Raw genomic sequence first — 96540 nt, forward strand, 5'->3', positions numbered from 1 at the left:
GGCAGCAGGGTGGCGACCGTGTCACCGCCGGCCAGCGCGTCGACGTCGGCGTCGTCGAGATGGGTGCAGTGGTCGACGCTGGCGGCGCCCAGCTCGACCGCGAGCTGCACCCCGGGGCCCGGACCGAGCTGGTTGCCGTGCACCCGCAGGTCGAGCCCGGCGGCGCGGCCGGCCCGCAGGATCGTGCGCGCCTCGTCGCCGTCGAAGGCGTGCGCGCTGCCCGGCTCGCAGAAGACGTCGATCCAGCGCGCGTGTGGGGCGCAGGCATCGAGCATCGCGCCGCTGACCAGGCGCACGTACTCGTCGCGGTCGGCGTCGGCCGGCACGACGTGCGCGCCGAGGAAGGTCGTCTCGTCGGTGATGCCCCGGGCGATGCGCAGCAGGCGTACCTCGTCGGTCACGGTCAGGCCGTAGCCGCTCTTGATCTCCAGCGTGGTGGTGCCCTGCCGGCGGGCCTCGGTCGCCCGCGCAACCATGTGCCGCCGCAGCTCGTCGTCGCTCGCCGCCCGCGTGGCCGACACGGTCGAGGCGATGCCGCCGCCGTCGTAGCGCTCGCCGGCCATGCGGGCGGTGAACTCGTTCGACCGGTCGCCGGCGAAGACGAGGTGCGTGTGCGGATCGACGAAGCCCGGGACGACGGCGCACCCGCCGAGCGCGACGCGCCGGTCGGCGGCGGGAGCCTCGGTCTCTGGACCGACCCAGAGGACGGTGTTCTCGTCGGCCACGACCGCGGCGTCACGGACGATGCCGAGCGGCGACCCGTCGCCCCGGGCCGGGTCGTTGGTGACGAGCTCGACGATGCCGGTGATCAGGGTGGCGGTCACAGACCCTCCAGCGCAGTGGTGAGCCGCCGGCCGATGTCGCCGAGGCGGTGCTGCCCGCCGCGGACGACCTCGCGACCGTCGACCAGGACGGTGTCGACGTCGGCGGCGGTGGCGGCGTACAGGATCTGATCGGGTCGCGCGCCGGCCGTCCGGACGGTGTCGGTGCGAACAGTCACGAGATCGGCCCGGGCCCCGACCTCGAGCCGGCCCGCGCCGTCCCAGCCGAGACTGTCGTGCCGGGTGAGCGCGGCGAGCAGCTGGGGTGCGGTGAAACGGCCGCGCTCGTTGCTGCGCAGCCGCTCGTGCATCTCCAGGCCGCGGGCCTCCTCGAACGGGTCGATCACGGCGTGCTGGTCCGAGCCGAGCGACAGAGGCACGCCCGAGTCGGTCAGGGCGCGGGCCGGGCCGATGCCGTCGGCGAGATCGCGCTCGGTGGTCGGGCAGAAGCAGGCGGTCGTCCGGGTCGTGCCGAGCGCCTGGATGTCGTCGGCGGTGAGGTGCGTGGCGTGCACTGCCGTCGTGGCCGGGCCGAGCACGCCGGCGTCGCGCAGCAGGGCCGTGGGGGTGCACCCGTAGTGCGCCCCGCAGGCCTCGTTCTCGGCCGGTTGCTCGGACAGGTGGACGTGCAGCGGGCGGCCCTGTGCCGTGGCGACCACCGTGGCGAGGTCGCCCCGGGGCACCGCCCGCACCGAGTGGACGGCGACGCCGATGCGGGTGGTGTCGTCGGGCTCGAGCTGCGCCACCCGCTCCGCCCAGCGCTCGACGTCGACGTCGGCGAAACGGCGCTGGACGGCATCGAGCGGCAGGTGACCCCCGGGTCCGAGACCGCCGGCGAGGTAGCAGGTGTCGAGCAGCGTCAGGCGGATTCCGGCATCGGCGGCGGCGGCTCGCAGCGCCTCGGCCATCGCGTTCGGGTCGCCGTACGGCGTGCCGTCCGGGCCGTGGTGCAGGTAGTGGAACTCGCCGACTGAGGTGATGCCGGCGAGCGCCATCTCGGCGTAGACGACCGTGGCCAGCTCGCGGTACGTGTCGGGGTCGAGCCGGCCGGCGACGGCGTACATGTGCTCTCGCCAGGTCCAGAACGTGCCGCCGTCGTTGTGGGTGCGGCCGCGCAGCGCGCGGTGGAAGGCGTGGCTGTGCGCGTTGGCGAAGCCGGGCAGCACGACGCCCGGCAGTGACGTCGCACCGTCGGCCGGGGCGTTCGAGGCGACCGCGGTGAACCGGCCGTCCTCGATCTCGAAGCGGACGTCGCGGGCCGGGCCACCGGGCAGCAGCGCGTCCCGCGCGAACCAGCTGCTCATCCGGCGAGCTGCTCGACGACCCGGGTGAGGGCGACGACCCCGGCGTGGCAGTCGTCGCGCTCGGCGAACTCGGCCGGTGAGTGGGATACGCCGGTGGGGTTGCGGACGAACAGCATGGCGGCCGGGACACCGGCGCTCGCCAGGACGCCGGCGTCGTGACCGGCCCCCGTGTCCAGCAGCGGCGCGTCACCGAGCAGGGTCGAGAGGTCGTGGGCGAGGTGCGGGTCGAACCGGGTGACGTCGGTCCACGACTCGTTCGTCATCGTGCCGCCGTGCCACTCGACGAATTCGCGCAGGTCGGAGAGGATCGATTCGACCTGGTCGGACGACTCGGCCCGCACGTCGAGCCACACGCGCACGTGTGACGGGATCGCGTTGACGCCGTTCGGGACGACCTCGAGCTTGCCGCAGGTGGCGACGCCGTCGTTGCGGGTGGCGGTGGCCTCGGCCTCGAGCACCACCGACGCGGCGGCCACCATCGCGTCGCTGCGGTCGGACATCGGGGTCGTGCCGGCGTGGTTGGCCTCGCCGCGCAGGTCGATCCGCCAGCGCCCGTGCGGGCGGATCGCGGTACCGACCGCGACCGGGCGACCGAGGTCGATCAGCCCGCGCCCCTGCTCGACGTGCAGCTCGACGAACGCGCCGATGCGGCGCACGGTGTCGGGGTCGGCGCCGAGGTCGTCGGGGCAGCGACCGGCGGCACGCATCGCCTCGGCCAGCGTGGTGCTGTCGCGGTCGGTGAGCGAGCGCGCCCGGTCGGGGTCGAGCGCGCCGGTCAGGATGCGGGAACCGGCGCAGGCGATGCCGAAGCGGGCGCCCTCCTCGTCACCGAAGTTGACGACGGCGATGGGCTTTGCCGGCCGGAATCCCCTGTCCCGTAGGGCATCCAGCGCGGCCAGCGAGGACACGACGCCGAGCGGTCCGTCGAAGGCGCCGCCGTCGGGCACCGAGTCGAGGTGCGATCCGATGACGACTCCGGGGCCGTCCGCGTCCGGATCGCCCCACCAGGCCCACTGGTTGCCGGCGCGGTCCTCGGTGAGGTCGAGGCCGCGCGTGGTCGCCTCCCCGGCGAACCACTCGCGCAGCGCGGCGTCCTCGGCCGTCCAGGCGAAGCGGCGGTAGCCGCCGGAGCGGTCGTCGCGGCCGATCGGCTCGAGCGCCGTCCACAGCGCGTCGAAGCCGGCGAGGCCGGGCGCCTCGGTCACCCCTCCGCCATGGGGATGCGCACCCCGCGCTCGGCGGCGACGTCCTCGGCGCGGTCGTAGCCCGCGTCGACGTGGCGGATGACACCCATGCCCGGATCGTTGGTCAGCACCCGCTCGATCTTCTGCGCGGCGAGGTCGGTTCCGTCGGCGACGGTGACCTGCCCGGCGTGGATCGAGCGGCCGATGCCGACCCCGCCGCCGTGGTGGATCGACACCCAGGTGGCGCCGCTCGCCACGTTGACCATGGCGTTGAGCAGGGGCCAGTCGGCGATGGCGTCCGAGCCGTCGGCCATGCCCTCGGTCTCGCGGTAGGGCGAGGCGACGGAACCGCAGTCGAGGTGGTCCCGGCCGATGACGACCGGCGCGCTGATCTCGCCGTTGGCGACGAGCTCGTTGAACCGGACCCCGGCCTTGTCCCGCTCGCCGTAGCCGAGCCAGCAGATGCGCGCGGGCAGGCCCTGGAAGTGCACCTTGTCCTGCGCCAGCTTGATCCAGCGGGCGAGCGACTCGTTCTCCGGGAAGAGTTCGAGCACGGCCTGGTCGGTGCGGGCGATGTCCTTCGGGTCCCCCGAGAGCGCGGCCCAGCGGAACGGGCCCTTGCCCTCGCAGAACAGCGGGCGGATGTAGGCCGGGACGAAGCCCGGGAAGTCGAAGGCCCGGTTGAAACCGGCGGTCTTGGCCTCGCCACGGATCGAGTTGCCGTAGTCGAAGACCTCGGCGCCGGCGTCCATGAAACCAACCATGGCCTCGACGTGGCGGGCCATCGAGGCCTGCGCCCGGCCGGTGAACTCCTCGGGCTTGCGGGCGGCGTAGTCGTGCCACTCGTCGAACTCGACCCCGATCGGCAGGTACGACAGCGGGTCGTGGGCCGACGTCTGGTCGGTGACGATGTCGATCGGCGCGCCGTTGGCCAGGAACTGCGGCACGAGCGAGGCGGCGTTGCCGAGCAGGCCGATCGAGAGGGGCCGCCGGGCGTCGCGGGCCTCCACCGCCAGCCGCAGGGCGTCTCGGATGTCGGACGCCTCCACGTCGAGGTAGCCGTGGTCGATGCGGCGTCGGATGCGCGAGGGATCGCACTCGATGCAGATCGCGACGCCGCCGTTCATGGTCACGGCGAGCGGCTGGGCCCCACCCATGCCGCCGAGGCCGGCGGTGAGGGTGATGGTGCCGGCGAGCGTGCCGTTGAAGCGCTTGGCCGCGACGGCGGCGAAGGTCTCGTAGGTGCCCTGCAGGATGCCCTGGGTGCCGATGTAGATCCACGAGCCGGCCGTCATCTGGCCGTACATGGTCAGACCGAGGTGCTCGAGGCGGCGGAACTCCTCCCAGTTGGCCCAGTCGCCGACCAGGTTCGAGTTGGCGATGAGCACGCGCGGCGCCCATTCATGGGTATGCATGACGCCGACCGGCTTGCCCGACTGCACGAGCATCGTCTCGTCGGTCTTCAGCGTGGTGAGCGTGCGCACCAGCGCGTCGTAGCTCGGCCAGTTACGGGCGGCCCGCCCGGTGCCGCCGTAGACGACCAGGTCGTCCGGGCGCTCGGCGTTCTCCGGATCGAGGTTGTTCATGAGCATCCGCAGCGGGGCCTCGGTCTGCCACGAGCGAGCGGTCAGCGTGGTGCCGCGGGCGGCGCGGACCGGACGGGCTCCGTCCATGTCGGGGTCCTCCTGGGATCGGGGAAGCGGTCCTGCCATTGCACACCCACGGCACCCTTCGCGGCAGGCATCCCGACGCCTCCGTGTCTGGGATACCAGACGCGGCGCTACCGTGAGGCATGCCCACCGTGCCCGCCGCGCGCGAGGCGCTGGCGATCCTGCGTCTGCTGAGCGCCCAGGCCGGGCCGATCCCGGCCGCGGTCATCGTGCGCGAGCTCGACCTGCCGCGGTCGACCGTCTACCACCTGCTGGCGGCCCTGGCCGACGAGGGCTTCGTGACCCACCTGCCCGAGGACCGGCGCTACGCGCTCGGCATCGCGGCCTACGAGCTCGGCACCGGGTACTCGCGGCAGGCCCCCCTGCAGCGGCTGGCCCGGGCACCGCTGGCCGAGCTGGTCGACCGCATCGGGCACACCGCCCACCTGGCCGTGCAGCACGGCCGCGAGGTCATCTACGTGATCGAGGAGCGCGCGCCCGGCCGTCCGCCTCTCGTCACCGATGTCGGGGTGCGCCTGCCGGCCCAACTCACCGCAAGCGGGCGGGCCATCCTCGCTGCCCTCCCCGCGGCGCAGCTCCGCGCGCTGTTCGGCGATCCGTCGGCATTCGTGATGCGCACCGGCCTCGGGCCGCGGTCGATCTCGGGTCTGCGACTGCTGCTGGTCGAGACGCGCCGGCGCGGCTACGCCGTCGAGGACGGCGAGGTCACGCCGGGCTGGGCCTCGGTCGCCGCGGCGGTGATCGACCACTCCGGGCACCCGGTGGCCGGCATCGCCGTCACCTTCCCCGCCGCCGGAATGCCCGAGGCGCGGCACGAACGCATCGCGCAGCTGGTCACTCGCACCGCCGACACGCTCACGCGGCGCATCGGTGGTTCGCCGCCGGCCCGGCCTGCGTCAGCCTGAGCCCGTCCCAGCCCGATCTTCGTGCTGCGGCGGCACTCCAGAGCACTCCAGCGCCGCTCGAGCATGAAGATCGGGATAGGGGGGGCAGCCAGCCGTCAGTTGGTGCGGACCCGCTCCTCGTAGGCCTCGCGGGCGGACCGGTCGACGGCCGAGGTGAAAGTCTCCTCGGTGCCCATCGCCCTCGTCAGCCGCTCGGTGACGGCGCGGGGCAGGAACGCCTGCGAGACGGCGAGCACGCCGGCCACCTTGGAGACCCGGGCGACGGGGCGCGGCTTGACGATGAGCGCAGCCACCGCGGCCGCGACGTCCTCGGGCTCGACGTTGCGGAGGCCCTTGGTGCCCGAAGTGCCCGCGACGAGCTCGGTGTTGGTGAAGAACGGCTGCACCTGCGAGAGATGGACGCCGCTGTCGCGGTACTCGCGCCGGGTCGACTCGGTGAAGCCCTTCACCGCGTGCTTGCTCGCGCAATAGGTGGCGGCACCGGGCACGTAGCTCTCCCCTGCGAGCGACGCGATGTTGATGATGTGGCCGCTGCGCCGCGGCACCATCCGGCGCAGCGCGAGCTTGGTGCCGTAGATGACGCCGAGCACGTTGATCTCGATCATGCGGCGGCTGACGCGGTCCTCCTCGGCGTGCAGCGAGCCGATCGGCATGATGCCGGCGTTGTTCACGAGCACGTCGATCGGGCCGAGCTCGTTCTCGACGTGGTCGAGGAAACCCTCGAACGAATCCGGGTCGGTGACGTCGAGGTGCTTGTAGGTCGTGATGTCGAGCTCGCCGACAGCCTCCTTCAGGCGGGCCTCGTCGATGTCGCCGATCGCGACGCGCGCGCCGTCGGCGATGAGACGCTGGGCGGTGGAGAACCCGATCCCCCGTGCCCCGCCGGTGATCGCGACGACCTTGCCCTGGACCGAACCGACTGCCTTGCTCATCCCGCCTCCGAGAGTTCGTGAACGTATGACCCGGTGGTCATACTGGCACGGACGCCCGGTGACCGCAGCCGAAACCGAGGTACGGGTTCCGCGTCAGCCGCACCCGGCCACCGTTCACCGCACCAACTCGGCGGGGAGAGCGGGTGGGTCAGCGGCCGACGCCGGCGGCGTCCATGCCGCGGAGTTCCTTCTTCAGCTCGCCGATCTCGTCGCGCAGGCGGGCGGCGACCTCGAACTGCAGCTCCCGGGCGGCGGCGAGCATCTGGTCGTTGAGCTGCTGGATCAGGTCGGCCAGCGCGGCGCGCGGCATCTCGGCGACGTCGAGACCGCCGGCGGCGTGCTGGCCGATCCCGACGACGCCACCGGAGATGCCGGGGCCGCCCTTGGCGCCGCGGCCGCCGCGGCCGGGCACGGCCGACTTGCCACGCGACTGCGAGCGGCCGGAGCCGCCGACCGGCACGCCACCGCCGAGCAGTTCCTCGGTGTCGGCGGCCTCGCGGGCCAGCATGTCGGTGATGTCGGCGATGCGCTTGCGCAGGGGCATCGGGTCGATGCCGTGCTCGGTGTTGTAGGCGATCTGCTTCTCCCGACGCCGGTTCGTCTCGTCGATCGCCAGGGCCATCGAGGGCGTGATCGTGTCGGCGTACATGTGCACCTGGCCCGACACGTTGCGGGCGGCGCGGCCGATCGTCTGGATCAGCGACTTGCCCGAACGCAGGAAGCCCTCCTTGTCGGCGTCCAGGATCGACACCAGCGACACCTCGGGCAGGTCGAGCCCCTCGCGCAGCAGGTTGATGCCGACCAGGACGTCGTACTCGCCCATCCGCAGCTCGCGCAGCAGCTCGACGCGGCGCAGCGTGTCGACCTCGGAGTGCAGGTACCGGACGCGGATGCCCAGCTCGAGCAGGTAGTCGGTGAGATCCTCGGACATCTTCTTGGTCAGCGTGGTGACGAGCACCCGCTCGTTGCGCTCGGCCCGCAGCCGGATCTCGTGGACGAGGTCGTCGATCTGACCCTTCGTCCCCTTCACCAGGATCTCGGGGTCGATGAGGCCGGTCGGCCGGATGACCTGCTCGACGAACTCGCCCTGCGCCCGGCCGAGCTCGTAGTCGCCCGGGGTCGCGGACAGGTACACCGTCTGGCCGATGCGCTCGACGAACTCCTCGAACTTCAGCGGCCGGTTGTCCATCGCCGACGGCAGTCGGAAGCCGTGGTCGACGAGGGTGCGCTTCCGCGACATGTCGCCCTCGTACATGCCGCCGGTCTGCGGGACGGTGACGTGCGACTCGTCGACGACGAGCAGGAAGTCCTCGGGGAAGTAGTCGATGAGGCAGTTCGGGGCGCTGCCGGGCTCACGGCCGTCGATGTGCAGCGAGTAGTTCTCGATGCCGGAGCAGAAGCCGACCTGGCGCATCATCTCGATGTCGTAGGCCGTGCGCATGCGCAGCCGCTGCGCCTCGAGCAGCTTCTGCTGCCCATCGAGCTCGGCCAGCCGCTTCTCCAGCTCGGCCTCGATGCCGCGGATCGCCTTCTCCATGCGCTCGGGCCCGGCGGCGTAGTGCGTGGCCGGGAACACGAACACCTCCTCGACCTCGCGCACGACCTCGCCGGTGAGCGGGTGGAGGTAGTAGAGCCGCTCGATCTCGTCGCCGAACATCTCGGCCCGGATCGCGAGTTCCTCGTAGACCGGGAAGATCTCGACGGTGTCACCCCGCACCCGGAACGTGCCGCGGGTGAAGGACAGGTCGTTGCGGGTGTACTGCACCCCGACGAGGTCACGCAGGATGCGATCGCGCTCGATCGAGTCGCCGACCCGCAGGCGCAGAGACCGGTCGACGTACTCCTGCGGGGTGCCGAGGCCGTAGATGCAGGACACGGTGGCGACCACGACGACGTCGCGCCGGGTGAGCAGCGACATGGTGGCCGAGTGCCGCAGCCGCTCGACCTCGTCGTTCACCGAGGAGTCCTTCTCGATGTAGGTGTCGGTCTGCGGGACGTAGGCCTCGGGCTGGTAGTAGTCGTAGTAGCTGACGAAGTACTCGACGGCATTGTGCGGCAGCATCTCGCGCAGCTCGTTGGCCAGCTGGGCGGCGAGGGTCTTGTTCGGCGCCATGATCAGGGTCGGACGCTGCAGACGCTCGATCAGCCAGGCCGTGGTGGCCGACTTGCCGGTGCCGGTGGCGCCGAGGAGCACGATGTCCTTCTCCCCCGCCCGCACGCGCCGCTCGAGCTCGGCGATGGCGGCCGGCTGGTCGCCCGAGGGCGAGAAATCCGACACGACCTCGAACTTGCCGGTGCTCGGCGTGATGTTGCTGCGAACGCGCATGCCTCCACGGTACGAGAGGCCTACGACAACCCCGACCCGCGCGCCGAGCACCCGATCACAGGTGGGACAGAAGTGGCCCGGCTACCGTTCGGCGCACCACGCCCGAGGAGCTGCCGATGCCCGCGTCCACCCCACCGGACGAGCCCGTGAACGAGCTGCCCGACCGATCGCCGGACGAGCAGGACACGGCCGCCGTTCCGGACGCCGCCGGAACGCCAGGTCCCCCGGCCGACCACCTCCCGCCTCCCGGACCGGGCTTCGTCCCGCCCCCGCCGCACGGTCCCCCGCCGGGCTACGGATTCCCGGGCGACTACCCGTTCGCCCCGCGGTTCCGCGAGCCCTGGATCAACCCGAACAAGCGCAACGCGGCCGGGTTGGCCGCCCTCGTCGCCGCGGTCGTGCTGCTGGGCGGCGGGTTCGCCCTCGGCGCCGCGACGGGCGGCGGGCACGGCGAACGGGGCGGCTACGGCCGGGTCGGCGGCGGCGAACTGAACGGCGACGGCATGCGTTACGGCAATCGGATGGGCCCCGGTCAGCCGGGCGGCCCGCACTTCCACCCCGGCCGCAACGGGTTCCCCCTGCCGACCTCCGTCCCCGCACCGGCGTCGAGCGCGCCGGCCGGTACCCCCTCGGCCACCAGCACCACCCCCGCACCCAGGTCGTCGAGCCGCTGAGGGCCGTAGCGCCGGTGGGAATTGCCGCCGGGCAGTGACACACTGCGCCCATGGGCGGTAATCCGGTCGAGTTCCTCGACGCCGACCCGCTGCCCGACGCCCCACCCCCGGCGCCGCGTCGCCCGCGGTCCCGGCTCGGCGACCGCAGCACCCGGCTCGCGGTCGGGCTGTGGGCGGCGGCCGCGGTGCTGTGCGTCGCGTCGACCGTGCAGACGATCTTCCGGTACCGCTTCGCCGGCCTCGCGATCAACACCAGCGGCGGCTACGACATGTGGGGGCACCCGTTCGACAAGGCGCTCACCAGTGAGCGCGGCCCCCGCTTCGCGCTGATGTTCTGGGTCTGCGGAGGGTTGTGCGCCGCCCTCGGGGGTGCCACCGCCGCTCGGGAGTCGACCTCGACGCCGACCCGCTGGGTGCGCGCCCACCTGCACCTGTTCGGCGTCATCGCCGCGACCCTCGTCGCCGGCGCCGTGGCCGGCCTCGGCCTGACGCTGCAGAGCCTGGTCTCGACGTACGAGGCCCTGGCCCACTTCCTCGACGACGGCCGGGTCTACGTCAGCATCGGTCCCGGCATCTGGCTGGCCACCGCGGCCCTGCTGTGCGCCGGCGCGGCCGTGGTGGTCAACGCGCGGATGCCGGCCGCCGAGCCGGTGTGCCCGCCTCCACACTCCGACGCTGCGATTCCCGCGTAGTTCTGGGTAGGCCTACGGCCGCGTGCCCGTCTGGAAAGGTGGGACTGCACCACTTCGTCACCACACTGGGAGCCCCCTTTGCAGATCTGGCCCGGGACCGCCTACCCCTTGGGCGCCACCTACGACGGCTCCGGAACGAACTTCGCCCTGTTCAGCGAGGTCGCCGAGCGGGTGGAACTCTGCCTGTTCGACGCCGACGGCGCCGAGACCCGCCTCGACCTCCCCGAGGTCGACGGCTTCGTCTGGCACGCCTTCCTTCCGGGTGTCGAGCCCGGGCAGCGCTACGGCTATCGCGTGCACGGCCCGAACCAGCCCGACGAGGGACTGCGCTGCAACCCGAACAAGCTGCTGCTCGACCCGTACGCGAAGGCCATCGACGGCACCATCGAATGGGACGAATCGCTGTTCGGCTACCGCTTCGGCGAGGAGGACAGCCACAATGACGACGACTCGGCCGCGCAGCTGCCCAAGTGCGTCGTCATCAACCCGTTCTTCGACTGGGGCGTCGACCGGCCGCCGAAGCGTCCCTACGCCGACTCGGTCGTCTACGAGACGCACGTCAAGGGGATGACCGAGACGCACCCGGACCTGCCCGAGTCGCTGCGCGGCACGTACGCCGGCATGGCCCACCCGGTCATCGTCGAGCACCTCAAGCAGCTCGGGGTCACGGCCGTCGAGCTCATGCCGGTGCACCACTTCGTCAACGACTCGATCCTCGCCGACAAGGGCCTGGCCAACTACTGGGGCTACAACACGATCGGGTTCTTCGCGCCCGACCACAAGTACTCCTCCAGCACCTCGCCCGGCGGCCAGGTGCAGGAGTTCAAGGCCATGGTGCGGGCCCTGCACGAGGCCGGCATCGAGGTCATCCTCGACGTCGTCTACAACCACACGGCCGAGGGCAACCACCTCGGCCCGACGCTCTCGTTCCGTGGCATCGACAACCAGGCCTACTACCGCCTCGTCGACGACGACGCCAAGTTCTACATGGACTACACCGGCACCGGGAACACGCTGAACGTGCGGCACCCGCACTCGCTGCAGCTGATCATGGACTCGCTGCGCTACTGGGTGCTCGAGATGCACGTCGACGGCTTCCGCTTCGACCTCGCCTCCACGCTTGCGCGCGAGTTCTACGACGTCGACCGGCTGTCGTCCTTCTTCGACCTCGTGCAGCAGGACCCGGTCGTCAGCCAGGTGAAGCTGATCGCCGAGCCGTGGGACGTCGGGCCCGGCGGCTACCAGGTCGGCAACTTCCCGCCCCAGTGGACGGAGTGGAACGGCAAGTACCGCGACACCGTCCGGGACTTCTGGCGCGGCGAGGACGCGACGATCGGCGAGTTCGCGGCGCGCATCACCGGCTCGGCCGACCTGTACGAGACGTCGGGTCGCCGGCCCGTCGCGAGCATCAACTTCGTCACCGCGCACGACGGCTTCACGCTGCGCGACCTCGTGTCCTACAACGACAAGCACAACGAGGCCAACCAGGACGACAACAACGACGGCGAGAGCCACAACCGGTCGTGGAACTGCGGTGTCGAGGGCGAGACCGACGACGCCGACATCCTCGCGCTGCGCGGGCGCCAGCAGCGCAACTTCATCGCCACCATGTTCCTGAGCCAGGGCGTGCCGATGATCTGCCACGGCGACGAGTTGGGTCGCACCCAGCAGGGCAACAACAACGGCTACTGCCAGGACAACGAGCTGACCTGGATGGACTGGAGTGCGGTCGACGCGGACCTGCTCGCGTTCACCCGGCAGGTGTCCGAGCTGCGCCGCGAGCACCCGGTCTTCCGGCGGCGCCGCTTCTTCGACGGCCGTCCGGTGCGCCGCCGCGGCCAGGAGGGCACGCCGGACATCGCCTGGTTCACCCCCGACGGCCGCGAGATGACCGAGGAGGACTGGGATTCCGGCTTCGGCCGCAGCATCGCGGTGTACCTCAACGGCCAGGGCATCCCCGACCGCGACTCCCGGGGCGAACGCGTCTCCGACGACTCGTTCCTGCTCTGCTTCTCGGCCCACTACGAGGACATCGAGTTCACCGTCCCGGGCGACGAGTACGGCTCGGTGTGGTCGGTCGTCGTCGACACCGCCGCACCCGACACCAACGAGCGGCTGGTCGACGCCGGCGACACGGTGACCGTCGGCGCCCGCTCCCTCGTCGTCCTGCAGCGGATGGGCTGAGCCGTGAGCCTGCCGAGCTCCACCTACCGGCTGCAGGTGCGGGCGTCGTTCGACCTGTACGCCGCGGCCGACGTCTGCGACTACCTCGCGACGCTCGGGATCGACGCCACCTACCTGTCGCCGATCCTGCCGTCGTCGCGCGGCTCCGACCACGGCTACGACGTCATCGCGTTCGACACCGTCGACCCGCAGCGCGGCGGCCTGGACGGCTGGACCCACCTGCTGGCCGGCGCGCGCTCGCGCGGGCTCAAGGTCGTCGTCGACATCGTGCCCAACCACGCCGGGGTGGCCGACGCCTTCCAGAACAAGGCGTGGTGGGACGTGCTGCAGCACGGTCGCGCGGCCGAGCACGCCCGCTTCTTCGACATCGAGTGGTCGCGCGGGCGGCTGCTGCTCCCCGTCCTCGGCGACGACTTCGACGACTCGCAGCTCGAGGTCGTCGACGGTGAGCTCAGGTACTTCGAGCACCGTTTCCCGATCGCCCCTGGCACCGGCCTGGTCGAGGGCGAGACCGCGGCGCAGGTGCACGACCGGCAGCACTACGAGCTCGCCGACTACCGCCGGGCCGACACCGAGCAGAACTACCGCCGGTTCTTCGCCGTCACCTCGCTGGCGGGTCTGCGGGTCGAGGACGGCGTGGTGTTCGACACGACGCACGACCAGATCGGCCGCTGGCTGCGCGACGACGGCATCGCCGGGCTGCGGGTCGATCACCCGGACGGGCTCGCCGACCCGCTGCAGTACTTCACCCGGTTGCGCGCGCTCGCCGGACCCGACGCCTGGCTCCTGGTCGAGAAGATCCTCGAGCCCGGCGAGGAGCTGCCGCCGGAGTGGCCGATCGACGGCACCACCGGCTACGACGCGCTCAGCGAGGTGACCGGCGTCTTCGTCGACACCGGGGCCGACGCCGCGTTCGACTCGCTCTACCGCGAGCTGACCGGCGACGAGCTCACCTGCCCCGAGCACGTGCAACAGGGCAAGCGCAACGCCGTCGACACCATGCTGCAGGCCGAGATCCGTCGCCTGGCCCGGCTCGTGCCCGACCTCGCCAACGCCGGCGCGGCCCTCGCCGAGCTGGCCGTCGAGTTCCCGGTGTACCGCTCCTACCTGCCCACCGGCGCCGACCACCTGACCCAGACGCTCGAACGGGCCCGGGCCGCCCGGCCCGATCTCGCCGCCACCTTCGACGCCCTGGTCCCGCGGTTGACCGACCCGGCCGACGAGCTCGCGTCACGCTTCCAGCAGACCTCCGGCGCGGTGATGGCCAAGGGCGTCGAGGACACCGCGTTCTACCGCTACACCCGCTTCGTCGCGCTCAACGAGGTCGGCAACGACCCGGCCCACTTCGGCCTGCCGCTCGACGGCTTCCACCGCGCGCAGTGGCACCGGCAGCAGACCGTACCTCGGGGTATGACGACGCTGTCGACCCATGACACCAAGCGGGGCGAGGACGTGCGGGCCCGGCTGGCCGTGCTGAGCGAGCGTCCCGACGACTGGGCCGCGCTCGCCCGGCACCTCATGGCCGCGGCGCCGCTCCCCGACGCCGGTTTCGCCTACCTGCTCTGGCAGACCTTCGCCGGCGTCGGCTTCATCGAGCCCGAGCGCCTGCACGCCTACGTCGAGAAGGCGATGCGCGAGGCCGCGACCTCCACCACGTGGACCTCGCCGGACGAGAAGTTCGAGCGGGCCGTGCACGACGTCGTCGACGCCGCCTACGGCTCCCCCGAGGTCCACGACCCGCTGGCCCGCTTCGTCGACGAGATCACGCCGTACGGGTGGAGCAACTCGCTCGCCCAGAAGCTGGTGCAGCTGACCATGCCGGGCATTCCCGACGTCTACCAGGGCACCGAGCTCTGGGAGGACTCGCTGGTCGACCCCGACAACCGGCGGGCCGTCGACCACGACGAGCGCCGCCGACTGCTCGACCGCCTCGATGCCGGCGACGACCCGCCCCGGATCGACGCCACCGGCGCGGCCAAGCTCTGGGTCGTCTCCCGCGCGCTGCGTCTGCGCCGGGACTGGCCCGACCTGTTCGAGGGGTACGCCCCGGTGCTGCCGCAGGGTGACGCCGCCGACCACGCCGTCGCCTTCGACCGCGGTGGCGCCATCACCGTCGCGACCCGCCTGCCCCTCGGGCTGGAGCGGCGCGGCGGCTGGGGCGACACGACGATCGACCTCGGCGGCCCGGCCACCGACATCGTCACCGGCCGCCGCGTCGCGCGCGAGTTGCCCCTCGCCGAGTTGCTCGACCTCTACCCGGTGGCCCTGCTCGTGCGGTGAGCCGGTGCGTCGTCAGCCGGTTGCATAGCGCGGCTGTCCGATGCGCCGGCGCTCCGGCCGGTCACACCCGCCTGAAGCGGTCCTCGTCGCGCCAGATCAGCTTGTGCACGCCCAGGTGCTTCGGCAGCGAGCGCAGCCCGGGGATGAACGGGATCAGCACCAGACCGGCGGTCAGCACCATCATCAGGCCCCAGACGAGCGCGTCGGCGTTGCCCGACGTCGAGAACGGCTTCACCTGGTACCAGAACGTGTAGAGCCACATCCAGGGCTGGCCGGGGTAGTTGCCCGCCTCGTTCATCATTCCCCACTGGTCACCGCCGAGGTTCTCGGCGCGGGCCTGGTCCTCGAGGTAGGCGCCGTCGGAGAGCAGCAGCAGCGCCCGCGTCTGGTCGCTCGGGTAGAACGCGTTGTCGGCGAGCAGGGTCTCCAGCCCCCCGCGGGCCGCGAGGGTGCGGAACTGCGTCGCGAGCGTCGGTACGGGCCCGTAGTCGCCGGCCTTCACCTTGCCCGGGTCGCCGTCGGGCACGGCGGCGAGGGCCTCGGAGTAGGCCGTGGCCCAGCCGGTCCGGGTGGCGTCGGGTGCCGCGGTCCACGTCGTGAGCGCGGCGGTCAGCGTCGCGTCGCCGCTCACCGTCTGCAGCGGGTGGATCACCAGGTCGTTGGCGCTGTCCACCGGGGTCTGCACGCCGCCGAGCTTCTGCAGGGCGAGCGGTCCGATCTTCTGCCCCTCGCTCGCATTGTTGTAGGGAGCGCCGTACGAGGCGCTCGTGCTCGTCCCGGCGAGCTCGGCCGTCGCGGTGGCGACCACGTCGTTCGGTGCGACCCGCGCCCAGTCCTGCAGGGTGATCGCCTTGCGGTCGGGTGAGGAGAAGACGGCGGCCAGCCCGACGGTCAGCACCACCACGACACCGAGGGCGATCACGAACTCGCGGACGAGGTCGTACGGGCGCGTCGGGAACTGGTGGGTGTCCGGGGTCTCGTCGCGACGGCGGCGTCTCGACTGCGTGGCGGTCATCGCGTGGCCTCCTGATCCGGTGCCTCGACGGACGGCGACCCGACCGGAGGGTTCTTGTGCGCGGTGCGGCTGGTGACCTGCGCCGTCCGCGGCTCGAGCTCCTGCGCGGCCGGAGGCACCGCGTCGAACGGCGGCACGACGCCGTGGCGGCGCACCAGGATGATGTGGGCGACGACGAGGAAGCCGACCAGCAACGGCAGCAGCACGATGTGCCACAGCAGCATCTGGGCCGGGTCCAGCACGTTGAAGAACGCGCCGATGCCGACGGCGTTGAGGCCGTCCTTCGCCTGGGTCGAGATCCACTGCGAGTCGAAGTTCGACTGCGACAGGTAGCCGGTGAAGGCCGTCCCGATCGAGCCGAGGAAGGCGACCGCGCCGGTGATCCAGGTCAGCGCGCGCCGGCCGCGCCACGCGGCCATGAAGAACTTGCCCCACAGGTGGATGACCATGAAGGCCATGAACAGCTCGACGCTCCACAGGTGCATGGAGTTGACGAAGTGCCCGAGCGAGGAGACGTGCCACCACGCCTCGCCCTCGATCGCGAGCAGCACGCCGGAGGCGAGCACGACGAGGAAGGCGGCGAGGGTCGCGACGCCGAAGACGTAGATCCACGAGCGCACGTAGGCCGGCTGCCGGTCGGGCAGCCACTGCCCCTCGGGGACGGTCCTGCTGATGCGCCGCCGCAGGCGCACGGTCCAGCTGCGGTCGGTGCCCTCAGCGCGGGTCATCGGAGCGCTCCGACTCGACCGGACGGCTGTCCGAGTGCGGCATGCGTAACACGACGGCCGCCCCGAACAGCACGATCATCGCGATGATGACGAGCAGGTTCGTCAACGAGATCTGGATGACGCCCCAGTGGATGTAGCGACCGGCGGCGTCAAGACGAGCCGTCGCGAGAGCCGGACCGACCATGTCGAACCCCTTCGTGTGCCGGACGACCGATCGCCCGGACCAAGGTCCAGTGCATTCCAGCGGCCGCCGATGCGGCAGGGACGAAGGACCGTGCTCGACCGGGACCGACCCGGGACCCGACTCGGCGGGTTCTCAGCCGCCGGCGGTCAGTGCGGCGGTTCGAGGCGCTGCCTGAGCCCGTTCAGATCAAGCGTCGGACGCGGGAAGGCCGGGTCGAGCTCGGCCAGCGTCTCGCGCAGCAGTTCCCCGACCGCCCAGTTCCGGTACTTCTTGCGGTCGGCCGGCACGACGTACCACGGCGCATGGTCGGTGTTGCACCGCTCCAGCACCGCCTCGTAGGCCGCCTGGTAGTCGGTCCAGCGGGCGCGCTCGGCGATGTCGGCCTCGTTGAACTTCCAGTGCTTGTCGGGGTTGTCGAGCCGCGCGAGCAGGCGTTCGCGCTGGGTGTCGTAGCTGATGTGCAGGAAGCACTTCAGCACCGTCGTGCCCGCGTCGACGAGTTCCTTCTCGAACTCGTTCACGATGTCGTAGCGGGCCTCCCACTCCTCGCGCGGGACGAGGTCGTGCACCCGCACCACGACGACGTCCTCGTAGTGCGAGCGGTCGAACACGCCGACGACACCGGGCGGGGGCAGCCGCTTGCGGATGCGCCAGAGGAAGTCGTGCTCGAGCTCCTCCTCGGTCGGCCTCTTGAAGGCGTTGTACTGGACGCCGATCGGGCCGAACATGCCGACGACGTGTTCGGTGACGCCGCCCTTGCCGGCGGTGTCCATCCCCTGCAGCACGAGCAGGACGCGACGGGTGCCGCCGGCGGTCGACTCGGCCCACAGCCGCTCCTGCAGTTCGCGCAACAGGTCGGGGTCGTCGCTCGGTGGGTCGAGCTTGCTGTCGGGCTCGACCGGCTTGGCGCCCGGGTCGTAGCCGGCCAGGTTCACCGGGCCGGGCGGGACGGCGAGCGCGGCCCGCACGGACGTGATCTCGGCACCCATGGTCGCAGGCTAGTGCGCGACGAGGCGGCGCAGCGCGAGGTGCGCGACCGGCGCGTAGCCCAGCACGACCGGCATCGGGCCGTCGACCCGCAGCGACGTCGTCGTGCCGGTCGCCCGGGCCCGTACCCCGTGTTCGAGGCGCAGCGTCAGCGGGCCGCGCCGCACCATCCACGACCAGCGGCGGGCGAGCTCGTCGACGGCATCGACGACGAAGTCGACGAACACGCCCGGCACCGGCCCGTGGACGCGTCCGGTGACGCCGGGCGCGATGCGGTCGGCGGACGTCTCCACCCGCCTGATCTGCGGCGCCCAGCCGGCCCACCGATCGGGCTCGGCGTAGCGCGCCCAGGCCTCGTCGGGGTCGACCGACCCCGAGGCGTGCACCGTCACGATCGTCACCGCTGATCACCCACGCGACCAGCCTGACACACCGCCCGACGGGCGACGTCGTCGTGAGCGCCGGCAGCGCACCCATCACCTTCTGTTGCGCGTCCGGGGCAGACGTCCGACCACCCGCCGGTTACCCCGCCGACCCCGTCGGGCAGGGTGGCCGGTGTGACTTCGCTACGCGTCTGGGCCCCGTCGGTGCGCGAGTTGCGCGTGCGCGCGGACGGCGTCGACACGCCCCTCGACGCGGTCGGCGACGGGTGGTGGAGCGGCCCCGACCTGGCCGCCGGAACCGACTACGCCTTCGTGCTCGACGGCTCGGACGAGGCCGTCCCGGACCCCGCCTCACGCTGGCAGCCCGAGGGCGTGCACGGGCCGAGCCGCGTCTACGACCAGGGCGGGTACGAGTGGCGCGACGCCGGGTGGGCCGGCCGGGACCTCACCGCCGCCGTCGTCTACGAGCTGCACATCGGCACCTTCACCGAGGGCGGCACGTTCGACTCGGCCGTCGAGCGGCTCGACCACCTCGCGCGGCTCGGCGTCACCCACGTCGAGACCCTGCCGGTCAACACCGTCAACGGCGTCTGGAACTGGGGCTACGACGGTGTCGGCTGGTACGCCGTGCACGAACCGTTGGGTGGCCCCGACGCCTTCAAGCGGTTCGTGGACGCCTGCCACCAGCGCGGCCTCGCCGTTGTGCTGGACGTCGTCTACAACCACCTCGGGCCGTCCGGCAACTACCTGCCCCGCTTCGGGCCGTACCTCAAGTCCGGCCGCAACACCTGGGGCGACCTGGTCAACGTCGAGGAACCGGCGGTGCGCCGCTTCATCGTCGACAACGCGTTGATGTGGCTGCGCGACTTCCACGTCGACGCGCTGCGCCTCGACGCCGTGCACGCCCTGCACGACGACTCCCCCACGCACATCCTGGCCGAGCTCGGCGCCGCGGTGGATCAGCTGTCGTCGATGGTCGGCCGGCCGCTGACCCTCATCGCGGAGTCCGACCTCAACGACCCGGTCATGATCACGCCGCGCGACCAGGGCGGCTACGGCCTGGCGGCGCAGTGGGACGACGACGTGCACCACGCGCTGCACTCGCTGCTCACCGGCGAGACGCAGGGCTACTACTGCGACTTCGGGGCGCTGTCGGTGCTGGCCAAGACGTTCACCTCGGCTTTCCTGCACGACGGCACGTTCTCGACGTTCCGCGGCCGCGAGCACGGCGCGCCCATCGATCCGACGAAGGTGGCCGGCTGGCAGTTCGTCGTGTGCCTGCAGAACCACGACCAGGTCGGCAACCGGGCCGTCGGCGACCGGCTGGCCGAACTCGTCACCCCCGACGTGTTGCGGGTCGGCGCGGTGCTGCTGCTCACCGCGCCGTTCACCCCGATGCTCTGGATGGGTGAGGAGTGGGCCGCCTCGACCCGCTGGCCCTTCTTCACCTCGCACCCCGAACCCGAGCTGGCCGAGGCCACCGGGAAGGGTCGGCTGGCCGAGTTCGGCGACCACGGCTGGGACGTCTCGCAGATGATCGATCCGCAGGATCCCGAGGCGTACCGCAGCGCGGTCCTGCGGTGGGGCGAGACGGCCGATCCCGGGCACGCCGAGATGCTCGAGTTCTACCGCTCGGTGATCGCGCTGCGGGGCGCCGAGCCCGACCTGCACGCGACCGACCTGACGAAGGTCCGTGTCGACTTCGACGAGGCGGCGCGCTGGCTGGTCGTACACCGCGGCTCGTTGCGGGTCGTGGCGAACCTCGGTGCCGGCGAGCAGCGCGTGCCGATCGACCGCGACGTCGTACCGACCGCCGTGGTGCTGGCCAGCGGCCCGGCCGCGATCGACGGAAACGCGGTGACGCTCGCGCCGAGCACCGCCGCGATCGTGCGGGTCGGCTGAGACCTACTGGATCTCGCCGACCACCACGCCGGGCAACGGCTCCTCGACCCGGACGACCGAGGCCTGCGGGGCCATGCCGTCCTCGAGCCGCCACTGGTCGACGAGCGCGTTGCGGCACGTCTGCGCCGCATCGAAGTCCTCGAACGGGCCGACGGCCCGGGGCCCGATCAGCTGCTGGCCCTCATCGGTCAACACGACGACGAACACTGCTACCTCCATGGGACGATTCGGACAAAGGTATCAACGCGCCGGCGCGGCATCGATGACCTTGGGCGGGAACGTCGCGGGGGCCGGGCCGAACGCCTTGCGGGACGCCCCGATGGCAGCGCGGGCCAGCGCGGCGTTGCCCGCCGCCCCCACCCCGGCCCCGATGCCCAGCGGCAACGCCCGCCCGAACAGCAGCGCCCCCTGGCGCGCCCCGAAACGGGTCAGCAGCATCCGGCCGAGCCGGCTGTTGATGGTGCCGACCTTCTCCTTGGACGTGCTGCGACCGAGCACCTGGGCCCAGTGCTTCTCGGTCGCGCCGGCGCCGGCGAGCACGGCCTCGCCGCCCTCACCCACGAGCACCGCGACGACCAACGCGCGGCGCACCTCGGGGTCGCTCACCGGCACGCCGTGCAGCTCGGCGAGCGCGAGGACGAACATCGCCGAGGCCGACACGAAGGCCGTGATCTCGGCCGCGCCCGAGGCGATCGACGCCGCGGTACCGGCGCCGGGCACCGCGGCCGCCGCCCCCGAGGCACCGCCGATGCCCATCACCGCCGTGACGTACCGCCGCTCCAGGTGACGTACCAGCTCGGCCGGGGTCATGTCCGGATTCTTGGCCCGGACCCGGGTCACGTAGGCCTGGATGACCGGACGCTGGACGGTCAGCGCCTTGTCCAGCGCCGTGTCGAGGGCGACCTCGACGCTCTGCGGCACCGGGATGCGCCCCTTCCAGCCCTTACCCATTCGTGCTCCTGTCCGGATCGGCGTCGACGGTCGGTCAGACCGCGTCCTGTCGGCGTACCCAGACCTCGCGTACGAGTAGCAGGACCGCGGCGGCGGTGGGCAGGGCGAGCAGCGCACCCACGATGCCGGCGACGGCGCCGCCGACCAACACCGCGACGATCGTGACGTACTCGGGTACGTCGACCGTCGCGCGCATCACCCGCGGGTACACGACGTAACCCTCGATCAGCTCGTAGACCACGTAGAAGATCACGCAGGTGATGCCGACCGGCAGCGACGTCGCGAAGCCGACGAGACACACGATCGACGCGCCGAGGATCGCCCCGACCAGCGGGACGAGATCCAACAGCGCGACGAGCACCGCGAGCGGCAGCGCGTAGGCGCCCAGGCCCACGCTCAGGGTGAAGACCAGCGTGACGCTGCCGGCCATCAGCGCCACCAGCACCGCGCCGATCACGAAGCCGCCGACCCTTCGCAGGATCTCGTCGCCGAGCTTGCCGATCCGCGCCCGCCGGCTCGCCGGGGCCAGTGAGTAGCCGGCCCGCTTGAGCTGCGGCAGCGCGCTGAGGAAGTAGACGGTCAGGATGAACACCACGACCGTGTTGACGATTGCGTTGGCGGCGGTGAGCCCGGCCTGGAACACGGTGTCGAAGGTCGACTGCGCGAACCCCGGGTTCTTGATCTTGTCCTCGACCGTGCTGATGATGTGGAACTTGCGATCGAGTTGGGCGACGGTGCGGTTGCGGCGGAGGTCGTCGAGCAGGCGCGGCGCGTCGTCGATGAACGTGACGACCTGCGTGCGCAGTACCCCGCCGATCGTGATGACGAGGACGGCGACGAACACGAGCGCGCCGACCGCGACGGCGGTGACCGCCAGGCTGCGGCTCAATCCGCGGCGCACGAGGAACGCGACGACGGGGTCGAGGCCCACGGCCAGGACGGTCGCGATCAGTACCAGCGTGAGGGCGGACGCCGCGTCCTGCACCGCGGAGCCGAGGACCAGCGCGGTCAGTACGCCGAGGGTGAAGAAGAACCCGCGGAAGTAGGGTGCCTGCCGGTCGAGACGCGCGCCGGGGCGACCGAAGGCCTCGTCCGACGATCTCTCGTCGCGGTCGTCGTCCGCCTCGGGCATGCTCACCCCTTGCTCCTGCGTGCCGCCGGTTCCCGGACCCGGCCGGCTCCGTCCACCCTAGGGTGTCGGTCATGCGCGCACTGCTTCCCGGACCGGTCGACGACGTCGATGTCCACGCCTACTACGCCGCCGGCTGGACCGACCGGGGCGGCGTGCGGGTCAACTTCGTGGCCTCGATCGACGGCGCGGCGCACGCCAACGGCGTCTCCCGCGGGTTGCAGACCGAGGGCGACAACCAGGTCTTCGCGGCCCTGCGCGATCTCGCCGATGTCGTGCTCGTGGGGTCGGGGACGGCGACCGCCGAGGGCTACGGGGCCGTCACCGTGTCGGCACGGCGCCGGGAGATCCGCCGGGCGCACGGCCTGCGGGAGGTGCTGCCCATCGCAGTGCTCAGCCGCTCGCTCGACCTCGACCCGGACGCGCCGCTGTTCACCGAGGCCGGGCCGGACTCGCGCACCATCGTGCTGACCCACGCCGCGGCCGACCCCGAGAAGCGCCGCCTGCTCAAGCAGGTGGCCGACGTCGTCGACTGCGGCGACGAGTCGATCGAGCCCACTCTGGTGCGGCCCGTACTCGAGGAGCGCGGGCTGACCCGGATCCTCGCCGAGGGCGGCCCCACGGTGTACGCCGATCTGGCCGAGCACGGCGTCGTCGACGAGCTGTGCCTGACCATCTCTCCGCTGCTGGCCGGCCCCGGCCCCGGGCGCATCACCGCCGGTCGCGAGTGGGGCGCGCCCCGGCACCTCGCCCTCGTCGGGCTGCTCGAGGAGGACGGCGCGTTGTTCTGCCGCTACCGCAGCTCCTGACCGGCCAGCACCTGCTCACGCAGGATGTCGGCGTGCCCGCAGTGCTGCGCGAGTTCGCGCAGCATGTGGAGGTAGACCCAGCGCAGCGGCAGCGGCCCGCGCCGGTTGCCGGTCACGAGATCGTCGATGCCCAGCGGGGCGGCCGCGGCCCGCGATGCGGCGCAGGCCGCGCGATACGCCGCCCGGACTCGGTCGACGGTGTCGTCGTCCTCGAGCTCGAACGACTCGTCCGGCGACGCGGCGATGCCGAGCTCGGCCCGCGACCGGCCGGTGATCGCTTCGTCGAACCACACCCGCTCGACGAAGGTCGCGTGCTTCACCAGCCCGAGCAGCGTGGTGCGGGAGGGAACCAGCGAGCGGCGGGCCTGTTCCTCGGTCAGGCCGTCGAGGCAGTCGTGCAGGCCGGCGCGCTGCTCGTCGAGGAACCCTTCGAACTGCGCCCGCAGCGGGCGGTCGAACTCCCCGAGGGCCGGGCGGTCGTCGGCGCTCACGACGCGGACGATCCGCGGGGGCCGAGGCCGGGGACGATGTTGTCGAGGGCGAAGGTGAGCGGCTGCTCCAGCTGCTCGTAGGTGCACGACTCCGGCGTCCGGTCGTCGCGCCAGCGCACGAAGTGGGCCAGGTGCCGGAACCGGGTGCCCTCCATGTGCTCGTACTTCACCTCGAGCACCCGGTCCGGGCGCAACGGCACGAACGAGAGGTCCTTGGTGGCGTTCCAGCGGCTCACGTTTCCGGGCAGGCGCTGACCCTGATGGGCCTCGGCGCTCGCCCACTCCTGCCACGGGTGCTCGTCGCCGTCGCCGAGCAGCAGCGGCTCGAGCTCGTCGACCAGCTCGGCCCGCCGCTTGGCCGTGAACGCCCCGACCACGCCGACGTGCTGCAGCTTCTGCTCGTCGTTGTAGAGGCCGAGCAGCAGCGACCCGATCAGCGGGCTCGCGTCGGTCGAGGTCTTGTGCCAGCGGAATCCGGCGAGCACGCAGTCGGCGGTGCGCACGTGCTTGATCTTGAACATCACCCGCTTGTCCGGCTGGTAGGTGCCCTCGAGCGGCTTGGCGATCACGCCGTCGAGGTGGGCGCCCTCGAGCTCGACGAACCAGCGGTTCGCGACGTCGAGGTCGGTGGTGGTCGGGGTCAGGTGGATGGGGGCGGAGGCCCCGGCCAGCGCCTGCTCCAGCGCGGCCCGCCGCTCGGCGAACGGCCGGCCGGTGTAATCGTCGTCGCCCAGCGCCAGCAGGTCGAACGCGACGAACGAGGCCGGCGTCTTCTCGCTCAGCATCGTGACCCGCGACACGGCCGGGTGGATCCGCTGTTGCAGCGCCTCGAAGTCCAGGCCGTCTTCGGTGGCGATCACGATCTCGCCGTCGAGCACGCACCGCTCCGGCAGCTCGGCCTTGACGGCCGCGACGAGCTCCGGGAAGTAGCGGGTCATCGGCTTCTCGTTGCGGCTGCCGAACTCCACGTCGTCGCCGTCGCGGAAGATGATCGAGCGGAACCCGTCCCACTTGGGTTCGTAGGACGCCCCGGGTGGGATCGTCGGGACGGACTTGGCCAGCATCGGCGCGACGGGCGGCATCACGGGCAGCTTCATCCGGCCATTCTGTCCCGTTCCAGGACCGGTGACCCGTGTGACGCGCGACGCGGCACCACGCGACCGCCGGACCCGCCCCCTATCCTGCTAGGCATCGGCGGGTCAGAGCTGCCGGTCCAAGACCTTCAGGCGGGAGCACGCGTGGCCGAGCGAGACGACCGGTCCCACCCCCGGCCTCGGCCGGGGCCCGGGAGTCCGGCCGCGGCGGCAACGCCCCCCGCCGTCGAAGTGCCGGCCGAGCCCCGCCGTCCCGAACGGCGGCCGGCCCAGCGCCGCCCCGGCCGCCAACTGGCCCGCCAGGAGCAGGCGGCCGGCAGCGCGGTCGTCACCGCCGCCCGGGTCGGACGCCTGCTCGGGCGCTCCGGCTGGCGCATCGCCCGCCAGCTGCCCGGCGTCGCCGCCGTCGAGCACCAGGCCGCCCGGATCGCGCACGTCGCCGCCCAGGAGGTCGGCCGGCTCCTCGAGATCCCGCAGCTCGGCCGGGGCAGCGCGCCCAGCGCCGAGGAGCAGCGGGTCATGATGCTGGTCCAGAACGCCGGCAACGACCCCGAACCGCTGCGCACCGCCATGTCCGAGCTGCTCGAACGCTCCAGCGAGAGCGACGGCTCGCGCAGCCGCGACTACCTGTTCGGCAGCATCGTCAGCCAGCTCGTCCCCGACGAGGCCCGCATCCTGGCTCTCCTGGCCGGCGGCCGCCCGTACGCCGTCGTCGACGTCGTGGCCAAGCAGGTCGGCCGCTCGAGCACCCGCACCGTGCTGGCCAACGCGTCCGGCCTCGGCCTCGCCGCGGGCGTCGCTCTGCCCGACAACGGGGCCACCTACCTCACCCGGCTCGACAACTTCGGCCTGCTCGAGTTCGGCACTCCCGGCGCCGACCTCGACCCCCAGTTCGAGACCCTCGTCGGCGATCCGCTCGTCAAGCAGGCCCGCCAGTGCGTCGAGGGCAGCAAGCAGGGCAGCGCCAAGATCGTCCGCAAATCGGTCACGCTGTCGGCGATGGGCCGGCAGTTCTGGACGGCCTGCGCGCCGAGCCGGCCAGGACTCGCCCGGCGATCCGGCTGACCTACCCGCGCCTCGCCCCCGCATGCCGGTTAGCGTGAATATCGTGACCCGCAGCCGAACCGTCCTGGCCGCAGCCATCGCGGCGATCATGCTCACCGGCGCCTGCTCCTCGACCATCAGCGGCCACGGCACGGCCGCCACCGGCGCCCGGTCGCCGTCGGCAGCGAGCAGCGCGCCGAGCACCGCGACGCCGTCGCTCCCGGCGCAGCCGCCGGCCGACTTCACCGACTGCCGCTCGGCCTTCCGGCTCGACGCCGTCCCCTTCCCGGCGGGCCGCGCCGACCGGCTCAGCTTCGCCTGCGCCACGATCTCCGTCCCGCTCGACTACAGCGACCGCGGTGGCCGGACGATCAGCCTGCAGCTGGTCAAGATCCACGACAGCCACAACACCGCGAACACCGGCAAGTTGCTGGTCAACCCGGGCGGGCCCGGGGTGTCCGGTGTCGAGCTCTCGGTGTCACTGGCCGCGCAGCTGTCCGACACGGTGATGTCGCACTTCGACCTCATCGGCTTCGACCCGCGCGGGGTCGGCCTGTCCAGCCCGATCCGCTGCCTGAGCGACCAGCAGAAGGACGACCTCAACGCCGCCTCCCCCGACGTCCTGACCACGGCCGGCTTCGCCGCGGCCAAGCAGGCGGCCAGGTCGGTGGCCGACGCGTGCAACGCGAAGTACGGAGCGTCCCTGGCCCAGTACGACACGGTGCAGACGGCGCGCGACATGGACCGCATCCGGCAGGCCGTCGGCGACAGCCGGATGAACTACCTCGGCTTCTCCTACGGCACCGAACTCGGCTCGGTCTACGCCCACCTGTTCCCCGGCACGATCCGGGTCGCGGTGCTCGACGGCGCGGTCGACCCGCTGACCGACGACATCACCTCCTTCGCCGACCAGCTCCAGGGCTTCGAGAGCTCCTTCGACCAGTTCGCGCAATGGTGCGACCAGCACGACCCGTGCCGTTCCCTGGGCAACCCCCGCCAGGCGGTCTACGACATCGCGAAGAAGGCCACGACCGCGCCGCTCAGGAGCAGCAAGTCGGGCGAGACCCGCACCGCGACGAGCGCGATCGTCTACACCGGTGTGCTGTACGCGCTGTACTCCAAGTCGCTGTGGTCGCAGCTCGGCTCGGCCCTCATCGCGGCCGGGAAGGGCGATTCGGCCGGCCTGTTCACCCTCGCCGACGGCTACAACGAGCGTTTCGACGGGCACTACACGAACGTGGCCGAGGCCAACACGACGATCAACTGCAACGACTCCAAGCCCGGCCCGACCGACGACCAGATCCGGACGACCGCGAGGTCCTGGATCACCCGCTTCCCCATGTTCGGGCTGTGGTCGGCGCCTTCGTTGTTCTCCTGCCAGCAGTGGCAGCCCGCTCGCTCGCCGGTGCCGCTGCCGACCGCGCCGACGCCGCAGAAGGTCCTGGTCATCGGCAACCTGCACGACCCGGCCACCCCGTACCAGGGGGCGAAGGACCTCGCCCGCACGATGGGCAACGCCGAGTTGCTCACGTGGGACGGCGAGGGCCACACGTCCTACCTGCAGGGCAGCTCGTGCATCGACAAGTACGTCGATGCCTACCTCGTGTCGATCACGCTCCCGCCGACCGGAACGACGTGCCCGCGATGACCGATCCCGTCCTCGAGGTCGACGAGCCGACCGGCTCCCCGACCGCCATCGCCCTCGTCCTGCACGGCGGCCGCGCCAACGGCACGGGCGGCACCAACGCGCGGCAGCTCGCCGTGGTGCGCATGCGCCCCTTCGTCCGATCCCTGCGCCGGGCGGGGGCGGACCGCGGGCTCGTGGTGGCGCGGCTGCGCTACCAGGTCCGGGGCTGGAACGGGGCGAGCGCCTCGCCCGTGCCCGACGTGCGGTGGGCGCTCGATCGCCTCGCCGAACGCTTCCCCGGCCTGCCCACCGCGCTCGTCGGGCACTCCATGGGCGGCCGGGCCGCCGTCTACGCCGGGGGCCACCCGACGGTGACGGCCGTCGTCGGGCTCGCGCCGTGGATCGAACCGGGCGACCCCTTCACCCAGCTCGCCCGGCGCCGGCTGCTGTTCGTGCACGGCGACCTCGACCGCATGACCAGCCCGCGCCAGTCGGCGACCTTCCTGCGCGAATCGGCGCGGATCGCGGCGTCCAGCACCTACGTCTCGGTGCGGCGCGAGCGGCACGCGATGCTGCGGCGGGCCACCCTGTGGCACGAACTGGCCACCGGCTTCGTGCTCGCAGTGATGTGCAACCGGCCGCCGGAGGAAACCGTCGGGCGAGAATCAGCGAACGTATTGGGGAAGGCCCTAGGGGGAGAGACCTCGCTCGTCGTCTGAATTCCGACGCCGAGCAGCACGCGAGGAGAGCACATGACCGTCACGGAAACCGGGCGGAGCACGCCGGCTGCGACCCGCATCGACGCCGAGCGCTGGCCCGACATCGCGAACGTGCCTGACTCCCCCGTCCGCGCCGCCATTGCCAAGCGCATCTTCCGCAACGCCGTCAAGCGGCTCCCCCTGCGGGTCGTCGAGCCGGGCGCGTCCTGGTACGGCGGTGGTACCGGCAGCGACCCGGTCTTCGAGCTGGTCCGGCCCGAGGCGTTCTACCAGCGCCTCGGCGAGACCGGCACGATCGGCTTCGGCGAGGCCTACATGGCGGGCGACTGGACGACCGACGACCTGCCCGGCGTGCTCTCCGCCTTCGCCGCCAACATGCGCACCATGGTGCCGCCGGTGCTGCACAAGCTGCGCAACGCCGTGCTGAGCCGCCAGCCCGGCCACCACGACAACACCATCGAAGGCGCCCGCGACAACATCCACCAGCACTACGACCTGTCGAACGAGCTGTTCCAGCTGTTCCTCGACCCGACCCTGACCTACTCGTCGGCGATCTTCGACGGTGAACCGCAGGGGTCGCCCGAGGATCTCGAGGCGGCCCAGGTGCGCAAGATCGAGCGCCTGCTCGACACCGCGAACGTGCACGAGGGCACCCGGGTGCTGGAGATCGGCACCGGCTGGGGCGAGCTGTCGCTGCAGGCCGCGGCCCGCGGCGCCGTCGTCACCACCCTGACGATCTCCACCGAGCAGGCCGCGCTGGCCCAGCAGCGCATCGACGAGGCCGGCTACACCGACCGCGTCACGGTGCTGCTGCAGGACTACCGCGAGGTCGAGGGTCGCTACGACGCCGTGGTGTCGGTCGAGATGATCGAGGCCGTCGGTGCCAACCACTGGAGCACCTACTTCGAGACCATCGACCGGGTGCTCGCCCCGGGCGGTCGGGTCGGCATCCAGGCGATCCTGCAGGACGACTACACCGTCCTCGCCACGAAGGACACCTACACCTGGATCCGCAAGTACATCTTCCCCGGCGGGCAGCTGGCCTCGGTCGACGCGATCGAGCGGACGCTCGCGAAGCACACGTCGCTGCGGGTGTCCGAGCGCTACAGCTTCAACCGCCACTACGCCGAGACGTTGCACCGCTGGCGCGAGCGGTTCGAGGCCAACGCCGCCGCGGTGGACGCCCTCGGATTCGACGAGACGTTCCGGCGCATGTGGTCGCTGTACCTCGCCTACTCCGAGGCGGGCTTCCGCACCGGCTACCTCGACGTGCAGCAGCTGACGCTGACGAAGCCGCTGCTCGACTGACCGATAGCCTGGGGCGTGACCGTCGTCCTCGGGCTTGCCGCCGCCATCCTCTACGGCGTGGGCGACTTCGCCGGCGGCTTCGCGTCGCGGCGGCACGGGGCGGTCACCGTCCTGCTCGGCAGCTACCCCGTCGGGGCCGTGCTCATGGCCGGGCTGCTGCCCCTGTTCCCGGGCCACCTCGACGCGCGCGTCACCTTCTACGGCATCGCCGGCGGCGCCTGCGGGCTGATCGGCGTGATCGTGCTCTACACGCTGATGACCATCGCGCCGATCAACGTCGTCTCGCCGGTCACGGCGGTGCTCGCCGCGATCGTGCCGGTCGTCGTCGGCGTCGGCATCGGCGAACGTCCCCACGTCGCCGCCTGGTTCGGCATCGCCCTGGGGCTCGGCGCGGTCGTGCTCGTCAGCCGCACCGGCGAGAGCCACCCGCACGGCCGCATCCCACTGCGCACCATCGCGCTGGCGCTGGTGTCGGGCCTCGGCTTCGGCCTGTACTTCGTGTTCCTCGCCCGGGCCGGCGACGGGTCGGGGCTGTGGCCGCTCGTGGTCTCCCGCATCGCGTCGGCCGTGCTGATCGTTCCCGTCGCGCGGGCGCGGGGCGCGTTCCGACTCGTCCGCGGTCGCATGTTCTGGATCGTGCTGCTCGCCGGCGCCTGCGATGCGCTGGCCAACATGGCCTTCCTGCTCGCCTCCCGCGACGGTCTGCTCTCCCTCGCGAGCGTGCTGACCTCGCTCTACCCCGCCGCCACGGTGATCCTGGCGGTGTGGCTGCTGCACGAGCACACGAGCCGGGTGCAGCGCGTCGGGCTCGCGCTCGCCGCCGGCGCGATCGTGCTGATCACTGTCTGACCCCGCTCCTACGATCCGCCGCATGGATGCCCGCACCGAAGAACTGATCGCCGCCCACGACGTCCTCGCCCCGTTCTACGCCGAACGTCTGGCCGACATCGTGTACCGCATGCCGGTCGAGCGCGCCGTGCTGAACCTGTTCGCCGAGCTGGTCGTCGCGGCCGACATCGGCCTGGAGGTCGCCGACGTCGGCTGCGGCACCGGACGCCTCGCGCCCTACCTGGCCGGGCGCGGTCTCGCCCCGCGCGGCGTCGACCTCTCCCCCATCATGATCGAGACCGCCCGTCGCGACCATCCCGACTTCGACTTCGGCCAGGCCGACGTGCGGGCGCTGCCTTTCGCCGACGCCTCGCTCGCGGGCGTCGTCTGCTGGTACTCGCTGATGTACCTGCCGCCCGAGGACCGCCCGCGCGCCTTCGCCGAGGTGTTCCGCGTGGTGCGCCCGGGCGGCAGTTTCACGACCGCGTTCAAGGCCGGCGACGGCTCTCATCGGCGCGGCGGTCACACCACCGGTCTCGGCATCGCCTTCGACATCTGGTGGCTGTCGCCCGAGGAGATGCAGGCCCGCGCGACGGCCGCCGGCTTCGAGACGGTCTTCTGGGCCGGCCGCCCCGCCGAGGACGCCGAGGGCGGCCCGCAGGGTTACCTCGTCGCCCGGAAACCGCGCGACCTCGATACCCCTGACGCGCCATGACGCGCCCTGGGCATCGAGGTCGCCCGCCGGCTCAGAAGTCGTCGTCGAACGCGACGGCTCCGGAGACCCCGATCTGGTAGGCCGACACCCGCCGCTCGAAGAAGTTGGACAGTTCCTGCACGTCCTGCAACTCCATGAACGCGAACGGGTTGCGCGACCCGAACAGCGGCTCGATGCCGAGCTGGCCCAGCCGCCGGTCGGCGACGTGCTGCAGGTACTCGCGCATGTCGGTGATCGACAGGCCCGAGACGCCCTGCGCGAGCAGATCTTCGGCGAACTGCACCTCGCACTCGACCGCCTCGGCCAGCATGTCGCGCACCTGCTGGCGCAGGTCGTCGTCGAACAGCTCGGGCTCCTCGGCCCGCACCGTCTCGACGACGTCGAACGCGAACGCCATGTGCATCGACTCGTCGCGGAACACCCAGTTGGTGCCGCTCGCGAGCCCGTTCAGCAACCCGCGCGAGCGCAGGAAGTAGACGTAGGCGAACGCTCCGTAGAAGAACAATCCCTCGATGCAGGCGGCGAAGCAGATGACGTTCAGCAGGAACGCCCGCCGGTCGGCCGCGGTGTCGAGGGAGCGCAGCGCGAACACCGAGTCGATCCAGCGGAAGCAGAAGTCGGCCTTGCGCTTGATCGACGGGATGTTCTCGATGGCCGCGAACGCCTGGGCCCGTTCCCGTTCGTCAGTGACGTAGGTGTCGAGCAACGTCAGGTAGAACTGGACGTGCACGGCCTCCTCGAACAGCTGGCGCGACAGGTAGAGCCGGGCCTCGGGCGAGTTCACGTGCTGGTACAGGTTGAGCACCAGGTTGTTGGCCACGATCGTGTCGCCGGTGGCGAAGAACGCGACCAGCCGGCCGACCAGGTGCTGCTCGGCCGGCGAAAGCCTCGCGAGGTCCTTCAGGTCGGAGTGCAGGTCCACCTCCTCGACCGTCCAGGTGTTCTTGATGGCGTCGCGGAACCGGTCGTAGAACTGCGGGTAGCGCATCGGACGCAGGGTGAGATCCATGCCGGGATCCAGCAGCGCGCTCACTTTCGGGGTCCCCGCGGAAGCGCGGAGTGTTCCTTGCGGAGCGGTTTCCTGGGGTGAATTCACTGGCAGGCCTCGCACGACTCGGGGTTCTCGAGGGAGCAGGCGATCGCCTCGATGTCCGGCGCGGCCGTTACCGTCGCCTGCTGGATGCGGGTGGCCGGGCGCGAGCGCAGGTAGTACGTCGTCTTGAGCCCCGCCTTCCAGGCGTAGAGGTACATCGAGCTGAGCTTGCCGATCGACGGCGCGGCGAGGAACAGGTTGAGCGACTGGCTCTGATCGATGTACGGCGAGCGCGCGGCGGCTATGTCGATCAGCGCCCGCTGCGGCAGCTCCCACGCCGTCCGGTAGATCTCGCGGACCTCGGCCGGCAGCGCGGTGAGGCCCTGGACCGAGCCGTCGGCCCGCTTGATCGCATCGCGGGTCGAGGCCGTCCAGAGGCCGTGGGACTTCAACTCGCGCACCAGCGCGGCGTTGATCTGCAGGAACTCCCCCGACAGCGTCTCGCGCTTGAACAGGTTCGACACCTGCGGCTCGATGCACTCGTAGCAGCCGACGATCGAGGCGATCGTGGCCGTCGGCGCGACGGCGATGAGCAGCGAGTTGCGCAGCCCGGTCGCGGCGACGCGCTCGCGCACCGCGGTCCAGCGGTCGGTCTGCGTGGGCGTGACGTCCCACAGATCCGGTTGCAGCTGCCCGGCGGCCGCCCGGGTGTCGGCGAAGGCGGGGTGCGGGCCGAACTGCTCGGCCAACGCCGCCGACGTCTCGAGCGCGGTCAGGTAGATCTCCTCGGCGATGCGGGTCGAGAGCTCGCGCGCGGCCGCGGAGTCGAACGGCAGGCGCAGCGCGAAGAAGACGTCCTGCAGCCCCATCACGCCGAGCCCGACCGGACGCCAGCGGGGGTTCGACGCCGCCGCCTCGGCCGACGGGTAGTAGTTGATGTCGATGACCCGATCGAGAAAGGGCACGGCCGTGCGCACCGTCGCGCGAAGCTGCGCCCAGTCGATCGCGCCGTCGCGGACGTGCTGGGCGAGGTTGATCGAGCCGAGGTTGCACACCGCGGTCTCGGCGTCGGAGGACACCTCGATGATCTCGGTGCAGAGGTTCGACAGGTGCACCACGTTGCCGGGCTGCGCGGTCTGGTTGCAGGTCGCGTTCGCGCGGTCCTTGAAGGTCATCCAGCCGTTGCCGGTCTGCGCCAGCGTGCGCATCATCCGGCCGAACAGGTCGCGCGCCTTCACCTGGCGCACGTGGCGTCCCTCGGCCTCGGCCGCGCGGTACGCCTCGTCGAAGGCGTCGCCCCAGAGGTCGGGCAGCTCGGGCACCTCGTCCGGGTCGATGAGCGACCACAGCTCGTCGGCCTCGACCCGGCGCATGAACTCGTCCGGGATCCAGTTGGCCAGGTTGAGGTTGTGCGCGCGCCGCGCGTCCTCACCGGTGTTGTCGCGCAGCTCGAGGAACTCCTCGATGTCGGGGTGCCACGGCTCGAGGTAGACGCAGGCCGCCCCCTTGCGGCGCCCGCCCTGGTTCACCGCGGCGACCGACGAGTCGAGCGTGCGCAGCCACGGCACGATGCCGTTGGACTGGCCGTTGGTGCCCCGGATCAGCGCGCCCCGCGAGCGGATCCGCGACCACGAGATGCCGATGCCGCCGGCGAACTTCGACAGCCGGGCCACCTGCTGGTAGCGGGCGTAGATCGAGTCGAGCTCGTCACGCGGCGAGTCGACGAGGTAGCACGACGACATCTGCGTGTGGCGCGTGCCGGAGTTGAACAGCGTCGGCGACGACGGCAGGTAGGCCAGCGACGACATGAGCCGGTAGAACTCGATCGCCTCGGACGGCGTGCGGGACAGCCCGCACGCGACGCGCAGCAGGAAGTATTGGGGCGTCTCGATGACCAGGCGGGTCGTGGGGTGGCGCAGCAGGTAGCGGTCGTACACCGTCCGCAGCCCGAAGTACTCGAACCGGTTGTCGGCCGACGCGTCGACGGCGAAGTCGAGCTTGCGGGCGTTGTCCTTGACGAAGCGTGCGGTCTCGTCGCCGATGAGCCCCTCGGCGTGCCCGAGCCCGACGGCCTGGCTGAACGACGCGACGCCCTGGTTGCGGACCTCCTTGTCGATGTAGCCGGCCAGCAGCCGCGCGGCGAGGCGCGAGTACTGCGGCTCCTCGCCGATCATCTCGGCCGCGGTGCGGATCGACAGCCGGTCCAGCTCGGCGGTGGTGGCGCCGTCGTACAGGCCGCTGATCGTCTTGGTCGCCACTCGCAGCGGGTCGACCTCGGCCAGGTCCTCGGCCCAGCGCTCCACCGCCCGCACGATCTTGTTGACGTCGACGGTCTCGGCGTCGCCGTTGCGCTTGCGCACCTGCATCTGGCTGCGCCGCGTCGGGGTGTCCTGGTCGGTCATCGTCATCGCTCTCTCCTCGCGAGCCCGTTCGAGCTGCCACCCCGGCGGGGCGGCAGCGCTGGCAGGTCTTCGGACTCGCGGGCGCAGGCGCTCGAGCGCCCACCTACTGGCCGTCGCTTCCCAGGCCCGGCCGGACCCAGTGCTTCGTTGACGGCGGTCGTTCCCACTCACCGCTGCGGGGCAGTCCCGGATTCGCACCGGGTTCCCTGTTGCCACGACCCGCCTGGATGGCGGGCCGAACCAGCTGCGGACACCATATGTAGGGGCTACGACAACGTGAGGGAACTACATGTTGGGCGGCGTGTCGTCCTGACCCGGACGCCGGGCGGGCGCCCACCTCCCGCGTTCACGGGCGTTTGCGGGGCAGACTGACGCCGTGAGCCAGGGACTGAAGGAGCAGCGGCGCCGCGACCGACTGCGCGAGTACGACGCCACGCTCGCCGCCGCGCGCTCCGCGCTCGCCGTGCTGGCGCTCTTCGTCCGGGGCCGGGAGAGTCGCGGGTCGGGCGAGTCGCTCGAAGAGGCCTTCGCCGCGGTGCCGGTCGACGGCGCGCCCGCGCTCCCGGCGGCGATCTGGGTGGCGCTGCGCCACGACGACATCGACGCCGCTCTCGATCACCTGATGACGCTGTCGACCAGCGACTTCCTCATCGCCTCCCACGAGCAGCTCGACGACGGGTATCGCCTCGTCACGGTCGAGGAGAACCGCCCGCTCCCCGACGTCGACCGGCTGCCGGCCCAGCTCGCCGCCTTCCTGCAGGTACCGGCCGACGTCGTCGCGATGGTGGCCGGGTGGGGTCCCGACGATCCCCGCACCGTCGCCGAGATCGACACGCTGCTCGACCAGCGCTTCGGTGCCGACGCCGCCGCCGCCCCGACCGACCCCCGGCCGGCACCGGCACCGGCCCGCTCGTCCGCCACCGGCCTGCTCATGTCGGCCGGCGAGTTCACCGGGCTGCTCGGGCTGACCCCGGAGCAGCGTCAGGTGCTCGCCACGCTCGTCCGCCAGACCACGATCACCGTCACGGCCGGGGAATGACGTCGATGGGGCAGGCACTCGACGTCGCCGCCGTGCGAGCCCACTTCCCGGCCCTGCGGGCCGGCTTCGCCCACTTCGACGGGCCGGGCGGATCGCAGACGCCCGAGGTTGTCGGGCGGGCCGTGCACGACGCGATGGTCGCTCCCATGGCGAACCGCGCCTCGGTGACCGAGGCCGAGCGCAACGCCGAGACGATCGTGCGCGACGCCCGCCGCGCCATGGGCGACCTGGTCGGCGCCGACCCGGGCGGCGTCGTCTTCGGGCGAAGCATGACCCAGCTGACCTTCGACCTGGCCCGCACGCTGGCGGGCTCCTGGGGTCCCGGTGACGAGGTCGTGGTGACACGCCTCGATCACGACGCGAATGTCCGACCGTGGGTGATCGCCGCCGAGCGCGCCGGGGTGACCGTGCGGTGGATCGACTTCGACCCCGCGACGTCGGAGCTCGTGACCGACGAGCTGGGTTCCGTGCTGGGCGAGCGAACCCGGCTGGTCGCGGTGACGGGTGCTTCCAACCTGCTCGGCACCCGTCCCGACCTTCCGCTCATCGCCGATCGGGTGCATGCGGCCGGCGCGCTGCTCTTCGTCGACGGCGTCCACCTGACCGCGCACGCCGCGATCGATCAGCCCGCCCTGGGCCCCGACTTCTTCGCGTGCTCGCCCTACAAGTTCTTCGGGCCGCACTGCGGCGTCCTCACCGCGCGCCCCGAACTGCTCGAGACGCTCCGGCCGGACAAGTTGGCACCGTCGTCGAACGACGTTCCCGAGCGCTTCGAGCTCGGCACCCTGCCCTACGAGCTGCTCGCCGGAACGAGCGCGGCGGTCGATTTCATCGCGGGGCTGCTGGGGAGCGACGGCGACCGCCGAGAGCGTCTGGTCGCGTCCATGCAGGCCGTCGAGCGTCACGAGGACGCGCTGCGCGACCGTCTGGAACACGCCCTTGCGGCCCTGCCCGGCGTCACGCTCCACTCGCGCGCGGCCCGCCGCACGCCGACGCTGCTGATCACCTTCGCCGACCGTGCGGCCGACGAGGCGTACCGCTTCCTGGCCTCCCTCGGCGTCAACGCCCCGGCCGGATCGTTCTACGCCTACGAGGCGGCGCGGCGTCTCGAGCTCCCGGACGGCGGCCTGCGCATCGGGCTCGCGCCCTACACCGACGACAACGACATCGATCGCCTGCTCGACGGCCTGGGCCGGTTCACGCGCGGCTGATGCCGCCCGCACCGTCGCGGTGCTCGCCGTCGCCCACCGCCCGGCATCGTGACGGATCACGCATCGGGCAGAATTCAGGCGTGACCGACGCGCCGCTCGACCCCGCCATCGCCGACTGGACCGTCCGGGTACTGCCGGGCAGCGAGCCCGCAACGGTGGAGGAGGCCCGCGAGCTCGCGCGCCGCCAGAACGCGCAGGCCCTCGAGGCGTTGGATCCCGCCCTGGTGCCCGCGAGCGAGACCGACACCGAGATCCCGGCCGACGGAGCTGCTCCGGCGATCCCGATCCGGGTGCTGCGCCCGGCCGACGAATCGGGTCAGGTCGAGACCCGGCCGGTGCCCACCGTCGTCTACTTCCACGGCGGCGGCTGGATGATGGGCGATCTCGACACCCACCTCGGCCACGCCCGGCGCATCTGCGCGCAGGTGCACGCCGTCGTGGTGTCGGTCGGCTACCGGCTCGCCCCGGAGCACCGCTTCCCGGCCGCCTTCGACGACTCCCTGCGCGCGGCGAACTGGGCCGGCGAGCGGCTGGCCGAACTCGGCGGCACCGACGTGCTCGTCCTCGCCGGTGACAGCGCCGGCGGCCAGCTCGCCGCCTCGGTGTCCATCGCCCGGCGCGACGCCGGCCTGCCGGTCTCGGCGCAGCTGCTGCTCTACCCCGTCACCGATGTCGCCGGCCGCTACGGAGACGAGTCGGTGAACGCCGGCTACATGTCGCGGATCTCGGCCTACCAGCGCTTCGGCCTCACCCTCGAGACAATGGCGACCTTCGCCCAGGCCTACGTCGACGAGGCCGACTCGAGCGATTGGCGGGTGTCGCCCAAGCGTGCGAGCGACCTCACCGGGGTCGCGCCGGCCGTGATCCACACGTCCACGCTCGACGTCCTGCGCACCGAGGGCAATTTCTTCGGCGACGACCTGCGGGCCGCCGGCGTCGACGTGATCGCCCGCGAGCACCCGTCGCTCAACCACTCCTACTTCGGGCTGGGCGGCGTGTCCGCCGTGGCCGACGCCGCGGCGGCGCAGGCGGCCGACGACCTGCGCGAGATCCTCGCCCGGGCCTGACCCACGGCATCCAGGGTCTCCTGATCCCTGGATGAGCGGACTCTGCCTGACCCGCCCCGGCCCACGCACAGTGGAGTCGAGCGCGGCGACCGGCCGCGTCCAGGAAGGAACTACATGACCACCACGAACCTGGCCGGCGGCACCTTCACGGTCGGCGACCTCGAGCTCACCCGCGTCGGCTACGGCGCGATGCAACTCGCCGGCCCGGGCGTCTTCGGTCCGCCTGAGGATCGCGACCCCGCGATCGCCGTCCTGCGCGCCGTCGTCGAGCGCGGCATCACGCACATCGACACGTCGGACTTCTACGGACCGCACGTCACCAACCAGATTATCCGCGAGGCGCTGCACCCCTACCCCGAGGGCCTGCACCTCGTCACCAAGGTCGGCGCCCGGCGCGACGAGCAGGGCGGTTGGCCGCACGCCCGCACGCCGGACGAGTTGCGCAGCGCCGTGCACGACAACCTGCGCAACCTCGATCTCGACGTCCTCGACGTCGTGAACCTCCGCGTCGGCGGCTTCGACTCCCCCGAGGCCGGCTCGATCACCGAGCAGTTCGCGACGCTCGCCGAGCTGCAGCAGCAGGGGCTGATCCGCCACCTCGGCCTCAGCACGGTGAACGCCGAGCAGCTGGCCGAGGCGCAGACCATCGCGCCCGTCGTGTGCGTGCAGAACTTCTACAACATCGCCCGCCGCGAGGACGACGCGCTGGTCGACCTGACCGCCGAGCAGGACATCGCCTTCGTGCCCTACTTCCCTCTCGGCGGCTTCTCGCCGTTGCAGTCCGACGCCCTCTCGAGCGTCGCCGCCCGCCTGGACGCCACCCCGATGGCCGTCGCGCTCGCCTGGCTGCTGCAGCGCTCGCCGAACCTGCTGCTCATCCCCGGCACGTCATCGCTCGAGCACCTGCACGAGAACGTCGCCGGCGCCGCTCTCGACCTGCCGGCCGACGCCGTCGCCGAGCTCGACGCCATCGGCGCCTGACGTCGCGCGCCGGAGCCCGGTCCACGAACGGCCGGGCTCGGCGTCCCGGACGCTGCTGGTCAACGAGGGTGTCGCCCGTCGATCAGGAGTGCTCGTGGACGGCGGCGAGGGTGGCCAGTTCGGCGAAGCCCGACGAGGTGCCGTCGACGAGGACGCCGACGTCGGGAACGGTGCGGTAGTCAGCGGTGACGCCGAAGACGAACGAGTCGCAGTAGGAGAACATCGCCACGCCGATACGCACGCGGTTCGCGATCGGGACGTACGGCAGGATCTCCTCGAGCCGGCGGCCGCAGGCGTACAGGGGTGCCCGGGGGCCGGGCACGTTCGTCGTGACCGTGGAGACCACGTGTTGGGGCAGGTGGAAGCCGGTCCGCAGCCCCAGGGCCACCGCCGCGAACGGCAGGTGTTCCGACACCGACGTGGCCGCGGAACTCGCCGCCGGCTCGCCGGAGTCCCACAGCGACCGGATCGCCTCGTGGACGGCGAGCAACCGCTCCTCGGCGCCGGACAGGTGCACCGGCAGGTACGGCAGGACGGCCGCGACCCGGTTGTCCGGGATCGATTCCTCGCCCGGGCGGCGGGTCGAGATGGGGACGAGGGAACGCAGCGTGTGCGCGGTGGGCTCCTCGCCGCGCGCGAGCAGCAGGTCCCGGAAGCCGGCCGTGACGGCCGCCACCGCGACGTCGTTGAGGCTGACCCCGAACCGGTGCCGGATCGGGGCGAACGCCGACAGGGGCACGCCGGTCCACGCGTACCGGCGGCTCGCCCCGATCGGGCCGGTCAGGGAGGTGTCGGCCAGTCCGCCGACGGCCGCGCCGAAGTGGACGAGACCGGCTGCGGTCAGCGCCGTGCGGCGGGCGACGCGGCCGGGCGAGCGTGCGGCGTCGACCACGATCCGGGCCACGTCCGCGGGGCGGCGGCCGAGCTCGTTCAGGGCTCGTCGCGCGAGCGGCGCGGGGACGGGCTCGACGTCGGTCGGGCGCTCGCCGTCCGGCGCCTTCGTCGGGAACCGGACTGCGTCGAAGATCAGGCGATAGATGTCGGTGCCGGAGACGCCGTCGACCATGCAGTGGTGCAGCTTCGACAGCAGCGCCCATCGACCGCCGGCGAGGCCCTCGACGAACCAGTACTCCCACAGCGGTCGGTTGCGGTCCATGCGCCGGCTCATCACCCGACTCATGAGATGACCGATCTCGTCCCGTCCGCCGGGCGTTGGGAGCGCGGTGGCGCGGACGTGCCAGCTCAGATCGAACTCGGGATCGTCCACCCATCGCGGGGCCACCAGGTCGAACGGAACCGTGCGCAGCTTCTGCGTGTAGCGCGGGATGAGCGGGAGCCGGCCGGCGATGAGATCGCGGACCTCGGTGAACGCTGGTGCCGGACCTTCGAAGACGGCCAGCGAGCCGATGGCCAGTGAGGCGTTGCGCTCCGCGTCCTCGGCATCGAGGAACGCGGTGGACAGTGGTGTCAGGCGATGCTGCATGTCGACCCCGTTCCGGTCACGCGCCCCGCGCGCCTGAACCCGAGCTTCGTCTCGATCCCGGCCGGCGCGCAGGTGCCGAAGGTCGCACCCTGCCCGGACGTCGTGCTCACGCTTGGTGGTACCGCGGTTTCCTCGGTTTCTCGAACTCGCGGTGGTGCCGGCCGCAACCAGGCACGGGGTGTCCTGATCACTCCGGATTCCTTTACGCAGCAGGGGTTTGCGGGCCGGTTCTGTCGCGGCTGGTCACGTTCCAGAAGGTGCAGGCCCGCATCGATGCCGAGGTGCAGGACACGCTGGCTGAGTTGGCGGCCCGGCCGGTGCCGTCGTTCCTGGAGTCGCCCGACAAGTAGTACGTGGTCGACGAGGTCGCGGCGGTGCCGCGGCTCTCGGGCCGCACGGCGTCGGATCGGGTGGCGACGGCGCCGGACCTGGTCAGGCGTTACCCGGCCCCGCTCGACGCGCCGGCGCGGGGTGAGCTGACCCTCGATCATGTCCGGGTGTTGTCCGACGAGGCCCTCGGTCTCGATGACGCGACCGCGGCGCTGGTGGAGGCTCGGGTGCTGGAACTGGCGGGCGGGAAGACACGGGCCCGAGGCCGGCTGGTCGGTCCACCGCACGCCCGACGGCGTCACCCACTGGACCAGCCCCACCGGCCGACACTTCGACAGGTCGCCTGACGAACTCCCCGTCGACACGACGTGCGCCGACCTCGACGTGCCGGCCCCGTTCTGAACTGACCGCCCAGCCGGCATCACGCCATCGCCGGCCGTTCGCCGTCCCGTCCGGACATGGGCTCACCGCACCTGTCAGCGGAATGGTCGCATCGTTCGGCCTGTGGCCAGCCGACCCTGAAGCGTCCGCAACGGCACCATCGGCGTGTCACGCTGGTGACGCTTCATCGTCGACGCCGGCCCTCCGGACACGGTGTGGATCTATGCGTGGCGATGTTGCGGGTCGACACGCCGACCGTCAGCCCGCAGGGCCGACACGCACCAACCGGAGGGGCTGGCACCCAACGGCCTGTCCAAGCCCTGCGGTCCCTCTCGTCTCGTCGAGGTTGCCCGAGATCAACCTGACACCGACCACGCCGCACGTCGGCATTTCCGGCCGGCACCGCAACCGTACTGGCATCGGCACGGGCGCCTCGTCGCGTCGTGAGCGGACGTCCTGGGGGCGGCGACAGACTCGTCTTGCCGTTCACCGATCATGAACCTTATGGAGGACCAGCAGGCATCGCGGTTGGCCGGTGGCGAAGGGAAGGTCATCACGCTCTGCGGCTCGACCAGGTTTGAGGCTGAGTTCGCGAAGGTCAACCAGCGGTTCACGATGGAAGGTTGCGTGGTGATCAGCCTCGGAATGTTCAGCCTCCCCGAGCTGCCGAATTACGACTGGACAGCCGACAGCTCGGACCTGAAGGGGCGGCTCGGCGACGTGCACTTCCAGAAGATTCGCATGGCTGACGAGGTGTACGTCGTGGATCCGGGCGGCTACGTCGGTGACTCAACCCGACGGGAGATTGCCTACGCCGAATCGCTGGGCAAGCCGGTTCGGTACCTGAGCCGCGAGCGCTCGGCTCGAACGGTAGACGGCCCCCAAGAGTAGTCCGACCGTGCGGTCCGCTCAGCGGTCTTGTGTACTCAGCCCACGATCGGTGCCAGACCGAGGCTCGGTCGAGGTGCCCGGTCGGACACTCTCTCATCGGCGACGTGACCCGGACTTCCCGCCTCGACTGCCCGACGTGACCGATCGGGCGAGCAGGTGAACTCCGAGGCCAGGACGACTCCGCGTGGACGGGGTCGGGAGCCGAGACCTGGCCCGCACGCGTGGTGTTCGGCACGCACGCATCACCCCGCTTCCCGGGGTGATCCGTGGGCGTCAGCGGCCTGCACCGGGCGGAGCGGGCTGGGTGTTCACAGCGTCATACAACTTGGAACGACGATGTATCCCACTGCCGGCGCGCTCTCCGCATCACAGCGCACGACCGGCGGGACATACTGGGGCTTTCCCACCTCGGAGGTTCCGTGCCCGACCTGCCACTCCCCCAGGACGTCCTCGATCTGCTCGCCAAGCCGAACCCGGCGGTGATGGCGACCGTCGCCGCCGACGGCCGCCCGGTCACCGTGGCGACCTGGTACCTGCTCGAACCCGACGGCACGATCCTGCTCGGCCTCGACGCCGGCCGGGCGCGGCTCAACCACCTGGCCCGCGACCCGCGCGTCTCGCTGACCGCGCTGGCCGAGCACGACTGGTACACCCACGTCAGCGTGCAGGGACGCGTGACGGAGATCGTCGACGACGAGGGGCTGCGCGACATCGATCGCCTGTCGCAGCACTACACGGGTCAGCCGTATCGCAACCGCGAGCGGCCGCGCGTCAGCACGCATCTGGTGATCGAGCGCTGGCACGGCTGGAGCTCGGGCTCGGCCATCGGCGACTGATCGATCAGTGCGCGGCGAGGGCGGCCGCGTCCATCCGCCAGGCCGTCCAGCCGGGTCGGGGCGAGGCGCCCTGGCGGGCGTAGAAGCCGTGCGGTTCGCGGCGGTCAGGCGCCTCGACGAGGGCGTCGCAGACCTCCCAGTCGAGCCGTGCGTAGCCCCGCTCGCGACAGATCCGGACCAGCTCGCCGAACAGGGCCTGGCCGTGCCCGGCGGTGCGGGCGCGACCCGCCACGACGAGATCGGTCAGGTGGATGCCCGGCCGACCGGTCCAGGTCGAGAAGGTCGGGTGCCACACTGCGGCGCCGACGACGTCGTCGCCCTCGACCGCCACGTGCGCGAAGACGAGCGGTGCGTCGGCGAACAGCGCGTCGCGCAGGTCGTCGTCGGACGCCTCGACCGCATCGGGTTCGAACTCGAAGTCGGCCAGTTCGCGGAGCAGGGACAGCACGGTCGGGACATCGGCGGTGCGGACGGGTCGGATCATCCGCCGAACGCTACCGGCGCGCGGGTGATCAGTCGGACGGCCACCGCGGGCCGCGAGGCGGCCGGCGACCTTCGCGTCCTGCCCGCGGGCTGGGTTCGGCCTCCGACGTCATGGCGTCAGCCTGCCCGCCGTAACGACCCAGGACATACCTCCGGGCCGACCCCTGAACAGGCCGGCCCGGAGTGCGGTCGATCAGCGGACGTCGTAGCGGTCTGAGTTCATGACCTTGTCCCACGCCTGGACGAAGTCCTTCACGAACTTCTCGCCGGCGTCGTCGCTCGCGTAGACCTCCGCGACCGCGCGCAGCTCGGAGTTCGAGCCGAACACGAGGTCGACGCGGCTGCCCGTCCACTTGACGTCGCTGCCGCCCAGCTCGCGGGCCTCGAACGTCTCGGCGTCCTCCGACGTCGGCTTCCACTCGATGCCGAGGTCAAGGAGGTTGACGAAGAAGTCGTTCGTCAGCGTCTCCGGACGCGTGGTGAGCACGCCGAGCGAGGACCCCTTGTGGTTCGCCCCGAGAACGCGCAGACCGCCGACGAGCACGGTCAGCTCGGGTGCGCTGAGATCGAGCAGGTTCGCGCGGTCGAGCAGCAGGTACTCGGCCGGCAGGTGCTGACCCTTGCCGAGGTAGTTGCGGAAGCCGTCCGAGGTCGGCTCCAGGGCGGCGAAGGACTCGACGTCGGTCTTGTCCTGCGACGCGTCGGTGCGACCCGGCGTGAACGGCACGGTGATGTCGTGCCCGGCGTTCCTCGCCGCCTGCTCGACGCCGGCGCAGCCACCGAGCACGATCACGTCGGCCAGCGAGACCTGCGTGCCACCGGCGCGGTTGAACGCCTGCTGCACGCTCTCCAGGCCACGCAGCACGACCGCGAGGCCGTCGGGATCGTTGACCTCCCAGCCGCTCTGCGGCTCGAGCCGGATGCGGGCCCCGTTGGCGCCCCCACGCTTGTCACTCGCCCGGAACGTCGAGGCCGAGGCCCACGCCGTCGAGACGAGCTGCGCGACGGACAGCCCCGAGTCGAGGATCTGCTGCTTGAGCGCGGCGATGTCGTCGGCGCCGACGAGCGGGCCCTCGTGCGCCGGCACCGGGTCCTGCCAGAGCAGCTCCTCCTGCGGCACGAGCGGCCCGAGGTAACGCTGGATCGGGCCCATGTCGCGGTGCGTGAGCTTGTACCAGGCCCGGGCGAACGCGTCGGCGAACTCCTCCGGGTGCTCGTGGAACCGGCGCGAGATCGGCTCGTAGACCGGGTCGAAGCGCAGCGCCAGGTCGGTGGTCAGCATCGTCGGAGGGCGCGACAGCGAACCGTCCTCCGGGTCGGGCACGGTGTTCGCACCGGCGCCCCCCTTCGGCTGCCACTGGTTCGCGCCGGCCGGGCTCTTCGTCAGCTCCCATTCGTAGTTGAACAGGTTGTCGAAGTAGCCGTTCGACCAACGGGTGGGCGTCGCGGTCCAGGTGACCTCGATGCCGCTGGTGATCGCGTCACGGCCCTTGCCGGAACCGAAGCTGTTCTTCCAGCCCAAGCCCTGCTCCTCGAGCGGCGCACCCTCGGGCTCCGGACCGACGTAGCGGTCGGGATCGGCCGCGCCGTGCGTCTTGCCGAAGGTGTGGCCGCCGGCGATGAGCGCGACGGTCTCCTCGTCGTTCATGGCCATGCGGCGGAACGTCTCGCGGATGTCGCGGGCGGACGCGAGCGGGTCGGGCTCTCCGTTCGGCCCCTCGGGGTTGACGTAGATCAGACCCATCTGGACGGCGGCGAGCGGGTTCTCGAGATCGCGGTCGCCGGTGTAGCGGTTGTCGCCGAGCCACTCCTGCTCCGGCCCCCAGTAGACGTCCTCGTCCGGCTCCCAGACGTCGGCCCGGCCACCGGCAAAACCGAAAGGCTCGAAGCCCATGGACTCGAGCGCGCAGTTGCCGGCGAACACGATGAGGTCGGCCCAGGAGAGCGCCTTGCCGTACTTCTTCTTGACCGGCCACAGCAGGCGGCGGGCCTTGTCGAGGTTGCCGTTGTCGGGCCAGCTGTTGAGCGGGGCGAAGCGCTGCATACCCGCGCCCGCTCCACCGCGGCCGTCGTTGATCCGGTAGGTGCCGGCACTGTGCCAGGCCATGCGGATGAAGAACGGTCCGTAGTGCCCGAAATCGGCCGGCCACCAGCTCTGTGAGGTGGTCATGACCTGCTCGATGTCGGCGCGCACCGCGTCCAGGTCGAGCGTCTTGAACGCCGCCGAGTAATTGAAGTCGGCGTCCATGGGGTTGGCCACGGCGGAGTGCTTGCGCAGGATCTTCAGGTTGAGCTGGTTCGGCCACCAGTCACGGTTGCTCCCACCCCCGACCGGGTAGGCGCGGCGGCCACCGGCCACCGGGCACTGAGCATCCTGTTGCTCGTTCATCTCGCCGACTTCGGCGTCTGGCTTGTCAGACACGGGAATTCCTTCCGATTGGTGACTCAGGTACTCGACGTTGCGATGGCAGCGGCGGACGAACAGGCGGGGCACAGGCCCCAGTAGGTGACCTCGGCCTCGTCGATCACGAAGCCGAGCCCGTCGGCCGCGGTGAGGCACGGCGTCTCGCCCACGGCGCAGTCCACGTCGGCGATCACGCCGCAGGAGCGGCACACGAGGTGATGGTGGTTGTCGCCGACCCGCGACTCGTAGCGCGCGACCGAGCCGGCCGGCTCGATGCGGCGGACGAGCCCGGCCGCGGTCAGCACCCGCAGCACGTCGTAGACCGCCTGGTGCGACACGTCGCCGAGATCGGCGCGCACCGCGCCGATGAGCTGATCGGTGTCGGCGTGGGGGTTGTCGGACACCGCGGTCAGGACGGAGACGCGCGGGCGGGTCACCCGCAGGTTGGCCCCGCGCAGCAGATCCTCGGCGTCCGAGGCGGCGGATGCTGCGGAGCGAGCGGGCACGGCCCGAGTCTTCCGCCTTTTTCTTGAATGAGTCAAGACTTGGCGCGGCGCGTCGCGCGCCCCATCGGGTTCCGAGGGCCCTGGCGGTGCGTTGTCCCCCCGTTCATCGCACCGCCAGCGCCATCGACCAACCCGCACGCCCCCCGACATGCAGCCGGTGCCCTCTCCCTCCCGAGGAGAGCACCGAAGCCGATCCCCACCGGCCTGGTGGGATGAGATAAACATCGATCACACGCAAACGCGACGAGCCGACCCCGGTTGTGCGAGCAAATGGAGAGACTCGGAGTTGATGTTCGGCCGATCCGGCCCGGATCAGTGGGATTGCGCTGGAAACGGCTGAGCGTTCGATCAGACCGTCGGTTCGGTCGTCAGGGGGCAGACCGCGGTCAGCACCCAGGCGACGGCGCTCTCCGGCCGCTCGGCCGGTCCGCCGATCACCCGGCTGATGAGCACGGTCAGCATCAGCTCGGCGAGATCGTCGGCGGCGAGATCGCGACGGATCCGATCGGCGTCCTGGGCCTGCGCCACGGCGAGCCCGACGCGGCGACGCACCTCGTCGCCCCCGGTGGGCACGGGAGCGTGACAGACCAGATCGTTGAGGTAGAAGGGCGCGTGATCGAGGTGCGTGCCGGTGAAGCGCGCCAGGTCGACCAGCAGTCGGCGCAGCCCCTCCCCCGGTGACAGCGGGTCGTCCGCCCGGGAGGCGAGCAGGTCGCCGGCCTGCTTGCTCCACAGCGCCGACGCCAGGCTCGCTTTCGTCGCGAACTTCTCGTAGACCGTCGACTCGCTGACATCCGCGCCGCGGGCGATCGCGGCGATGGACGTGTTCTCGTACCCGTGGGACGCGAACAGCGACGCGGCGCTGGCGAGCACGCGGGCCCGGCTGACCGCCCGGCGCCCCCGGACAGGGACCCCGGTGCGGGCGTCGCGCAGCGGGTAGTAGTTCATCTCGGTCAGCCGGTCGTCGACCGTGTGCCGGTCGCCGATCAGCCGCAGCAGCACCAGGTTCAGCGCGGTCGCCGCCCGCTTGAAGTGCCCGGCGTCGAGGCGTTCCGGGTCGATCCGGTGCCGCAGCACGGTGCCGTAGAACAGCGCCGTGTGCAGGGCGCTCAGGGTGACGACGTCGAACGGCGGTCGGGCCTCGCGCCCCCACGACTTGATCACCTCGCCGTACACGACTGAGATGCGGTCCTCGACGGCGATCACGTATCGCCGGTACGCCGTGGCGGCCTGGGGTCCGCCCAGTACGGCCAGCGCAGTGCGCAGGGCCGACTCGCCGGACTGCACCTGCCGGAGGAACTCGCCCTCGTGGAACTCGTACTCGGTGTCCACCGGCAGCTGTGAGCTGCGCAGCTCGTCGAGCCGCTCGGCGGCCGATCCCAGCGGACTGGCCGGGATCGAGTAGAGGTGCTCGAGGAGGGCCTCGGCGAACTCGGCGACCGAGCCGAAGTGGTGGAAGAACGCGGCCGGGCTCACCTCGGCCCGCCGGGCGATCTCGCGGGTGCCGATCGCTGTGACCAGGTCCGCGGTCGTCAGCGATTCGAGCGCTTGGACGGCAGCGTCGAGCAACCGGTCGCGCGTCGGACGCGGACCACCACCATCCCCACCCACGCTGGTCACGCTACGGCGCCCGGCGCCACGCGCCTGATCGACCCGCGGGGAAGGCCGGTCACGCCGTCCAACTGCGGGTCGAGGTGGTGGGATCGCTCGGAGCCCGGTAGGACCCGAGCGGCGTCCGCCCCGGGGCGCGGGGCGACGGCGGGGCCGGTGCCGGGACGGGCGATGCGGTCGGCAGCACCGCCCGCTGCAGCATCCGGCCGAAGTAACCGACGCCGAGCAGGGCGGCACCGCTGAGGAGCAGCGTCACCATCACCCCGGCGATCGTGGAGCCGGCGGCCCGGATCGCGACGGCCGCCAGCGCCGGCCACGGTCCGTGCAGGTGATCGAGCAGCCGGGGCAGCCCGACCCAGATGCCCACCTGGACGAGGGACGCACCGATGCACCACCAGCCGAGCCGGCGCAGCACCCGATCCCGCCGGGCCGCGACGAGCAGCGCGACGGCCGCCGACGTGATCGCGATCAGCAGGCCGTCCAGCACGGCGGTGGCGAGTCGGTGGCGGAAGCGGAACAGGCGGGTGCCGACCGACGTCGGGACGAGTTCGGCGGCCGGTGCGCCGCTCGACGTGCGCGGCAGGTACCGGGCGATCGCCGCCGCCGCGGCCGGGTCGTAGCGCCCGACCGAGGTGAGGACCGCCGTCACGGCCGCCTCCGGATTGCCGCGCTCGGCCACGGCCAGCGCCTTCGGCAGGCGGGGATCGGCGACCACCCGGTTCGCGAGCGTGGCCGCCTGGGCGGCGGTGAGCTTCGGGTCGTAGCGGGTGACCTGCGCCGCGAGCACCTGCGCCGCGACCTTCCGTCCGGCGTCGCTGCTGAGCAACGCGCCCAGCACCCGGGCCGGCCGTCCGGGGTCGATCGTCACCGTCGTCAGCACGAACACCAGCAGGGTCAAGGACCCGACGACGGTCGCGACGCGAGTCAGCAGTCCACTCGTCAGCGCGCGCATCGGTGTCGCCTGCCCCTTCGCCCGGTCGGCGGTCCGGAGATCGACCGCCGTCCCCGGCTCAATCGGCAGGCCGCGGTGCCGCTGAAGCCCCGGCCTACACCTCGACCCCGCGCGGCGTGGCCGCGGCCGACCTCGACGCCGCGCACCGCGAACTGCGCCTACTCCAGCCGCGCGGCCTCCGGCCCGGTCATGCGCCGCAGCAGCGGGAAGGTCGAGGCGATGACGACCAGTGAGGCGAGCAACCCGGCCGCCGTGATCACGTAGTACTCGGGCCCGAGCGGGCGGAGCGTCTCGTGCAACTGCGCCCGCAGGAACAGGTGCGCCGCGAGCAGGCCGGTCGCCCCGGAGACGACGGCGGACAGGAGCAGCGGCACCGCGGCCTCCAGGCCGACCACCCGCCGCAGCACGCCGAGCGGCGCTCCGGCCAGGCGCAGCAGGCTGAACGGACGCTTGCGCTCGGCCAAGCCGCCGGCCACGCTCACCGCGAGGCTGCACCCGGCGATCGGCAGGCTGGTGAGGATGATGACGTCGGCGAGCCGCTTGTAGCTGTTGAGCTTGCGGGCGCCGTCGGCCCGCATCTCGCTCAGCGTCTCGGCCGCGAACGTCTCCGGGTAGGCGCTGTCCAGCAGGGTGCGGACCCGCTCGACGGCGGCGGTCGAACCGTCCGTCCCCACGGCGATGGTGTCGACAGGCAGGCGCTGCACCTGGGCGTCCGAGAGCGCCGCCGCCGGCCACACGGTGGCGGACATCGTGCTCGCTCGGCCGGCCACCGCGCCGCCGTAATCGGGGAAGATCGTCACGGATCGGGCGCCGACCGGGCAGCGTCCCATGGCCGGGATCGGGGCCAGCTGCGCGCACGAGACGTAGAAGATCGTGGGCGGACTGGAACCCGGCGGGACCTGGGCCTGCCGGTCCTCCAGATAGTGGATCGGGGCGACCCCGGTGACCCCGGTTTCGGCCCCCAGCGTCGCGAGGGTCGCGGCGTCGCCGGCGGTGAGCACGGGACCGGGATCCGGGTACGGTCGGATCTGGTCGATGAGCGTGCCGGTGCTACCGGCCGTCGCCCCGGCGCCCCCGCCGTCGTAGGCGACGATCGTGGTGATGACACCGAGCGCGCAGGTTCCGACGAAGACGGCGAGCACGAGTCCGCTGACCGCCCGGAAGCAGGCCTGCGGATTGTCGGCCAGCCGCCGCCCGGCGATCAACGACGCCGGCCGCGTCGCCCGCCCGGCGAGCGCCCGCGAGCCCATCCGGGTGAACCACGGCCCGGCGACGACGAGCCCGATCATCGTCAGCAGGATCCCGGACAGGAACGCGGCGACCTCGGTGTTGACGTCCGCGTGGGTCGCGGCTCCGATGTCGTGGACGTAGGCGAAGTAGCCGAGTTCGCCGAGGCCGACCAGCAGCGGCACGACCCGCCAGGCGCGCGGCGGACGAGGGGTGACGCGACGCGTCACGCCGAGGGGCGAGACGGTCACCCGGCGCAGCGCGATCCGGGCGGCCACGGCCGCCGCGATCGGGATGCCGAGGGCGACGAGCAGCACGTCGGGTCCGGTGGGCAGCAGGTCGCCGGTGAAGAAGCGGGCCCCGGTGAACGGGATGCCGGCGAGCGCCGGCCGGAGGAGGAAGAACAGGCCGAATCCGGCGGCGACCCCGACGAGGGTGGCCACGCTCGATTCGACCGAGGACAGGATCGAGATCTGGCGCGGGGTGGCCCCGACGAGACGCATCGCGGCGAAGCGTTGCTCGCGCCGGGCCGCCGAGAGCCGGGTCGCGCTGCCGATGAAGATCAGCACCGGGAACAGCAGCCCGGCGACGACCACGGACAGGATCAGGGTCAGGCCGCGGGAGTTGATGCCGATGCCGAGGGCACAACCGCCGGAACAGTCGCCCGGCCTCGTCGTGCTGATGTGCTCGACCCGCCGTGCCCCGCGGTCGTGGGACAGGTCGGCGACCGTGCGGCCCACGACGATGACCAGCGAGTCCGGGGCCGGCAGTGCCGCGGCGCCGATTGTGCCGACCTGCGTTCCCGGGTACCGATCGCCCAGTTCGGCGGCGGGGGTCCGGCGCAGCAGGTCCGCCAGGGCGGGGCTGGCGTAGTACTGGCCCGGCCCGGGCAGGCGGTCGAGCCCGGGCGGCACCGGCGAGCGGGCACCGGTGGCGGCGACGTCGACGCGTCCGATCTCCGCGCCTCGGAAGTAGTCCGCTCGCAGCCGCCACCACACCGGGTCGGTCGTGGCCCGGACGGAGGTGTGCGTCGGGGTGGCGAAGCCGGTCTCCAGCCACGCATAGCGGGCGTTCTGACGGTTCACCGCGTTGAGGCCGGCGAGGGTGGTCAGCAGCAGGACCGTGCCGACCGCGACCGCGACGGCGATCATGACCAGGCGAGCGGCCGCCTCCCTCCCGCCGCCGAGGGTGAGGCGCAGGCCGAGCCGGATCATGGGGCGAGGGCGGCGGACAGCGCGGTCGCCTTGCCGTCGCGGACGATGATCTCGCGGTCGGCGTAGGCGGCCACCCGCGGCTCGTGGGTGACCAGCACGACCGTCGTCCCCTCCTCGCGGGCCGCCCCCGACAGCAGGTCCATGACCTGCTCGCCGGTCAGCGAGTCCAGCGATCCGGTGGGCTCGTCGGCGAAGAGCACGGCCGGCCGCGCGACCAGGCCGCGGGCCAGCGCCACGCGCTGGGCCTGGCCGCCGGACAGCTCCCCCGAGCGACGTCGCTCCAGGCCGTCGAGGTCGAGCCGGTCGAACCAGGTGCGGGCTGCGGTCAGCGCCTCGGCCCGGCGCGTGCCCCGGAGCAGGAGCGGCAGCGCGACGTTCTCCTCCGCGGTCAGCTCGGGCACGAGTTGGCCGAACTGGAACACGAATCCGAAGCGATCGCGACGCAGCGCGCTGCGCTCCTGCTCGGGCAGCCGGTCGACGCGCCGGCCGTCGAAGGTGATCTCGCCGGAATCGGGCACGAGGATGCCGGCGAGGCAGTGCAGCAGGGTCGACTTGCCCGAACCGCTCGGTCCCATCACGGCCACGATCTCTCCGGCGGTGACGGCGATACTCGCCCCGCGCAGCGCGGGTGTCGCACCGAAGGACAGGCAGAGGTCCTCGGCCACGACGAGCGCCCGGCCGCCGGTCATCGCTTCACCAGACCGGCCAGGGCATCGAGCCGGGCGGCCGTCAGATCGATCCACCGCAGATCGGCCTCCAGGTGGAAGAGCCCGTGGTCGGCGAGCAGGGCGTCGACCGCGTTGCCGGTGCGACGCACCTCGGTGAGTTCCCGCATGCGCTGCAGGTGCGCCGCCCGCTGGCGGTCGAGGTACGTCTCGGCCGACCGGTCGAGCATCAGCGACAGCACGACCTTGGCGAACAACACGGTCTGCAGGTGCGGCTCCGGCTCGACGGGTTCACCCAGCCACGTCTGCACCTCGGTGGCGCCCTGCTCGGTGATCACGTACCGCTTGCGATCCGGCCCGGCGCCGGCCTCGGCCTCGCCCATGACGACCTTGCCGTCGCGGGCCAGCCTTCCCAGCGTCGAGTAGACCTGGCCGAACGGCAGCGGCTTCCCGCGCCCGAAGAACGCGTCGTAGTCGCGCTTGAGGTCGTAGCCGTGGCTGGGCTCGCGTTCCAGCAGTCCGAGCAAGGTGAGCGGCACCGTCATACCCGAGTGTGTACACCGCGTATCTACTCGCGGTCAACAGCTTTCCGGGTCAGACCATTTCGGGGATGTGCAGGTGGGCCACGACGAGTTCGAACTCGGCGACCCCGAGCAGGTGCGCGTCCATCTGGCGGGCGGCCTCGTCGCGGACCGCGTTCGCGCCCTCCCGGCTGTACTCCAGCGAGCTGCGGTCGTCGTAGCCGACCGTCGTGACCGCGCGCAAGTCGGCCCGGTTGAGCATCAGGCTCGCGCTGCAGAAGCCGGGCAGGTCCTCGATCTTGGCCAGCGTCCCGGTCTTGAACATCTCGACGACACCGTCGAGGTCGGCGGCCTCGAGCCCGAGCCAGGTGGTCCGCATCCAGGTGCCCTCCCGCGTGTGGTGGGCCCGGTGCATGACCGCGACCTCCCACTCCTCGACCTCGGTCGTCGCGGCGCCGAAGACGCGTGCGGCGTCGTCGCGGATCGTGGCGGCACGCTCGCCGCTGCTGCGCATCGCGGGCTCCGAACGCCAGGCGGACGTCACGATGCCGCGTCCCGATTCGCGTTCCATCATCATCGACAGCCCGAGGTAGCCCTCGAGGTGCGACAGGGCCGGCATCACCGTGTCCCGGACGTGCGCCACACCGGCGTCGATCATCGCGGGCCGTGCGTTCAACGAGGTCGAACGAGCGAACATCGCCCACCTCCTGCGGACCAGGGCGGCGCCCCTGGTGGGCTCCACCAGACGGTCCTACGGTTCTCCCGTCACGGCCCGGTGGCAAGTCCCGCGTCGGCACGACGTCGTCGGCCGGCTGCCGCGCCGAGTGCGCTCTAGGCTGCCGGCATGCTGCACGGTCGCGAGCGGGAACGGGCCCGGATCGGCGCCCTGCTCGACGCCGCCTGGGCCTTGACCGGGGGCAGTCTCGTGCTGCGCGGTGAGCCCGGGGTGGGCAAGTCGAGCCTGCTGCAGGACAGCGTCAGCCGCGCCGAGGGCGCGCAGATCCTCTCGACCCAGGGCATCGAGTCGGAGTCGCCGCTGGCCTTCGCCGCCCTGCACCGGTTGCTCCGGCCGGCGATGGCCCACGCGGAGCGACTGCCCGTCGCGCAGGCGCGGGCGCTGCGGCGGGCCTTCGGCGAGACGGCCGAGCCCGTCGGCGACCGCTTCGTCATCTTCGTGGCCGTGCTGTCGCTGCTGTCCGAACTGGCCGAGCAGTCCCCCGTCCTGTGCGTGATCGACGACGCCCACTGGCTGGACGACGCATCGGCGGCCGCGCTGGCCTTCGTGGCCCGGCGGCTCGGCCCGGAGCGGATCGCGCTGCTGTTCGCCGCGCGGGAGGGCGACGTGCGTCGCTTCGACGGGATCGGCATCCCGGAGCTCGTCATCGGCGGTCTGGACGCCGCTGCGGCCGGCGACCTGCTCGACGAGTACGCCTCGACGCCCGTGCCGCCTGACGTCCGCGACGCGCTGGTGCGCCAGACCGACGGCAACGCCCTCGCGCTGGTCGAGCTGCCGAAGGCACTGTCCGCCACTCAGCTGAGCGGCCGGGCGCCGCTGCCGACCCCGCTCCCGCTCACCGCCGACGTCCAACGGGTGTTCCTCGAGCGGTGCCGGCACCTCAGCACCGGCGCCCAGACGCTGCTGCTGGTCGCGGCCACCGACGACTCCACGCAGTCGGCCACCGTCCGCGCGGCCGCGGCGCGGCTCGACGTCGGAGCGGATGCGCTCGACGAGGCCGAGCGCTCCGGCCTCCTGACGGTCTCCGGCGTGACCGTCGAGCTGCGGCACCCGCTCGTGCGATCGGCGATCTACCAGGGCGCGACGAGTTCAGCCCGCTCCCGAGCCCATGCCGCCCTCGCCGAGGTGATGGTGAGCGACGACGACGTCGACCGGCGGGTCTGGCACCGCGCCCGGGCGGTGGACCACCCGGACGAGGCCGTGGCGGCCGACCTCGACGCCGCGGCCGATCGGGCGGCCCGCCGGGGCGGTTACGAGGCGGCGAGCGCGGCCGCGGAGCGAGCCGCCGAGCTCACGGCCGACGATACCGAACGGGCTCGCCGGCTGCTCGTCGCGGCCACGAACGCGTGGTTGGGCGGCCAGATGGCGCGGGCATCCCTTCTGGCCGACGACGCCCGCCGGCGCACGGCGGACCCTCTGCTCCACGCCGAGATCGACCGGCTGCGAGGGCGGGTCGAGCTCAACGTCGGCTCGGTCGCGGCCGCGATCCGGATCTGGACGAACGCCGCCCGTGCGGTCGCGCCGACCGATGCCCGCAAGGCGCGCGAGATCGCGATGCAGGCCACCGCCGCGTCGACGTTCGTCCGCCCGCTGGAACGGACCGACCTCGACCCCGGCGAGGTGCGTGGCGCGGCCGAGGCCGACGACCGGGAGCGCTGCATCACCGGCCTGCTCGTCGGTCTGCACGCGCTGCTGACCGGCGACCTGCATCGGGCCGTCGTCCCCCTGTCGGCCGCGCTGGCGGCCGGGCACGATCTCAGCGAGACCGACCTGCTCACCAACATGGGCATCGCCGCGTTCCACCTCGGTGACGACGACGCCTTCCGGCGCAGCTTCACTCGACTGCTCGCGCGATCGCGCGACGACGACGCCGTCGCGCTTGTGCTGTTCGCCCTGCCGCGTCTCGCTCTCGCCGACCTGGCCGGCGGCCACTGGGTCAGCGCGGGCGACAACGCCACCGAGGCGCTCGGCCTGGCGAGCAGTCTCGGCCAGGCCTCGCTCACCGCGATGCCCCTCGCGCAGCTGGCCCTGATCGCCGCCCAGCGCGGCGACCCCGCCTACGACGAGCTGATCCTGCAGGTCGACGACGTGATGAGCGGCCCGAGCACCGCGGGGATCCTGGGCGTGCTGGTCGAGGACGTCCGGCAGTGGGCCCGGGCCTGCCACGCGACGCTGGCCGAGCGACCCGGCGACGCCCTGCACCACCTCGAACGCATGCAGCAGCCGTCGCTCGTCCGGCTCGCGGCCTTCGACCGGCTCGAGGTCGCGGTGCGGGCCGACCGACCCGCCCGGGCCGCGACCTGGTTGGCCGAGTTCGCCCGCTTCGCCGACGAGGTCGACTCGCCCCGCGCCCGAGTGGTTGTCGCGTTCGGTCGCGCGCTGCTCGCGGACGCCGTGGCGGCGGAGCCTCATTTCGTCGCGGCCCTGGAGCACCAGGCGGGCGCGGGCCCGCCCTTCGAGGCCGCCCGCATCGAGCTGGCCTACGGGGCGTTCCTGCGCCGCGCCCGGCGCCGGGTCGACGCGCGCGAACACCTGCGAGCCGCGCTGAGCACCTTCGAGGACGTCCGGGCCGGTCCGTGGGCCGAGCGGGCGCGGCGCGAGCTGCGGGCGTCCGGCGAATCGGCCCGCCGACGCGACGAGTCGACGGCCACCGACCTGACGGCGCAGGAGCGCCAGGTGGCGCGCCTCGTCGCCGACGGGCTGTCCAACCGCGATGTCGCCGCCCGACTCTTCCTGAGCCCGCGCACGATCGACTTCCACCTGCGCAACGTCTTCACCAAGACCGGGGTCAGCTCGCGCGGCGAACTCGGCCAACTCGACCTGGGCTGATCCCGACCCGGCGATTTCACCGGCGCGACGGCCGGGGGCCGGGCGCCAGGGTCGGTGGTACCAAGACCGCCGTCCCAGGGAGTCGTCATGACCAGCACCGGAAGTCACGCCACCACAGCCCAACCTCCCGAGACCGAAACCGCCCGCCGGCCGTGGACGGTCCTCGCCCTCGCGCTCGCGGCGCAGGTGCTCGTCGTCCTCGACATCTCGGTCGTCAACACCGCCCTGCCGACGATCGGGCGCGCGCTCGACCTGCCGGGCAGCGGTCTGCAGTGGTTGATCACGGCATACCTGCTGACCTCCGGCGGCGGCCTGCTGCTCGGCGGCCGCATCGCCGACGTGTTCGCCCGCAAGCAGGTGTTCCTCACCGGCGTCGCCATCTTCACGACCGCGTCGATGACCAGTGGGCTCGCGGCGAACGCCGGCACGCTGATCGGCTCCCGCGCCGGGCAGGGGCTCGGCGCCGCGCTGATGACGCCGGCCGCACTGTCACTGATCATGACTGGTTACGCCGGAGCCCAGCGGGCCAGGGGCCTGGCCCTCTGGGGCGCGGTCGGCAGCATGGGCATCGCCGCCGGCGTGCTGCTCGGCGGCGCGCTGACGACGTGGTTCGGCTGGCGGGCGATCTTCTGGATCAACGTGCCGGTCGGCATCGCGGTGCTCGTCATCGGCACCATCGTCCTGCCTGCGACGCGGGTCGAACGCACCGCGGCGGCGCAGCTCGACGTACCGGGCGGCGTCACCGTCGTCGCCGGGCTCGGCGCGCTCGTCTACGGCATCGAATCCATCACCTCCCACGGCGTCACCTCGCCGATCACCGTGGGCGCGTTCGCCGTCGCCGTCGCCCTGCTCACCGCGTTCTCGCGCATCGAGCGCCGTTCCATCTCCCCGCTCGTGCCACCGCACGCCTGGCGCATCCGCTCGCTGGTCGCCGGTACCGCCACGATCGCCGGCGTCACCGCCGTCCTCGTCGGCGCCATCTTCCTGATCTCGATCTTCTGCCAGACCGTGCTCGGCTACTCGGCGCTGCGCACCGGCGTCGCGCTCGTCCCGCTCGCCCTGGCCCTGACGGGCGGCACCCACGTCGCGCGGCACCTGCTCGCGAAGACGTCGGCGCGCCACGTTGCCTCCGGTGGCCTGGTCGTCGCCGCGATCGGTGCCGTCCTGCTCGCCCAGGGGACGACGCATCCCGGCTACCTCGCCGGCGTGCTGCCGGGCCTGGTCGTCCTGGGCATCGGCTCGGGCCTGGTATTCGTGGCGGTCTTCATCTCCGCGTCGGCCGGCATCCCGGCCCAGCACGCGGGCACCGCCTCCGGGCTGGTGATGACCGGCCACGAGATCGGGGCCGCCCTCGGCGTCGCGATCCTCGCCGCCGTGGCGGCCGGAGCCGGACCGCTGTCCACCGTCGCCGGCGCGACCGCCGGTGCCGGGCGCGGGTTTGCCGCCGCCGCCGCGCTCGCCGTGGTGGTCGCGGCCATCGCCGCCATGACCATGCCGAAGAGCGCCGGCGCGGGCGCCGCGGCGGGTCACATGCACATGCACTGACCGCCGCAACCCGGCGACTTCGCCGGTGCGACCACCCGGCCGCGCGCACAGGCTCGGTCCACCCGTCCACCACCGATCGAGGAGAACGTCATGACCACCCAGACCCTCACTCCGCACGAACCGACCACCACCCGATCCGGGCCCCTCGCACGCGTCGTCGCCGCCTCGATGACGCTCGGCCTCGCCGGAGCCGCGACGCTCGCCCTGGTCGTCCTGCCCGGCGCGAGCGAGCACGTCGTGCTGGCCGCGATGCTGCTCTCGTTCGCCGCCGGCTGGGCCGCGCTGGCCGGGATGTCGACCCGCTGGACCGGCCGGCCCCAGGGCTGGGCGCGGGTACCGGCCGCCGCGATGGCCGCGACCGGAGCGGCCCTGCTCGCCTTCTCCCCCGGCGACCAGGCGATGGCCGATCTCGGCTGGGTCTGGCCCCCGGCGCTGCTCGCCCTGGCCGTCTGGACGTTCCGCGCGGCCCGCCGCACCCTGCACACCCGCGCCCGCGCGTGGCTCGTCCAGCCGGTGTGCGTGGCCCTGGCCCTGGCCGCGGTCGGGGGCGCGACCGAGACCGTCCTCGGGACGAGCGACCACCGTCTCGACGCGCCGACCGGTCAGACCTACGACGTCGCCGGGCACCGGATGTACCTGCACTGCACGGGTAGCGGCCGCCCCACCGTCCTGCTGTCCAGCGGGTTGGGTGAGCGCACCCCCAGCTGGGCGTGGATCACGGGCACCGTCGCGGCCACGACCCGGGTCTGCGCCTACGACCGCGCCGGCCAGGGCTGGAGCGAAGCGGCGTCGAGCCCGCAGGACGGCGCCGCGGTGGCCGCCGATCTGCACGCGACCCTTGCGAAGGCGCACGTCGACGGCCCGTACGTGCTGGCCGGTCATTCGATCGGCGGCATCTACGACCTGATCTTCGCCGCCCGCTACCCGACCGAAGTCGCCGGCCTGGTGCTGCTCGACTCGGCCACGCCCGAACAGTTCACAGCGCTGCCGAGATACCCGGGCTTCTACTCCATGTACCGCCGGGCGACGGGCATCCTGCCCGTGCTGGCCCGAGTCGGAATCGGCCGGCTCGCCGCGACCGTGCAGTTCGACGGTCTGCCGGCCGGTGCCCGCGACCAGGAACGCGCCTTCGCCTCCCGGGCGCACGACTTCAACGCCCAGCGCGACGAGTTCGCCGAGCTGCCCACCGCGTTCGCCCAGGCCAAGGCGCTGACCTCCCTCGGCACGACGCCGCTCGTCGTGGTCACGGCCGATCAGGGTCAGGATCCCGGCTGGTCCCAGGCCCAGGACAGGCTCGCGACGCTGTCGACCAACAGCGCCCACCGCATCGTCCACGGCGCGACTCACGAGGCGCTGCTGCTCGACCGCCGATTCGCCGCCGCCTCGTGCCGCGCCATCACCGACACCGTGTTCGCGGCGCGCACGCACGCCCGGGTGGCGGCGTCATGAGCGAGTTCGACGTCGTCGTGATCGGCGGCGGGGCCGCCGGACTGTCCGCCGCCCTCGTCCTGTCCCGCGCCCGCCGCAGCGTGCTCGTCGTCGACGGCGGCGCCCCGCGCAACGCGCCGGCCGCGCACATGCACGGCTTCCTGTCCCGCGACGGGCTGCCGCCGGCCGACCTGCTCGCGATCGGGCGGGCCGAGGTGACCGGCTACGGCGCGACGGTCGTCGACGGCGTCGTCACCGGCGTCGCGCCGTCAGGCTCGGCGGGGTTCGGCGTCACGATCTCGACCGGCGACCGGGTCGTCGCGCGGCGGCTGCTCATCGCCACCGGTCTGCGCGACGAGCTGCCCGACATCCCGGGCCTGCGCGAGCGATGGGGACGCGACGTCCTGCATTGCCCCTACTGCCACGGCTACGAGGTGCGCGACCGACGCCTCGCCGTCATCGGTCGCTCGCCCGATGCGGTGCGCTACGCGCAGATCGTGCGCCAGTGGAGTGACGACGTCGTCCTCGTCGCCCCGACCGGCATCGTCAGCGACACGTACCGGACCCAGCTGGCGGCCCGGGGCATCGCGGTGCGCGAGGGGGACGTCACGAGCTTGCGGATCGACGCCGGCCGCTTGACTGCCGTGGCGATCGACGGGGCTCGTGACGTCCGCTGCGATGCCGTGTTCGTGCCGCCCCGCCCGGTGCCGAACAACGCGCTCCTGCTCGCCCTCGGCTGTGCCCTCGACGCGGACGGTTGGGTCGTCGTCGGCCCCGACGGCCACGCCGGAGTGCCGGGCGTGTGGGTCGCCGGCAACCTCGCGAACCCCCGCGCCCAGGTGATCACCGCCGCGGGCGAAGGATCAGCCGCCGCCATCGCGATCAACGCCGACCTGGTCGACGATGACGTGCGGCTGTCGCGTTCCCCCTCTCTCAGCCGAGGCTCGTGATCTTCCCGAGCAGGCCGTGCGATTCGCCGCCCGGTCCGGCGGAGAAGACCAGTTCGGTCGTCCTGGCGGCGTTGCCGTTGCCGAACCGCAGGGCCCACAGCCCGTCGATGACGATCGCGTGGCCGTCGGCCCGGCGCAACTCACCGAGATGGCGGCCGCTGGTGGCGCTGTAGACGTTGATGCGGCCGTCGCCGAAGTTGCCGACGAGCAGCCGTCCGCCGAGCCGGCCGAAACCGTCGGGCGCGAGCGCGAGTCCCCACGGTGAGTTCAGCGCGCCGCGGGTGACGAGCCGGCGCACGAGGGCGCCGTCGTTGGTGAACACGTCGACGAAGCCGTGACCGCGCCCGGCCACGTCGTCGTGCAGCGTGGCGTCCTGCTTGGCGTAACTGACGTACAGCTGGCCGGCGAGCTCCTGAACGTTGAACGGGGCGTACCCGGCCGGCAGCCGCGGGTCCACGAACAGCCCGCCGGGCAGCTCGACCGGGGTGAAGGTGCCGTCATAGGCCTCGACCCGTCCGGACCGGAAGTTCGCGGCGTAGAGGTAGGTGTTGCCGTCGGACGCCTGCGCCATCGCGAGGCCCTTGTAGACCGCGTTGGCACCGTTGCGCACCGCCACCTCGGTGACCGTCGACGGACCGGGAGCGGTCGCGCCGACGGCGGGGTTCCAGCCGTCGATCCCGCCGTTCTCCGAGGCGAACAGGAAGGTCGCGCGCCCCGAGTGCCCTGCCGCGTCGTGCACGACGAACGCCGCCGGATCCGGGTCGGTGTCGAACACCTGACCGGTCGGCGCGCCGGAGGTCACGTTGACCACGAGGCCCGCCTTGTTCACGGTGGTGGGCGTGGCGCCGGTGTACAGCGTCGTCCGGTCGGTCCCGTTGTCCGAAACCCACAGCGGCGACCCCGGATTGCGGTCGGTGCCCGGGGAGGCGGACAGCCCCCACGCGTTCACCAGGTCCGGGTCGGTGCGGGCTGCGGCGCCGGGCACGTCGGAGACGAGGTTGATCTGCCGGAACCGGGAACCGTGCTCGTCGCCGGACGCTCCGGCTGAAGTGATGGGCGCGCCCAGCAGGGCCACGGCGCCGGCCGTGGCCATGGCGGCGGCCTGCCACCGCCTCCTCGCGGTGTTCGGCGTGGGTCGTTTGGGGAGGGACGTCGATCGAGTCATGGACTCTCTCCGATCCGGGGCGCGCGAGGCCAGCCCGTCTGGCGCTCGGACAACGCACCACTGGTAACCGACGGAACTGGGCGGCGAACGGTTCACCCGGCCGGCACCGCGGCGCTCTACTTCCGGTTCTCCGCGACCCGAGGTGGTCACTGACCGTCGGCGGAGCAGTGGCGGTCCGCGCCGGGCGTCAGGGGGTCCAGGCCCCCATCGTCGACGCGTGCGTGACGAGGAACGAGTGCGGCGGGACGAGATCGAGACCGTCGGGGTTGTTCAGGTAGCCCGGCCGGCTGCCGGGCGCCCTGGTCGGCTATCCACACCGCGGCGTCGCGGTCACCATCACACAGCCTCAGGCGCGCGGTGCGAGGACGACCACTGCTGTCTCACCCGGACGCCGCGCGGCGTAATCGTCAAGGTTCTTGTCGATCTCTCCCCAGCGGCTCCACAGTCGCGAGCGCTCGTCTCCTTCGGCCCGGTGGGCCCGCACGGCCCGGGTTCCGTCCTTGGTCTGCGCGGTCGCCTCAGGATGCGCCTGCAGGTTCAACCACCACGCCGGTTCGGGCGCGCCCCAGCCGTTCATGGCCATCGTCACCAGGTCGGGCCCGTCCTCGAAGTAGCCGAGGACGACCTCACGCGGCGCCCCGGTACGGCGGCCGGTCGTGGTCAATCGCATCGCGCCCCAGCCGTTCGGCTTCGGTCGCCACAGTCCGAGGCGGCCGCGGGACCGGCGGACCAACGCACGGTGCACGTGCCAGAACAGCACCACGAACCACCGCGGCGGCAGCCCCGCCCGCGACGACCTCATCGCGCGGCCCCTCGACCGGGCCCGTCCTCTGTTCGCATGTCAGCCTCCCAGTGGAACCGAGCGTCCGACACAACTGCCATCGCGCGTACCGGCCAACGACCCGCGATCTCGGGGCATTGGGCCCTCCTTGCGATCACCCGCGGGATTCACGCTGGAGGCGTGAGGCGATGCGCCGGTGTCGTGATCGTGGTCGGCCTGCTGGTCGGCGCTGCGGGGTGCGCCGGGCACGTGTCGGGTTCCGGGACGCCGCCGCCCACAGCAACGCGGACCACCTCGGCATCCGGCTCGCCGTCCGCACCGTCGAGCCCGGTGCTCGAGACGCCCGCCGGCACCGGTTCGTCGACACCCCGACCGTCGACACCCGGGCCGTCGACACCCCGGCCGTCGACCTCGGCGCCACCTTCACCGGGTCTCGCCTCCTGGCTGCGTGGTCGCGACTGGACGCACATCCCGACCGAGCGGCGTGTGGTCGCTCTGACGTTCGACGCCGGCGGCAATGCGGCCGGGGTCGCGTCCATCCTCGGCACCCTGGCCCGCGACCATGTCCGGGCGACGTTCTTCGTCACCGCTTCCTGGGCTCGGGCCTATCCCGCTCAGGCGCACGCGATCTGTGCTGCGGGCCGCGTCGGCAACCACTCGGTCAGCCACCCGCACTTCACGCAACTGAGCGCCGCGCAGATCCGCGCCGAGGTGCTGGACGCCGCCACCGTGCTCCGTAGGACGTGCGGGGCGAATCCGGCCCCGCTGTTCCGCTTCCCGTACGGCGACCGCGACTCGCGCACGATCGGAGCCGTCAACTCGCTCGGCTACGTCCCGGTGAGCTGGACGGTCGACACCCTGGGCTGGGAGGGCACGAACGCGGGCATCAGCGGGGCCAGTGTGATCGCGCGGGTCGTCGCGCACGCGCAGCCGGGCGAGATCGTGTTGATGCACGTCGGCGGCAATCCCGACGACGGCTCGACCCTGGACGCCGACGCCCTGCCGGCGATGATCGACGCGCTCCGCTCTCGCAGCTTCAGCTTCGTCTCCCTCGATGCCCTGCTGACTGCGGCGTGACGCGCGGGGCGCCAAGATGATTGGGTGGCCCCGAAAGAAGCCCGCGACGGCGTGGCTCTCACCAACCTCGACGAACCGCTGTTCGACGGTGCCGACGCCATGAAGCGCGATCTCGTCGACTACCTCGACGCGCTGCACCCGCAGGTCGTCGCGGCCCTCGGCGACCGGCCGCTGTCGGTCGTTCGCGCGCTGCGTGGCCAGAAGCCGTTCATGCAGAAGAACGTGCCGAAGTACACGCCGGAGTGGGTCGCGACCACGCGGGTCTGGTCGGCGGCGTCGAAACGCGAGATCGCCTACGCGCTGTGCAACGACCGCCGCACGCTGCTCTGGCTGGCCAATCAGCGGGCCGTCGAGTTCCATCCGACGCTGTTCCGGATCCCGGAATCCGACGCGCCGACCCACCTCGTCCTCGACCTCGATCCACCCGAGGGCGGCGACTTCGGCTCGGTGGTCGTCGCCGCCGAGCTGGTCCGCCAGGCCTTGGCCGACATCGGTCTTGCCGGCGCGGTGAAGACCAGCGGATCGAAGGGCGTGCACGTCTTCGTCCCGGTCACCGACGCGAGCACCGAGGAGGTCGCCCTGGCCACCCGCGCGCTGGCGGTCCGGACCGAGGCCCTCGACCCGGGCGTCGCCACGACCGCGTTCATCAAGGCCGATCGCGAGGGGAAGGTCTTCATCGACTCCACGCGGGCCGGTGGCGGCAGCGTGGCCGCCGCGTACAGCCCGCGGCTGCGGCCCGGCACCCCGGTGTCCTTCCCCGTGGCGTGGTCCGATCTCGGCGACGTGACCCCGGGCGACTTCACCGTGCACTCCGCACCCGGCCTGATCGGCGACAGCGATCCGTGGTCGGCCCTGATGCCCGCACCGCAGCGGGTGCCGGCCGAGCTGGTCGAGCAGGGGCGAACGATCCCGGCCGCCCGCGCGCAGGCGCTGCACGAGGAACTGCGGCGCCACCATCGAGGGGAAGGGTCGTCGACGGCCGCTCGGCCAGGCCGAGCCGTGGACCCGTGACACACGCTGTTGGACCGACTCCCGCGATGTCCGCGCCTTGATCCTTGGGCCCACCCTCCCGGCGTAATAGCGTGTCCTGGGGCGGCACGACGGGCAGACCGGGAGCGCCGATGATGCAGATTGTTCTCACCGACCCGGAACAGGATCTTGTCTCGCACTCGGAGCGCGGCGCGGTCCTCGACCTTCTGCACCGCGGTCCGCGGTCGCCCGGTGCACGGCCGACGTACGACCCGTCGCAGGTCGTGCGGGCCGACGTCATCCGCCGGCTGCTGCTCGGCCGACTCGGTGCGCCGCTCGATCCGCACGGAGTTCGCATCCGCGGCGCCCGGATCGTCGGCCCGCTCGACCTCGAGAACGTGGAGAGCCGGATCCAGCTGTCCATCGCCGACTGCCTGTTCGAGAACGGGGTGGTGCTGCGCGACGCGTCGTTGGGGTCGGTGTCGATCCAGGATTCGGTCGTCGAGAGCACTCGTGACACCCACACCCTCGACGCCCGGGGTCTCGCGGTGTCCACCCTGCTCCTCGCCGGTACGACCGTGCGCGCAGTGGGTGAGGGATGTCCGCTGGTCCTGATCAGCGCTCGCGTCACGAACCGGCTCGACCTCTCCGGTGTTCGGTTGGAGGGCCACGACGCCGACGGCGTCAGCCTGTTCGGCGACGGGTTGGTCGTCGGCGGAGGTCTCCACGCCGGTGTCCGTGACGATCGACCGTTCGTCAGCGGGGGCGCGGTGCGGCTTCTCGGCGGTGCGATCACCGGCCAGTTCGACCTTTCCGGCGCCCACCTCGCGGGCCACGACGGCGACGGCGACAGCCTGCTCGCCGACCGGCTGCGCGTCGACGGCGATGCGGTGCTCGCCGCCCCGGCCGACGGTGCTCGACGCTTCCGTACGTCCGGGGCGGTGTCGATCCCCGGGGCGCACGTCACCGGCGAACTGAACCTGAGCGGCGCCGAACTCGGACGCAATGCCAAAGGGGTGAGCCTGCGAGCCGACAACATCACGGTCGACTCCGGTGCGCGGCTCACGTCACTTGCCGAGCATCGGTTCATCGCACAAGGAGCGATCAACCTCTCCGGCGCCTCCATCACGGGCCTGCTGGACCTCACCAGCGCGGAAATACGCCGGTACGACGACCGGGGGGTGAGCCTGATCGGTGATCGCCTCACCGTCACCGGCACCGCGCTGCTGCGCGCCGACCAGCAGCATCCCTTCTCCGCCGCCGGGCAGGTGCGGCTGCTCGGCGCCCACATCAGCCGCGTTCTCGACATGGCCGGAGCGTCGTTGGCCGGCGGCGACGCGTCGACGCCGAGTCTGTGGGCCGACCGGATCACCGTGGACGGAGACATGGATCTCGGCCGCCGGGACGGCCTGGCCGCGACCAGCGGGCACGGCATCTCCCTGCGCGCCGCCAAGATCGCCGGTCGGCTGACCGGCTCGCTCGCCAACATCGGTACAGGGGGAAGCGAGTCCGCGCTCGGTCTGCGCAACGCCACGCTCGGCGAGTTCTTGGTCGATCCCCGCCTCGCGGGCAGCACTGACCTCACCATCGACCTCGACGGTGCCACCTACCAGGGAGTGCCGGCGGGTGAGACGGACTCTTGGCTCGGCCTGCTCCGGCACCACACGAAGGGCTACACACCACAGCCGTACCAGCAGCTCGCTGCGGCCAACCGAGCGGTCGGCAACAAACGGGAAGCGATCCGGACCTCGATCGCCCAACAGGAGGACCGGCGCACGCGCCACCTGCGCCCCACCAGCGAGGCCGGCGCCTGGACGCGGATCCGCCTGTTCACCCGACGTCGCGGTCTGGTGGTCCAGAAGGTCGTCATCGGCTACGGCTACCGGACCTGGCCGGCCTTCGCCGGCGTGCTCCTCCTCGCCCTGCTGGGCGCCGGACTGGGCCTGAGCGCCGGACACACCATCGCGCACCCCGCGACCCACCCGACCGCCTATCGCAAAGCTGCTGCCACCGACCGATCTCCCACCGGCTGCAGCACCGTCGAGCAGGTCGCGGTCGGGGTCCACGTCCCGTTCCTGAACGACATCGCCTCGGGCGACTGCACGCTGGACACGACCACGACGGCCGGTGAGCTCTACTCGATCGCGGTCTGGACAACTGATGCGTTGATGTGGGCGGTTGCCTCGCTCGCGGTGGCGGGCTACACCGGGCTGGTGCGGCAGTCCTGACCCCGTCGCTGGATCAGCACTCGAGACCCCACACCCCGTCCTCGGCCGAGCGCTGAGACCCCGGCGGCGAACGGATCAGTCCAGCGGCTGCGTCTCGACGTCGTTGCCCGAGGCGGGCTCGCCCCAGTTGGCCTTGTTCATCCGGGACGGTTGCACGCGGGGCGGCTCGCCGGCCATCTTGGGGTAGTTGGGCGGGTAGGGGGCGTCGCCCAGGCCGCGGTCGGTCTCGTCGCGATCCGACCACTCGAGCAGCGGCTCGATCGACCAGGACGTGTCGTCGATGGCGGCGTGCACGTCACCCAGTTCGGCGAAGCGGGCCGGCATCGTCGCGATGGTGAAGTCCTCCATCTCGACGTCGGGCAGCTCGTCCCACATGACCGGCGCCGAGACGGGGGCGTGCGGGAAGCCGCGCACGGAGTAGGCCGCGGCGATGGTCCGGTCCTTGGCGTTCTGGTTGAAGTCGAGGAACACCTTCTCGCCGCGCTCCTCCTTCCACCACGCCGTCGTGACCTCGTCGGGCAGGCGGCGCTCGACCTCGCGGGCGAAGGCGAGGGCGGCGCGGCGCACCTCGCGGAAGCCGAACTGCGGCTCGATGCGGACGTAGATGTGCACGCCCTTCGACCCGGATGTCTTGGGCCAGCCGACCGCCCCCAGCTCGGCGAGCACCTCGCGCACCACGAGGGCGACGCGCTTGCAGTCGGCGAAGCCGGTGCCGGGTTGGGGATCGAGGTCGATGCGCAGCTCGTCGGGCTTCTCGACGGCGGCCCGGCGGGTGTGCCAGGGGTGGAACTCGACCGTCGACATCTGCACCGCCCAGATCACCGAGGCGAGCTCGGTGACGCAGAGCTCGTCGGCGGTGCGTCCGGACGGGAAGCTGACCTCGGCCGTCTCGACCCACTCGGGCGCGCCCTTGGGCAGCCGCTTCTGGTAGATCTTCTCGCCGTCGACACCGTCGGGGTAGCGATGCAGCATGCACGGGCGCTCGCGCAGCGCCCGCACGATCCCGTCCCCCACCGCCAGGTAGTAGCTCGCGAGATCCAGCTTCGTCTCACCCCGCGCGGAGAAGTACACGCGGTCGGGATTGCTGATGCGCACGATGCGCGAGCCGACCTGCAGCTCGATGCTCGGTGACGCCATGACCGGCACGGTAGCGCGAACCCGGCGATCTTCGCCGCACCTGACCTACCCTGATGGCGTGTGGACGCAGGAGGACGACGACGACGGCGAGGCGCCCCGCCGCGTGCCCTACGTCGACGGCGCCTGGGGCCGCACCGCGAACCCCAACACGGCCGACGGCGAGCTGCAGAACCTCGCCGCGTTCGGCGACGGCCTCGCCCGGCTGTCCGGGTCGCGGCGCACCGCGGCGAAGGTCGTCGTCTGGCTGATCCTCATCGGCGTCGGGCTGACCGTCGTCTACGGCGTGCTCGGCATCATCAAGGTCTGGTGAACGTCAGCGCTCGGTAACACTCGCGCCGGGTGCGGATCGGTACCGTCGAGGGCATGTGGCGCTCGAAGGACACGCAGGAGATCCCACCGCCGACCGTGGCGAGGTCCGAGGACGAGTGGCGGGCCCAGCTCTCGCCCGAGGAGTACGCGGTGCTGCGGAAGGCCGGCACCGAGCGCGCGTACACCGGCGAGTACACCGACAACCACAAGGCCGGCGTCTACCGCTGCCGGGCGTGCGGCACCGAGCTGTTCCGCAGCGAGCACAAGTTCGACTCGCACTGCGGCTGGCCGAGCTTCTTCACCCCGCTCGCCGGCGACAACGTCATCGAGCGCACCGACCGCACGATGGGCATGTCGCGCACCGAGGTGCTCTGCGCCGCCTGCCACAGCCACCTCGGCCACGTCTTCTCCGGCGAGGGCTACGGCACCCCGACCGACCTGCGTTACTGCATCAACTCGATCTCGCTGACCTTCGACGAGCAGTAGCGGAACGCCGCGGCGCCGCCGCCGCGTCTGATCCGGCATGCGCCCGCGCCGGCTGATCGTCACGCTGCTTGCCCTGACGGCGTGTGCCTCGGCCCGCCCGCCCGATCGTGCCCGCAGCGGCTGCTACGAGTACTCGATCGCGGCCGATCGCGACCTGTACCGCGCCGGCCAGACCGTCCACCTGACGGTCGAGGCCCGCAACGTGACGTCGCATTCCTGTCCCGGCCCGAGGTGCCGCGGGATCACACCCTGGTTCGAGATCATCGGCGCGGACCGACGGACCGTGTTCCGCACGTATCCGGTCGGCGTCGAGTGCGCTCGCCCCACGACGCCGCCGCCCGTGGTGCGGCCCGGCCACGGCACCGTCTGGGACACCTGCACCTGGTCCCCCGCGCCGCCGACCACCCCCTCGCCGGATCGCTACACGGCTCGATGGCATTGGCTGGACGCCGTATCGGTAGACAGCCCGGTGATCATCGTGACGCGGGCCTGACTGCAGCACGTCCCGGATTGAAGTCGGGCGCGAGCGGGAATGAACCCTGCACTATGCCCTTTCCGAGTGAGCGCACGCCCGACGATCCGACCATCGGCGACGCGACCGCGGCGATCCCGGTGTCGGCCCGCGGCGGGTCGCCCTCGGGCTGGCGGGTGGGCGATCGCTACCGGGTCGTCGACCGGCTGGGTGCCGGCGGCATGGCCGATGTCTTCCGGGCCCACGACGAGCTGCTGGCCCGCGACGTCGCGGTCAAGGTCTTCCGGGCCCAACCGCAGGCCCCCGAGACGCAGACGAGCGCCAACCGGCAGCTCGCCGAACTGCACGCCCTCGCCCGGCTCAATCACCCGAACCTGATCACCCTGTTCGACGGGTCGATCACCGACGCCGACGGGCCGGCCTACCTGGTCATGGAGCTCGTCGACGGCGCGACGCTGGCCGACCGCATCGCTGAGGGCCCCCTGCCGGCCGACGAGGCCCGGGAGCTGGGCGCGCAGATCGCCGCCGCGCTCGCCTACGTGCACGCCCAGGGCATGGTGCACCGTGACGTGAAGCCGGCCAACATCCTGCTCGGAGTCGACCGCACCGACGACGGCGGCACGCTGCGGGCCCGGCTGTCGGACTTCGGCATCGTCCGGTTGCTCGGCACCGAACGCATGACCAGCGTCGACTTCACCCTCGGCACCGCGTCCTACCTTGCGCCGGAGCAGGCTCGTGGCGCCGACGTGGGTCCGCCGGCCGACGTCTACTCGCTCGGTCTCGTCCTCATCGAGGCCCTGTCGGGGGTGCGGTCCTTCGACGGGACGCCGCTGGAAGCCGCGCTCGCCCGCCTCGAACGCGACCCCGAGATCCCGGCCGACCTGTCGCCCGCCTGGACGGCGCTGCTCGTGGCCATGACCGCACGCGAGCCGTTGGCCCGGCCGAGCGCGACGCAGGTGATGCAGCTGCTGCGCGACGACGCGGCCGCGACCTCGGCGGTTCTGGGCGACGCCGATGGCGCCACCCAGGCGCTGCGGATCCCTGGCGCGGCGCTGGCCGGGGCCGCGGTCGGCGCCGGACTCGCCACCGGGTACGAGGACGACGCATTCGACGACGCCTACGGGACCAGTCGCCCGCACGCCGGCCGCGGACGGACCATGGCCTGGATCGCCGCCGCGGCGGTCGCGCTCGCCGCGATCGTCCTCGGTGCGGTGATGGTGCTGCGGCCCTCGACCCCGGCCGACAGCCAGACGCCGGGCAACGCGCCCGCCGCGAATACGCCGTCCTCGGGCGCCGCGAAGGGCACGGCCACGAAGGGGAACCCGGGCGGTGTATCCCCCGTCTCGGTCGAGTCGACCAAGCCGAAGGCCAGCCGCTCGGCGTCGTCGTCCGCCTCGTCGTCCGCCTCGACGTCGGCGGCGGCGACCACCCCGGCGCCCGCGTCGGCGAGCAGCGTTGCCCCGCAGCCCGCCGCCACCACACCGCCGGCGGCGCCGAGCAGCACCGCCCCGGCGACGACGACCGCGCCGGCCGCGGTGAGTTCGACACCTGCGGGCAGCAGCGCCGCGGCGAGCGGGGCGGCCGCGACGTCGACTGCAGCCGCGATCGCGGCGCCGTCGGGGCCGTGAGCCGCTACGGCAGCGAGTCGACGAGTTCGGCGATGCTTCGGCGACGGCCGGTGTAGAACGGCACCTCTTCGCGCACGTGGCGGCGGGTCTCCGAGCCGCGCAGGTGCCGCATGAGATCGACGATGCGGTGCAGCTCGTCGGCCTCGAAGGCCAGCAGCCACTCGTAGTCGCCGAGCGCGAACGACGCCACGGTGTTCGCCCGCACGTCCGGATACTCGCGCGCCATCTGCCCGTGTTCGGCGAGCAGCGCCCGCCGCTCGGCGTCGGGCAGCAGGTACCACTCGTAGGAGCGGACGAACGGGTACACGCACACGTAGGCGCGGGCCTGCTCGTCGGCGAGGAACGCCGGGATGTGGCTCTTGTTGAACTCGGCCGGCCGGTGCAGCGCCATGTTCGACCAGACCGGTTCGAGGTGCCGGCCGAGGGCGGTGCGGCGGAAGCGTGAGTAGGCCTCCTGCAACGCGTCGGCGGTCGACGCGTGCCACCACACCATGACGTCGGCATCGGCCCGCAGCGCGGACACGTCGTAGGTGCCGCGCACGGTGATGTCCTTCGCCGCCAACTCCTCGATCAGGGCGTCGACCTCGGCGGCGAGCGGTGCCCGCTCGGCGGCACCGATCGGGGCGGCCGACCGGAAGACCGACCACGCCGTGTACCGGATGACATTGTTGAGCTCGCGTGCTGACTTTCCGTCACTCATGCGTTTATTGTCCTCGCGCCGGCTCGGCCCGGAGGACCCGGGCCACCGCCGCCTGCGCGCTCGCGATGCAGGCCGGGATGCCCACGCCGTCGTAGGCCGCACCGCACACCGCGAGCCCGGGAACCTCGGCCACCGAGGAACGGATGCGCTCGACGCGCTCGACGTGACCGACCCCGTACTGCGGCAGGCCGCCACCCCACCGGGTGACGAGCGAGTCGACCGGTTCGGCGGTGATGCCGAGCAGCGCGCGCAGCTCGCGGCGGGCCAGGGTCAGCAGCTCGGCGTCGTCCATCTGCAGGGCCAGCGCCTCGCCGGCGCGGCCCACCGACGCCCGCAGCAGGGTCAGCCCGCCTGACTCGATCGGCCACTTCTGGCTCGACAGCGTGACGGCCTTGACCGCCAACCGCTCCCCCGCGCCGACGAGCAGGCCGCTGCCCTCGGGCAGCGCGACACCGGTGAACGCGAACGACAGGACGGCCATGCTGGCACTGTCGATGCCGCCGAGTTCGGCGGCGGCCACGGGCGCGATCCCCTGCAGCAGCCGGGCCGCCTTCGAGGCCGGGACGGCCACGACGACCGCATCGGCCTCGAGCTGTTCGGCGACCGGCACCGCTCCGCACTCGACGGCGAACCCGGTCGGGATGCGCCGGATCGCCCGGACGGTCGTCGACGTGCGCACGGCGAACGAGCCGGTCGCCGCCAGCGTCGTGGGCAGCCGGCCGAGCCCTCCCCGCAGCGTGGTGAAGATCGACCCGGCGGACGGGGCGCGGGTGCCCGTGCCGCCGGCGAGGGCGCGGGCGGTGTCGAGCAGCGAGCCGCCGCCGGCCAGGCGGGCGGCGAGAGCGGGGATCGTGGCGCGCAGCGACAGGTCGTCGGCCCGGCCGGCGTAGACGCCGCCGAGCAGCGGCTCGACCAGCCGGTCGGCGACCTCGTCCCCCATGCGCGAGCGCACCAGCGCGCCGACCGCGACGTCGTCGGTCGACGGCGGCAGCGGTGGCAGCTCGGGTTCGGCGGCGAGGGCGGCCAGTCCGGCGTCGCTCAGCACGCCGGATTCGCGGACCGCCTCGACGTCGCCCGGGATGCCCATCATCGTGCGCGCCGGTAGCGCGTGGCTGCGGCCACCGGCGCGGACGCGGGCCGACGTGGTCAGCGGCGCGATGCGCTCCCCGGCCAGCCCCGCGCCCTCGAGCAGCGCCACGCCCTCGGGCCGCACGGTGAGCACGGCCTCGGCCCCGATGTCGACGGGAACGCCGGCCAGCTCGGCCACCTTCAGCTTGCCGCCCACCGTGGGGGCGGCCTCGAGCAGCACCACGTCGACGCCGGCTCCGGCCGCGGTCCAGGCGGCGGTCAGCCCGGCGATGCCGCCGCCGACGACGACGAGTCTCACGACGGCGTCGAGTGGACGAGCTCGACGATGCGCGTCAGCACGTCCGGATCGGTTGACGGCGGGACGCCGTGACCGAGGTTGAAGATGTGCCCGTCGGCGGCGCGGCCCTGCTCGACGACGCGCCGGACGGCCCGGTCGATGACCGGCCACTCGGCCTGCAGCAGCGCCGGATCGAGGTTGCCCTGCACGATCACGCCCGGCCCGAGCCGGCGGGCGGCCTCGTCGAGCGGCACCCGCCAGTCGACGCCCACGACGTCGGCGCCGGCGCAGCGCATCGCCGCGAGCAGCTCGCCGGTGCCGACGCCGAAGTGGATGCGCGGGACGAGGCCTGCGAGCGGCTCGAGCACGGCCTGGCTGTGCGGCAGCACGAATTCCTCGTAGTCGGCGAGCGACAGCGCGCCGGCCCAGGAGTCGAAGAGCTGGATCGCCGAGGCTCCGGCGTCGACCTGCACGCGGAGGAACTCGCGGGCGATGACCGCGAGCCGGGCGCACAGCCCGTGCCACAGCTCGGGGCGGCCGTGCATCAGCGACTTGGTGCGGGCGTGGTCCTTCGACGGGCCGCCCTCCACCAGGTAGCTGGCCAGCGTGAAGGGAGCGCCGGCGAAGCCGATGAGCGGGGTGCCGCCGAGCTCGCCGACGAGGTTGCCGATCGCCTCGGTGACGTACGGGACGTCGTCGGCGTCGAGCGCACGCAACTGGTCGAGATCGGCGGTCTCGCGGATCGGCTTCTCGACCACCGGCCCGACCCCGGGCACGATGTCGATCCCGACCCCGATGGCGGCCAGGGGTACGACGATGTCGGAGAAGAAGATGGCGGCGTCGACCTTGTGGCGGCGCACCGGCTGCAGCGTGATCTCGGTGATCAGGTCGGGGGTGCGGCACGACTCGAGCATCGAGGTGCCCACCCGCAGTGCGCGATATTCGGGGAGGGAGCGACCGGCCTGGCGCATGAACCAGACGGGCGGGCGGGGCCCGGGCCGGCCGGTGGCGGCACGGACGAGCAGGGATTCTGCGGGATCGGCTGAGTTCGACATCGCCGTCCATGGTCCCACGGGGCCCCGGCGCGCCTGACGGAGAATGTCGGTACCGCGTGCGAGGTTTGTCGGCGAAGCTGTCGGCTGATCCCGCCGAGCGGAGAGGAGCTGTGCCGTGACCCCCGAACTGCTGTTCCTGTACTGCCCCACCTGCGCGCGCGAATCCCTCGCCGAGAGTCCTCCGTGCCCCGACGGCCACGGCGACGACTGTCCCGACCACGCCTGCGTCGAGTGCGGTACCGCCCTGGCCGACGCGATGCTCGTCCAGATCGCCGTCCCGGTCGCGCCCCGTTCGCGACGTCGGGCGGCCTGATCCCCGTGAGCACCATGTCGCCCCTCCCACCAGCGATCGGCCAGGTGAGCGCCATGTCGGTGCCGCAGGATTCCGTCGCGGTTCCGCCCGAGCCGGTGCCGCAGCCCGAGATCTTCCGCAGCGCGGTCGCCAGCCTCGCCGACGTCCGCGTGCGGGCCGAGGTGCGCGTCGAGCCGCTGCGTCCGCCCCAGCGCCTCGCGCCCTACAGCTACGCGCTCAGCGCCGAGATCATGTCGGCCGACGGCCTCGATCTCGCCTCCGGCCGGCTCGTGCTGCTGCACGACCCCGACGGGCACGAGGCGTGGGACGGCGTGCTGCGCCTGGTCGCCTACGCCTCGGCCGAGCTCGACGAGGCGATGGGCACCGACCCGATGCTGCCGACCGTCGGCTGGAGCTGGCTGACGAGCGCGCTCGACGAGCGGCGCGCGCCGCATCGCGCCGCCGGCGGCACGGTCACCCAGACCACCTCGACCCGCTTCGGCGATCTTGCCGGCCCGAGCACGACCGTTTCGATGGAGCTCCGCGCGTCGTGGACCGCCGACGACGCCGACCTCGCGCCCCACCTGCTCGCCTTCGTCGACCTCCTCTGCACCGCCGCCGGCCTGCCGCCCGAAGGTGTGACCTTCCTGTCGCCGGTCTGACGTGAGCGCCGACCCCGACAACTCCCGGGCCGACCTGGCCGACGTACCGGACGATCCTTCCGACCCGGATGCTGCACCCGCGGCGCCACCCGTGCCGGTGCTGCGCGAACCGCGCGACGGCGTGCCCCAACCGCTCGTCGACTACGACCGCCTCGACGCACTGGCCCACGCCGTGCGGCACGGCTCCGGCCCCGTCGCCCTCGACGCCGAGCGCGCGTCGGGCTACCGCTACAGCCAGCGGGCCTATCTCGTGCAGCTGCGCCGGGCCGGCGTCGGCACCGCGCTCATCGACCCGATCGCGCTGCCCGACCTCGCCGACCTGCAGGACGCGATGGGCGACGCCGAGTGGATCCTGCACGCTGCCACCCAGGATCTCCCCTGCCTCGACGAACTCGGACTCCGCCCGGCCGCGCTGTTCGACACCGAACTCGCCGGCCGCCTGCTCGGTGACGAGCGGGTCGCCCTCGGCACGATGGTCGAGAAGCATCTCGGCGTCGGGCTGGAGAAGGGCCACTCCGCCGCCGACTGGTCGACCCGCCCGCTGCCCTACGACTGGCTGATCTACGCCGCGCTCGACGTCGAGCTCCTCGTGCAGCTGCGTGACGTGCTCGCCGCCGCCCTCGAGGACGCCGGCAAGACCGAGTGGGCCCGGCAGGAGTTCGAGGCGATCCGGGTGGCGCCGCGCGCGCCGGGACGGATCGACCCGTGGCGGCGCACCTCCGGCATCCACAAGCTGCGGCACCGTCGCCAGCTCGCGCTCGTCAAGGCCCTGTGGACCGCGCGGGACGAGTACGCCGCGTCGCGCGACATCGCGCCCGGACGGGTGCTGCCCGACTCGGCGATCGTCGAGGCCGCCCGGGTGGCGCCGACCCAGGCCGCCGACCTCGCCGCGCTCCCCGTGTTCGGCGGACCCCGTCAGCGGCGCCGGCTCGACCGCTGGTTCGGGGCGCTCCAGGACGCGCAGAAGCTCTCCGACGACGAGCTGCCGCCGATCACCCTCGGCTCCAGCGACGGAATCCCCGCGCCGTCACGCTGGCGCGAGCGGGACCCCGCCGCCGCGGCCCGGCTCGCCCGGGCCCGGGCGGCCGTCACCGAGCTGGCCGAGCAGCACACCGTGCTCGCCCAGAACCTCCTCGCTTCCGACGTCATCCGCCGGCTCTGCTGGGAACCGCCGGCCGCGTCGGACGACTCGGTCCGGGCCCGGCTGGCCGAGCTCGGTGCCCGGCCGTGGCAGATCGAGGTCACGGCCGCGCGCCTCACCACCGCCCTCATCGACAACTGAGCGTCACCACCGTTCTACGTTGCGTGTTCGCGCCCGAGTTGTCTCGGCGTGTCCGTCAGCCTGTGTTGGTCTTTCAGCGATTTGTCAGGAATGGTGAGCGCATCTGCTCTCTGTCCGAAAGGTCCAGCTCATGACCCACCTCCTCGCCAAGGTGCGCGCCGTCCCGGCCGCGCTCCTCGCGATGATCACCACCCTGGGACTCGTCGCCTTCGCCGGCTCGGCCACCGCCGACCGAGGCGGCCGGCCCGTCCCGGCGCCGCCTGCCAGTCCTACGTCGGCCGACCAGATCCAGAACATCGACCAGGTCCGCACCGCGATCAAGGCCTACTACGGCGACACCGTGACGACGACGCCCGACCCGGTCGACGGCACCCGGACGCTGCACACGTTCTCGCCCACCGGTGCGTACGCGAACGAGATCGCCGGTGTCGAGCGGACCGCCTCCAAGTACCTCGCCCATCAGGTCACGAAGCAGCACGTCAGCGGCCGGAAGGCGATCGTCCTCGACATCGACGACACCTCGCTGAACACGTTCAACTACGAGATCTACAGCAACTTCGCCTACAACCCGACGACGAACGCCGCATTCGTCAACAGCGCGTCGTTCCCGGCCGTCCCGGGCATGCCGCAGCTGGCCACGACGGCGCAGGGCGAGGGCTACACCGTGTTCTTCCTCACCGGCCGCCCGGTCAGCCAGACGTCGGGCACGGTGACCAATCTGGCCAACGCCGGCTTCCCGGCCGTCCCGGCCGACCACCTGTTCCTCAAGGACCTGACGAACCCGATCTACTCGTCCTGCGCGCCGACCTGCACGACGATCCAGTACAAGTCCCTGACCCGCGCCTACATCGAGTCGCAGGGCTACAACATCGTCGCCAACTTCGGTGACCAGTACAGCGACCTGATCGGCGGCCACGCCGACCGCACGTTCAAGCTGCCGAACCCGATGTACTACCTGCCGTAACTCACCACAACGCACTCGGGCCGGGCGCCACCTCGCGGTGGTCGCCCGGTCCGTTGCGTGGGGCAGGTCCCTGATCGACGTAGTCGAGCGGTAGTCGCTAGAAGCGCGCACCACTCGGGTCGGGCTGGTTCCAGCGGTTGCCCGTCCAGGCGGCAGCCACCGCGTTCAGTAGCGCCTGGGACGGACCCATCTGGTTGATGTTCTCCGATTCGCCGGAGAGCCCGTCGATCCACATGCTGCCGAAGGTCCAGCCTCCGACCACGTTCGGGCGGTAATGGACGTTGATCCGCGGGGTCCGGTACTCCTCACGCCAGTACGTCCCGTTCGGCCACTTGATGGTGAAATCCCAGTCGTTGGCATGGGTCAGGACGGCGGGCTGCCGGCCGCCCCCGACCTCAGCGACGTTGTCGGCCAGGGCGTCGGTCCGGATGAGACGTTCGAACAGCTCATCCACCGTCTCCTCGAACGGGTCGTCCTCAGCGTTGTACGTGCCGTCGGCCACCGAGAAATCATCGTCGAAACCAGTCATCGACCTTCTCCGTCACTCCGTGCCCAGCGAGGTGGACACACGCTTCGTCACGATTAGACGCCTGCGTCAACAGCGGCTTCAAGGCCGCGAGCCGTCATTGCCTCTTGAGGCAACGGCCGCTGATGCAGCGCGTCGGCGGAGGAGTCCTACCCTGCGGCCGAAGTCAGCCGACGACGAGGTCGTCCCCTCGCCGGGTGACCGTGCCGCGCTTGAGGGGCGCCACCTTGGTCAGCGCCTTGAACATCGCGCCGAGCCCGGGGATCTTCGCGAACACGCCCTGCGGGCCGCGCACCATGCGCCCGGTCTGCACGTCGTACTTCGCCTGGTGCCAGGGGCAGACCAGGCAGCCGTCCGCGTCGATGCTGCCACCGGCGAGATCGGCCCGCAGGTGGCGGCACTTGCGGCCGACGGCGAAGAACTCGCCGTTGTTGCCGACCGCATAGGCGTCGACGCCCGTGACAGTGCCGGGCGGAAGGTCGGCGCTGGGGATGGAACTGCTCACGTGGGGCTCCTCGATCGGCGGGCGTGACGCCCTCATCGTGCTCCTATCGAGACCTGGGCGCGCTCAGGCCGCGTCCGGCCCGGTCGATGACACCGGCATGAGCGACGCTTGCGGAGCAGATCGTGAGCCCGGAAGTCCTTCGGCGGCGTGCCCGCGCGAGGCGCGGGACGGCCGATGAACGCTGCCGAGCCCGACGATCAGGATCGCGAACTGCGCCGCCCGGTGCGGCTCACGCCGGTTTGCGCGCCTCGACCAGGTACCGCTGCGCGTACGCGACGAACGAGCCCTCGCATTCGATGTGCCGGTGCATTGCGGCCAGGCGGTCCCGGTAGCGCGCGACGCTGAACCCGGGCACGGTCCACAGCACCTTGCGCAGGAAGTAGGCGACCGCGCCGACGTCGAAGAACTCGACCCGCAGTGCCCGTTCGCGAAGGTCGACGACCGTCAACCCGGCGAGCTCGGCGGCGGCGCGGGCCCGCCCGACGCTGCGGGCCTCGCTCACCGGCTGCGGCCCCATCATGAAATCGGTCAGCTCCCGGTTCGACCCGGGCCCGACCTGCTGGCTCAGATAGATCCCGCCCGGCCGCAGCACGCGAGCGATCTCCTCCCACCGGGTCACGGTCGGGTGCCGGCTGACGACGAGGTCGAAGGACGCGGCGGTGAGGGGCAGGGCTGCGTCGTCGGCGACCTCGACGACCTCGGCTCCGAGCGCCGCCAGGTTCAGCCGGGCGAGCGCCACGTTCGGCGGCCACGACTCGGTCGCGGCGAGCCGCGCCGGCGGTGACGGAATGCCGGCGAGGACCTCGCCGCCGCCGGTCTGCACGTCCAGCGCGGACTGCGCCGTAGCCATCGCCTCGCCGACGAGCCGGGCGTAGCCCCAGGGCGGCCGCTCCTCGGTGGCGCGGCCGGCGAACCAGCCGAAGTCCCAGCCCTCGACCGGTTCGGCGTCGGCCTCGGCCAGCAGGTCGTCCAGCGAGCGGGTCATGTCAGTCCCAGGGCGTCGGACGCAGCAGCGCCCGCAGCAACGGCAGATCGGGCTCGAGGGCGGCCCGTCCCCAGCCGCGCGCGCGGTCGAACCGCTCCGGGCCGGGGACGAGGTCGAGCACCGACAGGGTCGGCGAGAAGCGCCGGATCCAGTCGGCGAACGGCGCGTTGCGCACCATCTGCACCTGGACCGCCTGGGTGATCGGCGTGAGCCAGAGGTGCCGCGGATCCCACTGCGGGTGGAAGCAGTCGAAGGCGAGATAGACCGCGTTACGCGTGCCGAGCCGGCCGTCCTGCACCCGCCGCCAGGCCAGCTCGACGGCCACGTTGCTCGCCGTGCCGCCGTCGACGAGCGCGCGGACGTCGCGCTCGCGCAGCAGCCGGTCGAACGCGGCACGCTCGCGGGCCGCGGCCTCGTAGTGCAGCACGCCGGGCACGGCGCACGAGAAGCCGACCGCGTCGACGACCCGCATCCCGGCGGTGAGCTCGTCGCCGCCGAACACGATCGGCTTGACGACGCGGGAATCGAAGAACGCGCCGACCTGCCACATGCGCGAGGCCAGGGCCGGGCCGCGGCGCCATCCGGCCGGTGCCCGGCCGGCCAGCGCCGACATCTCCATGTGCCGGAAGCGGCTGGGCAGCCGGGCGAACGCCGACGGCCGGACACCGGCGACGACCGTCTCGAACGGGATGGCGGCGTCGCGCATCCGCAGCGGCTCGCCGTCGGGGCGGGTCAGCATCGGGCCGAGCGTGGCGTTGAGGTTGAGCCCGAACAGGCCGGGCAGGCCGTGGCGCCGCCGCGAGCGGGGCGGCGAGAGCACACCGCCCAGCGTCAGGCCGTGCGCGAAGCGGACCAGCTCGTCCAGATCGACCGGCAGCTCGCGGGTGAACATGCCGCCGTAGAGCGAACCGATCGAGGTGCCGAGCACGTACGCCGGCAGCATCCCGGACTCGACCAGCAGCGCGATCGCGCCGAGGTAGACGTGCCCGGCCCCCGCGCCGCCGCCGAGCACCAGGCACAGCGCCCGGCCCGACACCTCGGCGTCGAGGTCCGCGGCCGAGCAGACGCCGGTGTCGAGCAGCCGCTGCCGCTCCTCGAGCAGGGGCGCGGTGAGCGTGCCGAGCTCGGTGCGGGCCCGGATCAGCCGGGCCCTGGGCTCGCGGGTGAGCCGAACGGGCCCGGCCAGTTCGGCCACGACCCGGGCCCGGAAGTCGCGCAGCGGTCCGGTGACGTCGACATCGGCCGCGCCCGGTCGACCCGCCGCCGCGCCGGGCGCGAACACGCCGAGGCGGGCGAAGCTCAGCAGGTGCCGGAGCCGGCGCAGGTCGTCGGCCGACAGCACGCCGGGCACGGCGAGGTCGGCGCGGACGAGCGCGGTCTCGGTGCGGCGCAACAGCAGCACCGGGTCCTGCAGCAGTTGCTCGGACCGCTCGAACGCCTCGGTCTCGATCCCGGTGCTGGGGACAGGACGGCCCCGCCCGGCCGCGAGGCGGGCCGGTCGCGCCGGGCGACTCACGCCAGCGCGTCCACGTCGTCCCGGGCCAGGACGGTGGCCGGGACGTCCTTCTCCCGCGGCAGCTCGACGCGGATCGCCAGGCCGCCGAACGGCGGTGCCGCCGCCTGCAGCTTGCCGTGGTGGGCGTCGACGATGAGCCGGACGATCGCGAGCCCGAGACCGGCCCCGCGGGTGGCGGTGCGCATGCGGCCGCCGCGCCGGAACGGCTCGAACAGCCGCTCGACGTCGCCGCCGGGGATGACGACGCCGCCGTTCGCGACGTGCAGCCACACCTTGTCCGCGGTCTGGCCGGTGGTGACCCGCAGCCAGCCGTCGGGCTGGTTGTGCCGGATCGCGTTCTCGACCAGGTTGCCGATGAGCCGTTCGAGCAGCCGCGGGTCGCCCATCGTGATCGCGGGCTCGACCTCGGTCTCGATCCGGATGCCCTTCTCCTCGGCCTCGGCCGCCACCGCGCCGATCGCGTCCGGCACGAGCGTCGCGAGGTCGACCGGCTCGCTGACCTCCAGCTCGCCGCCGCCGACGGCCTGGAGCCGGGCGAGCGTGAGCAGCGAGGTGACGAGCCGTTGGGCGCGCTCGGTGGCCCCGGCCACGACGCCGCCCATCCGGCGCAGCTCGTCGTGGTCGGCATCGGGGTCGCTGAGCGTCACCTCGAGCTCGGTGCGGATCACCGACAGCGGGGTGCGCAGCTCGTGACTCGCGTTGGCGACGAACAGTCGTTGGCTGTCGAACGCGGCGTCGAGGCGGCCGAGCATCTCGTCGAAGGTGTCGGCGAGCTCGCGCAGCTCGTCGTCCGGGCCGCCGAGGTTGATGCGCTGGTCGAGGTTCTCGGTCGACAGCAGGCGGGCGGTCTGGGTCAGCTTGGCGATCGGGCGCAACGCCTGCTTGGCCAGCAGGTAACCACCGGTCGTGCCGATGATCACGATGATGCCGAAGTACAGCAGGCCGGTGCTGAACAGGTAGTTCGTTGCCTTGGTCTGCGCGTCACCGAGATCGTTCGGCACCTGGACGTACCTGCCCGGCGCCGGGTTGACGTAGATCGTCCCGCCCCGGTACGCGGGCAGCTGCGCGATCGAACGCTTGAGCAGGATGACGCAGATGAACAGGAGCGAGACGCCCACCAGGAGGACCAGTCCGCCGTACAGCAGCGCCATACGCACGCGCAGCGTCGGGCGGAAGAACCTCACTGTGCGGTCCCGGCTCCCTCACTGCCCGGACCGAGGACGGACGGATCGATCCGATACCCGGAGCCCACGACGGTGTCGATGATCGCGGGTTCCCCCAGCTTGCGGCGCAGCGTCATCATCGTGACGCGCACCGTGGTGGTGAAGGGGTCGGCGTTCTCGTCCCACACGCGGTCGAGCAGTTCCTCGCTGCTGACCACGGCGCCCTGCGCCATCATCAGCGTCTCGAGGACACCGAACTCCTTGCGGGTGAGATCGACGAGCTCGCCGCCGCGCATCACCGTGCGCTTGGCCGAGTCGAGCTCGATGTCGCCGGCGCTGAGCACCGGCGGCGCGGCCGGGGTGGTGCGCCGGCCGAGGGCCCGCACGCGGGCGACCAGCTCGGCGAACGCGAACGGCTTGGCGAGGTAGTCGTCGGCGCCGAGCGCGAGCCCGTTCACCTTGTCCTCGACCGTGCCGCTCGCGGTGAGCATCATGACCCGCGTCAGCACTCCCTCGTCGGTGAGCCGGCGACAGATCTCATCGCCCGACATCCCCGGAAGGTCCCGGTCGAGCACCACGACGTCGTAACGGGTGAGGGCCGCCTTGCGGTACCCCTCGTCACCGTCCGTCGCGACGTCGACCGCCATGCCCTCGCGACGCAGGCCACGGGCCACCGCCTCGGCCAGCTGTACTTCGTCCTCAACGACGAGGATCCGCATCCTCCGCCTCCACCCGATCCGTCACTCGTCGCCGAGAATCCCGCCGACCTCACCGCTGCGTCGAGCCGACGCGACATCATCCTGGTCGTCTGTCGACGCCCCTGACGACATCATGGCCGACCATTCGACGATGCGCCGTCCGATGTCCTGAACGGTGAGACCGACGGACGCTCGCACGCCCGCCACACTGCCGTGTTCGAGAAACCGTACCGGTATGCCGATGTGACGTGTGGGAACGTCCCTCGCCGCGTCGCGGAATGTCTGCGCTATGCGCGAGCCCACCCCGCCGGTGACCACGCCGTCCTCGACCGTGACGACGAGTCGGGCTCGCTCGGCGAGCGTCGTGAGGGACGGGTCGACCGGGGTGGCCCAGCGAGGAGAGACGACCCGCACCGAGTACCCGGCGCCCCGCACCGAGCCGGCCGCCTCGAGCACGTCGGCGGCCATCGGTCCGATCGCGACGACGAGCACGTCGACCTCGGACTCGCTGTCGGGCTCGGCCAGCACGTCGGTGTCGCCCACCCGGCGCAGCGCCGGGATCGGCTCGCCGAGCGGGGTCTTCGGGAAGCGGACGACGGTGGGACCGTCGGACACCTCGACCGCCTCGCGCAGGGCCGAGCGCAGCGTGGCCTCGTCGCGAGGGGCGGCGATGCGGATGCCGGGCACCATGCCGAGCAGTGCGAGATCCCACATGCCGTTGTGACTCGCGCCGTCCTCGCCGGTGATGCCGGCGCGGTCGAGCACGACGGTGACCGGCAGCTTGTGCAGGGCGACGTCCATGAGCAGCTGGTCGAAGGCCCGGTTCAGGAACGTGGCGTAGATGGCGACGACGGGGTGCAGCCCGCCGGAGGCGAGCCCGGCCGCCGAGGTCATCGCGTGCTGCTCGGCGATGCCGACGTCGTAGGTGCGGTCGGGGAAGCGGCGCATGAACTCACCGAGGCCGGTCGGCTCGCACATGGCGGCGGTGATGGCGACGATGTCGTCGCGCTTGTCCCCCAGCGCGACGATCTCCTCGCCGAAGACCGACGTCCAGCTGCGCCCGGACGACGCGCGGGCCAGACCGGTGACCGGGTCGAAGCCGCGCGACTGGTGCATCTGGTCGGCCTCGTCGTTCTCGGCCGGCGCGTAGCCGAAGCCCTTGCGGGTGGCGCAGTGCACGATCACCGGGCCGTCGAAGCCGCGGGCCATGCGGAACGCGTCCTCGAGGGCGGCGAGGTCGTGGCCATCGACCGGACCGAGGTACTTCAGGCCGAGGTCCTCGAACATGCCCTGCGGCTGGAGCAGGTCCTTCAGGCCGCGCTTCATGCCGTGCAACGCGTCGTAGAGCGGCGCTCCGAAGACCGGCGTGCGGTCGAGCGCGCCCTTCACCCGGCCGAGCGCACGCTCGTAGCCGGGCGAGAGCCGCAGCCCGACGAGGTGGCGGGCGAAGCCGCCGGCCGTCGGCGAGTAGGAGCGGCCGTTGTCGTTGACGACGATGATGACCGGACGGTCGCTCGCTGCGATGTTGTTCAGCGCCTCCCAGCACATGCCACCGGTCAGGGCGCCGTCGCCCACCACGGCCACGACCGGGCGGCGCTCGCCGCGCACCGCGAAGGCCTTGGCGAGACCGTCGGCGTAGGACAGCGCGGTGGAGGCGTGCGAGTTCTCGATCCAGTCGTGCGGGCTCTCGGCCCGGCTGGGATAGCCCGACAGGCCGCCGGCCTGGCGCAGGGTCGGCATCTGCGCCGCCCGCCCGGTGAGGATCTTGTGGACGTAGGCCTGGTGGCCGACGTCGAACAGGATCGGCTCGGTGGGCGAGTCGAACACGCGGTGCAGGGCCATGGTCAGCTCGACGGCGCCGAGGTTGGGGCCCAGGTGCCCGCCGGTACGGGCAACCGTGTGGACGAGCAGGTCGCGGATCTCGGCGGCGAGGGTCACGAGGTCGTCGGCATCGAGCGTGCGCAGATCGGCCGGTCCACCGATGCGATCCAGAACTCGAGTCACGCCCCGATCGTACGGCGTTGCCCCGATGTTCGCGGTGCCGCGCGGGTCACGCCGGGGGTTCGAGGGAGGCGACGCACTCGACGTGGTGCGTCATCGGGAAGGCGTCGAAGGCGCGCAGCGCGGTGAGCCGCCAGCCCTGCGCCGTCGCGGTGGCGACATCGCGGGCCAGCGCGGCCGGATCGCAGGCGACGTAGCCGATCACGCGGGGCCGCTGGGCGAGCAGCGCCTCCAGCACCGCGCGGCCGGCGCCGGCCCGGGGCGGGTCGAGCACGATCACGTCGGGACGCACGCCGAGGGCCTCGATCGCCGCCGGTTCGACCCGCCCGCGCTGCACCTCGACCCAGGGCAGGTCGGCCAGGTTGCGCTGCGCGTCGGCCACCGCGGCCGGGTGCGACTCGAGCGAGATGACGTGCCCGGTGGCGGTGACGGCCCCGGCCAGCGCGGCGGTCAGCGCCCCGGCCCCGGCGTAGAGATCGATGACGGTCTCGCCCGGGCGCGGCGCCACGGTGTCGAGCAGGGCCCGGGCGAAGGTCTCGGCCGCGGCCGGGTGCACCTGCCAGAACCCGCCGGCCGCGACCTCGAACTCGCGATCGAGGACGCGGTGCGCCAGGGTTTGTGGCCCGGCGACCACGTCGACCCGGTCGGGCGGGCGGCGGCCGCGGGCCTGGCGGCCCGGCCCGGGGCGGTGGGCCAGCAGCGTGACCTCGACACCGTCGCCGCGCGCCACCTCGACACCGGTCAGGCCGGGCCAGCTGTCGGCCAGCGCGGCCGCGTCGCCGACGTGCTCGGCCCCGAGCAGGCAGGCGTCGACGTGCACGATCTCGTGCGAGCGGTGCCGCCGCAGCCCCGGCGCCCCGGTGCGGTCGACGGCGTAGATGTTGCGGGTGCGCCAGCCGAGCAGGCCGCCCGGCAGCTCCTCGACGCCGGCGAGCAGGCCGGTGACGTCGAGGTGCGCGAGGCGGGTGAACTGGTCACGGACGACCGTGGCCTTGAGCGCGCGCTGGGCCGCGCCCGCCACGTGCTGCCAGTCGCACCCCCCGCACGCACCCGGGCCGGCGAAGCGGCACGGTGCGACGACCCGGTCGAGCGAGGCCGCGAGGATCTCGACGGCGTCGGCGAAGCAGAAGGCGCCCCCGCGGTCCTCGGTGACCAGCGCGCGCACCCGCTCGCCCGGCAGTGTGTGGCGGACGAACACGGCGCGCCCCTCGTGCCGCGCGACGCACGAACCGCCGTGGGCGGGCGGGCCGATCGTCAGGTCGAGCGTGTGGCCGAGCAGCGGGCCGGACTCAGCCACTGCCGACCGACACCCCGTCGTCCGGGGTGGCCGCGGCGGCCGACGACGACGTGGCCGACACGGTGCCCGAGCCTGCGGTCGCCGACACCGGGGTCGGGACGGTCGCGGCGGCGACGTTCGGCGGCACGGTCGGGCCGTCGGGACGCAGCGGCCGCCGGGCGGCGCTGGCGCTCGAATCGAGCTGCCACGGCACGCTGGTGACCATGACCCCGGGCTGGAACAGCAGCCGGCTCTTCAGCCGCAGCGCCGACTGGTTGTGCAGCAACTGCTCCCACCAGTGGCCGACGACGTACTCGGGGATGAAGACGCTGACGACGTCGCGCGGCCGGTCGACCCGCAGCTTCTTGATGTAGCCCAGCAGCGGCCGGGTGACCTCGCGGTAGGGCGATTCGAGCACGGTCAGCGACACCGGCAGGTCGCGGCGCTCCCACTCGGCCTGCAGCGCGCGGGTGGCCTCGTCGTCGACGTTGACGGTCAGGGCGGTCAGCGTGTCGGGGCGGGTGGCGCGGGCGAACGCGAGCGCGCGCAGCGTCGGCTTGTGCACCTTCGACACCAGGACCACGACGTGGTTGCGCGCCGGCAGCACGAGGCCGATGTCCTCACTCACCAGCTCGGCCGAGACCCGGCTGTAGTGCTTGTTGATCGCCCGCATGATCGCGTACAGGATCGGCATCGCGATGAGCACGAGGTACGCGCCCTTCGTGAACTTGGTGATGACGACGATCACCAGCACGATGCCCGACAGCGACGCTCCGAAGCCGTTGATGATGCGCGAGCGCATGATGCGCCGTCGCTCGTTGGCGTCGCGCTCGGTGCGCAGCACCCGGTTCCAGTGCCGCACCATGCCGCTCTGGCCGAGCGTGAACGACGTGAACACCCCGATGATGTAGAGCTGGATCAACTTGGTGACGTCGGCGTGGTAGATCGCGATGAGGGCGCCGGCGACGACGGCGAGCGCGACGATGCCGTTGCTGTAGGCGAGGCGGTCGCCGCGGTTGTTGAGCTGGCCCGGCAGGTTCTTGTCGCGGGCCAGGATCGCGCCGAGCAGCGGGAAGCCGTTGAACGCCGTGTTGGCCGCGAGCACCAGGATGAGCGCCGTCGTGGCCTGGATGTAGAAGAAGCCGACCGAGTGCGGCCCGCCGAACACCGCGCCGGCGACCTGCGCGATCACGGTGCGCTGCGGGCGGTGCTGGCAGTCGACGACGCCCTGGAGCAGGCAGCTGTTCTGGGTCGGGTCGGTGATGTGCACCTTCGAGATCAGCGCGAGCGCGGTGATGCCGATGAACATCGAGACGGCGATGGTGCCCATGGCGACGAGCGTCAGCTGCGCGTTCTTCGCCTTCGGCTCCTTGAACGCGGGCACGCCGTTGGCGATCGCCTCGACGCCGGTGAGCGCGGTGCAGCCGGAGCTGAACGCGCGGAGCGTGAAGAACAGCAGGGCGAAGAAGCCGATCGACGAACTCTGGTGGGCGATGATGCCGTACTGCGCGCTCTCCGAGACCGGGGTGCTGCCGAAGAACGCCCGGAACAGGCCGGTCGCGATCATGAGGAAGACGCCGGCCGCGAACAGGTAGGTGGGCGCGGCGAAGGCCAGCCCCGCCTCCCGCAGCCCGCGCAGGTTCACCGCGGCCAGCACGATGACGAAGCCGACGGCCATCGTCACGCGGTACTGATGCAGCGACGGTGCCGCCGAGATGATGTTGTCGACACCGGACGAGACCGATACGGCGACGGTCATCACGTAGTCGACCAGCAGCGCGCTGGCGACCACCACACCGGCCGCCCGGCCGTGGTTCTTGGTCGCGACCTCGTAGTCGCCACCGCCGGTGGGGTACGCCTTCACCAGCTGCCGGTACGACATGACGACCGCGCCCATGAGCACGACGACGGCGACCGCGACGCCGGGCGCGAGGTACAGGAAGGCGGTGCCGCCCACGGTCAGGACGAGCAGGATCTCCTGCGTCGCGTACGCCACGCTGGACAGGGCGTCGCTGGCGAAGATGGGCAGCGCCAGCCGCTTGGCCAGCAGCGTGTGCCCGGCCTGCTCGGACGACATCGGGCTGCCGATGATGAGTCGTTTGAGGACGCGAGGGAGTACCGCCACGCGAGGAACGATACGGCGGTGGCGCCCGAGCGCGCGCGCGGCTGCATGTCGGCTCCCAGGAGCGGTTGGGATAGCGTCCTGCCGTGCACATCGTCATCATGGGATGCGGCCGCGTCGGGGCGGCCCTGACCCTGCAGCTCGCCCCGCTCGAGCACACGGTCGCCATCATCGACCAGGATCCGCTCGCGTTCCGCCGTCTGGGCGACAGCTTCGCCGGCCGCACCGTCAAGGGCGTCGGCTTCGACCGCGAGACGCTGATCGAGGCCGGCATCGAGCAGGCCGGCGCGTTCGCCGCGGTCAGCAGCGGTGACAACTCCAACATCATCGCCGCCCGCGTGGCGCGGGAGACGTTCGGCGTGCAGCGCGTGGTCGCCCGCATCTACGACCCGAAGCGGGCCGAGGTCTACGAGCGCCTCGGCATCCCGACGGTCGCCACCGTGCCCTGGACGTCCTCGCGGCTGCTCAAGTCGGTGCTCGGCGAGACGACGTCCGAGGCCTGGCGCGACCCGTCCGGGACGATCGCCCTGGTGGCCGTCGCGCCGCACGAGGGCTGGATCGGTCACACCCTCGCCGATTTCGAGGCGGCCACCGGAAGCCGGGCGGCACTGTTCACCCGCTTCGGCACCGGCCAGCTGCCGGTGCCCGGCACGCTCATCCAGTCCGGCGACAAGCTGCACGTCGCGGTGCCCGACGATCACGTCCCGGCGCTGAAGGACATCGCGTCGTGCGCCCCCGAGAGAGGCAAGTCATGAGGGTCGCCATCGCCGGTGCCGGCGCCGTCGGACGATCCATCGCCCGCGAACTGCTGGGCAAGCACCATCAGGTGCTGCTGATCGACAAGGACCCGGCCAAGGTCATCCCCGACCGCATCAAGGGCGCCGAGTGGCGGCTGGGCGACGCCTGCGAGGTGGCCAACCTCGAGGAGGCCCGCCTCGAGGAGTGCGACGTCGTCGTCGGGGCGACCGGTGACGACAAGGCGAACCTCGTCCTGTCGCTGCTGGCCAAGACCGAGTTCGCGGTGCGCCGCGTCGTCGCCCGCATCAACCACCCCGCCAACGAGTGGCTGTTCACCGAGGCGTGGGGCGTCGACACCGCCGTGTCCACCCCGCGCGTGCTCGCCTCGCTCGTCGAGGAGGCCGTCGAGGTCGGCGACATCGTGCGCCTGTTCGGCATCCGCGAGGGCCAGGCCAACCTGGTCGAGCTCACCCTGCCCGAGGACGCCCCCTGCTCCGGCAAGCCGGTGCGCGACCTGCGTCTGCCGAAGGACACCACCCTCGTCGGCATCGTCCGGGGCAAGCGGGTCATCACCCCGTCCCCGGAGGAGCCCCTGGAGGCCGGTGACGAGCTGCTGTTCATCGCGCTCCCCAATTCCGAGGACGACCTCCGAAACGCGGTCCTGCCGTAGCCGGCGCAGCTCAGGCGGCGGTGACGCGGCGCCGGGCGCGGGTGACGATCAGCACGGCGAAGCCGGCGGCGATCGCGAACAACGGGTAGCCCATCGCGATGCGGGCGAAGGCGAGCCAGCCGGTCGCCTTGTCGCCGTAGAGGCGCAACTGGACGATCCCGCGGGCCAGGAAGACGAGCGTCGCCGCGAGGGTCGACCAGGTGTAGGCCATGAGCAGCGGACGGCGCCGGTGCCACGGTGTGTCGTCGTCCGAGGGCGTCGGGTCGAGGAATTCCCAGAGCAGCCCCACGAGGGGCCGCTTCACCAGCATGGAGATCGCGAACGGCACGGCGTAGACGAAGCTCGTCCAGATGCCGAGCAGGAAGTAGCCGCGGGCCTGGCCGGTGCGGGCGGCGATGATCGCGGCGATGACGACACCGAACAGGCCGGACAGCGCCTGCTGGACCGGCTGCTTGCGCACCAGTCGGTAGCCGGTGAGCACCAGGGCGGTGGCGACGGCGGCGATGATCGCCGGCTTCAGTCCGGCCGTCACGTTGACGATGACGAACACGGTGGTCGGGATCGCCGTGATCAGCGCGCCCTGCCAGCCGCCGATGCTGTTGACGAGCTGCTGGCGGTACGTCTCGCGCAGGTCCGCCTTCACCGGCCGGTCCTCGCTCATGTCAGGCCCCGGGGGTCAGCAGCTCGTACCACGGGTTGTAGATGGCCAGCCGACCGTTGTGGACGCCGACGCGCCCGCGCGCGACGACGCGGCGGCCGGGCTCCACACCGGCGATCCGGCGCCGGCCGAGCCAGACGAGGTCGAGGGAGTCGGAGCCGTCGAACAGCTCGGCCTCGAGGGTGGGGACGGTCTCGCTCGGCGTGTAGACGACCGCGCGCAGCCGGCCCATCACCTCGACCGACTTGCCGCGCTGCAACTCGCTGACCGGGACGCAGCAACGCTGCTCGACCTTCTCCTGCAGGTCGAAGGCGTCGAGCCGCTCGGCACTCGCCGTCAGACGGTGCAGCAACGTGTGTCGTCGTCCCACGGTGCCAGGGTAGGTCAGTCGGCACCGTTGGCGCTGCCCGGTGCGCCGTCGGGAATCTCGATCCCGCTGGGCAGCTGCAGCGGCACCGGCTCGCGCACCGGCAGCGGGTCGTTGCCCCGCACCACGACGACCCCGCGCAGCGCGTCCTCGAAGCGCTCGGCCAGGGCCTGGTCGGCCGCGACCGGACCGGCGAGCATGGCCCGCAGGAACCAGCGCGGGCCGTCGACGCCGATGAACCGCACCGGCACGAGGCCTCGGCCGGTTTCGTCGGGGAGGTTGCCGTGCAGCTCCGTCCCGAAGGGGCCGTCCTGCTCGGCGGCGGCCGACTTGCGACCGGTGTTGAGCGACTGCGCGATCTCGTCCCGGACCTCGTCCCAGATGCCCTCGTTGCGCGGCGCGGCGAAGACGCCGAGCTGCATGGTGCCGTCGGGCCCGGCGAGAGTGGCCGCGATGACCTGCTGCTCCTCGTTCACGTCGACCCGGATGTCGTAGCCCTCACCGACCGGGATCTGCAGCGCGCCGAGATCGACCCGCGCGACGTCGTCCTCCGGGGCGTCCCGCTCGTCGAAGGGGCCGGTCGTCGCCTCCGGGGTCTCGCGCACCCGCGTCTCCCACGGGGGCGTGGCGTCGATCTTGGAAGCGTCGGTGCGCCTCTGCCTGCGTCGTCCCGGCACTTCTACCGTCCTCCTCGCGAACCCTGCTCGGCCAGCGCGGCCGCGCCACCCGTCGAACCGTGACCGCCGGCGCCCCGTTCGGAGTCCGGCAGCTCGTCGACCTCGACGAAGCGGGCGTGCTCGACCCGTTGGATCACCAGCTGGGCGATGCGTTCGCCGCGACCGAGCCGCAGCGCCTGACGCGGGTCGTGGTTGATGACGATCACCTTGACCTCGCCCCGATAGCCCGAATCGATCGTGCCAGGGGCGTTGACGAGGCCGAGCCCCGCCTTCGCCGCCAGCCCCGAACGGGGGTGCACGAACGCCGCGAAGCCGGGCGGCAGCGCGAGCGCCAGACCCGTCGGCAGCACCGCCCGCTCCCCCGGGGCAAGCTCGACGTCGACGGCGGTCACGATGTCGGCGCCGGCGTCGCCGGGCAGGGCGTAGACCGGCAACGGCAGGTTCCGGTCGAGGCGCTGCACGAGCACCGTGGGGTGCGCGTCGTCACCCCGCACAGCGGCAGCGTCGGCAGCGATGGTCACGGGGCCTGAGGCTACCCTCGGGCGCATGACCTCCGGCAGCGACAGTCGCGCGAACGCGAGCAATCACCTCGTGTACCGGGAGTCGCTGCGCACGCCGTGGTGGTGGTACGTCGTCGGCCTGGGGGTCGCCGGGCTACTGGCCGCCGAGTTCCACATCGCCGGTCTGCGGCTCACCGACTGGATCCCCTTCGGCACCCTGCTCCCGCTGTCCGCGGTGATCGTGTGGTCCCTCGGCCGCGGACGCATCGAGATCCGCGACGGCGAGCTGTTCGTGCGCGGCGGCGCGCATCTGCCGCTGCGCTACGTCAACGGCGCGGTGGCGCTCGACGCCCGCACGCTGCGCCTGGTCGTCGGCCGTGAGGGCGACCCGGCCGCGTTCGTGTCGATCCGTCCCTGGATCGGTCCGGGTGTCCAGGTCTGGATCGACGACGAGGACGACCCGACCCCGTACTGGGTGCTGAGCAGCCGCCGGCCTGAGGCGCTCGTCACGGCCATGCGGAGCGCCCACTGACCAGGCGATAGGTTCGCCGGCATGACTGCAGATCACGGACGCCGTTTCGAGGGACAGGTCGCGCTGATCACCGGCGCCAGCCGCGGGATCGGTCTGGCGGTGGCCCAGCGACTCGTCGACGAGGGCGCCCGCGTGGTCGTCACCGCCCGCAAGCCCGACGGCCTGGCCGACGCCGTCGCGCAGCTCGGCGCCGAGAACGCCATCGCCGTGGCCGGCCGGGCCGATGACGCGGAGCACCGGGCCGAGGCGATCGCCACCGCGATCCGCGAGTACGGCTCGCTCGACGTCCTGGTCAACAACACCGGCATCAACCCGGCCTACGGCAAGCTCGCCGACATCGACGAGGCGGCCGCCCGCAAGATCATGGATGTCAACGTGCTGGCCGCGCTGCTGTGGACCCGCCAGGCCGTCGCCGCCGGCCTCGGCCGGGAGCGACCCGGCACGGTCGTGAACATGGCCTCGGTCGCCGGGCTGGCCCCCGCGCCGGGCATCGCCTACTACGGCGTGAGCAAGGCCGCCCTCATCGGGCTCACCTACCAGCTGGCCGCCGAGCTCGCGCCGAACATCCGGGTCAACGCGATCGCGCCGGCGGTGGTCAAGACCAAGTTCGCCGAGGCGCTCTACTCCGACGACGAGGCGGCCGCAGCGGCGCAGTACCCGCTGCAGCGGCTTGGCGTGCCCGAGGACATCGGTGCGGCGGCGGCGTTCCTCGCGTCCTCCGACTCGGGCTGGATCACCGGTCAGGTGCTGGTCGTCGACGGCGGCGGTGGCCTGCGGGCCAGCCTGTAGAGGGTCCGCCGAACAGACGTGAGCCGCCGGGTGTCCCGGCGGCTCACTGGGTGTTCGGTGCTGTGTGGGGTGTGTCGTTCAGCGCATCAGGCGCAGTCGCGGCAGATCAACTGGCCGTTCTTCTCGCGGGCCAGGCGGCTGCGGTGATGCACGAGGAAACACGACGAACAGGTGAACTCGTCGCTCTGCTTCGGCAGTACGCGCACGGTCAGCTCTTCGCCGGACATGCTGGACAGATCGGCACCGGGGAGCTCGAGTGACTCCGCGAGTTCGGTCTCGTCCACATCGATCGAGCCGGACTGCGCCTCGGCACGCCGGGCCTTCAGTTCCTCGATCGAGTCCTCGTTGATCTCGTCGACATCTCCCCGACGCGGCGCGTCGTAGTCGGTCGCCATCCGGTCGTCAACTCCTTGCGTGGGATCTCCACGGTCGTGGTGGGCCAGCGGGGGTGCTGGTCGTGCGGGGTGAATCAGGTTGTCCGGTTCGGTGGATCGGTCTCGGGTCGTAGGTCGTTGTTCGTCCTGTGTCGGGGTCCCGTGCCGTCCGGCGCTGCAACGTCCGGGAACCCGGTTTTGTGCCCGATGGACGGAACGGGTCTCCGAGGGCCTTTTTCCGCCCGGCCGCGGAACGGTACCGCGCCCGGGTTTCAGGCAAACGGCCGGGCCGTCGAACGCATTCCCCGCGGTGGCGCGGCTAAGCTCGCCCTTCATCAGTCCGGTCTCATGGGGTGATCACCCGTGACCGCGTTTTCCGCCCGAGGGGGTCGTCCGGTCGTGCCCAGCACCGTGACGCGGCGCCCGCTCCCGGCCCTGGTCTCGCTCGTCGCGCTGCTGCTGCTGACCGGGTTGGTGTGGTGGCGGGTGTTGCACCGCGACAGCGGCGGCGCGGCGTCGCCGAACCCGTGTCCGAGCTCGAGCACCGCGGCCACGGTCACCCTGCCCGCGCCGGCCGACGTCACGGTCGTCGTGCTGAACTCGACGAGCCGGGCCGGCATCGCCGCCCGCGCCCGCACGATCCTGTCCCAGGACGGCTTCAACGTGCCGGCCCTGGCCAAGAACGACAGCGCGGCCAAGCGCGACAAGATCCTGAGCACGGCCGAGATCCGCTTCGGCCCGCGCGGCCGCCAGGCGGCCACCCTGCTGCGCTACTACTTCCCCGGGGCCACGCTGGTCGGTCAGCCGTTCACCAGCAGCACCGTCGTCGTGTCCCTGGGCGCCAAGTTCACCCAGGTGGCTCTCCCCGCCGCGGTCGGCCGGGCGATGGCCGGCGACCACGTCACCGTCGCCGCGCCGAGCCCGTCCCCGAGCGACGCCCCGGCGTCAGGCTCGGCCTCGGCCACCCCGTCGTCGTCGCCCAGCTGCTGAGAACGCTCGCCGGTCAGGGACGCGCGGCGCCGGCCGCGCCGAGCGCGGCGAGGAGATCGCCGGCCAGTGACGCTCCGGCGGCCACGACCAGGCGGCTCGACGGCGCCTCGTCGGGCGGTCCGGCCACAATCGCCCCGGCCTCCTGTGCGATGAGCGCGCCGGCCGCGTAGTCCCACCGGTTGAGGCCGGCCTCGAAGTAACCGTCGAGCCGCCCGGCGGCGACGAAGCAGAGATCGAGCGCGGCCGAGCCGAGCCGGCGCAGGTCGGCGATGCGCGGCAGCAGGGGGCCGGCAATCGCCACCTGGCGGGCCCGCTCGGTCGCGTCGTAGGAGAAACCGGTGGCGATGACGGCGCGCGAGAGCGGAACGTCGCGCGGGCCGGTCAGCCGCTGCCCGTCGAGCCAGGCGCCGCCGCCCCGGTGGGCGTGGAAGGTCTCGCCGGTCGCCGGGTTGCTCACCGCACCGGCGACGACCACTCCGTCGATCTCGGCGGCCACCGACACGGCGTACTGGGGCAGGCCGAGGACGAAGTTGACGGTCCCGTCGATGGGGTCGATGACCCAGCGCACCGCCGTGCTCCCCCGGTGGCTGCCGTCCTCCTCGCCCAGCACGGCGTCGCCCGGGCGGCGCCGCCCGATCTCGGCGACCAGCCAGGCCTCGGTGCGGCGGTCGACCTCGGTCACGAGGTCGGTGGCGCTGCTCTTCGCCGCGATCACGTCGCGGTCCCGGCTCTGCCGCACGACGTCCGCGGCGCCCTCGGCCAGATCGACCGCGATCCGTTCGAGCGCCGCCGGCTCGGGCGGGTCCTGCTCGGCGACGATCACCGGTCCATAGCATCACGTCGTGACCCGCAATCCGTAATAGGGTCCAGATCGACGCGAGCGAGGAGTGTTCATGAGCGGGTCCGGAGCATCGTCCGGTCAGGCCTTCGGGATCGACATCGGCGGCACGGGCATCAAGGGCGCGCCGGTCGACACGGCGACGGGCGAGCTCGTGACCGAGCGCAAGCGCATCCTCACCCCCCAGCCCGCCACTCCCGAGGCGGTGGCGAAGGTCGTCGCCGAGATGGTCAGCGAGGCCGGCTGGACGGGTCTCATCGGGGCCACCTTCCCGGCCGTGATCAAGCACGGCGTCGCGCAGTCGGCGGCCAACGTCGACGAGTCGTGGGTCGGCACCGACGCCGACAAGGTCTTCTCCGAGGCGGTCGGCCCGGGCAGCGAGGTCATCGTGCTCAACGACGCCGACGCGGCCGGTATCGCCGAGGCCCGCTTCGGCGCGGCCAAGGGCGTCGACGGCGTCGTGATCATGCTGACGTTCGGCACCGGCATCGGCTCGGCCCTGCTGATGGACGGCGTGCTCGTGCCCAACACCGAGCTCGGCCACCTCGAACTCGACGGCTACGACGCCGAGTCGCGCGCCGCGGCGTCGGTGCGCGACGAGCACGGCATGTCCTACAAGAAGTGGGCCAAGCGCGTGAACGACTACATGACGCACGTCGAGCGGCTGTTCACGCCCGACCTGTTCGTCGTCGGTGGCGGTGTGAGCAAGAACGCCGACAAGTGGGTCCCTCTGCTCGAACTCAAGACCCCCGTGAAGCCGGCCCAGCTGCTCAACGACGCGGGCATCGTCGGGGCCGCTCTGGCGGCTGTCGACCGTCTCGGCGAATAGCTCGATTCCGGTCGCGGAACGGCGGGCGACCCGCCAAGATCCGCACCCGGCTCGCAACCTGGCGCGGCGGCAGTACAATCGTCAACCAGGGCACTGCGCACGTACTGGACTCGATCCTGAGCCAACAAACAGACGGCCTGAGACCCCAACACGTAAACCCGCGTCCCGCGGCTTCGTTCCCGCGCTCGGACCACAGGTTCGGTGCGTGCTCCGTGGTGAAAGGTCATCAGTGGTATCCAGCAAGCGGCCCTCGGCCGAAGACGAAACCGTCCGTCCTGTCACTTCCCGGGTAGAGGCAGCGAGCGCGACCAAGCGCACCGCCACGGCGACCGTGCGTCCGGCCGCGAAGGCCGCCGCTCCGGCGAAGGCGGCCCCCGCCAAGGCAGCGGCCTCGACCCGCGCCGCGACGAAGGCCGCGAAGGCCCCGGCGAAGAAGGCGGCCAAGGCCACCACCGGCTCGGTCGAGGGTGTCGTCGCCGACGACGCCGTCGAGGGTGACGCCGCCGTCGAGGGCGAGGCCACCGAGGCCGCCGCCGAGGGCGACGAGATCGTCTGGGACGAGGAAGAGGAGTCCGAGGCGCTGCGCCAGGCGCGCAAGGACGCGGAGATGACGGCCTCGGCCGACTCCGTCCGCGCCTACCTCAAGCAGATCGGCAAGGTCGCGCTGCTGAACGCCGAGGAGGAGGTCGACCTCGCCAAGCGCATCGAGGCCGGTCTTTACGCGGCCGAGCGGCTGCGCCAGGCCGAGGAGGTCTCGGAGAAGCTCACCACCCAGGTGCGGCGTGACCTTCGCTGGATCGTGCGTGACGGTGAGCGGGCCAAGAACCACCTGCTCGAGGCCAACCTGCGCCTCGTCGTGTCGCTGGCCAAGCGCTACACCGGTCGCGGCATGGCCTTCCTGGATCTCATCCAGGAGGGCAACCTCGGTCTGATCCGAGCCGTCGAGAAGTTCGACTACACCAAGGGCTACAAGTTCTCCACGTACGCCACCTGGTGGATCCGGCAGGCGATCACCCGGGCAATGGCCGACCAGGCGCGCACCATCCGGATCCCGGTGCACATGGTCGAGGTCATCAACAAGCTCGGCCGGATCCAGCGCGAGCTGCTGCAGGACCTCGGCCGCGAGCCGACGCCCGAAGAGCTGGCGAAGGAAATGGACATCACCCCGGACAAGGTGCTGGAGATCCAGCAGTACGCCCGGGAGCCGATCAGCCTGGACCAGACCATCGGCGACGAGGGCGACAGCCAGCTCGGTGACTTCATCGAGGACTCCGAAGCCGTGGTGGCGGTGGACGCGGTGTCGTTCACGCTGCTGCAGGACCAGCTGCAGTCGGTGCTGCACACCCTGTCCGAACGGGAGGCCGGCGTGGTCAAGCTGCGGTTCGGCCTGACCGACGGGCAACCGCGCACGCTGGACGAGATCGGCCAGGTCTACGGGGTGACCCGGGAGCGGATCCGGCAGATCGAGTCCAAGACCATGTCCAAGCTGCGCCACCCGTCCCGCTCCCAGGTACTGCGCGACTATTTGGACTGAGCGAGGCGGAAAGTTGCTTCAGCCGAACCGGGAAACCTCGACTAGGTGAACTGCTGCCGCTACAGGTT

The 96540-nt window shown here is 72.1% G+C and carries 91 protein-coding genes and 1 riboswitch (1 of these 92 cut by a window edge); of the genes, 42 read left to right on the plus strand and 49 right to left on the minus strand.

Annotated elements, in window-relative coordinates:
* The 4 genes in view from hutI to hutU are tightly spaced (each overlapping or abutting the next) and all read right to left on the minus strand, a layout consistent with a single transcriptional unit that may run on beyond the window.
* Positions 1 to 824: the 5' portion of an imidazolonepropionase gene (hutI, locus tag VGN18_RS00535; RefSeq protein WP_327537660.1), read on the minus strand. Its footprint begins 346 nt before the window's first position; 824 of the gene's 1170 nt are visible here — the first part of the coding sequence; its start codon is at positions 822 to 824; its stop codon lies off the left edge, out of view.
* A complete protein-coding gene (locus tag VGN18_RS00540) occupies positions 821 to 2125 on the minus strand; it encodes a formimidoylglutamate deiminase (protein WP_327537661.1) in 1305 nt (434 codons plus the stop codon). The genes hutI and VGN18_RS00540 overlap by 4 nt, the downstream gene beginning before the upstream one ends.
* Positions 2122 to 3330, minus strand: coding sequence for an allantoate amidohydrolase (locus VGN18_RS00545; RefSeq protein ID WP_327537662.1), 1209 nt, complete (start codon positions 3328 to 3330; stop codon positions 2122 to 2124). The genes VGN18_RS00540 and VGN18_RS00545 overlap by 4 nt, the downstream gene beginning before the upstream one ends.
* The gene (gene hutU, locus VGN18_RS00550) at positions 3327 to 4982 is read right to left on the minus strand and encodes a urocanate hydratase (RefSeq protein ID WP_327537663.1); all 1656 of its coding nucleotides are present in this window, start codon (positions 4980 to 4982) and stop codon (positions 3327 to 3329) included. Before hutU ends, VGN18_RS00545 begins: the two co-directional genes overlap by 4 nt.
* Positions 4983 to 5101: 119 nt before the next feature.
* Here hutU and VGN18_RS00555 point away from each other — a divergent pair, with 119 nt between their 5' ends.
* Entirely contained in the window at positions 5102 to 5884 is a 783-nt protein-coding gene (locus VGN18_RS00555) for an IclR family transcriptional regulator (protein WP_327537664.1), read from the plus strand.
* Between the two features lie 95 nt (positions 5885 to 5979).
* Here VGN18_RS00555 and VGN18_RS00560 read toward each other — a convergent pair whose 3' ends face one another.
* The gene (locus tag VGN18_RS00560; protein WP_327537665.1) at positions 5980 to 6816 is read right to left on the minus strand and encodes an SDR family oxidoreductase; all 837 of its coding nucleotides are present in this window, start codon (positions 6814 to 6816) and stop codon (positions 5980 to 5982) included.
* Between the two features lie 148 nt (positions 6817 to 6964).
* The gene (uvrB, locus tag VGN18_RS00565) at positions 6965 to 9142 is read right to left on the minus strand and encodes an excinuclease ABC subunit UvrB (protein WP_327537666.1); all 2178 of its coding nucleotides are present in this window, start codon (positions 9140 to 9142) and stop codon (positions 6965 to 6967) included.
* 116 nt (positions 9143 to 9258) lie between these two features.
* Between uvrB and VGN18_RS00570 the strand changes: the two genes are divergently transcribed.
* The 4 genes from VGN18_RS00570 to treY all read left to right on the plus strand — a co-directional run bounded on the left by VGN18_RS00570 (position 9259) and on the right by treY (position 14972).
* Entirely contained in the window at positions 9259 to 9816 is a 558-nt protein-coding gene (locus VGN18_RS00570) for a hypothetical protein (RefSeq protein WP_327537667.1), read from the plus strand.
* A 50-nt stretch (positions 9817 to 9866) separates the two neighbouring features.
* A complete protein-coding gene (locus VGN18_RS00575; RefSeq protein ID WP_327537668.1) occupies positions 9867 to 10508 on the plus strand; it encodes a hypothetical protein in 642 nt (213 codons plus the stop codon).
* 78 nt (positions 10509 to 10586) lie between these two features.
* Positions 10587 to 12692 carry a glycogen debranching protein GlgX gene (gene glgX / locus VGN18_RS00580; RefSeq protein WP_327537669.1) on the plus strand — a complete coding sequence of 702 codons (2106 nt, stop codon included), beginning with the start codon at positions 10587 to 10589 and terminating at the stop codon, positions 12690 to 12692.
* 3 nt (positions 12693 to 12695) lie between these two features.
* A complete protein-coding gene (treY, locus tag VGN18_RS00585) occupies positions 12696 to 14972 on the plus strand; it encodes a malto-oligosyltrehalose synthase (RefSeq protein WP_327537670.1) in 2277 nt (758 codons plus the stop codon).
* Positions 14973 to 15033: 61 nt separating this feature from the next.
* On the opposite strand, the gene VGN18_RS00590 is transcribed toward treY, so the two are convergent.
* From VGN18_RS00590 to VGN18_RS00610, 5 genes are all read right to left on the minus strand, one after another.
* Complete coding sequence (locus VGN18_RS00590) at positions 15034 to 15987, minus strand: hypothetical protein (protein ID WP_327537671.1); 954 nt, start codon at positions 15985 to 15987, stop codon at positions 15034 to 15036.
* Complete coding sequence (locus VGN18_RS00595) at positions 15984 to 16715, minus strand: cytochrome b N-terminal domain-containing protein (RefSeq protein WP_327537672.1); 732 nt, start codon at positions 16713 to 16715, stop codon at positions 15984 to 15986. The genes VGN18_RS00590 and VGN18_RS00595 overlap by 4 nt, the downstream gene beginning before the upstream one ends.
* Positions 16702 to 16899, minus strand: coding sequence for a hypothetical protein (locus tag VGN18_RS00600; protein WP_327537673.1), 198 nt, complete (start codon positions 16897 to 16899; stop codon positions 16702 to 16704). Before VGN18_RS00600 ends, VGN18_RS00595 begins: the two co-directional genes overlap by 14 nt.
* Before the next feature lie 146 nt (positions 16900 to 17045).
* Positions 17046 to 17888: a PPK2 family polyphosphate kinase gene (locus VGN18_RS00605; protein ID WP_327537674.1), complete on the minus strand. Its 843-nt coding sequence runs from the start codon at positions 17886 to 17888 to the stop codon at positions 17046 to 17048.
* Between the two features lie 9 nt (positions 17889 to 17897).
* The gene (locus tag VGN18_RS00610) at positions 17898 to 18287 is read right to left on the minus strand and encodes an SRPBCC family protein (protein WP_327537675.1); all 390 of its coding nucleotides are present in this window, start codon (positions 18285 to 18287) and stop codon (positions 17898 to 17900) included.
* 156 nt (positions 18288 to 18443) lie between these two features.
* On the opposite strand from VGN18_RS00610, the gene treZ reads away from it, so the two are divergent.
* A complete protein-coding gene (gene treZ, locus VGN18_RS00615; RefSeq protein ID WP_327537676.1) occupies positions 18444 to 20171 on the plus strand; it encodes a malto-oligosyltrehalose trehalohydrolase in 1728 nt (575 codons plus the stop codon).
* A 3-nt stretch (positions 20172 to 20174) separates the two neighbouring features.
* Here treZ and VGN18_RS00620 read toward each other — a convergent pair whose 3' ends face one another.
* The 3 genes from VGN18_RS00620 to VGN18_RS00630 are packed head-to-tail and all read right to left on the minus strand — an operon-like array spanning position 20175 to position 22254.
* Positions 20175 to 20390: a hypothetical protein gene (locus VGN18_RS00620; protein ID WP_327537677.1), complete on the minus strand. Its 216-nt coding sequence runs from the start codon at positions 20388 to 20390 to the stop codon at positions 20175 to 20177.
* A 21-nt stretch (positions 20391 to 20411) separates the two neighbouring features.
* The gene (locus VGN18_RS00625; protein ID WP_327537678.1) at positions 20412 to 21122 is read right to left on the minus strand and encodes a hypothetical protein; all 711 of its coding nucleotides are present in this window, start codon (positions 21120 to 21122) and stop codon (positions 20412 to 20414) included.
* 34 nt (positions 21123 to 21156) lie between these two features.
* Entirely contained in the window at positions 21157 to 22254 is a 1098-nt protein-coding gene (locus tag VGN18_RS00630) for an AI-2E family transporter (protein ID WP_327537679.1), read from the minus strand.
* Between the two features lie 71 nt (positions 22255 to 22325).
* On the opposite strand from VGN18_RS00630, the gene VGN18_RS00635 reads away from it, so the two are divergent.
* Complete coding sequence (locus VGN18_RS00635; protein WP_327537680.1) at positions 22326 to 23060, plus strand: pyrimidine reductase family protein; 735 nt, start codon at positions 22326 to 22328, stop codon at positions 23058 to 23060.
* Here the strand turns inward: VGN18_RS00635 and VGN18_RS00640 are convergent.
* Both VGN18_RS00640 and VGN18_RS00645 read right to left on the minus strand, forming a co-directional pair.
* Positions 23045 to 23551: a DinB family protein gene (locus tag VGN18_RS00640; protein ID WP_327537681.1), complete on the minus strand. Its 507-nt coding sequence runs from the start codon at positions 23549 to 23551 to the stop codon at positions 23045 to 23047. The two genes, VGN18_RS00635 and VGN18_RS00640, sit on opposite strands and share 16 nt — an antisense overlap.
* Positions 23548 to 24648, minus strand: coding sequence for an ATP-dependent DNA ligase (locus tag VGN18_RS00645; RefSeq protein WP_327537682.1), 1101 nt, complete (start codon positions 24646 to 24648; stop codon positions 23548 to 23550). Before VGN18_RS00645 ends, VGN18_RS00640 begins: the two co-directional genes overlap by 4 nt.
* Positions 24649 to 24876: 228 nt before the next feature.
* Between VGN18_RS00645 and VGN18_RS00650 the strand changes: the two genes are divergently transcribed.
* Genes VGN18_RS00650 through VGN18_RS00675 form a run of 6 tightly spaced genes read left to right on the plus strand, consistent with a single transcriptional unit; the run spans position 24877 to position 30886 of the window.
* Positions 24877 to 25710, plus strand: a complete 834-nt coding sequence (locus VGN18_RS00650) for an Abi-alpha family protein (RefSeq protein ID WP_327537683.1) — start codon at positions 24877 to 24879, stop codon at positions 25708 to 25710.
* A 43-nt stretch (positions 25711 to 25753) separates the two neighbouring features.
* Entirely contained in the window at positions 25754 to 27337 is a 1584-nt protein-coding gene (locus tag VGN18_RS00655; RefSeq protein WP_327537684.1) for an alpha/beta hydrolase, read from the plus strand.
* On the plus strand, positions 27334 to 28035 hold the full coding sequence (locus VGN18_RS00660) for an alpha/beta hydrolase (protein ID WP_327537685.1): 702 nt from the start codon (positions 27334 to 27336) through the stop codon (positions 28033 to 28035). Before VGN18_RS00655 ends, VGN18_RS00660 begins: the two co-directional genes overlap by 4 nt.
* A gap of 33 nt (positions 28036 to 28068) precedes the next feature.
* A complete protein-coding gene (locus VGN18_RS00665; protein WP_327537686.1) occupies positions 28069 to 29343 on the plus strand; it encodes a cyclopropane-fatty-acyl-phospholipid synthase family protein in 1275 nt (424 codons plus the stop codon).
* Positions 29344 to 29358: 15 nt separating this feature from the next.
* Entirely contained in the window at positions 29359 to 30192 is an 834-nt protein-coding gene (locus VGN18_RS00670) for an EamA family transporter (RefSeq protein WP_327537687.1), read from the plus strand.
* Positions 30193 to 30214: 22 nt separating this feature from the next.
* A complete protein-coding gene (locus VGN18_RS00675; RefSeq protein ID WP_327537688.1) occupies positions 30215 to 30886 on the plus strand; it encodes a class I SAM-dependent methyltransferase in 672 nt (223 codons plus the stop codon).
* Between the two features lie 31 nt (positions 30887 to 30917).
* Here the strand turns inward: VGN18_RS00675 and VGN18_RS00680 are convergent, their stop codons facing one another.
* Both VGN18_RS00680 and VGN18_RS00685 read right to left on the minus strand, forming a co-directional pair.
* On the minus strand, positions 30918 to 31895 hold the full coding sequence (locus tag VGN18_RS00680) for a ribonucleotide-diphosphate reductase subunit beta (protein WP_349259799.1): 978 nt from the start codon (positions 31893 to 31895) through the stop codon (positions 30918 to 30920).
* Positions 31896 to 31978: 83 nt separating this feature from the next.
* On the minus strand, positions 31979 to 34327 hold the full coding sequence (locus VGN18_RS00685) for a ribonucleoside-diphosphate reductase subunit alpha (RefSeq protein ID WP_327537690.1): 2349 nt from the start codon (positions 34325 to 34327) through the stop codon (positions 31979 to 31981).
* A gap of 37 nt (positions 34328 to 34364) precedes the next feature.
* Positions 34365 to 34582, minus strand: a riboswitch (cobalamin riboswitch).
* Between the two features lie 115 nt (positions 34583 to 34697).
* Between VGN18_RS00685 and VGN18_RS00690 the strand changes: the two genes are divergently transcribed.
* The 4 genes from VGN18_RS00690 to VGN18_RS00705 all read left to right on the plus strand — a co-directional run bounded on the left by VGN18_RS00690 (position 34698) and on the right by VGN18_RS00705 (position 38619).
* On the plus strand, positions 34698 to 35360 hold the full coding sequence (locus VGN18_RS00690) for a hypothetical protein (protein WP_327537691.1): 663 nt from the start codon (positions 34698 to 34700) through the stop codon (positions 35358 to 35360).
* On the plus strand, positions 35357 to 36571 hold the full coding sequence (locus VGN18_RS00695) for a cysteine desulfurase-like protein (protein WP_414655000.1): 1215 nt from the start codon (positions 35357 to 35359) through the stop codon (positions 36569 to 36571). Before VGN18_RS00690 ends, VGN18_RS00695 begins: the two co-directional genes overlap by 4 nt.
* Before the next feature lie 80 nt (positions 36572 to 36651).
* A complete protein-coding gene (locus VGN18_RS00700; RefSeq protein WP_327537693.1) occupies positions 36652 to 37638 on the plus strand; it encodes an alpha/beta hydrolase in 987 nt (328 codons plus the stop codon).
* A gap of 114 nt (positions 37639 to 37752) precedes the next feature.
* Positions 37753 to 38619: an aldo/keto reductase family oxidoreductase gene (locus VGN18_RS00705; protein ID WP_327537694.1), complete on the plus strand. Its 867-nt coding sequence runs from the start codon at positions 37753 to 37755 to the stop codon at positions 38617 to 38619.
* An 82-nt stretch (positions 38620 to 38701) separates the two neighbouring features.
* Here the strand turns inward: VGN18_RS00705 and VGN18_RS00710 are convergent, their stop codons facing one another.
* Positions 38702 to 40102: a wax ester/triacylglycerol synthase family O-acyltransferase gene (locus VGN18_RS00710; protein WP_327537695.1), complete on the minus strand. Its 1401-nt coding sequence runs from the start codon at positions 40100 to 40102 to the stop codon at positions 38702 to 38704.
* Between the two features lie 353 nt (positions 40103 to 40455).
* Between VGN18_RS00710 and VGN18_RS00715 the strand changes: the two genes are divergently transcribed.
* The 3 genes from VGN18_RS00715 (at position 40456) to VGN18_RS00725 (ending at position 42540) form a co-directional block, all read left to right on the plus strand.
* Positions 40456 to 40779, plus strand: coding sequence for a hypothetical protein (locus VGN18_RS00715; protein ID WP_327537696.1), 324 nt, complete (start codon positions 40456 to 40458; stop codon positions 40777 to 40779).
* A 538-nt stretch (positions 40780 to 41317) separates the two neighbouring features.
* The gene (locus VGN18_RS00720; protein ID WP_327537697.1) at positions 41318 to 41704 is read left to right on the plus strand and encodes a hypothetical protein; all 387 of its coding nucleotides are present in this window, start codon (positions 41318 to 41320) and stop codon (positions 41702 to 41704) included.
* A gap of 419 nt (positions 41705 to 42123) precedes the next feature.
* Positions 42124 to 42540 (plus strand): PPOX class F420-dependent oxidoreductase, encoded by a 417-nt coding sequence (locus VGN18_RS00725; RefSeq protein ID WP_327537698.1) that lies wholly within the window; start codon positions 42124 to 42126, stop codon positions 42538 to 42540.
* 4 nt (positions 42541 to 42544) lie between these two features.
* On the opposite strand, the gene VGN18_RS00730 is transcribed toward VGN18_RS00725, so the two are convergent.
* The 9 genes from VGN18_RS00730 to VGN18_RS00770 form a co-directional block, all read right to left on the minus strand.
* The gene (locus tag VGN18_RS00730) at positions 42545 to 43024 is read right to left on the minus strand and encodes a GNAT family N-acetyltransferase (protein WP_327537699.1); all 480 of its coding nucleotides are present in this window, start codon (positions 43022 to 43024) and stop codon (positions 42545 to 42547) included.
* A 192-nt stretch (positions 43025 to 43216) separates the two neighbouring features.
* Positions 43217 to 45445 carry a catalase/peroxidase HPI gene (gene katG, locus VGN18_RS00735; RefSeq protein ID WP_327537700.1) on the minus strand — a complete coding sequence of 743 codons (2229 nt, stop codon included), beginning with the start codon at positions 45443 to 45445 and terminating at the stop codon, positions 43217 to 43219.
* A 23-nt stretch (positions 45446 to 45468) separates the two neighbouring features.
* On the minus strand, positions 45469 to 45933 hold the full coding sequence (locus tag VGN18_RS00740; protein WP_327537701.1) for a Fur family transcriptional regulator: 465 nt from the start codon (positions 45931 to 45933) through the stop codon (positions 45469 to 45471).
* A 348-nt stretch (positions 45934 to 46281) separates the two neighbouring features.
* Positions 46282 to 47544 (minus strand): TetR/AcrR family transcriptional regulator, encoded by a 1263-nt coding sequence (locus VGN18_RS00745; RefSeq protein WP_327537702.1) that lies wholly within the window; start codon positions 47542 to 47544, stop codon positions 46282 to 46284.
* A 58-nt stretch (positions 47545 to 47602) separates the two neighbouring features.
* Positions 47603 to 48496, minus strand: a complete 894-nt coding sequence (locus VGN18_RS00750; protein WP_327537703.1) for a hypothetical protein — start codon at positions 48494 to 48496, stop codon at positions 47603 to 47605.
* A 158-nt stretch (positions 48497 to 48654) separates the two neighbouring features.
* Positions 48655 to 50937 carry an ABC transporter permease gene (locus VGN18_RS00755; protein WP_327537704.1) on the minus strand — a complete coding sequence of 761 codons (2283 nt, stop codon included), beginning with the start codon at positions 50935 to 50937 and terminating at the stop codon, positions 48655 to 48657.
* The gene (locus VGN18_RS00760; protein ID WP_327537705.1) at positions 50934 to 51626 is read right to left on the minus strand and encodes an ABC transporter ATP-binding protein; all 693 of its coding nucleotides are present in this window, start codon (positions 51624 to 51626) and stop codon (positions 50934 to 50936) included. Before VGN18_RS00760 ends, VGN18_RS00755 begins: the two co-directional genes overlap by 4 nt.
* Positions 51623 to 52147: a PadR family transcriptional regulator gene (locus tag VGN18_RS00765; protein ID WP_327537706.1), complete on the minus strand. Its 525-nt coding sequence runs from the start codon at positions 52145 to 52147 to the stop codon at positions 51623 to 51625. The genes VGN18_RS00760 and VGN18_RS00765 overlap by 4 nt, the downstream gene beginning before the upstream one ends.
* A gap of 49 nt (positions 52148 to 52196) precedes the next feature.
* Positions 52197 to 52820: a hypothetical protein gene (locus VGN18_RS00770; protein ID WP_327537707.1), complete on the minus strand. Its 624-nt coding sequence runs from the start codon at positions 52818 to 52820 to the stop codon at positions 52197 to 52199.
* 147 nt (positions 52821 to 52967) lie between these two features.
* On the opposite strand from VGN18_RS00770, the gene VGN18_RS00775 reads away from it, so the two are divergent.
* From VGN18_RS00775 to VGN18_RS00790, 4 genes are all read left to right on the plus strand, one after another.
* Positions 52968 to 55688, plus strand: a complete 2721-nt coding sequence (locus VGN18_RS00775) for a LuxR family transcriptional regulator (protein WP_327537708.1) — start codon at positions 52968 to 52970, stop codon at positions 55686 to 55688.
* A gap of 87 nt (positions 55689 to 55775) precedes the next feature.
* Positions 55776 to 57233, plus strand: coding sequence for an MFS transporter (locus VGN18_RS00780; RefSeq protein WP_327537709.1), 1458 nt, complete (start codon positions 55776 to 55778; stop codon positions 57231 to 57233).
* Between the two features lie 90 nt (positions 57234 to 57323).
* Positions 57324 to 58682 (plus strand): alpha/beta hydrolase, encoded by a 1359-nt coding sequence (locus tag VGN18_RS00785; RefSeq protein WP_327537710.1) that lies wholly within the window; start codon positions 57324 to 57326, stop codon positions 58680 to 58682.
* Positions 58679 to 59611, plus strand: a complete 933-nt coding sequence (locus VGN18_RS00790) for an NAD(P)/FAD-dependent oxidoreductase (RefSeq protein ID WP_327537711.1) — start codon at positions 58679 to 58681, stop codon at positions 59609 to 59611. Before VGN18_RS00785 ends, VGN18_RS00790 begins: the two co-directional genes overlap by 4 nt.
* Here VGN18_RS00790 and VGN18_RS00795 read toward each other — a convergent pair.
* The gene (locus VGN18_RS00795; protein WP_327537712.1) at positions 59595 to 60704 is read right to left on the minus strand and encodes a TIGR03118 family protein; all 1110 of its coding nucleotides are present in this window, start codon (positions 60702 to 60704) and stop codon (positions 59595 to 59597) included. The genes VGN18_RS00790 and VGN18_RS00795 overlap by 17 nt on opposite strands.
* Positions 60705 to 61122: 418 nt before the next feature.
* Entirely contained in the window at positions 61123 to 61578 is a 456-nt protein-coding gene (locus VGN18_RS00800) for a nitroreductase/quinone reductase family protein (RefSeq protein ID WP_327537713.1), read from the minus strand.
* Between the two features lie 36 nt (positions 61579 to 61614).
* Here VGN18_RS00800 and VGN18_RS00805 point away from each other — a divergent pair, with 36 nt between their 5' ends.
* The 3 genes from VGN18_RS00805 (at position 61615) to VGN18_RS00815 (ending at position 65831) form a co-directional block, all read left to right on the plus strand.
* Positions 61615 to 62634, plus strand: a complete 1020-nt coding sequence (locus VGN18_RS00805; RefSeq protein WP_327537714.1) for a polysaccharide deacetylase family protein — start codon at positions 61615 to 61617, stop codon at positions 62632 to 62634.
* A 24-nt stretch (positions 62635 to 62658) separates the two neighbouring features.
* Positions 62659 to 63645 (plus strand): hypothetical protein, encoded by a 987-nt coding sequence (locus VGN18_RS00810; RefSeq protein WP_327537715.1) that lies wholly within the window; start codon positions 62659 to 62661, stop codon positions 63643 to 63645.
* 110 nt (positions 63646 to 63755) lie between these two features.
* Positions 63756 to 65831 carry a hypothetical protein gene (locus VGN18_RS00815; RefSeq protein ID WP_327537716.1) on the plus strand — a complete coding sequence of 692 codons (2076 nt, stop codon included), beginning with the start codon at positions 63756 to 63758 and terminating at the stop codon, positions 65829 to 65831.
* Between the two features lie 75 nt (positions 65832 to 65906).
* Here VGN18_RS00815 and ligD read toward each other — a convergent pair whose 3' ends face one another.
* Entirely contained in the window at positions 65907 to 66968 is a 1062-nt protein-coding gene (gene ligD / locus VGN18_RS00820; RefSeq protein ID WP_327537717.1) for a non-homologous end-joining DNA ligase, read from the minus strand.
* A gap of 58 nt (positions 66969 to 67026) precedes the next feature.
* Between ligD and VGN18_RS00825 the strand changes: the two genes are divergently transcribed.
* Genes VGN18_RS00825 through VGN18_RS00840 form a run of 4 tightly spaced genes read left to right on the plus strand, consistent with a single transcriptional unit; the run spans position 67027 to position 69863 of the window.
* Entirely contained in the window at positions 67027 to 67278 is a 252-nt protein-coding gene (locus VGN18_RS00825; RefSeq protein WP_327537718.1) for a hypothetical protein, read from the plus strand.
* Positions 67279 to 67331: 53 nt separating this feature from the next.
* Complete coding sequence (gene msrB / locus VGN18_RS00830; RefSeq protein WP_327537719.1) at positions 67332 to 67763, plus strand: peptide-methionine (R)-S-oxide reductase MsrB; 432 nt, start codon at positions 67332 to 67334, stop codon at positions 67761 to 67763.
* A 37-nt stretch (positions 67764 to 67800) separates the two neighbouring features.
* Positions 67801 to 68256, plus strand: a complete 456-nt coding sequence (locus VGN18_RS00835) for a hypothetical protein (protein WP_327537720.1) — start codon at positions 67801 to 67803, stop codon at positions 68254 to 68256.
* Positions 68257 to 68309: 53 nt separating this feature from the next.
* On the plus strand, positions 68310 to 69863 hold the full coding sequence (locus tag VGN18_RS00840; protein ID WP_327537721.1) for a serine/threonine-protein kinase: 1554 nt from the start codon (positions 68310 to 68312) through the stop codon (positions 69861 to 69863).
* Positions 69864 to 69867: 4 nt separating this feature from the next.
* Here VGN18_RS00840 and hemQ read toward each other — a convergent pair whose 3' ends face one another.
* From hemQ to hemE, 3 genes are read right to left on the minus strand one after another with little or no spacing between them, the layout of a single operon-like run.
* The gene (hemQ, locus tag VGN18_RS00845; protein WP_327537722.1) at positions 69868 to 70563 is read right to left on the minus strand and encodes a hydrogen peroxide-dependent heme synthase; all 696 of its coding nucleotides are present in this window, start codon (positions 70561 to 70563) and stop codon (positions 69868 to 69870) included.
* Positions 70564 to 70567: 4 nt separating this feature from the next.
* Positions 70568 to 71950, minus strand: coding sequence for a protoporphyrinogen oxidase (gene hemG, locus VGN18_RS00850; RefSeq protein ID WP_327537723.1), 1383 nt, complete (start codon positions 71948 to 71950; stop codon positions 70568 to 70570).
* Positions 71947 to 72984, minus strand: coding sequence for a uroporphyrinogen decarboxylase (hemE, locus tag VGN18_RS00855; RefSeq protein ID WP_327537724.1), 1038 nt, complete (start codon positions 72982 to 72984; stop codon positions 71947 to 71949). Before hemE ends, hemG begins: the two co-directional genes overlap by 4 nt.
* A 115-nt stretch (positions 72985 to 73099) precedes the next feature.
* On the opposite strand from hemE, the gene VGN18_RS00860 reads away from it, so the two are divergent.
* The 4 genes from VGN18_RS00860 (at position 73100) to VGN18_RS00875 (ending at position 76184) form a co-directional block, all read left to right on the plus strand.
* On the plus strand, positions 73100 to 73297 hold the full coding sequence (locus tag VGN18_RS00860) for a hypothetical protein (protein WP_327537725.1): 198 nt from the start codon (positions 73100 to 73102) through the stop codon (positions 73295 to 73297).
* Between the two features lie 53 nt (positions 73298 to 73350).
* Complete coding sequence (locus VGN18_RS00865) at positions 73351 to 73938, plus strand: DUF3000 domain-containing protein (RefSeq protein WP_327537726.1); 588 nt, start codon at positions 73351 to 73353, stop codon at positions 73936 to 73938.
* 1 nt (position 73939) lies between these two features.
* The gene (locus tag VGN18_RS00870) at positions 73940 to 75220 is read left to right on the plus strand and encodes an HRDC domain-containing protein (RefSeq protein WP_327537727.1); all 1281 of its coding nucleotides are present in this window, start codon (positions 73940 to 73942) and stop codon (positions 75218 to 75220) included.
* Between the two features lie 130 nt (positions 75221 to 75350).
* The gene (locus VGN18_RS00875; RefSeq protein ID WP_327537728.1) at positions 75351 to 76184 is read left to right on the plus strand and encodes an HAD family acid phosphatase; all 834 of its coding nucleotides are present in this window, start codon (positions 75351 to 75353) and stop codon (positions 76182 to 76184) included.
* A gap of 97 nt (positions 76185 to 76281) precedes the next feature.
* Here VGN18_RS00875 and VGN18_RS00880 read toward each other — a convergent pair whose 3' ends face one another.
* The 9 genes from VGN18_RS00880 to VGN18_RS00920 form a co-directional block, all read right to left on the minus strand.
* Positions 76282 to 76713, minus strand: coding sequence for a hypothetical protein (locus VGN18_RS00880; RefSeq protein ID WP_327537729.1), 432 nt, complete (start codon positions 76711 to 76713; stop codon positions 76282 to 76284).
* Positions 76714 to 76876: 163 nt separating this feature from the next.
* The gene (locus VGN18_RS00885) at positions 76877 to 77215 is read right to left on the minus strand and encodes a Rieske (2Fe-2S) protein (protein ID WP_327537730.1); all 339 of its coding nucleotides are present in this window, start codon (positions 77213 to 77215) and stop codon (positions 76877 to 76879) included.
* Positions 77216 to 77444: 229 nt separating this feature from the next.
* Positions 77445 to 78200, minus strand: coding sequence for a methyltransferase domain-containing protein (locus VGN18_RS00890; RefSeq protein WP_327537731.1), 756 nt, complete (start codon positions 78198 to 78200; stop codon positions 77445 to 77447).
* 1 nt (position 78201) lies between these two features.
* Positions 78202 to 79716, minus strand: a complete 1515-nt coding sequence (locus tag VGN18_RS00895) for a patatin-like phospholipase family protein (RefSeq protein WP_327537732.1) — start codon at positions 79714 to 79716, stop codon at positions 78202 to 78204.
* Positions 79713 to 80900 carry a HAMP domain-containing sensor histidine kinase gene (locus VGN18_RS00900; RefSeq protein WP_327537733.1) on the minus strand — a complete coding sequence of 396 codons (1188 nt, stop codon included), beginning with the start codon at positions 80898 to 80900 and terminating at the stop codon, positions 79713 to 79715. The genes VGN18_RS00895 and VGN18_RS00900 overlap by 4 nt, the downstream gene beginning before the upstream one ends.
* The gene (locus tag VGN18_RS00905) at positions 80897 to 81598 is read right to left on the minus strand and encodes a response regulator transcription factor (protein ID WP_327537734.1); all 702 of its coding nucleotides are present in this window, start codon (positions 81596 to 81598) and stop codon (positions 80897 to 80899) included. Before VGN18_RS00905 ends, VGN18_RS00900 begins: the two co-directional genes overlap by 4 nt.
* Before the next feature lie 21 nt (positions 81599 to 81619).
* A complete protein-coding gene (gene dxs / locus VGN18_RS00910) occupies positions 81620 to 83581 on the minus strand; it encodes a 1-deoxy-D-xylulose-5-phosphate synthase (RefSeq protein WP_327537735.1) in 1962 nt (653 codons plus the stop codon).
* A 46-nt stretch (positions 83582 to 83627) separates the two neighbouring features.
* On the minus strand, positions 83628 to 84875 hold the full coding sequence (locus VGN18_RS00915) for a class I SAM-dependent RNA methyltransferase (protein WP_327537736.1): 1248 nt from the start codon (positions 84873 to 84875) through the stop codon (positions 83628 to 83630).
* A complete protein-coding gene (locus VGN18_RS00920; protein ID WP_349259801.1) occupies positions 84868 to 86931 on the minus strand; it encodes an APC family permease in 2064 nt (687 codons plus the stop codon). The genes VGN18_RS00915 and VGN18_RS00920 overlap by 8 nt, the downstream gene beginning before the upstream one ends.
* 131 nt (positions 86932 to 87062) lie before the next feature.
* Here VGN18_RS00920 and VGN18_RS00925 point away from each other — a divergent pair, with 131 nt between their 5' ends.
* Both VGN18_RS00925 and VGN18_RS00930 read left to right on the plus strand, forming a co-directional pair.
* Positions 87063 to 87731 carry a TrkA family potassium uptake protein gene (locus VGN18_RS00925; RefSeq protein WP_327537738.1) on the plus strand — a complete coding sequence of 223 codons (669 nt, stop codon included), beginning with the start codon at positions 87063 to 87065 and terminating at the stop codon, positions 87729 to 87731.
* The gene (locus tag VGN18_RS00930) at positions 87728 to 88384 is read left to right on the plus strand and encodes a TrkA family potassium uptake protein (protein WP_327537739.1); all 657 of its coding nucleotides are present in this window, start codon (positions 87728 to 87730) and stop codon (positions 88382 to 88384) included. The genes VGN18_RS00925 and VGN18_RS00930 overlap by 4 nt, the downstream gene beginning before the upstream one ends.
* 10 nt (positions 88385 to 88394) lie before the next feature.
* Here the strand turns inward: VGN18_RS00930 and VGN18_RS00935 are convergent, their stop codons facing one another.
* The 4 genes from VGN18_RS00935 to dut form a co-directional block, all read right to left on the minus strand.
* Positions 88395 to 89045 carry a DUF3159 domain-containing protein gene (locus VGN18_RS00935; protein ID WP_327537740.1) on the minus strand — a complete coding sequence of 217 codons (651 nt, stop codon included), beginning with the start codon at positions 89043 to 89045 and terminating at the stop codon, positions 88395 to 88397.
* 1 nt (position 89046) lies between these two features.
* Positions 89047 to 89412: an OB-fold nucleic acid binding domain-containing protein gene (locus VGN18_RS00940; RefSeq protein ID WP_327537741.1), complete on the minus strand. Its 366-nt coding sequence runs from the start codon at positions 89410 to 89412 to the stop codon at positions 89047 to 89049.
* 14 nt (positions 89413 to 89426) lie between these two features.
* A complete protein-coding gene (locus VGN18_RS00945) occupies positions 89427 to 90014 on the minus strand; it encodes a DUF3710 domain-containing protein (protein WP_327537742.1) in 588 nt (195 codons plus the stop codon).
* A 74-nt stretch (positions 90015 to 90088) separates the two neighbouring features.
* Complete coding sequence (dut, locus tag VGN18_RS00950; protein ID WP_327537743.1) at positions 90089 to 90607, minus strand: dUTP diphosphatase; 519 nt, start codon at positions 90605 to 90607, stop codon at positions 90089 to 90091.
* Between the two features lie 25 nt (positions 90608 to 90632).
* On the opposite strand from dut, the gene VGN18_RS00955 reads away from it, so the two are divergent.
* Both VGN18_RS00955 and VGN18_RS00960 read left to right on the plus strand, forming a co-directional pair.
* Positions 90633 to 91118, plus strand: coding sequence for a DUF3093 domain-containing protein (locus VGN18_RS00955; RefSeq protein WP_327537744.1), 486 nt, complete (start codon positions 90633 to 90635; stop codon positions 91116 to 91118).
* Between the two features lie 21 nt (positions 91119 to 91139).
* Positions 91140 to 91907: an SDR family oxidoreductase gene (locus VGN18_RS00960; protein ID WP_327537745.1), complete on the plus strand. Its 768-nt coding sequence runs from the start codon at positions 91140 to 91142 to the stop codon at positions 91905 to 91907.
* 86 nt (positions 91908 to 91993) lie between these two features.
* On the opposite strand, the gene VGN18_RS00965 is transcribed toward VGN18_RS00960, so the two are convergent.
* Entirely contained in the window at positions 91994 to 92302 is a 309-nt protein-coding gene (locus VGN18_RS00965; RefSeq protein ID WP_327537746.1) for a DUF4193 domain-containing protein, read from the minus strand.
* Between the two features lie 378 nt (positions 92303 to 92680).
* Between VGN18_RS00965 and VGN18_RS00970 the strand changes: the two genes are divergently transcribed.
* The gene (locus VGN18_RS00970; protein WP_327537747.1) at positions 92681 to 93271 is read left to right on the plus strand and encodes a LytR C-terminal domain-containing protein; all 591 of its coding nucleotides are present in this window, start codon (positions 92681 to 92683) and stop codon (positions 93269 to 93271) included.
* 13 nt (positions 93272 to 93284) lie between these two features.
* Here VGN18_RS00970 and VGN18_RS00975 read toward each other — a convergent pair whose 3' ends face one another.
* On the minus strand, positions 93285 to 94094 hold the full coding sequence (locus VGN18_RS00975; protein ID WP_327537748.1) for an inositol monophosphatase family protein: 810 nt from the start codon (positions 94092 to 94094) through the stop codon (positions 93285 to 93287).
* A gap of 70 nt (positions 94095 to 94164) precedes the next feature.
* Here VGN18_RS00975 and ppgK point away from each other — a divergent pair, with 70 nt between their 5' ends.
* Together ppgK and VGN18_RS00985 are read left to right on the plus strand one after the other, a co-directional pair.
* Complete coding sequence (gene ppgK, locus VGN18_RS00980; protein WP_327537749.1) at positions 94165 to 94938, plus strand: polyphosphate--glucose phosphotransferase; 774 nt, start codon at positions 94165 to 94167, stop codon at positions 94936 to 94938.
* A gap of 205 nt (positions 94939 to 95143) precedes the next feature.
* Positions 95144 to 96472 carry an RNA polymerase sigma factor gene (locus VGN18_RS00985; RefSeq protein ID WP_414655001.1) on the plus strand — a complete coding sequence of 443 codons (1329 nt, stop codon included), beginning with the start codon at positions 95144 to 95146 and terminating at the stop codon, positions 96470 to 96472.
* Positions 96473 to 96540 lie beyond the last annotated feature (68 nt).

Source organism: Jatrophihabitans sp. (assembly GCF_036000465.1).
In the GTDB taxonomy this organism is placed as follows: domain Bacteria; phylum Actinomycetota; class Actinomycetes; order Mycobacteriales; family Jatrophihabitantaceae; genus Jatrophihabitans.

What these genes read in the sequence shown, in the direction of transcription:
- VGN18_RS00965 (WP_327537746.1), bottom strand. Translation starts at nt 92,302, where the DNA reads ATGGCGACCGACTACGACGCGCCGCGTCGGGGAGATGTCGACGAGATC.
- VGN18_RS00875 (WP_327537728.1), top strand. Translation starts at nt 75,351, where the DNA reads ATGACCCACCTCCTCGCCAAGGTGCGCGCCGTCCCGGCCGCGCTCCTC.
- VGN18_RS00620 (WP_327537677.1), bottom strand. Translation starts at nt 20,390, where the DNA reads ATGGAGGTAGCAGTGTTCGTCGTCGTGTTGACCGATGAGGGCCAGCAG.
- VGN18_RS00660 (WP_327537685.1), top strand. Translation starts at nt 27,334, where the DNA reads ATGACCGATCCCGTCCTCGAGGTCGACGAGCCGACCGGCTCCCCGACC.
- VGN18_RS00570 (WP_327537667.1), top strand. Translation starts at nt 9,259, where the DNA reads ATGCCCGCGTCCACCCCACCGGACGAGCCCGTGAACGAGCTGCCCGAC.
- VGN18_RS00960 (WP_327537745.1), top strand. Translation starts at nt 91,140, where the DNA reads ATGACTGCAGATCACGGACGCCGTTTCGAGGGACAGGTCGCGCTGATC.
- VGN18_RS00790 (WP_327537711.1), top strand. Translation starts at nt 58,679, where the DNA reads ATGAGCGAGTTCGACGTCGTCGTGATCGGCGGCGGGGCCGCCGGACTG.
- hemE (WP_327537724.1), bottom strand. Translation starts at nt 72,984, where the DNA reads ATGTCGAACTCAGCCGATCCCGCAGAATCCCTGCTCGTCCGTGCCGCC.
- VGN18_RS00685 (WP_327537690.1), bottom strand. Translation starts at nt 34,327, where the DNA reads ATGACGATGACCGACCAGGACACCCCGACGCGGCGCAGCCAGATGCAG.
- VGN18_RS00605 (WP_327537674.1), bottom strand. Translation starts at nt 17,888, where the DNA reads ATGGGTGCCGAGATCACGTCCGTGCGGGCCGCGCTCGCCGTCCCGCCC.
- VGN18_RS00575 (WP_327537668.1), top strand. Translation starts at nt 9,867, where the DNA reads ATGGGCGGTAATCCGGTCGAGTTCCTCGACGCCGACCCGCTGCCCGAC.
- VGN18_RS00630 (WP_327537679.1), bottom strand. Translation starts at nt 22,254, where the DNA reads ATGCCCGAGGCGGACGACGACCGCGACGAGAGATCGTCGGACGAGGCC.
- VGN18_RS00635 (WP_327537680.1), top strand. Translation starts at nt 22,326, where the DNA reads ATGCGCGCACTGCTTCCCGGACCGGTCGACGACGTCGATGTCCACGCC.
- VGN18_RS00760 (WP_327537705.1), bottom strand. Translation starts at nt 51,626, where the DNA reads ATGACCGGCGGCCGGGCGCTCGTCGTGGCCGAGGACCTCTGCCTGTCC.
- VGN18_RS00705 (WP_327537694.1), top strand. Translation starts at nt 37,753, where the DNA reads ATGACCACCACGAACCTGGCCGGCGGCACCTTCACGGTCGGCGACCTC.
- VGN18_RS00695 (WP_414655000.1), top strand. Translation starts at nt 35,357, where the DNA reads ATGACGTCGATGGGGCAGGCACTCGACGTCGCCGCCGTGCGAGCCCAC.
- ligD (WP_327537717.1), bottom strand. Translation starts at nt 66,968, where the DNA reads ATGGCGTCACCGAGCATCGAGCTGCAGGTCGGCTCGCGCATCGTGCGC.
- VGN18_RS00765 (WP_327537706.1), bottom strand. Translation starts at nt 52,147, where the DNA reads ATGACGGTGCCGCTCACCTTGCTCGGACTGCTGGAACGCGAGCCCAGC.
- VGN18_RS00780 (WP_327537709.1), top strand. Translation starts at nt 55,776, where the DNA reads ATGACCAGCACCGGAAGTCACGCCACCACAGCCCAACCTCCCGAGACC.
- VGN18_RS00890 (WP_327537731.1), bottom strand. Translation starts at nt 78,200, where the DNA reads ATGACCCGCTCGCTGGACGACCTGCTGGCCGAGGCCGACGCCGAACCG.
- uvrB (WP_327537666.1), bottom strand. Translation starts at nt 9,142, where the DNA reads ATGCGCGTTCGCAGCAACATCACGCCGAGCACCGGCAAGTTCGAGGTC.
- VGN18_RS00840 (WP_327537721.1), top strand. Translation starts at nt 68,310, where the DNA reads ATGCCCTTTCCGAGTGAGCGCACGCCCGACGATCCGACCATCGGCGAC.
- hemQ (WP_327537722.1), bottom strand. Translation starts at nt 70,563, where the DNA reads ATGAGTGACGGAAAGTCAGCACGCGAGCTCAACAATGTCATCCGGTAC.
- hutU (WP_327537663.1), bottom strand. Translation starts at nt 4,982, where the DNA reads ATGGACGGAGCCCGTCCGGTCCGCGCCGCCCGCGGCACCACGCTGACC.
- VGN18_RS00935 (WP_327537740.1), bottom strand. Translation starts at nt 89,045, where the DNA reads ATGAGCGAGGACCGGCCGGTGAAGGCGGACCTGCGCGAGACGTACCGC.
- VGN18_RS00955 (WP_327537744.1), top strand. Translation starts at nt 90,633, where the DNA reads ATGACCTCCGGCAGCGACAGTCGCGCGAACGCGAGCAATCACCTCGTG.
- VGN18_RS00600 (WP_327537673.1), bottom strand. Translation starts at nt 16,899, where the DNA reads ATGGTCGGTCCGGCTCTCGCGACGGCTCGTCTTGACGCCGCCGGTCGC.
- VGN18_RS00815 (WP_327537716.1), top strand. Translation starts at nt 63,756, where the DNA reads ATGATGCAGATTGTTCTCACCGACCCGGAACAGGATCTTGTCTCGCAC.
- VGN18_RS00540 (WP_327537661.1), bottom strand. Translation starts at nt 2,125, where the DNA reads ATGAGCAGCTGGTTCGCGCGGGACGCGCTGCTGCCCGGTGGCCCGGCC.
- VGN18_RS00560 (WP_327537665.1), bottom strand. Translation starts at nt 6,816, where the DNA reads ATGAGCAAGGCAGTCGGTTCGGTCCAGGGCAAGGTCGTCGCGATCACC.
- VGN18_RS00795 (WP_327537712.1), bottom strand. Translation starts at nt 60,704, where the DNA reads ATGGCCACGGCCGGCGCCGTGGCCCTGCTGGGCGCGCCCATCACTTCA.
- VGN18_RS00710 (WP_327537695.1), bottom strand. Translation starts at nt 40,102, where the DNA reads ATGCAGCATCGCCTGACACCACTGTCCACCGCGTTCCTCGATGCCGAG.
- VGN18_RS00555 (WP_327537664.1), top strand. Translation starts at nt 5,102, where the DNA reads ATGCCCACCGTGCCCGCCGCGCGCGAGGCGCTGGCGATCCTGCGTCTG.
- VGN18_RS00800 (WP_327537713.1), bottom strand. Translation starts at nt 61,578, where the DNA reads ATGAGGTCGTCGCGGGCGGGGCTGCCGCCGCGGTGGTTCGTGGTGCTG.
- VGN18_RS00775 (WP_327537708.1), top strand. Translation starts at nt 52,968, where the DNA reads ATGCTGCACGGTCGCGAGCGGGAACGGGCCCGGATCGGCGCCCTGCTC.
- VGN18_RS00865 (WP_327537726.1), top strand. Translation starts at nt 73,351, where the DNA reads ATGTCGGTGCCGCAGGATTCCGTCGCGGTTCCGCCCGAGCCGGTGCCG.
- ppgK (WP_327537749.1), top strand. Translation starts at nt 94,165, where the DNA reads ATGAGCGGGTCCGGAGCATCGTCCGGTCAGGCCTTCGGGATCGACATC.
- VGN18_RS00930 (WP_327537739.1), top strand. Translation starts at nt 87,728, where the DNA reads ATGAGGGTCGCCATCGCCGGTGCCGGCGCCGTCGGACGATCCATCGCC.
- VGN18_RS00665 (WP_327537686.1), top strand. Translation starts at nt 28,069, where the DNA reads ATGACCGTCACGGAAACCGGGCGGAGCACGCCGGCTGCGACCCGCATC.
- VGN18_RS00750 (WP_327537703.1), bottom strand. Translation starts at nt 48,496, where the DNA reads ATGCGCGCGCTGACGAGTGGACTGCTGACTCGCGTCGCGACCGTCGTC.
- VGN18_RS00730 (WP_327537699.1), bottom strand. Translation starts at nt 43,024, where the DNA reads ATGATCCGACCCGTCCGCACCGCCGATGTCCCGACCGTGCTGTCCCTG.
- VGN18_RS00785 (WP_327537710.1), top strand. Translation starts at nt 57,324, where the DNA reads ATGACCACCCAGACCCTCACTCCGCACGAACCGACCACCACCCGATCC.
- VGN18_RS00905 (WP_327537734.1), bottom strand. Translation starts at nt 81,598, where the DNA reads ATGCGGATCCTCGTCGTTGAGGACGAAGTACAGCTGGCCGAGGCGGTG.
- VGN18_RS00805 (WP_327537714.1), top strand. Translation starts at nt 61,615, where the DNA reads ATGTCAGCCTCCCAGTGGAACCGAGCGTCCGACACAACTGCCATCGCG.
- VGN18_RS00770 (WP_327537707.1), bottom strand. Translation starts at nt 52,820, where the DNA reads ATGTTCGCTCGTTCGACCTCGTTGAACGCACGGCCCGCGATGATCGAC.
- VGN18_RS00625 (WP_327537678.1), bottom strand. Translation starts at nt 21,122, where the DNA reads ATGGGTAAGGGCTGGAAGGGGCGCATCCCGGTGCCGCAGAGCGTCGAG.
- VGN18_RS00720 (WP_327537697.1), top strand. Translation starts at nt 41,318, where the DNA reads ATGGAGGACCAGCAGGCATCGCGGTTGGCCGGTGGCGAAGGGAAGGTC.
- VGN18_RS00675 (WP_327537688.1), top strand. Translation starts at nt 30,215, where the DNA reads ATGGATGCCCGCACCGAAGAACTGATCGCCGCCCACGACGTCCTCGCC.
- VGN18_RS00755 (WP_327537704.1), bottom strand. Translation starts at nt 50,937, where the DNA reads ATGATCCGGCTCGGCCTGCGCCTCACCCTCGGCGGCGGGAGGGAGGCG.
- VGN18_RS00645 (WP_327537682.1), bottom strand. Translation starts at nt 24,648, where the DNA reads ATGAAGCTGCCCGTGATGCCGCCCGTCGCGCCGATGCTGGCCAAGTCC.
- VGN18_RS00590 (WP_327537671.1), bottom strand. Translation starts at nt 15,987, where the DNA reads ATGACCGCCACGCAGTCGAGACGCCGCCGTCGCGACGAGACCCCGGAC.
- VGN18_RS00835 (WP_327537720.1), top strand. Translation starts at nt 67,801, where the DNA reads ATGCGCCCGCGCCGGCTGATCGTCACGCTGCTTGCCCTGACGGCGTGT.
- VGN18_RS00880 (WP_327537729.1), bottom strand. Translation starts at nt 76,713, where the DNA reads ATGACTGGTTTCGACGATGATTTCTCGGTGGCCGACGGCACGTACAAC.
- VGN18_RS00680 (WP_349259799.1), bottom strand. Translation starts at nt 31,895, where the DNA reads ATGGATCTCACCCTGCGTCCGATGCGCTACCCGCAGTTCTACGACCGG.
- VGN18_RS00595 (WP_327537672.1), bottom strand. Translation starts at nt 16,715, where the DNA reads ATGACCCGCGCTGAGGGCACCGACCGCAGCTGGACCGTGCGCCTGCGG.
- msrB (WP_327537719.1), top strand. Translation starts at nt 67,332, where the DNA reads ATGTGGCGCTCGAAGGACACGCAGGAGATCCCACCGCCGACCGTGGCG.
- VGN18_RS00920 (WP_349259801.1), bottom strand. Translation starts at nt 86,931, where the DNA reads ATGTCGTCCGAGCAGGCCGGGCACACGCTGCTGGCCAAGCGGCTGGCG.